Source organism: Streptomyces sp. NPDC044061, from assembly GCF_056434305.1.
The window spans coordinates 348,715-442,351 of sequence record NZ_JBWKFL010000003.1 but is presented as its reverse complement, the minus strand read 5'-3'; the positions used below and the strand labels follow the sequence as shown (position 1 = coordinate 442,351).

The 93,637-nt window shown below is 72.2% G+C and carries 87 protein-coding genes, 11 tRNA genes, 1 other RNA gene and 2 pseudogenes (1 of these 101 cut by a window edge); 50 read left to right on the top strand and 51 right to left on the bottom strand.

Annotated elements, in window-relative coordinates; all coding sequences use genetic code 11:
• From AC07CM_RS06925 to AC07CM_RS06915, 3 genes are all read right to left on the bottom strand, one after another.
• On the bottom strand, window positions 1–1,768 hold a 1,768-nt coding region (locus tag AC07CM_RS06925), incomplete at its 3' end, for a DEAD/DEAH box helicase (protein WP_478875267.1).
• A 215-nt stretch (window positions 1,769–1,983) separates the two neighbouring features.
• Window positions 1,984–2,502, bottom strand: coding sequence for a hypothetical protein (locus AC07CM_RS06920; protein WP_478875266.1), 519 nt, complete (start codon window positions 2,500–2,502; stop codon window positions 1,984–1,986).
• Window positions 2,503–2,598: 96 nt separating this feature from the next.
• Window positions 2,599–2,949 (bottom strand): metallopeptidase family protein, encoded by a 351-nt coding sequence (locus AC07CM_RS06915; RefSeq protein WP_478875265.1) that lies wholly within the window; start codon window positions 2,947–2,949, stop codon window positions 2,599–2,601.
• An 83-nt stretch (window positions 2,950–3,032) separates the two neighbouring features.
• Between AC07CM_RS06915 and AC07CM_RS06910 the strand changes: the two genes are divergently transcribed.
• The 8 genes from AC07CM_RS06910 (at window position 3,033) to AC07CM_RS06875 (ending at window position 10,026) form a co-directional block, all read left to right on the top strand.
• Window positions 3,033–4,589, top strand: a complete 1,557-nt coding sequence (locus tag AC07CM_RS06910; protein WP_478875264.1) for a metallophosphoesterase family protein — start codon at window positions 3,033–3,035, stop codon at window positions 4,587–4,589.
• 80 nt (window positions 4,590–4,669) lie between these two features.
• Window positions 4,670–4,742: transfer RNA gene (locus AC07CM_RS06905), tRNA-Glu, on the top strand.
• A 37-nt stretch (window positions 4,743–4,779) separates the two neighbouring features.
• Window positions 4,780–4,854: transfer RNA gene (locus tag AC07CM_RS06900), tRNA-Asp, on the top strand.
• A 24-nt stretch (window positions 4,855–4,878) separates the two neighbouring features.
• Window positions 4,879–4,952: transfer RNA gene (locus AC07CM_RS06895), tRNA-Phe, on the top strand.
• Window positions 4,953–5,082: 130 nt separating this feature from the next.
• A complete protein-coding gene (locus AC07CM_RS06890; protein ID WP_478875263.1) occupies window positions 5,083–5,403 on the top strand; it encodes a hypothetical protein in 321 nt (106 codons plus the stop codon).
• Window positions 5,404–5,512: 109 nt separating this feature from the next.
• Window positions 5,513–9,478 carry an ATP-dependent RNA helicase HrpA gene (hrpA, locus tag AC07CM_RS06885; protein ID WP_478875262.1) on the top strand — a complete coding sequence of 1,322 codons (3,966 nt, stop codon included), beginning with the start codon at window positions 5,513–5,515 and terminating at the stop codon, window positions 9,476–9,478.
• A gap of 97 nt (window positions 9,479–9,575) precedes the next feature.
• Window positions 9,576–9,650: transfer RNA gene (locus AC07CM_RS06880), tRNA-Asp, on the top strand.
• Between the two features lie 184 nt (window positions 9,651–9,834).
• A complete protein-coding gene (locus AC07CM_RS06875; RefSeq protein ID WP_478875261.1) occupies window positions 9,835–10,026 on the top strand; it encodes a DUF6274 family protein in 192 nt (63 codons plus the stop codon).
• Between the two features lie 461 nt (window positions 10,027–10,487).
• Here the strand turns inward: AC07CM_RS06875 and bldC are convergent, their stop codons facing one another.
• Both bldC and AC07CM_RS06865 read right to left on the bottom strand, forming a co-directional pair.
• A complete protein-coding gene (gene bldC / locus AC07CM_RS06870) occupies window positions 10,488–10,694 on the bottom strand; it encodes a developmental transcriptional regulator BldC (protein ID WP_003949541.1) in 207 nt (68 codons plus the stop codon).
• 519 nt (window positions 10,695–11,213) lie between these two features.
• Window positions 11,214–12,056 (bottom strand): DUF8083 family protein, encoded by an 843-nt coding sequence (locus tag AC07CM_RS06865; protein ID WP_478875260.1) that lies wholly within the window; start codon window positions 12,054–12,056, stop codon window positions 11,214–11,216.
• Between the two features lie 200 nt (window positions 12,057–12,256).
• Between AC07CM_RS06865 and AC07CM_RS06860 the strand changes: the two genes are divergently transcribed.
• Together AC07CM_RS06860 and AC07CM_RS06855 are read left to right on the top strand one after the other, a co-directional pair.
• Window positions 12,257–13,363, top strand: a complete 1,107-nt coding sequence (locus AC07CM_RS06860; protein ID WP_478875259.1) for a Leu/Phe/Val dehydrogenase — start codon at window positions 12,257–12,259, stop codon at window positions 13,361–13,363.
• Between the two features lie 319 nt (window positions 13,364–13,682).
• Window positions 13,683–13,937 (top strand): DUF3073 domain-containing protein, encoded by a 255-nt coding sequence (locus tag AC07CM_RS06855; RefSeq protein WP_478875258.1) that lies wholly within the window; start codon window positions 13,683–13,685, stop codon window positions 13,935–13,937.
• A gap of 66 nt (window positions 13,938–14,003) precedes the next feature.
• Here the strand turns inward: AC07CM_RS06855 and purM are convergent, their stop codons facing one another.
• From purM to purS, 8 genes are all read right to left on the bottom strand, one after another.
• The gene (gene purM, locus AC07CM_RS06850; protein ID WP_478875257.1) at window positions 14,004–15,071 is read right to left on the bottom strand and encodes a phosphoribosylformylglycinamidine cyclo-ligase; all 1,068 of its coding nucleotides are present in this window, start codon (window positions 15,069–15,071) and stop codon (window positions 14,004–14,006) included.
• A 43-nt stretch (window positions 15,072–15,114) separates the two neighbouring features.
• The gene (purF, locus tag AC07CM_RS06845; RefSeq protein WP_478875256.1) at window positions 15,115–16,644 is read right to left on the bottom strand and encodes an amidophosphoribosyltransferase; all 1,530 of its coding nucleotides are present in this window, start codon (window positions 16,642–16,644) and stop codon (window positions 15,115–15,117) included.
• A gap of 201 nt (window positions 16,645–16,845) precedes the next feature.
• Window positions 16,846–17,289, bottom strand: coding sequence for an META domain-containing protein (locus AC07CM_RS06840; protein WP_478875255.1), 444 nt, complete (start codon window positions 17,287–17,289; stop codon window positions 16,846–16,848).
• 56 nt (window positions 17,290–17,345) lie between these two features.
• A complete protein-coding gene (locus AC07CM_RS06835; RefSeq protein ID WP_478875254.1) occupies window positions 17,346–18,143 on the bottom strand; it encodes a maleylpyruvate isomerase family mycothiol-dependent enzyme in 798 nt (265 codons plus the stop codon).
• A gap of 162 nt (window positions 18,144–18,305) precedes the next feature.
• Entirely contained in the window at window positions 18,306–18,614 is a 309-nt protein-coding gene (locus AC07CM_RS06830) for a hypothetical protein (protein ID WP_478875253.1), read from the bottom strand.
• A 274-nt stretch (window positions 18,615–18,888) separates the two neighbouring features.
• Window positions 18,889–21,147, bottom strand: coding sequence for a phosphoribosylformylglycinamidine synthase subunit PurL (purL, locus tag AC07CM_RS06825; RefSeq protein ID WP_478875252.1), 2,259 nt, complete (start codon window positions 21,145–21,147; stop codon window positions 18,889–18,891).
• Window positions 21,144–21,848, bottom strand: coding sequence for a phosphoribosylformylglycinamidine synthase subunit PurQ (purQ, locus tag AC07CM_RS06820; RefSeq protein WP_478875251.1), 705 nt, complete (start codon window positions 21,846–21,848; stop codon window positions 21,144–21,146). Before purQ ends, purL begins: the two co-directional genes overlap by 4 nt.
• The gene (gene purS, locus AC07CM_RS06815) at window positions 21,845–22,108 is read right to left on the bottom strand and encodes a phosphoribosylformylglycinamidine synthase subunit PurS (protein ID WP_478875250.1); all 264 of its coding nucleotides are present in this window, start codon (window positions 22,106–22,108) and stop codon (window positions 21,845–21,847) included. The genes purQ and purS overlap by 4 nt, the downstream gene beginning before the upstream one ends.
• Before the next feature lie 311 nt (window positions 22,109–22,419).
• Between purS and AC07CM_RS06810 the strand changes: the two genes are divergently transcribed.
• The 8 genes from AC07CM_RS06810 (at window position 22,420) to AC07CM_RS06775 (ending at window position 26,925) form a co-directional block, all read left to right on the top strand.
• Entirely contained in the window at window positions 22,420–22,737 is a 318-nt protein-coding gene (locus AC07CM_RS06810) for a histone-like nucleoid-structuring protein Lsr2 (RefSeq protein WP_031164632.1), read from the top strand.
• Window positions 22,738–22,893: 156 nt separating this feature from the next.
• Window positions 22,894–22,965, top strand: a tRNA-Gly gene (locus tag AC07CM_RS06805).
• Between the two features lie 79 nt (window positions 22,966–23,044).
• Window positions 23,045–23,117 (top strand) — tRNA-Gly (locus AC07CM_RS06800).
• A 128-nt stretch (window positions 23,118–23,245) separates the two neighbouring features.
• Window positions 23,246–24,184 carry an ABC transporter ATP-binding protein gene (locus tag AC07CM_RS06795; RefSeq protein WP_478875249.1) on the top strand — a complete coding sequence of 313 codons (939 nt, stop codon included), beginning with the start codon at window positions 23,246–23,248 and terminating at the stop codon, window positions 24,182–24,184.
• On the top strand, window positions 24,181–24,960 hold the full coding sequence (locus AC07CM_RS06790; protein ID WP_478875248.1) for an ABC transporter permease: 780 nt from the start codon (window positions 24,181–24,183) through the stop codon (window positions 24,958–24,960). The genes AC07CM_RS06795 and AC07CM_RS06790 overlap by 4 nt, the downstream gene beginning before the upstream one ends.
• A gap of 25 nt (window positions 24,961–24,985) precedes the next feature.
• Window positions 24,986–26,215, top strand: coding sequence for a sensor histidine kinase (locus AC07CM_RS06785; protein ID WP_478875247.1), 1,230 nt, complete (start codon window positions 24,986–24,988; stop codon window positions 26,213–26,215).
• Window positions 26,212–26,826: a response regulator gene (locus AC07CM_RS06780; protein WP_478875246.1), complete on the top strand. Its 615-nt coding sequence runs from the start codon at window positions 26,212–26,214 to the stop codon at window positions 26,824–26,826. The genes AC07CM_RS06785 and AC07CM_RS06780 overlap by 4 nt, the downstream gene beginning before the upstream one ends.
• A gap of 23 nt (window positions 26,827–26,849) precedes the next feature.
• Window positions 26,850–26,925 (top strand) — tRNA-Gly (locus tag AC07CM_RS06775).
• 41 nt (window positions 26,926–26,966) lie between these two features.
• Here the strand turns inward: AC07CM_RS06775 and AC07CM_RS06770 are convergent.
• The 6 genes from AC07CM_RS06770 to ffs all read right to left on the bottom strand — a co-directional run bounded on the left by AC07CM_RS06770 (window position 26,967) and on the right by ffs (window position 35,595).
• A complete protein-coding gene (locus AC07CM_RS06770; RefSeq protein WP_478875245.1) occupies window positions 26,967–27,866 on the bottom strand; it encodes a phosphoribosylaminoimidazolesuccinocarboxamide synthase in 900 nt (299 codons plus the stop codon).
• Between the two features lie 74 nt (window positions 27,867–27,940).
• Window positions 27,941–29,437 carry a N,N-dimethylformamidase beta subunit family domain-containing protein gene (locus tag AC07CM_RS06765; RefSeq protein WP_478875244.1) on the bottom strand — a complete coding sequence of 499 codons (1,497 nt, stop codon included), beginning with the start codon at window positions 29,435–29,437 and terminating at the stop codon, window positions 27,941–27,943.
• A 212-nt stretch (window positions 29,438–29,649) separates the two neighbouring features.
• Window positions 29,650–31,524: a hypothetical protein gene (locus tag AC07CM_RS06760; RefSeq protein WP_478875243.1), complete on the bottom strand. Its 1,875-nt coding sequence runs from the start codon at window positions 31,522–31,524 to the stop codon at window positions 29,650–29,652.
• Window positions 31,525–31,785: 261 nt separating this feature from the next.
• Window positions 31,786–33,036 (bottom strand): phosphoribosylamine--glycine ligase, encoded by a 1,251-nt coding sequence (gene purD, locus AC07CM_RS06755; RefSeq protein ID WP_478875242.1) that lies wholly within the window; start codon window positions 33,034–33,036, stop codon window positions 31,786–31,788.
• Between the two features lie 97 nt (window positions 33,037–33,133).
• Window positions 33,134–35,404: a DNA polymerase III subunit gamma and tau gene (locus AC07CM_RS06750; protein WP_478875241.1), complete on the bottom strand. Its 2,271-nt coding sequence runs from the start codon at window positions 35,402–35,404 to the stop codon at window positions 33,134–33,136.
• Window positions 35,405–35,496: 92 nt separating this feature from the next.
• Window positions 35,497–35,595: signal recognition particle sRNA small type (gene ffs / locus AC07CM_RS06745), an RNA gene on the bottom strand.
• Window positions 35,596–35,667: 72 nt separating this feature from the next.
• Here ffs and AC07CM_RS06740 point away from each other — a divergent pair.
• Window positions 35,668–35,755, top strand: a tRNA-Ser gene (locus AC07CM_RS06740).
• A 179-nt stretch (window positions 35,756–35,934) separates the two neighbouring features.
• Here AC07CM_RS06740 and AC07CM_RS06735 read toward each other — a convergent pair.
• Together AC07CM_RS06735 and AC07CM_RS06730 are read right to left on the bottom strand one after the other, a co-directional pair.
• Window positions 35,935–36,183, bottom strand: coding sequence for an SCO4226 family nickel-binding protein (locus AC07CM_RS06735; protein ID WP_403693501.1), 249 nt, complete (start codon window positions 36,181–36,183; stop codon window positions 35,935–35,937).
• Window positions 36,184–36,408: 225 nt separating this feature from the next.
• A complete protein-coding gene (locus AC07CM_RS06730) occupies window positions 36,409–36,765 on the bottom strand; it encodes a DUF805 domain-containing protein (RefSeq protein ID WP_478875240.1) in 357 nt (118 codons plus the stop codon).
• A gap of 280 nt (window positions 36,766–37,045) precedes the next feature.
• On the opposite strand from AC07CM_RS06730, the gene AC07CM_RS06725 reads away from it, so the two are divergent.
• From AC07CM_RS06725 to AC07CM_RS06715, 3 genes are all read left to right on the top strand, one after another.
• Entirely contained in the window at window positions 37,046–37,258 is a 213-nt protein-coding gene (locus tag AC07CM_RS06725; protein ID WP_478875239.1) for a hypothetical protein, read from the top strand.
• A gap of 5 nt (window positions 37,259–37,263) precedes the next feature.
• Complete coding sequence (locus AC07CM_RS06720; RefSeq protein ID WP_478875238.1) at window positions 37,264–38,580, top strand: cytochrome P450; 1,317 nt, start codon at window positions 37,264–37,266, stop codon at window positions 38,578–38,580.
• A 65-nt stretch (window positions 38,581–38,645) separates the two neighbouring features.
• Entirely contained in the window at window positions 38,646–41,447 is a 2,802-nt protein-coding gene (locus AC07CM_RS06715) for a SpoIIE family protein phosphatase (protein ID WP_478875237.1), read from the top strand.
• Window positions 41,448–41,524: 77 nt separating this feature from the next.
• On the opposite strand, the gene AC07CM_RS06710 is transcribed toward AC07CM_RS06715, so the two are convergent.
• Both AC07CM_RS06710 and AC07CM_RS06705 read right to left on the bottom strand, forming a co-directional pair.
• Window positions 41,525–41,890 carry a hypothetical protein gene (locus tag AC07CM_RS06710; RefSeq protein ID WP_478875236.1) on the bottom strand — a complete coding sequence of 122 codons (366 nt, stop codon included), beginning with the start codon at window positions 41,888–41,890 and terminating at the stop codon, window positions 41,525–41,527.
• Window positions 41,891–41,907: 17 nt separating this feature from the next.
• Entirely contained in the window at window positions 41,908–42,594 is a 687-nt protein-coding gene (locus AC07CM_RS06705; RefSeq protein ID WP_478875235.1) for a TNT domain-containing protein, read from the bottom strand.
• Between the two features lie 209 nt (window positions 42,595–42,803).
• On the opposite strand from AC07CM_RS06705, the gene AC07CM_RS06700 reads away from it, so the two are divergent.
• From AC07CM_RS06700 to AC07CM_RS06690, 3 genes and pseudogenes are all read left to right on the top strand, one after another.
• Entirely contained in the window at window positions 42,804–43,394 is a 591-nt protein-coding gene (locus tag AC07CM_RS06700; RefSeq protein WP_478875336.1) for a TetR/AcrR family transcriptional regulator, read from the top strand.
• Window positions 43,395–43,560: 166 nt separating this feature from the next.
• Window positions 43,561–43,734, top strand: a pseudogene (locus tag AC07CM_RS06695) (SDR family oxidoreductase); the annotation flags it as partial.
• An 18-nt stretch (window positions 43,735–43,752) separates the two neighbouring features.
• Entirely contained in the window at window positions 43,753–44,124 is a 372-nt protein-coding gene (locus tag AC07CM_RS06690; RefSeq protein WP_478875335.1) for a nuclear transport factor 2 family protein, read from the top strand.
• A gap of 152 nt (window positions 44,125–44,276) precedes the next feature.
• On the opposite strand, the gene AC07CM_RS06685 is transcribed toward AC07CM_RS06690, so the two are convergent.
• The 6 genes from AC07CM_RS06685 to AC07CM_RS06660 are packed head-to-tail and all read right to left on the bottom strand — an operon-like array spanning window position 44,277 to window position 50,749.
• Complete coding sequence (locus AC07CM_RS06685) at window positions 44,277–44,915, bottom strand: poly-gamma-glutamate hydrolase family protein (RefSeq protein ID WP_478875234.1); 639 nt, start codon at window positions 44,913–44,915, stop codon at window positions 44,277–44,279.
• Between the two features lie 29 nt (window positions 44,916–44,944).
• Entirely contained in the window at window positions 44,945–46,801 is a 1,857-nt protein-coding gene (locus AC07CM_RS06680; RefSeq protein WP_478875233.1) for a copper resistance CopC family protein, read from the bottom strand.
• Window positions 46,795–47,556, bottom strand: coding sequence for an SDR family NAD(P)-dependent oxidoreductase (locus tag AC07CM_RS06675; RefSeq protein ID WP_478875232.1), 762 nt, complete (start codon window positions 47,554–47,556; stop codon window positions 46,795–46,797). Before AC07CM_RS06675 ends, AC07CM_RS06680 begins: the two co-directional genes overlap by 7 nt.
• Window positions 47,553–47,966, bottom strand: coding sequence for a cupin domain-containing protein (locus AC07CM_RS06670; protein WP_478875334.1), 414 nt, complete (start codon window positions 47,964–47,966; stop codon window positions 47,553–47,555). The genes AC07CM_RS06675 and AC07CM_RS06670 overlap by 4 nt, the downstream gene beginning before the upstream one ends.
• A gap of 49 nt (window positions 47,967–48,015) precedes the next feature.
• Entirely contained in the window at window positions 48,016–48,630 is a 615-nt protein-coding gene (locus tag AC07CM_RS06665) for a GNAT family N-acetyltransferase (RefSeq protein ID WP_478875231.1), read from the bottom strand.
• Window positions 48,623–50,749 (bottom strand): penicillin acylase family protein, encoded by a 2,127-nt coding sequence (locus AC07CM_RS06660; protein WP_478875333.1) that lies wholly within the window; start codon window positions 50,747–50,749, stop codon window positions 48,623–48,625. The genes AC07CM_RS06665 and AC07CM_RS06660 overlap by 8 nt, the downstream gene beginning before the upstream one ends.
• A gap of 75 nt (window positions 50,750–50,824) precedes the next feature.
• Here AC07CM_RS06660 and AC07CM_RS06655 point away from each other — a divergent pair.
• The 5 genes and pseudogenes from AC07CM_RS06655 to AC07CM_RS06635 all read left to right on the top strand — a co-directional run.
• Window positions 50,825–51,527, top strand: a pseudogene (locus AC07CM_RS06655) (siderophore-interacting protein); the annotation flags it as partial.
• Window positions 51,528–51,588: 61 nt separating this feature from the next.
• Window positions 51,589–52,182 (top strand): HhH-GPD-type base excision DNA repair protein, encoded by a 594-nt coding sequence (locus AC07CM_RS06650; RefSeq protein ID WP_478875230.1) that lies wholly within the window; start codon window positions 51,589–51,591, stop codon window positions 52,180–52,182.
• A 62-nt stretch (window positions 52,183–52,244) separates the two neighbouring features.
• Window positions 52,245–52,913 carry an HdeD family acid-resistance protein gene (locus tag AC07CM_RS06645; protein WP_478875229.1) on the top strand — a complete coding sequence of 223 codons (669 nt, stop codon included), beginning with the start codon at window positions 52,245–52,247 and terminating at the stop codon, window positions 52,911–52,913.
• A gap of 77 nt (window positions 52,914–52,990) precedes the next feature.
• Complete coding sequence (locus AC07CM_RS06640) at window positions 52,991–53,305, top strand: hypothetical protein (protein ID WP_478875228.1); 315 nt, start codon at window positions 52,991–52,993, stop codon at window positions 53,303–53,305.
• 45 nt (window positions 53,306–53,350) lie between these two features.
• Window positions 53,351–53,476, top strand: coding sequence for a hypothetical protein (locus AC07CM_RS06635; protein ID WP_478875227.1), 126 nt, complete (start codon window positions 53,351–53,353; stop codon window positions 53,474–53,476).
• 18 nt (window positions 53,477–53,494) lie between these two features.
• Here AC07CM_RS06635 and AC07CM_RS06630 read toward each other — a convergent pair whose 3' ends face one another.
• Entirely contained in the window at window positions 53,495–55,036 is a 1,542-nt protein-coding gene (locus AC07CM_RS06630) for a helicase HerA-like domain-containing protein (protein WP_478875226.1), read from the bottom strand.
• 115 nt (window positions 55,037–55,151) lie between these two features.
• On the opposite strand from AC07CM_RS06630, the gene AC07CM_RS06625 reads away from it, so the two are divergent.
• The gene (locus tag AC07CM_RS06625; RefSeq protein WP_004943146.1) at window positions 55,152–55,448 is read left to right on the top strand and encodes a type II toxin-antitoxin system VapB family antitoxin; all 297 of its coding nucleotides are present in this window, start codon (window positions 55,152–55,154) and stop codon (window positions 55,446–55,448) included.
• A gap of 98 nt (window positions 55,449–55,546) precedes the next feature.
• On the top strand, window positions 55,547–56,182 hold the full coding sequence (locus tag AC07CM_RS06620) for a LytR C-terminal domain-containing protein (RefSeq protein ID WP_478875225.1): 636 nt from the start codon (window positions 55,547–55,549) through the stop codon (window positions 56,180–56,182).
• 525 nt (window positions 56,183–56,707) lie between these two features.
• Here the strand turns inward: AC07CM_RS06620 and upp are convergent.
• Window positions 56,708–57,343, bottom strand: a complete 636-nt coding sequence (upp, locus tag AC07CM_RS06615; protein ID WP_478875224.1) for a uracil phosphoribosyltransferase — start codon at window positions 57,341–57,343, stop codon at window positions 56,708–56,710.
• Between the two features lie 96 nt (window positions 57,344–57,439).
• Here upp and AC07CM_RS06610 point away from each other — a divergent pair, with 96 nt between their 5' ends.
• From AC07CM_RS06610 to AC07CM_RS06570, 9 genes are all read left to right on the top strand, one after another.
• The gene (locus tag AC07CM_RS06610; protein ID WP_478875223.1) at window positions 57,440–57,655 is read left to right on the top strand and encodes a hypothetical protein; all 216 of its coding nucleotides are present in this window, start codon (window positions 57,440–57,442) and stop codon (window positions 57,653–57,655) included.
• A 329-nt stretch (window positions 57,656–57,984) separates the two neighbouring features.
• On the top strand, window positions 57,985–58,521 hold the full coding sequence (locus tag AC07CM_RS06605; RefSeq protein WP_478875332.1) for a tRNA adenosine deaminase-associated protein: 537 nt from the start codon (window positions 57,985–57,987) through the stop codon (window positions 58,519–58,521).
• Between the two features lie 77 nt (window positions 58,522–58,598).
• Window positions 58,599–59,030 carry a tRNA adenosine(34) deaminase TadA gene (gene tadA / locus AC07CM_RS06600; protein WP_478875222.1) on the top strand — a complete coding sequence of 144 codons (432 nt, stop codon included), beginning with the start codon at window positions 58,599–58,601 and terminating at the stop codon, window positions 59,028–59,030.
• A gap of 45 nt (window positions 59,031–59,075) precedes the next feature.
• A tRNA-Ser gene (locus AC07CM_RS06595) sits at window positions 59,076–59,160 on the top strand.
• Window positions 59,161–59,335: 175 nt separating this feature from the next.
• Window positions 59,336–59,515, top strand: coding sequence for a hypothetical protein (locus AC07CM_RS06590; protein ID WP_478875221.1), 180 nt, complete (start codon window positions 59,336–59,338; stop codon window positions 59,513–59,515).
• Window positions 59,516–59,543: 28 nt separating this feature from the next.
• Window positions 59,544–59,837, top strand: a complete 294-nt coding sequence (locus tag AC07CM_RS06585; RefSeq protein WP_478875220.1) for a Dabb family protein — start codon at window positions 59,544–59,546, stop codon at window positions 59,835–59,837.
• Window positions 59,838–60,015: 178 nt separating this feature from the next.
• The gene (locus AC07CM_RS06580) at window positions 60,016–60,867 is read left to right on the top strand and encodes an RNA polymerase sigma factor SigF (protein WP_478875331.1); all 852 of its coding nucleotides are present in this window, start codon (window positions 60,016–60,018) and stop codon (window positions 60,865–60,867) included.
• A 313-nt stretch (window positions 60,868–61,180) separates the two neighbouring features.
• Window positions 61,181–62,101: an RNA polymerase sigma factor SigF gene (locus AC07CM_RS06575; RefSeq protein ID WP_478875219.1), complete on the top strand. Its 921-nt coding sequence runs from the start codon at window positions 61,181–61,183 to the stop codon at window positions 62,099–62,101.
• A 524-nt stretch (window positions 62,102–62,625) separates the two neighbouring features.
• The gene (locus tag AC07CM_RS06570; protein WP_478875218.1) at window positions 62,626–62,871 is read left to right on the top strand and encodes a hypothetical protein; all 246 of its coding nucleotides are present in this window, start codon (window positions 62,626–62,628) and stop codon (window positions 62,869–62,871) included.
• Window positions 62,872–62,892: 21 nt separating this feature from the next.
• Here AC07CM_RS06570 and AC07CM_RS06565 read toward each other — a convergent pair whose 3' ends face one another.
• Window positions 62,893–63,087 (bottom strand): hypothetical protein, encoded by a 195-nt coding sequence (locus AC07CM_RS06565; protein ID WP_478875217.1) that lies wholly within the window; start codon window positions 63,085–63,087, stop codon window positions 62,893–62,895.
• A 204-nt stretch (window positions 63,088–63,291) separates the two neighbouring features.
• On the opposite strand from AC07CM_RS06565, the gene AC07CM_RS06560 reads away from it, so the two are divergent.
• From AC07CM_RS06560 to AC07CM_RS06550, 3 genes are all read left to right on the top strand, one after another.
• Window positions 63,292–63,786, top strand: coding sequence for a MarR family winged helix-turn-helix transcriptional regulator (locus tag AC07CM_RS06560; RefSeq protein ID WP_478875216.1), 495 nt, complete (start codon window positions 63,292–63,294; stop codon window positions 63,784–63,786).
• Window positions 63,787–63,871: 85 nt separating this feature from the next.
• The gene (locus tag AC07CM_RS06555; protein ID WP_478875330.1) at window positions 63,872–66,331 is read left to right on the top strand and encodes an MFS transporter; all 2,460 of its coding nucleotides are present in this window, start codon (window positions 63,872–63,874) and stop codon (window positions 66,329–66,331) included.
• A 102-nt stretch (window positions 66,332–66,433) separates the two neighbouring features.
• Window positions 66,434–67,255 (top strand): YceI family protein, encoded by an 822-nt coding sequence (locus tag AC07CM_RS06550; protein ID WP_478875215.1) that lies wholly within the window; start codon window positions 66,434–66,436, stop codon window positions 67,253–67,255.
• Here AC07CM_RS06550 and AC07CM_RS06545 read toward each other — a convergent pair.
• Window positions 67,238–67,951, bottom strand: coding sequence for a GAF and ANTAR domain-containing protein (locus AC07CM_RS06545; protein WP_478875214.1), 714 nt, complete (start codon window positions 67,949–67,951; stop codon window positions 67,238–67,240). The two genes, AC07CM_RS06550 and AC07CM_RS06545, sit on opposite strands and share 18 nt — an antisense overlap.
• Before the next feature lie 43 nt (window positions 67,952–67,994).
• A complete protein-coding gene (locus AC07CM_RS06540) occupies window positions 67,995–68,657 on the bottom strand; it encodes a GAF and ANTAR domain-containing protein (RefSeq protein WP_478875213.1) in 663 nt (220 codons plus the stop codon).
• A 212-nt stretch (window positions 68,658–68,869) separates the two neighbouring features.
• Here AC07CM_RS06540 and AC07CM_RS06535 point away from each other — a divergent pair, with 212 nt between their 5' ends.
• Complete coding sequence (locus AC07CM_RS06535) at window positions 68,870–69,340, top strand: PPOX class F420-dependent oxidoreductase (RefSeq protein ID WP_478875212.1); 471 nt, start codon at window positions 68,870–68,872, stop codon at window positions 69,338–69,340.
• Here AC07CM_RS06535 and AC07CM_RS06530 read toward each other — a convergent pair whose 3' ends face one another.
• The 8 genes from AC07CM_RS06530 to AC07CM_RS06495 all read right to left on the bottom strand — a co-directional run bounded on the left by AC07CM_RS06530 (window position 69,341) and on the right by AC07CM_RS06495 (window position 78,289).
• Window positions 69,341–70,096, bottom strand: coding sequence for a TetR/AcrR family transcriptional regulator (locus AC07CM_RS06530; protein WP_478875211.1), 756 nt, complete (start codon window positions 70,094–70,096; stop codon window positions 69,341–69,343).
• A gap of 145 nt (window positions 70,097–70,241) precedes the next feature.
• Window positions 70,242–72,500: a glycosyltransferase family 39 protein gene (locus AC07CM_RS06525; protein ID WP_478875210.1), complete on the bottom strand. Its 2,259-nt coding sequence runs from the start codon at window positions 72,498–72,500 to the stop codon at window positions 70,242–70,244.
• A complete protein-coding gene (locus AC07CM_RS06520; protein WP_478875209.1) occupies window positions 72,497–73,978 on the bottom strand; it encodes a bifunctional glycosyltransferase family 2/GtrA family protein in 1,482 nt (493 codons plus the stop codon). Before AC07CM_RS06520 ends, AC07CM_RS06525 begins: the two co-directional genes overlap by 4 nt.
• Before the next feature lie 14 nt (window positions 73,979–73,992).
• On the bottom strand, window positions 73,993–75,645 hold the full coding sequence (locus AC07CM_RS06515; RefSeq protein WP_478875208.1) for a sensor histidine kinase: 1,653 nt from the start codon (window positions 75,643–75,645) through the stop codon (window positions 73,993–73,995).
• Complete coding sequence (locus AC07CM_RS06510) at window positions 75,642–76,382, bottom strand: response regulator transcription factor (RefSeq protein WP_478875207.1); 741 nt, start codon at window positions 76,380–76,382, stop codon at window positions 75,642–75,644. The genes AC07CM_RS06515 and AC07CM_RS06510 overlap by 4 nt, the downstream gene beginning before the upstream one ends.
• A gap of 100 nt (window positions 76,383–76,482) precedes the next feature.
• A complete protein-coding gene (locus tag AC07CM_RS06505) occupies window positions 76,483–76,839 on the bottom strand; it encodes an antibiotic biosynthesis monooxygenase family protein (RefSeq protein ID WP_478875206.1) in 357 nt (118 codons plus the stop codon).
• A 105-nt stretch (window positions 76,840–76,944) separates the two neighbouring features.
• Entirely contained in the window at window positions 76,945–77,817 is an 873-nt protein-coding gene (locus AC07CM_RS06500; protein ID WP_478875205.1) for a DUF2797 domain-containing protein, read from the bottom strand.
• Window positions 77,818–77,914: 97 nt separating this feature from the next.
• Window positions 77,915–78,289 (bottom strand): HGxxPAAW family protein, encoded by a 375-nt coding sequence (locus AC07CM_RS06495; RefSeq protein ID WP_478875204.1) that lies wholly within the window; start codon window positions 78,287–78,289, stop codon window positions 77,915–77,917.
• A gap of 83 nt (window positions 78,290–78,372) precedes the next feature.
• Between AC07CM_RS06495 and AC07CM_RS06490 the strand changes: the two genes are divergently transcribed.
• Window positions 78,373–78,864, top strand: coding sequence for a MarR family winged helix-turn-helix transcriptional regulator (locus AC07CM_RS06490; RefSeq protein ID WP_478875203.1), 492 nt, complete (start codon window positions 78,373–78,375; stop codon window positions 78,862–78,864).
• Between the two features lie 455 nt (window positions 78,865–79,319).
• On the top strand, window positions 79,320–80,120 hold the full coding sequence (locus tag AC07CM_RS06485; RefSeq protein ID WP_478875202.1) for a DUF2637 domain-containing protein: 801 nt from the start codon (window positions 79,320–79,322) through the stop codon (window positions 80,118–80,120).
• Window positions 80,121–80,242: 122 nt separating this feature from the next.
• Here AC07CM_RS06485 and AC07CM_RS06480 read toward each other — a convergent pair.
• Window positions 80,243–80,315 (bottom strand) — tRNA-Arg (locus AC07CM_RS06480).
• A 217-nt stretch (window positions 80,316–80,532) separates the two neighbouring features.
• Window positions 80,533–80,623, bottom strand: a tRNA-Ser gene (locus AC07CM_RS06475).
• 192 nt (window positions 80,624–80,815) lie between these two features.
• Here AC07CM_RS06475 and AC07CM_RS06470 point away from each other — a divergent pair.
• Window positions 80,816–81,286: an SSI family serine proteinase inhibitor gene (locus AC07CM_RS06470; protein ID WP_478875201.1), complete on the top strand. Its 471-nt coding sequence runs from the start codon at window positions 80,816–80,818 to the stop codon at window positions 81,284–81,286.
• A gap of 248 nt (window positions 81,287–81,534) precedes the next feature.
• Window positions 81,535–85,857, top strand: coding sequence for a hybrid sensor histidine kinase/response regulator (locus AC07CM_RS06465; protein WP_478875200.1), 4,323 nt, complete (start codon window positions 81,535–81,537; stop codon window positions 85,855–85,857).
• Window positions 85,858–85,876: 19 nt separating this feature from the next.
• On the opposite strand, the gene AC07CM_RS06460 is transcribed toward AC07CM_RS06465, so the two are convergent.
• Window positions 85,877–86,458 (bottom strand): TetR/AcrR family transcriptional regulator, encoded by a 582-nt coding sequence (locus AC07CM_RS06460; RefSeq protein WP_478875199.1) that lies wholly within the window; start codon window positions 86,456–86,458, stop codon window positions 85,877–85,879.
• A 126-nt stretch (window positions 86,459–86,584) separates the two neighbouring features.
• Here AC07CM_RS06460 and AC07CM_RS06455 point away from each other — a divergent pair, with 126 nt between their 5' ends.
• Window positions 86,585–87,790, top strand: a complete 1,206-nt coding sequence (locus AC07CM_RS06455) for an MFS transporter (RefSeq protein ID WP_478875198.1) — start codon at window positions 86,585–86,587, stop codon at window positions 87,788–87,790.
• A gap of 30 nt (window positions 87,791–87,820) precedes the next feature.
• Here the strand turns inward: AC07CM_RS06455 and AC07CM_RS06450 are convergent, their stop codons facing one another.
• The 6 genes from AC07CM_RS06450 to AC07CM_RS06425 form a co-directional block, all read right to left on the bottom strand.
• Complete coding sequence (locus AC07CM_RS06450) at window positions 87,821–89,476, bottom strand: long-chain fatty acid--CoA ligase (protein WP_478875329.1); 1,656 nt, start codon at window positions 89,474–89,476, stop codon at window positions 87,821–87,823.
• A 99-nt stretch (window positions 89,477–89,575) separates the two neighbouring features.
• Window positions 89,576–90,133 carry a SigE family RNA polymerase sigma factor gene (locus tag AC07CM_RS06445; RefSeq protein ID WP_478875197.1) on the bottom strand — a complete coding sequence of 186 codons (558 nt, stop codon included), beginning with the start codon at window positions 90,131–90,133 and terminating at the stop codon, window positions 89,576–89,578.
• A gap of 147 nt (window positions 90,134–90,280) precedes the next feature.
• Complete coding sequence (locus tag AC07CM_RS06440; protein WP_478875196.1) at window positions 90,281–91,447, bottom strand: lipid-transfer protein; 1,167 nt, start codon at window positions 91,445–91,447, stop codon at window positions 90,281–90,283.
• The gene (locus AC07CM_RS06435) at window positions 91,444–91,851 is read right to left on the bottom strand and encodes a MaoC family dehydratase (protein WP_478875195.1); all 408 of its coding nucleotides are present in this window, start codon (window positions 91,849–91,851) and stop codon (window positions 91,444–91,446) included. The genes AC07CM_RS06440 and AC07CM_RS06435 overlap by 4 nt, the downstream gene beginning before the upstream one ends.
• A gap of 3 nt (window positions 91,852–91,854) precedes the next feature.
• The gene (locus AC07CM_RS06430) at window positions 91,855–92,886 is read right to left on the bottom strand and encodes an acyl-CoA dehydrogenase family protein (RefSeq protein WP_478875194.1); all 1,032 of its coding nucleotides are present in this window, start codon (window positions 92,884–92,886) and stop codon (window positions 91,855–91,857) included.
• Window position 92,887: 1 nt separating this feature from the next.
• Window positions 92,888–93,637: the 3' portion of a bifunctional MaoC family dehydratase N-terminal/OB-fold nucleic acid binding domain-containing protein gene (locus tag AC07CM_RS06425; protein ID WP_478875193.1), read on the bottom strand. It continues 201 nt past the right edge of the window; 750 of the gene's 951 nt are visible here — the last part of the coding sequence; its start codon lies beyond the right edge, outside the window — the gene reads right to left on this strand; the stop codon is at window positions 92,888–92,890.

Sequence of the window (93,637 nt, the reverse complement as noted above, 5' to 3'; positions counted from 1 at the left end):
CGTCACGACGCTCGAAGTTGCGCCCACCACGGTCACCGCGGTCGTCACGACGCTCGAAACCACGGTCGCCACGGTCCCGGTCGAACGGACGACGCTCGTCACGACGCTCGAAGTTGCGCCCACCACGGTCACCGCGGTCGTCACGACGCTCGAAACCACGGTCGCCACGGTCCCGGTCGAACGGACGACGCTCTCGGCGCTCGTACGGCGCAGCGGCCGCCGGACGCTCCTCGCGCTGGGTCTCGCGCTGCGCCGGCTCCTCGGTCACGGACGCCTCGACCACGGCCTGAGCCGCGGCCGCCTGGGCCTCGGCGACCGCCGTCTCCGGGTCCTCGCCTCGCTCGCGGGCAACCCGCACGACCAGCCGGTCGGCCTCCTCGCGCAGCTCGCCCGCGCGGCGCTGGGCGCGCTCCAGCTGCTTGGTGAGCTGGGCGACCTCGCGCTCGGCCTGCTGGGCGGCGTTGTTCGCGGACTCCGCCTGGACCTCGGTCATGGAGCGGGCGCCGGTGATCTCGGCGACCTCCGGGTCGAAGGCGGCACCGCCCTGGATGATGTGGCGCGCGGCGTCGACGCCCGCGTCCTCCATCAGACGGAAGATCTGGCGGCGCTGGTGCGGCAGCGACAGCGAGACGACCGTGCCCGTACGGCCGGCACGCGCCGTGCGGCCCGCGCGGTGCAGGTAGTCCTTGTGGTCGCCGGCCGGGTCCACGTTCAGCACCAGGTCGATGCCGTCGACGTGGATGCCGCGCGCGGCGACGTCGGTCGCGACGAGGACGTTGACGTAGCCGTCCTTGAAGTCGGCCAGCGTCCGCGTCCGGGCGCCCTGGGTCATGCCGCCGTGGAGCGCGTCGGCCTTCGCGCCCGCCTCGCGCAGCTGCTCGGCGACGCGGTCGGCGCCCAGCTGGGTGCGGACGAAGATGATCGTGCGGCCCTTGCGGGAGGCGATCGCGGCGGTGACCGGCGCCTTGTCCTTGGGCTTCACGATGAGGATGTGGTGGGACATGGTCGTCACCGCGCCCTGGGCCGCGTCCACCTCGTGGGAGACGGGCTCGTTCAGGTAGCGGTCGACCAGGGTCTGGATCTCGTTCTCCATGGTCGCGGAGAACAGCATCCGCTGGCCGCCGGCCGGGACCTGGTCGAGCAGCTCGGTGACCTCGGGCAGGAAGCCCAGGTCGGACATCTGGTCGGCCTCGTCCAGGACGGCGATCTGCACGTCCTCCAGGGAGCAGGCGCCGCGGTTGATGATGTCGCGCAGCCGGCCCGGGGTGGCGACGAGGATGTCGACGCCGCGCTCCAGGGCGTAGATCTGGTTGCCCATGGACGTACCGCCGCAGACGACCTTCATCTTCAGGCCGAGGACGTCGCCGTACGGCTGGAGGGCGTCCGCGACCTGCATGGCCAGCTCACGGGTGGGGGTGAGGATGACGGCGCGGGGCTTGTGCTTCTGGGTGCGGCCGCCGGCCAGCGTGGCCAGGGTGGGCAGACCGAAGGAGAGGGTCTTGCCGGAGCCGGTGCGGCCACGGCCGAGGATGTCCTTGCCGACCAGGGCGTCCGGGATGGTCGCCGCCTGGATCGGGAAGGGGGTGGTGACGCCGTTCTGTGCGAGCTTGCGCACGATGCCCTCGGGGAGGCCGAGGTCGGCGAAGGTGATCTGGGGGGTCTGGGGGGACTGGGGGGTGTCAGCGGCCTCGGGGGCCTCGGTGGTCACGTCGTCGGGGTTGAGGTCGTTCTCGGACACGACGATGTGATCAGTACTGGACACGGACATGCGAATGCGAAACCTTCCGGAGTCTCTTCGGCACGCGCCCGTCAACTCCGTGATTCGCTCACGACCGCCTCAATGCGGTCCGCCACGGCAAGGGAGAGTACGCGCCACACGGCGCGCTCTGCAGTGGCGCCGGGCAAATGGGATCAAACGATCTACCACCATACGCACCCATCACCCCCGAAGGCAAACCGCGTCACGGAGACCCTCGTCACTCCCTACGCCGGGACCCCCGCATGCGGCGCAGGCTCCCGCTGCACGAGCTGCGGCGCCGTCTCCTCGTGGGCCGAGGACGACGGTTCCGCCGTCGGCGGCTCCGTGGTGGGGTCGGGCGGGGTCGGCGCCGGGGGCTCGGGCGGGGCGGAGGTCACCGGGGGCGTCGGCTGGACCTTCGTCGGCGCCGGTTTCCCGGGATCCGCGCTCCCGCCCGGCTCGCCCGGCTTCGCCGGCGCCGACGACGCGCTGTCCTCCCCGGACGGCGTGGCCGAGGCCGAGGCGGACTTCCCCCGCTTCCCCTTGCGCCCGTGACCGTGCTTGCCGTCACCCGCCGAGCCGCCGTACCCGAGACCGCCCCCGCCGGCTCCAGGGCCACCGTCGGGCGCCTCACCGCCGTGTCGTCCCGCCGAGTGCGAGGGCCTGGCCCGGCCCGCGTCGTCACCCACGTTCACACAGCCGGCGGCGGCCGTGACGGCCAGCACCACGACGGCCAGACGGACGGGTACGTACAAGGGGCGCACGGCGGCCACCTCCGAGACGGGAAAGGGAGTCAACCACCCCAACTCCCGCCGCCCGCAAGAGGACACGCGCCGCGTTCGAATCGGTACCCGGGCCGGTCACCCGTACCCGAGCGCGTGCAGGCGGGTGTCGTCGATCCCGAAGTGATGGGCGATCTCGTGCACCACGGTGACCTCGGTCTCGGCGACCACGTCCTCGCGGGACTCGCACATCCTCAGCGTCGGCCCCCGGTAGACCGTGATCCGGTCCGGCAGCACACCCGCGTACCACTCGCCCCGCTCGGTCAGCGGCGTCCCCTCGTACAGCCCGAGCAGCTCGGGATCGTCGGCGGGCGGTTCGTCCTCGACGAACACCGCGACGTTGTCCATCAGCCGCGTCAGCTCCGGGGGGATCCGGTCGAGCGCCTCGGCGACCAGTTCCTCGAACTCCTCGCGCGTCATCTCCAGCACACGGTCATTGTCCGGTACGGGACGCTCGCAGGAGAGTGGCGAACCGTCGCATATCAGCGCCCGTGCGTGGGCATACGGGCCCAATGGCCCGCGTCCCCGTCGCAGCCCTGAACCGCATGCTCCACCGGACCCCCGACCGCACCCGCCCAGCCGCCCGCCCGCTCCCCGCCCTCGAACTGGCCGAACGCCCCAGCCCCTGGCTCCGCGCCCTCGGCCTCACCGCGGTGGTCCTCGTCGGCGCCTGGCTGGGCCTGCTGATCGTCGGGAACGTGCGGGCCCCGGTCGGGCCCATGAACACGACCATGGCGCTGCGCCCGTCCCTCACCGGCGGCACGAAGATCAACGTCTCCCCGCTCGGCGCGCTGACCCTGGACAGCCATGTGGCCCCCGTGCGCCTGGACGTCAACGTCGACCAGCTCGACCCGCTGCGCTCCCAGGCCCTCGTCGACCACCCCGAGCGACTGTCCGGCCTCCAGGACGAAGTGGCCCGGGACGTCGAGCACGGCACGCTCGACCTGGCCGTGCGCTCCTGCGTGGCCGTGGTCTCCGGGGCGACCGCCCTCGGCCTCGCCGTCTACCGCCGCCCGCGCCGGGCCCTCGCGGCGGGCGGCCTGGCCCTCGCCCTCCTCGCCGCCTCGGGCGCGACGGCGTACGCCACCTGGAACCCGAAGTCGGTCCTGGAGCCCAGGTTCTCCGGCCTGCTGTCCTCCGCACCGTCCCTGGTCGGCAACGCGCGCAACATCGTCACCGAATTCGACGTGTACCAGAAGGAGTTGGCGCGCCTGGTGACGAACGTGACCAAGCTGTACGACGTCACGTCCACCCTCCCGGCCTACCAGCCGGACCCCTCCACCCTGCGGGTCCTGCACGTCTCCGACATCCACCTCAACCCGGCAAGCTGGAAGATCATCGCCTCGCTGGTGAAGCAGTACAAGGTGAACGTGATCGTCGACTCCGGCGACACGATGGACCACGGCACGGCGGCGGAGAACGGCTTCCTGGACCCGGTCGCCGACCTGGGCGTGCCGTACGTCTGGGTCCGCGGCAACCACGACTCGCGCGTCACCCAGCGCTACCTGGAGCGCATGAGGAACGTGCACGTCCTGGACGACGGCCGGGCAGCGACGATCGCGGGGCTGCGCTTCGCGGGCATCGGCGACCCCCAGTTCACCCCCGACCGCTCGGCGGCGCCCGGCGGGGACGCGGCCGAACAGCTCGCGGGTGCCCGACTGGCCTCGACCCTGCGCGACCAGCGGGCGGCCGGCACGCCGGTGGACGTGGCGATCGCCCACGAACCCTCGGCCGCCCGGGAGACGGACGGCGAGGTGCCGCTGGTCCTGTGCGGACATCTGCACCACGAAGGCACCGAGACGATGAAGTACGGCACGAGGCTGCGCATGGAGGGCTCGACCGGTGGCAGCGGCCTGCGCGCGGTCGAGCGCAAGTACCCCGCCCCCATCGAGGCCTCGATCCTCTACTTCGACCGCGACACCCGCCGCCTGCAGGCCTGGGACGCGATCAAGCTGGGCGGTCTGGGCCTGACGACGGCCGAGGTCAGCCGCCATCTCCCGGAGGAGAACCTGCCCGGCGCCACCCCCACCCCGACGGCCCCGACCGCGCCGTCGCCCAGCGGCTCGTAAACCGTTTTGGCGATACTCCCCGCCATCCCATATGCTTCTCACGTCCCCGACGCGCTGAGAAGCGCCCAGGCGGGCCGATAGCCCTCATCGTCTAGCGGCCTAGGACGCCGCCCTTTCAAGGCGGTAGCACGGGTTCGAATCCCGTTGGGGGCACGCAATACCGTGTGCGACACTGTTGCACGCACAGCTTGGTCCTGTGGAGCAGTTTGGAGTGCTCGCCACCCTGTCAAGGTGGAGGCCGCGGGTTCAAATCCCGTCAGGACCGCTGAGGTTTCCCCGGAAGCCTCGTGGCTGGGTAGCTCAGTTGGTACGAGCGATCGCCTGAAAAGCGATAGGTCGCCGGTTCGACCCCGGCCCCAGCCACAGCCGGAAGGCCCCGTTCGCGAGAACGGGGCCTTCTTCGTGTGTGCGACCCCGCTGGGCGGGTGCTTGGCAGGTCGGGCGGGCGGCGCTACGTTCTGGCTGATCGAGCTTGTTCTTTCGGGGGGACGACATGAGCCGGGACGAGGCCAGAGCCATTCGGGACACCGAGCTGGAGAAGGACCGGGCGCGGTACGGGCTGCTCGCGGTGGTCATCAGCAACCTCGCCATCGCCGGAGTCGCGATCTTCGGCGTGTGGCGGCTCGACGGCGACAAGGCCGTGATCGTCGGCGTTCTGACCGCCGCCTTCACCGCGGTGAGCGGCATGACCACCGCCTACCTCGGCATCAAGGCCGTCTCCAACACCGCGAGGTCGATCGCCCTCGGGGACGGTGTGGCCCGGCAGCGCGCCGAGGCGGCCCCGCCCGCGCCACCCGCGCAGCGCACCCCCTGACTGGGCCGCGTGGGCCGGACGGGCAGCCGCCCCGCGGAAACGGGCAGGTGACAGGCGCCCGGCAAATCGTTCGCCAGCGATTTCCCCGAGATGAGATCCTGGACCGCGTATGTCTACGCACCCAGCCCCCGCCCTCGGCACCCTCGCCCCCCGCCTGACCGAGCTGTCGCTGCGCGAAGCGCACCGGCTCGGCCGGCGGCTCGAGGGCGCGCGCAAGATCCGTAAGCCGGAGGCCCGCGCCGCCGTCCTCGCCGAGATCGAGGCCGAGATCGGCAGGGCCGAGGCACACATGGACGAGCGGCGCTCCCGTGTGCCCGCCGTCGTCTATCCGGAGCAACTGCCCGTCAGCCAGAAGAAGGACGAGATCGCGGCCGCCATCCGCGACCACCAGGTCGTCATCGTGGCCGGTGAGACCGGCTCCGGCAAGACGACGCAGATCCCGAAGATCTGTCTCGAGCTCGGCCGCGGGGTCCGGGGCATGATCGGGCACACCCAGCCCCGCCGGATCGCCGCGCGTACCGTCGCCGAGCGGGTGGCGGAGGAGCTGCGGACGCCCCTCGGCGAGGCCGTCGGCTGGAAGGTCCGCTTCACCGACCAGGTGAGCTCGGACGCCACCCTCGTCAAGCTGATGACGGACGGCATCCTGCTCGCCGAGATCCAGACCGACCGCGAGCTGCGCGCCTACGACACGATCATCATCGACGAGGCCCACGAGCGGTCCCTCAACATCGACTTCCTGCTCGGCTATCTGGCCCAGCTGCTGCCGAAGCGGCCCGACCTCAAGGTCGTCATCACCTCGGCCACCATCGACCCCGAGCGCTTCTCCCGGCACTTCGGCGACGCGCCGATCGTCGAGGTCAGCGGGCGGACGTATCCCGTGGAGGTCCGCTACCGGCCGCTCCTCGAGGAGGACTCCGAGGACGCGGACCGGGACCAGATCACCGCGATCACCGAGGCCGTCGAGGAGCTGATGGCCGAGGGGAAGGGCGACGTCCTCGTCTTCCTCTCCGGTGAGCGCGAGATCCGGGACACGGCGGACGCGCTGGAGAAGAAGAAGTACGGATTCACCGAGATCCTTCCGCTGTACGCCCGGCTCTCGCACGCCGAGCAGCACCGGGTCTTCCAGCCGCACACCGGCCGCAGGATCGTTCTGGCGACCAACGTCGCCGAGACCTCGCTGACCGTGCCGGGCATCAAGTACGTCATCGACCCCGGCTTCGCCCGGATCAGCCGCTACAGCCACCGCACCAAGGTCCAGCGGCTGCCCATCGAGCCGGTCTCCCAGGCCAGCGCCAACCAGCGCAAGGGCCGCTGCGGCCGTACGTCCGACGGCATCTGCGTCCGGCTGTACGGCGAGGACGACTTCCTCGCCCGGCCGGAGTTCACGGACGCCGAGATCCTCCGTACGAACCTCGCCTCCGTCATCCTGCAGATGACCGCGGCCGGCCTCGGCGACATCGAGAAGTTCCCCTTCATCGACCCGCCGGACCACCGCAACATCCGCGACGGCGTGCAGCTGCTGCAGGAGCTCGGCGCGCTGGACCCCGCCCAGAAGGACCCGCGCAAGCGGCTCACGGACACCGGGCGCAAGCTCGCCCAGCTGCCGGTCGACCCGCGCCTGGCCCGGATGGTCCTGGAGGCGGACAGGAACGGCTGTGTCCGCGAGGTCATGGTCATCGCTGCCGCGCTGTCCATCCAGGACCCGCGCGAGCGCCCGGCCGAGAAGCAGGCCCAGGCCGACCAGCAGCACGCCCGCTTCAAGGACGAGACCAGCGACTTCCTGGCGTACCTGAACCTGTGGCGGTACGTCCGCGAACAGCAGAAGGAGCGGGGCTCGTCGTCCTTCCGCCGGATGTGCAAGCAGGAGTACCTGAACTTCCTGCGCATCCGCGAGTGGCAGGACATCTACTCCCAGCTGCGCACGGTCGCCAAGCAGATGGGCATCCACCTCGGGGAGCCCTCGGCGGGTACAGACGCCCCCGCCGACCGCATCCATGTCTCCCTGCTCGCCGGCCTCCTGTCCCACATCGGGATGAAGGACGTGAAGGACGGCAACAAGAACGAGTACCTGGGCGCCCGCAACGCCAAGTTCGCGGTCTTCCCGGGCTCGGCGCTGTTCCGGAAGCAGCCGAGGTTCGTGATGTCGGCCGAGCTGGTCGAGACGAGCCGGCTCTGGGCGCGGGTCAACGCGAAGATCGAGCCCGAGTGGGTCGAACCGCTCGCCGAGCACCTGCTGAAGCGGACGTACAGCGAACCGCACTGGGAGAAGGACCAGGCGGCCGTGATGGCGTACGAGAAGGTCACGTTGTACGGCGTCCCGATCGTCGCCCAGCGGAAGGTGAACTACGGCCGGATCGACCCCGAGGTCTCCCGCGAGCTGTTCATCCGCAACGCGCTGGTCGAGGGCGACTGGCGCACGCCCCACAAGTTCTTCGCCGACAACCGCAGACTCCTCAGCGAGGTCGAGGAGCTGGAGCACCGGGCGCGGCGCCGCGACATCGTCGTGGACGACGAGACGCTGTTCGACTTCTACGACCAGCGGGTGCCCGAACACGTCGTCTCCGGCGCCCACTTCGACTCGTGGTGGAAGCGGAAGCGGCACGAGCAGCAGGACTTCCTGGACTTCGAGCGGGAGATGCTCATCCGGGAGTCGGCCGAGGCGGTCACCAAGACCGACTATCCGGACAGCTGGCGGCAGGGGCCGCTGAAGTTCCGTGTCACCTACCAGTTCGAGCCCGGCGCGGACGCGGACGGCGTGACCGTGCACATCCCGCTCCAGGTGCTCAACCAGGTCACCGACGAGGGTTTCGACTGGCAGATCCCGGGCCTGCGCGAGGAGGTCGTGACGGAGCTGATCCGCTCACTCCCCAAGCCCGTCCGCCGCAACTACGTACCCGCGCCGAACTACGCGAGGGCGTTCCTGGAGAAGGCGGTGCCCCTGCAGGAGCCGCTGGCGGTGACGATGGCGCGTGAGCTGAAGCGGATGGTCGGCGTCCCCTTCGAGGCGGACGACTTCGACTGGGCGAAGGTGCCGGACCATCTGAAGATCACTTTCCGGATCGTGGACGAGCGGCGCCGCAAACTCGCCGAGGACAAGGACCTCGAGGCGCTGAAGCTGAGCCTGAAGCCGAAGGCCCGCAAGGCCCTCTCCCAGGCGGCGGCCGCGACCGCCTCCCGGGAGGGCGGGGAGTCCCTGGAGCGCAAGGGGCTGACCGACTGGACGATCGGCACGCTGACCCGGGTCTTCGAGACGCGCCGGGCCGGGCAGCCGGTGAAGGCCTACCCGGCGCTGGTGGACGACGGACCGACGGCGGACACCGTCTCGGTCCGCCTCTTCGACACGGAGGCCGAGCAGGCGGAGGCCATGTGGAAGGGCACCCGCCGCCTGATCCTGCGGAACATCCCGGTGAACCCGGCGAAGTTCGCCTCCGACAAGCTGACCAACCAGCAGAAGCTCGCCCTGTCGGCCAACCCGCACGGTTCCGTCCAGGCCCTGTTCGACGACTGCGCGACGGCCGCGGCGGACAAGCTGATCGCCGACTTCGGCGGACCGGCGTGGGACGAGGAGTCGTACCGCAAGCTGTACGACAAGGTGCGCGCGGAGATCGTGGACACCACGGTGCGCACGGTGGGCCAGGCGCAGCAGGTTCTCGCCGCCTGGCAGGCCTGTGAGCGGCGCCTGAAGGCCGTGAGCAGCCCGGCGCTGCTCGCGAACCTCACGGACGTCCGCAAGCAGCTGGACGCCCTCGTGAAGCCCGGTTTCGTGACGTGGGCGGGCATACGGCGGCTGCCCGACCTGATGCGCTACCTGGTGGCCGCGGACCGGCGCCTGCAGCAGATGCCGACGGGCGTCCAGCGGGACACCACCCGCATGGAGAAGGTCCACGAGATGCAGGACGAGTACGCCTGGCTGCTGGAGCAGCTGCCCCAGGGCCGTCCGGTGCCGTCCGCGGTCCTGGACATCCGCTGGATGATCGAGGAGCTGCGGGTCAGCTACTTCGCCCACGCGCTGGGCACGGCGTACCCGGTCTCGGACAAGCGGATCGTGAAGGCGATCGACGCCGCCGTGTCGTAACCGTTCACTCACAGCGGGTGAGTTCGACCAGGCGGGCCCGCCTCCTGTACAGTCTCTTCTCGCAGCGCAACGCAGCAAGCAGAGCGCGGCGAAACCTGGTCCTGTGGAGCAGTTTGGAGTGCTCGCCACCCTGTCAAGGTGGAGGCCGCGGGTTCAAATCCCGTCAGGACCGCATCGGAGAGTGAGGCCCGCATCCCGCGAGGGGTGCGGGCCTCACTCGTGCGCCCGTCCGCAGGAGGGCCGCCACGGCCCGCCACGGGCCCTGTGCGCCCGCGCGCGCACTTGACGACGTCACACTCCGCCGGTACCCAGACATCAGGGCTCGCTTCCCTCTGTGCGGCCCCTGGAGGTGGCGTATGGCGGCATCGGTCAGGCACGAGACACGGGCGCTGCTGAGGGCGCATCTGTCGGCCGCCTCGGCCTACCGGCATCTCACCCGCCACTGCCCGATCTGTCATCGTCTGCTGCGGCTGGCCATGGACGCCGGCCCGCTGCCCCAGGACGCCGGCGAAGAGACTCTCGAGGAGGAGAGCCCTCGAAGCGCGTGACCGGCGCCGGGCCCAACACCCGTCAGGACGTGGCACGCTGGAACCTGTGGTTCCACTACCGCACGCGGTCCGGAGGCAACAAGCGCTCAGTCATGTGACGGGAGTCACCGCATGAGTTTCTGAAACGGCGGTACTTACCCCTCTCCTACAACTGGTCAATTTAATATGTGCAATTGCACCAGCGACAGGGGTCGTTCACAGCCGTTCCGACACCCCTCCCCAGACTCCGACAAGGCCGCTCACAGCCACCACGGCACGGCCGCGAACAGCGCACAAAAAAGATCGCGCTGGACCCGGCGGAGTCCAGCGCGATCTACGACGCACCCTGTGTCGCTGCCTACAACGTTCTCTTCGGCTTGGGCGTGGGCCCTGTTGGGGCAGGTCCCGCGTCGCTTGGAGCTAGGGTTCCGGGCGTCTCGACCAGTTGGGGGACCAGCCGGTTTGCCCGGTTATTCAGTTGTTCAGGCCTCGCTGCGCTGCTGCGGGATGCCCGCGAGCAGAGCGCGGACCTCGGCCTCGCGGTAGCGGCGATGCCCGCCGAGCGTGCGGATCGAAGTGAGCTTTCCGGCCTTCGCCCACCGCGTGACCGTCTTGGGGTCGACGCGGAACATCGTGGCGACCTCAGCCGGGGTCAGCAGCGGCTCGGCATCAGGGGTGCGAGCGGTCATGAGCGGCCTCCTCGGGAGAACCGAACCTTCTCGGTTCTTTCCTCTAAATTCTGCACCTTGACCCGCGTTGCCCGAAATGGCGGACGCGAGTCGAGTCGGTTATAGGACGAACGGCTTGTCCTCGGCACTACAACTACACCATCTGTCCAGCCGCGTCGGCCAAACCGATGGAATTGCCCTCCCAGGTGTTCATCAGCGACGGAAGCCGATGGACCATGCCATAGCGGACAGTCACGCCACTGTGACGATCAGTCACAGTGGCGATCAGGAGTCACCAGACCCCCCAAAGCGTGCAATGCTGAGAATCCGCCCACAGTGGAGCATAGTTGGGCGAACGGAGCCTCCCCGGGCTCCTTGTCCTATTTTGGCACGAGGGGCGGCAAGAGGCGCAAGGGCCGTGTAAGTGCCGTCCATCACCCTTGAGGCAAAAGCCCGGATCGGGATCAACATCCCGTCAGGTGGTCTAAGTCCCGTAGAAGGTACGACGTTCGAGCCGGTTTCGACCGTGAGCTGCGTCACTCAGTTCGCGGAACGCCGGTCACGCACCGCCCGCCACCGCTCCACCAGCCGCCCGTAGGCCTCGCCGGCGGCCGTCCCGTCGCCCCGGCGCAGCGCCTCGATGCCGGCGGCCACGTCCGCCGCCGAGTGGTCGCCCTCCAGGTCGCCGGCCGGCACCGTGTGCACCAGACCGCCGTAGTCCAGCTCCACCAGCGAGCGCGGGTGGAACTCCTCCAGCCAGCGGCCGACGTCCACCAGGCCGTCGATCAGCGGCCCTTCCTCGATGGTGTCCTTCAGCGCGCGCAGCGCCCGGGCCACCCGGCGCCGGGCCTGGACCATCGGGGTGCGGTAGCGCAGCATCGGGGGCACCTCGGCGGTCCCCTTCTCGTACGTGCGCTCCTCGTCGGAGACCAGCACGAACCAGTTCAGCGGGACCTGCCAGGTCGCCGTGCGGATCCAGGGGCGGGCGTCCGGGTTGCGGGCGAGCCAGCGTTCGTAGTCCTGGGCGGCCTGGCGGCGCACCACCGGCGGCAGCACCGCGTCCAGCACCGTGGGGGGCAGTTCCTCCGCGAGGTCGCCCAGGGCCTGCCAGCCGCGCAGCCGGGTGCGCCAGGGGCAGACGCAGACGACGCCGTCGACGTCCAGCACGAACGCGTCGCCGCTCTCGTGCACCGGGACCGGGACCGGCGGGGTGGGCAGCAAGTCGGCGAGCGAGCGGCGCAGTTCGTCCTGGTAGGAGGGGCGGTCGGGGCGCCGGGAGTAACGCGCCCAGTGGGTGCGCTCCGGCTCCGGGAAGGCGGCCAGCGGCTCGTACACGCGTAGGTACGTGGCATAGGGGACGACCACGGAGGACACCTTGGGCACGCCTGCTCCCTCCCCATCGGACCCGGCTCGAAACCACTGCAAATCGTCCCACGGTCATACGTGCAACGACGGCCCCGGGGAGTGATCCTGAACACTGCGCGGATGGCTGGTGGGCAGAGGCTCTACGCTCATGCCACAGCACCCGCCACCCACACGGGGGCTGAGCCCCACCCGCCGCTATTTACACAGGAGTCACCACAGTGACCGACGTAACCGGCGCACCTGCTGAGGTCCTGCACACCCTGTTCCACTCGGACCAGGGCGGCCACGAGCAGGTCGTGCTCTGCCAGGACCGCGCCAGCGGCCTCAAGGCCGTGATCGCCATCCACTCCACCGCCCTGGGCCCGGCCCTCGGCGGCACGCGGTTCTACCCCTACGCCACCGAGGCCGAGGCCGTCGCCGACGCCCTCAACCTCGCGCGCGGGATGTCGTACAAGAACGCCATGGCCGGCCTGGACCACGGCGGCGGCAAGGCCGTCGTCATCGGCGACCCCGAGCGCGACAAGACCGAGGAGCTGCTGCTCGCCTACGGGCGCATGGTCGCCTCGCTTGGCGGGCGCTACGTCACCGCCTGCGACGTGGGCACGTACGTCGCCGACATGGACGTCGTGGCCCGCGAGTGCCGCTGGACCACCGGCCGCTCGCCCGAGAACGGCGGCGCCGGCGACTCCTCCGTGCTCACCGCCTTCGGTGTCTACCAGGGCATGCGCGCCTCCGCCCAGCACCTGTGGGGCGACCCCTCGCTGCGCGACCGCAAGGTCGGCATCGCCGGCGTCGGCAAGGTGGGTCACCACCTGGTCCGGCACCTGCTGGACGAGGGCGCCGAGGTCGTGATCACCGACGTGCGCACCGACGCCGTCCAGCGGATCCTCGACCAGTACCCCGGGCGCGTGACGGCCGTCGCCGACACCGAGGCGCTGATCCGGGTGGAGGGTCTGGACATCTACGCCCCCTGCGCCCTCGGCGGCGCCCTGAACGACCTCACCGTGCCGGCGCTGACCGCCCAGGTGGTGTGCGGCGCCGCCAACAACCAGCTCGCCCACCCGGGCGTGGAGAAGGACCTCGCCGACCGCGGGATCCTCTACGCGCCGGACTACGTGGTGAACGCGGGCGGGGTCATCCAGGTGGCCGACGAGCTGCACGGGTTCGACTTCGACCGGTGCAAAGCGAAGGCGGCGAAGATCTTCGACACGACGCTGGCCATCTTCGCACGTGCGAAGGACGACGGTATTCCGCCGGCCGCGGCGGCCGACCGGATCGCCGAGCAGCGGATGTCGGACGGACGCGCCGCCCGCGCCGCCCGCTGATCCGGGTGCGAGGGAGCCCCGGCCGGGTGTCCGATCGCACGCATGAGCGGTACCCGCCGGCGGGAACTTAGAGAGAACTCTCACTTCCACCGGCGGGTCGTACCCCGATAAGTGGTTAAAATCGCCACTGACCAGCGAGGACAGGGCACCTCGAGGGTCCTGTGCACACGCGCGTGCTGCGGGCGACGTACCGTATGGGCGCGGGCTCAGGTACCGTGGAAGCCCTACGGACCGGCCTCTCTGCGGAGGGTCCGTTCCGGATCATGAACGCGTGTCAGACTCTGGGGCCGTCGAGCCCCGTCACCGAGGGGGTCGAGCCATGGGGCGCGGCCGGGCCAAGGCCAAGCAGACAAAGGTCGCCCGCCAGCTGAAGTACAACAGCGGTGGGACTGACCTGTCACGTCTGGCCAGTGAACTGGGCGCATCGACTTCGAGCCAGCCGCCGAACGGCGAGCCGTTCGAGGACGATGAGAACGACGAAGACGATCTCTACTCTCGGTACGCCGACCTCTATGAGGACGACGACGACGAGGACGAGGACGAAGGTCCCTCACAGCACCGTCGCGGCGCTTGACCCAGTACTGAGCACCTTCCCGGTCGGTGGCACTGCCACCGACCGGGTTCTGTGCTGCCCGCAGGGTCAGACGGCGTAGTCGCCCACCAGCTCGGCGCCCGTCTCCTTGTCGCCCCGGTCGGTGATCTCGCCGGCGACCCATGCCTCGACCCCGCGGTCGGCCAGGGTCGCGAGAGCCACCTCCGCGGACGCCTCGGGGACGATCGCCATCATGCCGACGCCCATGTTGAGGGTCTTCTCCAGCTCCAGGCGCTCGACGTTCCCGGTCTTCCCGACCAGGTCGAAGATCGCGCCCGGGGTCCAGGTGGAGCGGTCGACGGTCGCGTGCAGCTCGTCCGGGACGACACGGGCCAGGTTGGCCGCGAGTCCACCGCCGGTGATGTGGCTGAACGCGTGCACCTCGGCGGTGCGGGTCAGCGCCAGGCAGTCCAGCGAGTAGATCTTCGTGGGCTCCAGCAGCTCCTCGCCGAGGGTGCGGCCGAGGTCCGCGATCTCCGTCTCGAGGGCCAGGCCGGCCCGGTCCAGGAGGACGTGACGGACCAGGGAGTACCCGTTCGAGTGAAGCCCGGACGCCGCCATGGCGATCACGGCGTCACCCTTCCGGATACGATCCGCGCCCAGCAGCCGGTCGGCCTCCACGACGCCCGTACCGGCGCCGGCAACGTCGAAGTCGTCCTCGCCCAGCAGGCCCGGGTGCTCGGCCGTCTCACCGCCCACCAGGGCGCAGCCGGCCAGCACACAGCCCTCGGCGATGCCCTTGACGATGGCGGCGACCCGCTCGGGGTGGACCTTGCCGACGCAGATGTAGTCGGTCATGAACAGCGGCTCGGCACCGCACACCACGATGTCGTCCATGACCATGGCGACCAGGTCGTGGCCGATGGTGTCGTAGACGCCCAGGCGGCGCGCGATGTCGACCTTCGTGCCGACGCCGTCCGTGGCGGAGGCGAGCAGCGGGCGCTCGTAGCGCTTGAGGGCCGAGGCGTCGAAGAGTCCGGCGAAGCCGCCGAGGCCGCCCAGGACCTCGGGGCGCTGCGTCTTCTTCACCCACTCCTTCATCAGCTCTACCGCGCGGTCGCCCGCCTCGATGTCGACGCCTGCCGCTGCGTAGCTGGCACCAGTGGTCTCAGACATGAACCTTGAGAACTTTCGTGTCGTACTGCTCGAACAGCGGGGGTTACGGGCGGCGGATCGCGTCGGAGGCCGCCGTGGCGGCCGGCCCCGCGGCCAGCTCGGTCTCCAGAAGCTGCTTGCCGAGCAGCTCGGGGTCCGGCAGCTCCATCGGGTACTCGCCGTCGAAGCAGGCGCGGCACAGGTTCGGCTTGGCGATCGTGGTCGCCTCGATCATGCCGTCGATGGAGATGTAGGCGAGGGAGTCGGCGCCGAGCGAGGTGCCGATCTCCTCGATGGTCATGCCGTTGGCGATCAGCTCGGCGCGGGTGGCGAAGTCGATGCCGAAGAAGCAGGGCCACTTCACGGGCGGCGAGGAGATCCGGATGTGGACCTCGGCGGCGCCCGCCTCGCGCAGCATGCGGACCAGGGCCCGCTGGGTGTTGCCGCGCACGATGGAGTCGTCCACGACGACCAGGCGCTTGCCCTTGATGACTTCCTTGAGCGGGTTCAGCTTCAGGCGGATGCCGAGCTGGCGGATGGTCTGCGAGGGCTGGATGAACGTACGGCCCACGTACGCGTTCTTCACCAGGCCCGCGCCGAAGGGGATGCCGGACGCCTCGGCGTAGCCGATGGCGGCCGGGGTGCCGGACTCCGGCGTCGCTATGACCAGGTCGGCCTCGACCGGGGCCTCCTTGGCCAGGCGGCGGCCCATCTCGACGCGCGAGAGGTACACGTTCCGGCCGGCGATGTCGGTGTCCGGGCGGGCCAGGTACACGTACTCGAAGACACAGCCCTTGGGCTTCGCTTCCGCGAATCGGGAGCTGCGCAGACCGTTCTCGTCGATGGCGACGAACTCGCCCGCCTCGATCTCCCGGACGAAGCTGGCGCCGCAGATGTCCAGGGCGGCGCTCTCGGAGGCGACCACCCAGCCGCGCTCCAGACGGCCGAGGACCAGGGGGCGGATGCCCTGCGGGTCACGGCCGGCGTACAGGGTCTGCTCGTCCATGAAGACGAGCGAGAAGGCGCCCCGCACCTTCGGGAGGACCTGGTGGGCGGCCTCCTCGATGGTCAGCGGCTTGCCGTCCTCGTCGACCTGGGCGGCCAGCAGGGCCGTCAGCAGGTCGGTGTCGTTGGTGGCCGCGACCCGGGTGGACCGGCCGTTGTTGTCCTTGGGCAGCTCGGCGACCATCTCGGCGAGCTGCGCCGTGTTGACCAGGTTGCCGTTGTGTCCGAGCGCGATCGAGCCGTGCGCGGTGGCGCGGAACGTCGGCTGGGCGTTCTCCCACACGGAGGCGCCGGTGGTCGAGTAGCGGGCGTGTCCGACCGCGATATGACCCTGGAGCGAACCGAGCGAGGTTTCGTCGAAGACCTGGGAAACGAGGCCCATGTCCTTGAAGACGAGGATCTGGGAGCCGTTGCTGACCGCGATTCCCGCGGATTCCTGACCCCGGTGCTGGAGGGCGTAGAGCCCGAAGTACGTGAGCTTTGCGACCTCTTCACCCGGAGCCCAGACACCGAAGACGCCGCAAGCGTCCTGGGGGCCCTTTTCGCCGGGAAGCAGATCGTGATTGAGTCGACCGTCACCACGTGGCACGCCACCGAGTGTAGGCGAGGTCGACCACTGGTCCGAATTGGGGATCCGCGCCCGTAACGGGTCAGGCGTTGTGGATCACCTTGGTGGTTTCTTCGTTTCCGCAGGTCAGAAGAGTTTTCGGCTCGCTGGACGAGCCCTCGGAGACCCTATGGGCGGCGGTTGCGGACCCACTCACCGTATGCATGAGTGAGGTGTCGCACATCATTGGGGCGTCTTGTGGCTGAGATGGACCACGTCGCCGTCGCCGTCGGTGAGCGTCAGCCTGCCGTCGTCGGTCCTGGCGGTGAGCGTGCCGGTGGTGAGGGTGCGGGCGAGGGCGCGCTCGAAGTCCATCCGCTCCGGCCCGCAGGCCATCCTGGTCGTGCGCAGGTCGCCGAACGTGATCCGGTCGCCGCGCACGGTGGTCCGGGCGCCGAACTGGTTGCAGCCGAGGTTGCCGACCGCCGTGCCGTCCTTCCCGATCCGGATGCGGGCGGAGGCGGGCGCGTGCCGGGTGGTGCCGTCGGCGGTGAGGCTGTCGACCCGCCAGTCGACGCCGGTCACGGGCTGCCGCACACCGACCGAGCCGCTGTTCGCCCGCTCCGCCTGGGCGCCCCCACAGGCCACCACGAGCGGGACGAGCACGGCGGCCGCCGTCAGGGTCATGCGCTGCTTGTACCGGTTCATACGGATTCGACGGCCGGCCCGGGCCGGCGGTTCCGTCAGGACATCAGCGGCAGCAGATCCCCGATGTCGGCCCGCTCCCCACTCGCGCTGACCTGGGCCTCGGCCACGGCGTCCTTCCAGGTCAGACGCCCCGTGGCAAGCCGCACCCAGGTCAGCGGGTCGGTCTCCACGACGTTCGGCGGGGTGCCGCGGGTGTGCCGGGGGCCCTCGACACACTGCACGACGGCGAACGGGGGCACGCGCACCTCGGTGGAACCCCCGGGCGCCTTCACGGCGAGGGCGTCGGCCAGGAGCCGGGTGGCGGCGGCCAGGGCCTGGCGGTCGTGCGGGACCGCGAGGCCGGGGACGGCGGCGTTGAGGTCGTCGGTGTGGACGACGAGTTCGACGGCCCGGGTGACCAGGTAGTCGTCCAGGGGCAGCGAGCCCGCGTTGGTCTCCAGGAGCCGGCCGCCGGGGTGGGCGTCGAGCAGGGTGCGCAGGCTCCGGTCGACGTCGGCGAGGTAGGCGTCGAGGTCGGGATGTTCGGCGGCCACGTTCCGGGTGAAGTCGGCGATCGCGGCGGAGTCGGCGGCGGTGGCGAAGGGCCACTCGACCACCTGGGCGTCCTGCCTGGCCGGGGCCGGCCGGTCCAGCGCCCGGTGCACGGCGGTGACCGCCATGCCGATGTGCGCGATCAGCTCCCGTACGGTCCAACCGTCGAGCCGGGTGGGCAGGGCGAGCCGGTCCGGGCCGAGGCCGCTCACGGCGTCCCGGACGTTGCCGAGTTGGGCGAGGACCGCGGCGCGGGTCCTGGCGGGGTCGTAGCTGCGGGCGCGCTTCTTGGCCGGTGGCATGGCAGCGAGCCTATGCCTTCACGGCGTAGCCCCTCAGACCCTTTTCCACCAGGTCGAAGGCCTGCCTGGCACGTTCGGCGGCGCCGGCGGCGACCTGCTCCGTGCTCTCGCCCTCGGCGACCCGGCGGTGGTGCTCCTCGATGAGCGCGTTGCGGGCGGCGCTCAGGGTGGCGGCGGCGACGGTGGCAGCATCAGGTCACCGGTCTCGGCGGCGAGCAGGCCGGCCGGCTCCCGTGTGCCCTTCTGCGCGGCGACGAAGGCGCGCTCCATCAGGACCGGGGTCTCCTGGACGAGTCGTCGCACCTGGCGGGCGAACGACTCGGGGTTCAGCCCGACCGAGGGGTCGCGGGCCTCAACCATCTCCAGGAACTGCCGGCGTACGGCGGCCACGGCGGACTGCCCCGGCTGCCGCTCGCGCACCGCGCGGGCCGCGTCGCAGGAAGTGCTCCTTGGCGCCGCCCTCTTCGGCACCCTCCTCAACCGCCTGTACGACGGCCCCGGCGACGTCGGCTCCCTGGCCGTCCTGCGAGGGGCCGCGCACACCCGGGCGGTGGCCGCCTACGTCTCCGCGATGGACACGGTGTTCCTGTGCGGGGCCGCGGTGATGATCCTGTGCCTGCTGCTGGCCCTGCGGCTGCCGGGCGCCCGGCCGGCGGACGCGGAACCCGTGCGGGAAAGCGTGGCCGCACGAGGGAGGGCCCCGCCCGGTTTCCCGGACGGGGCCCTCCCTCATGCCATCAGGCGGTCACGCCAGCAGCGCGGGAATGGTTCCCTCGTGCGCCTCGCGCAGCTCGGCGAGGGACAGGGAGAACTCGCCCTGGATCTCCACCGCGTCACCGTCCACGACACCGACGCGGGTGGCCGGCAGACCGCGGGCGCCGCACATGTCGTTGAAGCGGACCTCCTCCGAGCGCGGCACCGCGACGATCGCGCGGCCGGCCGACTCGGAGAACAGGAAGGTGAAGGCGTCCAGGCCGTCGGGTACGACCAGACGGGCACCCTTGCCGCCGAGCAGCGCCGACTCCACGACCGCCTGGACCAGGCCGCCGTCGGACAGGTCGTGCGCGGAGTCGATCATGCCGTCGCGGGAGGCGGAGACGAGGATCTCGGCCAGCAGCCGTTCGCGCTCCAGGTCGACCTGCGGGGGCAGGCCGCCGAGGTGGTCGTGCACGACCTGGGACCAGGCCGAGCCGCCGAACTCCTCACGGGTGTCGCCGAGGAGGTAGAGCAGCTGGCCCTCCTCCTGGAAGGCGACCGGCGTGCGGCGGGCGACGTCGTCGATCACGCCGAGGACGGCGACCACCGGGGTGGGGTGGATGGCCGCCTCGCCCGTCTGGTTGTAGAGCGAGACGTTGCCGCCGGTCACCGGGGTGCCCAGCTGATGACAGGCGTCGGCGAGACCGCGGACGGCCTCCGCGAACTGCCACATGACGGCCGGGTCCTCGGGCGAGCCGAAGTTCAGGCAGTCGGAGACGGCGAGCGGCTTGGCGCCGGTCGTGGCGACGTTGCGGTACGCCTCGGCGAGGGCCAGCTGGGCGCCGTGGTACGGGTCGAGCTTGGCGTACCGGCCGTTGCCGTCGGTCGCGATGGCGACACCGAGGCCGGTCTCCTCGTCGATCCGGATCATGCCGGAGTCCTCGGGCTGGGCGAGGACCGTGTTGCCCTGCACGAAGTGGTCGTACTGCGAGGTGATCCACTTCTTGGAGGCCTGGTTCGGCGAGGCCACCAGCTTCCGGACCTGGTCCTTCAGCTCCTCGCTCGACGCGGGCCGCGGCAGCTTGTTCGCGTCGTCGGCCTGGAGGGCGTCCTGCCACTCCGGGCGGGCGTACGGGCGCTCGTAGACCGGACCCTCGTGTGCGACCGTGCGCGGGTCCACGTCGACGATCTTGCCGCCGTGCCAGTAGATCTCCAGCCGGTCGCCGTCGGTCACCTCGCCGATGACGGTGGCGATGACGTCCCACTTGGCGCAGATCTCCAGGAACCGGTCGACCTTCCCCGGCTCCACGACCGCGCACATGCGCTCCTGCGACTCGCTCATGAGGATCTCCTCGGGCGAGAGCGTCGAGTCGCGCAGGGGGACGTCGTCCAGGGTGACGCGCATGCCGCCGGAGCCGTTGGAGGCCAGCTCGGACGTGGCGCAGGACAGGCCCGCCGCACCGAGGTCCTGGATGCCGACGACCAGCTTCTCCCTGAACGCCTCCAGGGTGCACTCGATGAGGAGCTTCTCCTGGAAGGGGTCGCCGACCTGGACGGCCGGGCGCTTCGACGGCTTGGCGTCGTCGAAGGTCTCGGAGGCCAGGATCGAGGCGCCGCCGATGCCGTCGCCGCCGGTCCGGGCGCCGTACAGGATGACCTTGTTGCCCGCGCCGGATGCCTTGGCGAGGTGGATGTCCTCGTGCCGCATCACACCGATGGCACCGGCGTTGACCAGCGGGTTGCCCTGGTAGCAGGAGTCGAAGACGACCTCGCCGCCGATGTTGGGCAGGCCCAGGCAGTTGCCGTAGCCGCCGATGCCGGCGACGACGCCCGGCAGGACGCGCTTGGTGTCGGGGTGGTCGGCGGCGCCGAAGCGCAGCGGGTCCACGACCGCGACCGGGCGCGCGCCCATCGCGATGATGTCGCGGACGATGCCACCGACACCCGTGGCCGCGCCCTGGTAGGGCTCGACGTAGGAGGGGTGGTTGTGCGACTCGACCTTGAAGGTGACCGCGTAGCCCTGGCCGACGTCCACCACGCCCGCGTTCTCGCCGATGCCGACGAGCAGGGCGTCCGACTGGGGTGCCTTCTCGCCGAACTGGCGCAGGTGGACCTTGGAGGACTTGTACGAGCAGTGCTCGGACCACATGACCGAGTACATGGCGAGTTCGGCGCCGGTCGGGCGGCGGCCGAGGATCTCCACCACCCGCTCGTACTCGTCCTTCTTCAGGCCGAGTTCGGCCCAGGGCAGCTCGACGTCGGGGGTCGCGGCCGCGTGCTCGACCGTGTCCAGAGGCGTCCGGCTCATGCGTTGACCAGCTTCTTGAGGATCGAGGTGAAGAAGGGCAGGCCGTCGGTACGGCCGGTACCGATCAGCGGCTCGACGGCGTGCTCGGGGTGCGGCATGAGACCGACGACGTTCCCGGCCTCGTTGGTGATGCCGGCGATGTCCCGCAGCGAGCCGTTGGGGTTGCCGTATCCATCAGCGGCTTCGCCGCGGACCAGGTACCGGAAGACGACCCGGCCCTCGGCCTCCAGCTTGTCGAGCGTGTACTCGTCGGCTACGTACCGGCCGTCCATGTTCTTCAGCGGGATGTGGATCTCCTGGCCCTGGCGGTAGTCGCCGGTCCAGGAGGTCTCCGCGTTCTCCACCCGCAGCTTCTGGTCGCGGCAGATGAAGTGGAGGTGGTCGTTGCCGAGCATGCCGCCCGGCAGGAGGTGGGCCTCGGTGAGGACCTGGAAACCGTTGCAGATGCCGAGGACCGGAAGTCCGGCCTTCGCCTGCTCGATGACCGTCTCCATCACCGGCGAGAACCGGGAGATGGCCCCGGCCCGCAGATAGTCGCCGTAGGAGAAACCGCCGGGCAGCACCACGGCGTCGACCTGCTTCAGGTCCTTGTCCTTGTGCCAGAGAGCTACCGGTTCGGCGCCCGCAAGTCGGATCGCGCGCTGAGTGTCCCGGTCGTCGAGGCTGCCCGGGAAAGTGACGACGCCAATACGAGCGGTCACTTCGCCGCCTCCGCCACTTCTTCGACCTTGACGGCGAAGTCCTCGATCACGGTGTTGGCAAGGAAGGATTCCGCAAGATCGTGGATGCGGGCGAGCACGGCCTCGTCGACCGGCCCGTCAACTTCCAGTTCGAAACGCTTTCCCTGACGTACGTCCGAGATCCCCTCGAAACCCAGGCGCGGCAGCGCACGCTGGACCGCCTGGCCCTGGGGGTCGAGGATCTCCGGCTTGAGCATGACGTCGACTACGACGCGTGCCACTGGCACTCCCGGTGTGTGGTGCTGAGCAGGTTCCTTCAGACTACCCGCACAAAATTTCTACGCGAGTAGAGTTGTAGGAAACTACGTGAGGCGCATCACGATCGGGTGACGGGCGGGCGCCTTCGCGAAAAGTTCTGGGAAAGTTCCCCGGGTCCGCTCACGGCAGCTATTGCACTGGGACACGCGGACAGATTTAGTCGGGCTTCACTTTGCATTGCCGGGCACTGTACAAATGAATTGGCAATAGCCGATACTCGGCACGTCATCGCCGATGAGCTGTAACGACGTGCCGCACGAAGGGACCGATATTCGTGGCGCAAAAGGTCGTGGTCACTCTCTTTGACGACATCGACGGCTCGGAAGCGGCGGAAACGATCGCCTTCGGACTCGACGGCAAGTCGTACGAGATCGACCTGAACGAAACCAACGCCAAGAAACTGCGCAAGGCGCTCGCGCCCTACGTGGAGGCCGGCCGCAAGCGGTCGAGGTCAGGCAAGGCGTACAAGCAGACGGAGGTCGCCCCCGACCCGGCGGCCGTCCGTGCCTGGGCCCAGGCGAACAAGATGGACGTGCCGGCGCGCGGACGCATCCCCAAGAAGGTCTACGAGGCGTTCAGCGCGGCGCAGTGAGGCCCGCGAAGGGGCAGTCCTCAGGGTCCGTCAGCGGGCCCTGGGGACCGTTCACTTGGTCACGCCCGGAACCGACTTGCGCAACCCCCCCGCTGATCAGCTAATGTCTGGGACACGCCGAGGGGCGAGGCCGAAAGGCCGGATCCCACGGACCGTGCGGGTGTAGTTCAGTAGCAGAACATCCCCCTTCCAGGGGGAAGGCGCAGTGTGCAATTCCTGTCACCCGCTCTGGCACCGGTCGAAACCACTCTTGTGGATCAGGTAGGCTGGTGCTCGCACCGATCGGTGGGAGCCGGTCGGGAGCAGTGCGGACGTAGCTCAGTTGGTAGAGCGCAACCTTGCCAAGGTTGAGGTCGCGAGTTCGAGCCTCGTCGTCCGCTCGGGAATGAGACCCCGGTCCACTGGACCGGGGTCTTTTCCGTGCCCGCGGTGAGCGTCTGACATTTGTCATGCCGAGTGATGACACCGCGCACTGCTGATCCGCCCGGCCCGCCGGGACGCTGAGGGCATGGACAACGACGAACACGAGCACGTGATCGAGGTCAGCGACCTCCGGCGTGTCTACGGGGGCGGGTTCGAGGCCGTACGCGGGATCAGCTTCTCCGTCGCACGCGGAGAGATCTTCGCGCTGCTGGGCACCAACGGCGCGGGCAAGACGTCGACGGTCGAACTGCTGGAAGGGCTCGCGGCACCGGCCGGGGGCCGGGTCCGGATCCTCGGCCACGACCCCTACCGCGAGCGGGCCGCCGTACGCCCGCGCACCGGAGTCATGCTCCAGGAAGGCGGTTTCCCCTCCGACCTGACCGTCGCCGAGACCGCGCGGATGTGGGCGGGCTGCACGAGCGGGGCGCGTCCGGAGGGCGAGGCGCTGGAGCTGGTCGGCCTCGGCCGCCGGTCCGACGTCCGCGTGAAGCAGCTGTCCGGCGGTGAGCGGCGGCGCCTGGACCTGGCGCTCGCGCTGCTCGGCGACCCCGAGGTGCTGTTCCTGGACGAGCCGACGACCGGGCTCGACGCCGAAGGCCGCCGGGCCACCTGGGAGTTGGTGCGGGACCTGTGCGGCGCCGGCACGACCGTGCTGCTCACCACGCACTACCTGGAGGAGGCGGAAGGCCTCGCGGACCGGCTCGCCATCCTGCACGAGGGACGCATCGCCGCCTCGGGAACCCCCGCCGAGGTCACCGCGGGCCGGCCCTCCCGGATGTCCTTCGAACTGCCCGACGGCTACTTCCTCGGCGACCTGCCACCCCTCGCCGGCCTCGGCGTCTGCGGACACGAACTCGACGGCAGGACCGTGCGGCTGCGTACCCGGGACCTGCAGCGCACCGCCACCGCGGTGCTGACCTGGGCCGGGCGGGCCGGGGTCGAACTGCGCGGCCTGGACGCGCGCTCGGCCTCACTGGAGGAGGCCTTCCTCGGGATCGCACGCGAGCAGGAGGTCATGGCATGAGCAGCCTCGTGGCGGCACCGGCGGGCCGCAGGCTGCGGGCGCTGGCCCGCGCCGAACTCGCCCTCCTCGGCCGCAACCGCAGCGTCGTCCTCACCGCGCTCGTCATGCCGCTCGCGCTGCCCTTCAGCCTGCGGCCGGCCGTCGACCAGATGGACGTGCACAAGGAGGGGCTGAGCGTCGGAGCGGTCATGATGACGGCCGCGATCGGCTTCTCCTTCCTCTTCGCCGTCTACACCTCCCTGGTCAACGCCTACGTCGCCCGCCGCGAGGAACTCGTTCTCAAGCGGCTGCGCACCGGCGAACTCACCGACGCCGAGATCCTCACCGGCACGGCCCTGCCCGCCGTCGGTCTCGGCCTCGCCCAGGCGCTGCTGCTGTGCGCCGGGTGCGCGGTGCTGCTGCACACCGGCGCGCCCAAGGCCCCGTACCTGACCCTGCTGGGGCTGGTGGCGGGGCTCGTGCTCAGCGCCGCGCTGGCCGCGGTCACCGCGTCCTTCACCAGGAGCGTGGAGAGCGGACAGGGCACCGCGCTGCCGCTGGTGGTCGTCTCCATGATCGGCTCCGGGATCGCGGTCCCGACCGAGGTGCTGCCCGACCGGCTCGCCTCCTTCTGCGAACTCCTCCCGCTGTCCCCGGCGATCCGGCTGGTCCGCGCGGGCTGGACCGGCCGGCTCAGCGGCCCCGAGGTGCTGGTCGCGCTGGCGACCACGCTGGCCTGGACCGTCGTGGCGGTGTTTGCTGTACGGCGGTGGTTCCGCTGGGAACCGCGGCGGTGAGGCAGGGGGGCACATGCTCGGGCGGATGAGAGGGTGGCACCAGCGGCACTGGCGGGACCGGAGCAAGGCCGAGCGGGTCGAACTGCAGAGCCTGGTCACCTGGCACGGCAGCATCTGGGTGTTCCCGCTCAGCTGGCTGCTGCTGCCGATGGTGGGCGGGCTCGCCCACCGGCCCGTACCGGTGGCGCTCGGCCTGCTGCTGGTCGCCGTGGCCGTCCTGCAGTGCGCGGCCGCGAGCCGGGTCCTGCGGCCCGCGCTCGACCACTACCTCGGGCGCGCCGTACTGCCCCCGCGCCTCATGCGCGGTCCGGCCGCCCTGCTCGGCCTGGCGCTCGCGTTCATCGTGGCGCTCGCCTCGGTCGGCGGATTCGACCCGGTCACCACCCGGCTGGCGATCGGTGCCGCACTGATGCCGTTCGGGCTGCCCTACGCGCTCACCGTGTCCGTCGACGCGTTCCTGCGGCGGGCGGCGGGCCTCGCGGTGCTGATCGTGGCGGCCTTCGCGATCGTGCGCCCGAGCGGTCTGGGTCTGTTCGCCACGCTGATGGTGACCGCCTTCGGCGCCGGCTTCTCGCTGACCGCCGCCCGCTGCGGCGCCTGGACCCTGTCCGTGCTGTGGGAGGCGGAACGCGCCCGGGAGATCGAGGCCCGGCTCGCCGTCGCCGAGGAGCGGCTGCGCTTCGGGCGCGACCTCCACGACGTGCTGGGGCGGAATCTCTCCGTGATCTCGCTCAAGAGCGAGCTGGCCGTGCAACTGGCCCGGCGCGGACGGCCGGAGGCCGTGGAGCAGATGATCGAGGTGCAGCGCATCGCCCAGGAGTCGCAGCGGGAGGTGCGGGACGTCGTACGCGGCTACCGGGAGGCCGACCTCGGCGTGGAACTCGCCGGCGCGCAGGGCGTGTTGACGGCCGCCGGAATCGACTGCGAGGTGCGCGCGGAGGTCGCGGGGCTACCCGCCGAGGTGCAGTCCGCGCTGGGCTGGGTGGTACGCGAGGCGGCCACCAACGTGCTGCGGCACGGGGACGCGGGACGGTGCTCCGTGGAACTGCGGGTGCATGAGGGGCTTGTGGTGCTGGCGGTGGAGAACGACGGGGCGGCGGAGCCGGCCGGCAGCGGCGGCTCGGGACTCGCCGGGCTGCGGGAACGCCTGACCCCCGTGGACGGGACCCTGGAGGCGGGACCCGTCGGCAAGGACCGGTTCCGGCTGGTGGCCGAGGTGCCCTTGAGGCAGGAAGTGAGTGAAGTCACCTCATGAGCGGCCCGGTACGACTCCTGCTCGCCGACGACGAGCACCTGATCCGGGGCGCGCTGACCGCCCTGCTCTCCCTGGAGGACGACCTGCTGGTGGTCGCGGAGGCGGCGAGCGGACCCGAGGCGCTGGCGATGGCGCGGGCCCACGCACCCGACGTGGCCGTGCTCGACCTCCAGATGCCCGGCGCCGACGGTGTGAAGGTCGCCACATCCCTGCGCGCCGAACTGCCCGGCTGCCAGGTGCTGATCGTCACCGGTCACGGCCGGCCCGGGCACCTGAAGCGGGCCCTCGCGGCCGGTGTGCGGGGGTTCGTCCCGAAGACGGTCAGCGCCCAGCGGCTCGCCGAGATCATCCGGACCGTGCACGCGGGAAACCGTTACGTGGATCCGGACTTGGCCGCCGACGCGATCTCCGCCGGGGACTCCCCGCTGACCGCCCGTGAGGCCGAGGTGCTGGAGCTGGCCGCCGACGGCGCGCCGGTCGCGGAGATCGCCGAGCGGGCCGCGCTGTCGCCCGGGACCGTGCGGAACTACCTCTCCTCCGCCGTCACGAAGCTCGGTGCGGAAAACCGTCATGCGGCAGTGCGTCTCGCACGCGCGCGAGGTTGGGTATAGTTGCTCTCGCGCCACGGCGCACTGCGGACGTAGCTCAGTTGGTAGAGCGCAACCTTGCCAAGGTTGAGGTCGCGAGTTCGAGCCTCGTCGTCCGCTCCATCGAGAAGGCCCCCGGTTCCCACCGGGGGCCTTCTCCGTGTCTACGACCAGCTCAGACCCGTCAGCCGCTCGTACGCCTCCACGTACTTCGCCCGGGTCGCCTCCACCACCCGCTGCGGCAGCGGCGGCGGGGGCTGCTCGCTCTTGCGGTCCCAGCCCGACTCGGCCGAGGTCAGCCAGTTCCGGACGTACTGCTTGTCGTACGACGGCTGCGCGCGGCCCGGCTGCCACTGGTCGGCCGGCCAGAAGCGGGAGGAGTCCGGGGTGAGGACCTCGTCGGCGAGGACGAGCGTGTCGCCGTCGAAGCCGAACTCGAACTTGGTGTCGGCCAGGATGATCCCCCGGTCGCGGGCGATGTCCCGGGCGCGGGAGTACACGGCGAGGGTGGCCTGGCGCAGCTGGGCGGCGGTCTCGGCGCCGACCTGGCGGGCGACCTCCTCGTAGGAGACGTTCTCGTCGTGCTCGCCGACCTCGGCCTTGGTGGCCGGGGTGAAGATCGGGCCGGGCAGTTCCGAGCCGTCGACCAGGCCTTCGGGCAGGGCCAGGCCGCAGACGGTCCGGGACTCGTCGTACTCGACCAGACCGGAGCCGGTGAGGTAGCCGCGGGCCACGCACTCCACCGGGACCATCCGCAGCGACTTGCAGACGAGCGTGCGGCCCGCCCAGTCGGCGGGGGCGCCCTCGGGCAGCTCGGTGCCGATCACATGGTTGGGGGCCAGGTCGCGCAGCTGGTCGAACCACCACAGGGAGAGCTGGGTGAGCACCCGGCCCTTGTCGGGGATCTCCGTGGGCAGCACCCAGTCGTAGGCGGACATGCGGTCGCTGGCGACCATCACGAGGTCGCCCGCCTCGTTCTGGTACAGCTCGCGCACCTTGCCGGTGTGCAGGTGCACCAGGCCCGGAACCTGAATCGGCTCGGGCTTTTCTACGAATCCGGACACGGTTCCTCCCCGTGGTTCTGTCCAAGTGCCTCGATTCTCCCTTATGGGGGTGATCGGTTTCGGCCAGGGGTCGGTCAGTCCCTCTTGCAGATGCGGTCCAGCAGGTTCGCCGTGGCCCGCTGGATGCGGGGGTCCACGTGGCCCGGGCGGTCCAGGGACGGGGACCAGGCGAAGGTGCCGGAGGCGAACACCCAGGCGCCGGAGGGGGCGCGGTACAGGGAAGTCTCCTGATGGCGCGGGGCGCCGTCGTTGTCGGTGTAGGGGGAGTGGGCGAGCAGGACGCGCTCCTCGTGCTCGGGCAGCGGGGTGCGCGGGAAGTAGCGGTCGGCCTCGCCGGCGACCAGGCCCTCGATCGGGTCGCCCTCGTCCGCGCCGGTCGCGTCCCACAGCCAGTGGCCGGCGTTGCGGACGATCAGCGGATGCGGCTCGGGGACCCGGCCCGCGTACTGGATGCCGACCAGCTGCTGCTCGGGCCGGTCGATCTCACGCCACAGCACCGGCTTTCCGGGGCCCTTGCGCTTGCGGCAGGTCAGCAGCCGGTCGGCGACCCCGGACGGGGAGGGACCCAGCTCCACCTGCCAGTACATGGTGTTGGCCGAGAGGAAGACCAGCGAGGTGCCGCGGTCCCGGGCGTCCTCCACGGCCCGGCGCATCGGGCCCGACCAGTACTCGTCGTGGCCGGGGAAGACCAGGCCCCGGTAGCGGGTCGGGTCCACGCGGCCGGCGTGCAGGTCGCGGGCGTCGGCGTAGGCGAGGTCGTAGCCGTAGCGCTCGGCCCAGCGGATGAAGTCGTAGGCGTGGCCGACGTGCAGGGGCAGGCCCGCGCCCGCGTACGGGCGGTCGAAGGAGACCGTGGTGGCGGCGTCGGCCTCGCCGAGCAGGCCGCCCTTCTCGTCCCAGGCGTGGTAGAGGCTGGCACCGGTGCGGCCGTCCTCCGGATAGAGGTTGTACGCCTGCCAGGTGATGTCGGGCAGCAGCAGGAGCAGGTCGGCGGGGTGGTCGTCGCGGACCGTGAAGGGCACGTGGGAGCGGTAGCCGTCGGCGGTGGTGAGGACGGCCACGTAGGCGCCGACGGTCCAGTAGGAGGGCACCTGGAGGCGCCAGGACAGCCACCAGTGGTGGCAGGAGACCGTGCGGTCGGCGGCCAGCGGCGGGGGCTGGACGATGCCGGAGAGCCGGGGGCTGGTGGTGATCTTCGCGGCGCCGTCGCCGCCGTAGTGGCCGATCCGGTAGATGTCCACGCTGAACTGCTGGGGTGGGTCGACCGTGATGTGGAAGTCGATCGCCTCGCCGGGCGTGACCGCTCCGGTGGAGGTGAAGCCCTTGATCTGGCGGTGCACGTCGTCGGCCGAGCGCGGTCCGGCACCGGCCGAACGCGGAGCGGGCACGCGCGGCCTCTCGCCGACGAGCGGCTGCGGGCTCGGGTCGACGTACCAGGGCACGACGTGTCCCGTGTCGTCGAAGTAGGTCTCACTGCCGCGCAGCCAGGGGACCGGTCCCTGGCCGAAGGGGTCCGTGACGGCGTGCGCGAGTGCTCCGGACTCCCAGCGGCGGATGTGGTCCGAGGCCATGGTCGCTCCCCTCCCTCATGCCCCCGTGTCCTCTGACGGTGGTGCGCTGTCGTATGTCGCGTGCCTTTGCCATGTGCGCGGTCGGTCCCAGCACATCACATAACGCACGGGGACGGTCACTATTCGTTGCGAATTGACCTGAAGTGGAAGACGCTTCTCCGCTACTCCCTTCACCGCGCCGGGCCGTCGAGGGCGTTCGGCGGCGGCCGGTGTCAGACGAGCCGGACGGGCTTCTCCGGGCGTATCCCGGACGCGGCCAGCCAGTCGCGCAGCGGGCCCGGGTCTCCCTCCTCGATCAGGGTGAGGACCTTGGGCGCGAGGTCGGCTGCCCTCTCGCCGCCCAGCAGCAGGGAGGGGCCGTCCAGCCAGTCGAGGGCGGGGGCCGCGCCCGCCGTGTCGACGGCGGCGCAGCACACCATCGCCGTCACGTGGTCGGTGAGGAGCTCGCGGGCGCTGCGCGGGGGCTGCAGCGGGAACAGCGGAAGGGCGCCGTCGTCCCACAGCGCGCTGTCCGGAACCTGCCCGGCGGCGGTCGCGCCCCTCGGCGCGGCGATCTCCTCGCGGGCCAGCTCCGCGCTGAGGCCGGCGGCGAGGGCGGTACTGCGCTCGGTGCCGGGGTCGGTGTCCTCGTCGGGGTCGGCGCCCGGAGGTAGGAGGGTGGTGGTCCGGGACCGGTCGCCCGTTTCCTGGCCCGGGGCGGCGGTCTCCCGGTCACCGTGGGCGTCGGCCGGCACGCTCTCGTCGTCCTGGGCGTCCGGGGGCCGGTCGGTGCGGGTGGCGGCCGTACGGCCGGGCTCGGTGAGGTGGTCCAGGACCCGGGCCAGGGTGGGACCGCCGGGCCCGGGCGCGGCGGGGCCGGGTGCGGGCCGGACGCCGAGGGAGTCCAGCACGCGGTGCAGCCGGGCCGCGTCGGCACGCCAGGTGCGGTCCACGACCTCCTCCGGGTACGCCTGCCAGTCCACCGGGGCCCAGTCGGGTCCGCACTCGGCCGGGCCGCCGTGGAAGAGGCGGGCGGCGAGCAGGGAGGCGGCCTCGTCCACCGCGCCCGGCTCCTCCAGGAGGTCACAGGCGGGACGCTCGCCGAGGCGGGAGGCGAAGCCCTCGGCCAGCCGGTCGCGCCGGGACAATTCGGTGAGCGCGGCCACGACACCCGCGTCCAGCCGGGAGGGCCAGCGGCCCATGCGCCAGGCGGGCAGCGCCACCCGGGTCAGCAGACGGTCCCAGCCCGCGTAGGCGAGGCCGACCTGCTCCTGGGCGACGATCCGGAGTCCGTAGTCCACGGCCTGCGCGCGCTCGGCCGCCGCCGCCGCGACCCCGCGCTCCATCAGCACCGCGTGCTCGCGGCAGCCGCTCAGCAGCAGCCGGGCGACCCAGCCGAGGGCCGCGCACACGCTCCGGGTCAGCGGGCACCGGCCGGGCGTCGAGGCCACGGCCACCGTCGCGTCCAGGCCGCGCACGAAGCGGCGGGCGGCCGCTATGTCGGGGTGCGCCGAGGGTCCCGTACCGGCGATGACCGGAGCGAGGACCGCGCGCAGTTCGCCGACGCGCATCCACCACAGGAACGGGGAGCCGATGACGAGGACGGGGGCGGTCACGGCATGGCGGTGGGCGCCGAAGCCCGGTCCGGAGCCGGGGCCCGCCAGCTCGTCGTGGGCCGGCCGCGCGGGTGGGCCGTGGGCCGGGTGGGCGCGGTCCTCCAGCCAGCTGTCGCAGTCCGGGGTGAGCGCTATGGCCGAGGGCGCGGGGACGTCGAGCCGGTCGGCGAGGTCGCGCACGAGCCGGTACAGGTCCGGGGCGGAGTTCTCCGCGATCGGGACCGTGGGGCTCACGGCGGGGCGGGCGCGGGCCACCACCAGGGCGATGGCGACGGCGGCCAGCAGCACGAGCACGGCCGTCACGCCCACCACCCAGCGGGCGACGCCCCAGCCCGGGCCGGCGAGATGGCCGGTGGAGCCGCCAGTCAGCAGGATCACCTCGGCGGCCGCCGGCAGCAGGGCCACGGCCAGTGCCCGGCCCCGGATGCGCAGCACGGCCAGCGCGCGCGAGCGCGCCGCCTGCGCGCCCACCTCCACACCGATTCCGGTCACGAGCGGATCTCACCCCCTCCCTGCCGATCCCGTGCTGTCCTGGCGTTGCTCACTCCCCCACTGTGGCACCCGTCACCGACATCGCAATGCCGGTGGGCCAAGTGCCGGAATGCTTGCGCCGCACCCTAGTTGGGGCCCTGGCCCCCGTCAGCCGGATAGGGCATTGCTCACTCGATGGAATGGCCTTGGTCAGAGGTGAGAGACAGACAGCAAAGATCAGGCCCCGGATTTTCGTCCGGGGCCTGAAGGACTCGGGCCAGGTCAGGCGCCCGCCGCCGTCGCCGCGATGTCCGTGCGGTGCTGCGAGCCGTCGAGGCCGATGCGGGCCACCGCCCGGTACGCCCGCTCGCGCGCCTCGGTCAGGTCCTCGCCGGTCGCCGTGACGGACAGCACCCGTCCGCCCGCACTGACGACCGCCTCGCCGTCCTGCTTCGTCCCGGCGTGCAGGACGTAGGCGTGCGGGGCGTCCTCGGCGGCCACCTCGTCGAGGCCCGTGATCGGGTCGCCGGTGCGCGGGGTGCCGGGGTAGTTGTGCGAGGCGACGACCACGGTGACCGCCGCGTCCTCGCTCCAGCGCAGGGGCGCCAGGTCGGCCAGGGTGCCGTTCGCGGCGGCGAGCAGCAGGCCGGCCAGCGGGGTCTTCAGGCGGGCCAGCACGACCTGGGTCTCGGGGTCGCCGAAGCGGGCGTTGAACTCGATGACCCGGACACCGCGCGAGGTGATCGCGAGCCCGGCGTAGAGCAGTCCGGAGAACGGGGTGCCCCGGCGGCGCATCTCGTCCACGGTCGGCTGCAGCACCGTCTGCAGCACCTCTTCGACCAGCTTCGGGTCGGCCCAGGGCAGCGGCGAGTAGGCGCCCATGCCACCCGTGTTGGGGCCCTCGTCGCCGTCCAGGGCGCGCTTGAAGTCCTGGGCGGGCTGCAGCGGGACGACGGTACGGCCGTCGGTGACGGCGAAGAGGGAGACCTCGGGCCCGTCGAGGAACTCCTCGATCACGACGCGTTCGCAGCCGGCCGCGTGGACCGTGGCGGCCTCGACGTCGTGCGTGACGACGACGCCCTTGCCGGCGGCCAGGCCGTCGTCCTTGACGACGTAGGGGGCGCCGAACGCGTCGAGGGCCTCCGCGACCTCCGCCTCGGTGGTGCACACGTAGGACCGCGCGGTCGGCACGCCGGCCGCCGCCATCACGTCCTTGGCGAAGGCCTTGGACCCTTCGAGCTGCGCGGCCTGCCCGGAGGGGCCGAAAACGGGGATGCCCGCCTCCCGCACGGCGTCGGCCACACCGGCGACCAGCGGGGCCTCCGGACCGACGACGACGAGGTCGGCACCGAGCTCGCCAGCCAGCGCGGCGACGGCCTTGCCGTCGAGCGCGTCGACCTGGTGCAGCTCGGCGACCTCGGCGATGCCGGCGTTGCCGGGAGCGCAGTGGAGCGCGGTGACGTCGGGGTCGAGGGACAGGGAGCGGCACAGGGCGTGTTCGCGGGCGCCGCTGCCGATGACGAGGACCTTCACGGGGTCAGCCTAATGGCAAGGTTGCCGAAGGCCGGGGCCCGGGGAAGCTGTACGTTCCTACGAAGGGTGTCCGCAGGCGGTGCGGTCGTGCCCGTGCCTACTCGTTCGAGAACTCCTCGACGACCGTCGCACCCAGTTCCCGCACGATCAGTTCGTGGCCGGACAGGGCCGACTCGTCCAGGTCGGGGTCGTCGTCCTCGGGGATGTCGTCCTCCGGGGCGACGGGTGGCGGCTCGGGTGCCGGGGCGGGCCGCGGGGCCGGGGTGGCCGACGCCGGGGCGGCCTGGGCGCTGCCCTGGGAGCCGCCGGGGGCCGCGGCGGACGGCTGGGGTGCCGCGGGGCGAGGAGCGGACGGGGCGCCGTAGCCACCGCCGACGGGTGCGCCGCCGCCTCCGCCGTAGCCCGGGGAACCGCCGGACGGCGGGGGCGCCGAGCCGCCCGAGGGGTCGACGACCGCCTCGATCTTCCACTGCACGTTGAACTGCTCGGCCAGCGCCTGCCGCAGCACGTCCTCGCTGCCGCTGCTCGCGAAGTTGTCGCGGGCGCCGGCGTTGACGAAGCCGAGCTGGAGGGTGGTGCCGTCGAACCCGGCCACCTGGGCGTTCTGGCTGAGCAGGATCCAGGTGAAACGGCGCCGGTTCTTCACGGCCTCCAGGATGTTCGGCCAGAGCATGCGGGGGTCGAGGCCACCGGCGGGGGCGGCCGGGGCCGGGGCCGGGGCGGAGGGTGCCGCCGGGGCCGCGGGCGCCTGCTGCTGGGGCCGGGCCGGAGCGGGCCCGGTGCCCTGGGGGGCGGCGCCCGCCGGTGCTGCCGTGGGCCAGCCACCGGGACGCCGGCCGCCGCCGGCGGGGGCGGCGGTGGGCCAGGCACCGGGAGCGGGGGCCGACGGCGCTGCGGCCGCCGGGGCCGGTGCCGCGGGAGCGGGAGTCTGGGCAGCGGGCGCGGGAGCCGCCGGGGCAGCGGGGGCAGGGGCAGGGGGTGCCGAGGTCGGCGCAGGAGCGGGCGCGGGGGCCGCGGGCGCGGGGGTCGTGGGCGCGGGGGCGGCGGGACCGCCGGGACCGGTCGGCGCGCCCGAGGCGCGTACGGCCGCGCGGGCGGCCGCCGGTCCGCCGCCGGGCGGCACCGGCGCGCCGCTCTGGGCCGGGCCGGCGTGGGCCTCGGGCCCGGGGACGTACCCCATGGCGGGCGCGCCACCGCCGCCGGCGAAGCCGACGCCTCGCTCGAGGCGGTCGAGGCGGGCCATGACGGACCGCTCGTCGCCGTAGGCGGCGGGGAGCATGACCCGCGCGCAGATCAGTTCGAGCTGGAGGCGGGGCGAGGTGGCGCCGCGCATCTCGGTGAGGCCCCCGTTGACGAGGTCGGCGGCACGGCTCAGCTCGGCGGCGCCGAAGGTGCCCGCCTGGGCCTGCATGCGCTCCAGGACGTCCGCCGGGGCGTCGATGAGCCCCTTGTCGACGGCGTCGGGGACGGCGGCGAGGATCACTAGGTCCCGAAGCCGCTCCAGCAGGTCGGCGACGAACCGCCGCGGGTCGTTGCCCCCCTCGATGACGCGGTCGACGACCTCGAAGGCGGCGGCGCCGTCGCCGGTGGCGAAGGCCTCGACGACGGAGTCGAGCAGGGACCCGTCGGTGTAGCCGAGGAGGGAGGTGGCCATGGCATAGGTCACACCCTCCTCCCGTGCGCCGGCGAGGAGCTGGTCCATGACGGACATGGAGTCACGCACGGAACCCGCGCCGGCCCGCACGACGAGCGGCAGCACGCCCTCCTCGACGGGGATGTCCTCCCGCCCGCACACCTCGGCCAGGTAGTCCCGGAGGGTTCCGGGCGGCACCAGCCGGAACGGGTAGTGGTGCGTACGCGACCGGATGGTCCCGATGACCTTCTCGGGCTCCGTGGTGGCGAAGATGAACTTGAGGTGCTCCGGCGGCTCCTCGACGACCTTCAGCAGGGCGTTGAAGCCGGCCGACGTGACCATGTGGGCCTCGTCGATGATGTAGATCTTGTACCGGCTGCTCGCGGGTCCGAAGAAGGCCTTCTCGCGCAGCTCACGGGCGTCGTCCACACCACCGTGGGAGGCTGCGTCGATCTCGATGACGTCGATCGAGCCCGGCCCGTTGCGAGCCAGGTCGCGGCACGACTGGCACTCGCCGCAGGGAGTCGGGGTGGGACCCTGCTCACAGTTCAGGCAGCGGGCCAGGATGCGCGCGCTGGTGGTCTTCCCGCACCCACGCGGCCCGCTGAACAGGTACGCGTGATTGACCCGGTTGTTCCGCAGCGCCTGCTGCAGCGGGTCGGTGACATGCTCCTGCCCGATGACCTCGGCAAAGGTCTCCGGGCGATAGCGGCGGTACAGCGCGAGAGACGACACGCATACGAGGTTATAGGCGCCCACCGACAACCAACCCCGCCGAAGGCTCCCGCCGGGAACGACCCCGGGACTTCCGCCCGCTCCCGCCCCGAAACGCAAGCGCCCCCCACGCACCCGCCAGAGCCGACCTACCCTTGCTGCCTTCCGGCCCTGGGGGAGTTCAGTCAGATAGCGCCGCGTGAGGGGCTCCGCACAGAGTACCCGATCCGGGCCTGCGGGAACGAGTTCGCGAGCACTGCCCTCGGTCATGTAATGTTTCCGGCGGAGGATTCGCCTAGAGGCCTAGGGCGCACGCTTGGAAAGCGTGTTGGGGGCAACCCCTCACGAGTTCGAATCTCGTATCCTCCGCCAGCCCAGAGGGCCGGGTCACGAAAGTGGCCCGGCCCTCTGGCGTTCGTCCGTCTCAGATTCTTTCCCAGTCGGGTCCACGGCCCGCTCCGGGCGCCTCCCAGAGGGCGTCTCCGCATTACCGAGCGACCTCGCGGAGCATGACTCCGGTCACAGCGGTCCTCCGTGGGCGAGGGCTCTGTTCACACGGTCACGGGGACCGGGTGGATCTCGTCGGCCCGATGACCAGCGCGTTCGTGGATGCGCTGGACCGCTTCAGCCGATGGGGCCTCGGAGAGGCAGTAGACCGTGCCGGACTCCGGGTCCGCCCACGCCTTCTCGAAGTGGACGCCTTCCTCCTGCTCAATGGCGAGATCCGCCCCGTGGGCCTGCCTCAGCTGGTCGGCCGTGATGCCGTTCATCCCGTGGTGGACATCCATGAACTGGGGCATGGTGTCGCGCCTCCTTCCGGATGTCGCGTCCCGGCGAATCGCCGAGTCGCCTGGCGGCTCCGTCATCTCCATCCTGTGCCCGTACGACCGTGACGGCGACCGTGCAGGACCCGGCCGGCAGGTTCCCGGCGCAGTGCACCACCGGACGGGAGAGGCGACCCGGGGCTGCCCGGCCGGGGACGCTCGCGTCGATCAGCCCGAGCCGCACCCACAAGGCTGGAGCGGTCAGAGATGTTCTGGGACGTACTTGGGGCTCGCCCCGTACGTGTTGTCGCCCGGCTCGCCCTCCAGGGCGGTGAAGACCAGCATCGTGATGGGGCCGATGACCGGGACCAGGCCGATGAGCAGCCACCATCCGGAGCGCCCTGTGTCGTGCAGCCGCCGCACGCTCACCGCGAGGGAGGGCAGCAGGATCGCGAGCCCGAACAAGCCGCGCAGGTAAGCGAAGTCAAGGGCCCGACCGATCACGAGCAGCACGAGCATGATCAATAGGTTGACCAGACCGAACGTCCAGTACTCGGTGCGGCGCGCACGCCCGGTGAAGTCGGCGTATCTCTTGAACGCGTCCACGTACCAGCGCACTTCGCCCCCCGGGATGGTCAGTGGCGACCGTCCTCGAGGACAGGCCGGTGGGGAACATATGTGCCCTGCGGCATGGGGGGCAAGCTGCTTCGGGTCTCGTACCTCCGCCGGCCCTCCGGCATTTCTCCGTCCCGGTCACGACCGGTCCCGTCCCGTACACCTGGGCCGTCGTTCTGTCATGTCACGGGATGCAGTGACGTGTGCCACGGGCGCCCGGCTGTGCCAATGGGGAGCAACGCACGGGCGGACCGGCCGCCCTGCGGTACGAGAGGAGACAGCCATGGCTGCCCTGACTTCCCTGCGCAGGATCGCGCTGGTCGCCGTCACGAGTGTCGCGGCGCTGATCGGCGCCGGCTCGGCCTTCGCGGCGACCGGTACCGGCGGATCGGTCCCCGACCCCTCGGGGGCCCGGATCACGCACAACAACCACGTGAGAAGCGTGCTCGGCGACACGCACTTGCACGCGATGTACTACTACAACGTGGGCGGGTGACTCCCATGGCGGCGGCTTCCGTGCGGCCCGGCCCCGAGCCGGCCGGGTTCGGCAACAGGCTCGCGTTCGCGCGTGACCCGCTGGGCTATCTGCTCCGGCAGCGGGTCCAGGGGGATCTGGTCCGGTTCGAGGAGGGTCTGTACCTGGTCAACTCGCCGGTCCTGGTGGAGCAGGTGCTGAGGAACACCAACGGCACCTACGGCATCACCCGGGACCTGCTGGGCGAGGAGACCGACGGAAGCCGCGCGTCGGAGGATCTGGCCCGGTGGATGCGTGCCCGTCGGCTCGCCGGGCGGGGACTGAACCGCGGTGGCCTGCGGGCCACCGGGGACCGCATGGCCACTGTGGTGGCCGGGCACGCCGAGGGCTGGCGGGCCACGGGCAGGATCGAGGCGATCGGGGCGCTGGAGGACCTGAGCGCCCGGCTGATCGCCGAGTTCTGCCTGGGGCCCGAGCCCGGCCGGGTGCCCGAACTCGTGGCCCGGCTGCAGGACGCACGCCTGCCCGCCGCCGTCAGGTGGCCCGGCCGGGCGTCCGTCCTGCGCCGACGGCGGAAGAACGCGGCGCGGAAGCTGGCGGCGGAGGTGTCCCGCCTGGTCGCGGCTCGTGCCACGAGCAGGCCGAAGAGCGAGGGGGAGACCCCGGTCGTCGCCGATCTGCTGATCGAGGCGTGCGACGACGGCGCACTGACCTTCGACGGCGCGGTCGGCGTGATCGTCGCGAACCTCTTCGCGGCGCACGAGACCACCGCCGCCGCACTGGCCTGGCTGTTCCTGTCGCTGGAGCGGCACCCGTGGCTGCGCCGGCGCGTGACGGACGAGGTCGACCGGGAACTGGGCGGGCGGCTGCCCGGGGCGGCCGATCTGCCGCGGCTGCGGGTCACCGGGGCCGTCGTGAAGGAGACGCTGCGGCTGTACCCGCCGCTCTGGTACCTGGAGCGTGTCTGCGAGGAGCCGGACGTCCTCGGCGGCGTCGCGCTCCATCCGGGACAGCGCGTCGCGGTCAGTCCCTTCGCGCTGCACCGGGATCCGGCGCTCTACGACGAGCCGTCGGCCTTCCACCCGGACCGCTGGATCGACCGCGCCCCGGCCCCGCGGCCGCCCGGTTACACGTACGTCCCGTTCGGCGGCGGGCCTCGCATGTGTCTGGGCGCGCACTTCGGGACGGTCGCGATGGTCGTCGCGACCGCGACGGTCGCCGGGCGCTACCGGCTCTCACCTCCGGCGGACCGCACGCCCGTGTTCGACACCCGGACCATCCTGCAGCCCAGGGGGCTGGTCCTGGACGTCACCGAACGTGAACCGGGAACGGCCGCCCACTGAGCGGGGCGGCCGGTTCGTCGGAGGTCGTCGGCGACGGCTTGCCGAAGCGGTGTTATCAAGGGTGTATGGAGGTATTTTCCGGGCGCTCCGGCGGCCCGGAGCGTCTTCCGTCCGCCGGACGATCGCGAGAACCGCGCGCTTCCCTGCTCGACCTGCGCAGTGCGGCGGGACAGGTGTTCCTTCTCCAGGTCGTCATCGTGGTGCTGCTGGTCCTGGGCGCGATGGCGGCGATGGTGCTGCAGGCGGCGGGGAACGCGCTGCAACAGGGGCGCCGGGAGTCGGTCGTCGCGGCCCAGTCGTTCGCGAGTGCCCCCGGTGTGGCCGAGGCGATGCAGAGCCCGGACCCGACAGCGGTGCTCCAGCCGCGGGCCGAGGAGGCGCGCAAGCGTGCGGGCGTGGACTTCGTCGTCGCCATGAACACGGAGGGGATTCGCTACACGTACCCCTACAAGGGGGAGATCGGGAAGAAGTTCGTCGGCACCATCGCACCGGCGCTGCAGGGCCGTACCGTCGTCGAGCAGGCCGGCGGGCCGCCGCTGCCCGCGGGCAGGGGGACGGCCGTGCAGGCCGTGGTCCCGGTGACCGACTCGCACGACAAGGTGGTCGGTCTGGTCTCCGCCGGAATCACGGTCAGGAACGTGGCGGCCCTGTGGATGCCCGAGCTGCCGATCATCCTGGGCAGCGGCGCGGTCGCGCTGGCGCTGGCCACGGCCGGGACGACGCTGGTGTCCCGGCGGCTGCGGCGGCAGACGCGCGGGCTCGCCCCGGCGGAGCTGGCGGAGCTGTACGAGCACCACGAGGCGGTCCTGCACGCGGTGCGGGAGGGAGTGCTGATCACCGACGCCGACGGACGACTGCTGCTGGCGAACGACGAGGCGAAGCGGCTGCTCGGACTGCCGGCGGACGTGCACGGGCGCCCGGTGACCGAGGTGGGCCTGCCGGAGCCGATCATGCGCCTGCTGTCGTCGCCGGAGCCGGTCACCGACGAGGTGCGGCTGGCCGGAGACCTGCTGCTGGCGGTGAACAAACGGCCGACGTATCCGCCGGGCGGCCGGGACGGCAGCGTGGTGACCCTGCGGGACACCACGGAACTGGCGGCGGTCTCGGGGCGGGCCGAGGTCGCGCGGGAGCGGCTGAAGCTGCTGTACGAGGCCGGGGTGGGGATCGGTACGACGCTGGACGTGGGGCGTACCGCGCAGGAGCTGACCGACGTGGCGGCGCCGCAGTTCGCCGACCTGGTGACGGTGGATCTGCTCGACGCGGTGCTGCGGGGCTGGGAGCCGACGGCGGAGGGCTGGGGGCATCTGCGCCGGGCGGCGATCGGCGGCGACCAGCGGATGATGCCGGTGTACGCGCTGGGCGAGATGATCACGTTCTCGCCCGGGGCCCCGCAGATGCGGACGCTGCGGGAGGGAAGAGGCGTGCTGGAGACGGATCTGCGCCAGGCGCAGGGGTGGCGGGAGCAGGATCCGGAGCGCGCCCGGAAGGCCCTGGAGTGCGGGTTGCGGTCGCTGGTGACCGTGCCGCTGCGGGCGCGGAACGTGCCGCTGGGCGTGGCGAACTTCTACCGGACGGACGGTTCCCCGGTGTTCGAGCCGGAGGACCTCTCCTTCGCGGAGGAGCTGGCCGCGCGGGCGGCGGTGGCCATCGACAACGCCCGGAGGTTCACCCGGGAGCACGCGATGGCGGTGACGCTGCAGCGCAGTCTGCTGCCGCGGGGGCAGCCGGAGCAGGACGCGCTGGAGGTGGCCTGGCGGTATCTGCCCGCGGAGGCGGGGGTGGGCGGGGACTGGTTCGACGTCATCCCACTGCCGGGCGCCCGAGTGGCCCTGGTGATGGGTGACGTCGTCGGTCACGGCCTGCACGCCGCGGCGACGATGGGCCGGCTGCGCACGGCGGTGCACAACTTCTCCACCCTGGACCTGCCCGTGGACGAGGTGCTCGGGAACCTGGACGACCTGGTCGTGCGCATGGACAACGAGGAGGACACCGGCGACGCCGCGGAGGACCACGAGGGGGAGGGGGTGACCGGGGCGACCTGTCTGTACGCGGTCTACGACCCGGTGGCGGGCGCCTTCACGATGGCCCGCGCGGGACATCCGGAACCGGTGGTGGTGCACCCGGACGGGACGGTCAGCTGTCCCGGCGTGCCCGCCTCGGCGCCGCTCGGCCTGGGCGGCTACCCCTTCGAGACCGCCGAGGTGTCCCTGCCGGAGGGTTCCCAACTGGTGCTGTACACCGACGGTCTGGTGGAGAACCGCGCCCATGACATCGACGTCGGGATGAAGCGGCTGCGCCGGGCGCTGGAAGGGTCCGGGGACCGCACTCCGGAGGAGACGTGCCGGTCGGTGTTCGAGGCGCTGAGGCCCGATCACCGCTCCGACGACATCGCGCTGCTGGCGGCGCGCACCCGGGTGTTCCCGCCCTCGCGCGTGGCCGAGTGGGACGTGCCGCAGGACCCGGCGCTGGTTCCCTCGGTGCGGGCGCGCTGCCGGAAGACGCTGCTGGAGTGGGGGCTCGAGGAGACCGCGTTCACCGCCGAGCTGATCCTCAGCGAGCTGGTCACGAACGCGATCCGGTACGGTTCGCCGCCGGTCGGCGTACGGCTGCTGCGCGGCCGCTGTCTGATCTGCGAGGTGTCGGACGGCAGCGGGACCTCGCCGCGCCTGCGCCGGGCGGCGACCACGGACGAGGGCGGCCGGGGGCTGTTCCTGGTGGCGCAGTTCGCCCAGCGGTGGGGGACGCGGTACACGCCCCGCGGCAAGGTCATCTGGGCGGAACAGGCGCTGCACGACGGCGCGCCCGCCGTCATCGGCCACGCACCGGTCGACTTCCTTCTCGAGCAGTTCGACGACCCCGGTGCGTGAGCCCCTACGGCACGGAGACCCGCGTGCCGGGGCCCGGCCGGTTCACCGGCCCGGCCCCGGACGCGAGCTTCCAGCGCTCAGGGATCCGTGTCCTCGTCGTGTTCGGCCCGGTCCGCGCGTGCGAAGTCCTCCCAGGCCCGCCGCTGGATCTCCGCCGTGTCGGCGAGGAGTTCGTCCAGCGGTTCCGGCGCCCCTGAAGGGGGAGGGGGCACCCGAGTGAGCTTGTCGTAGAGGTACTCGCAGGCCTCGGCTTCGGTACCGAAACGCCGCACCACACCGTCCCGGGAGCGCTGGCGCACGCCGACCATCCATGCGCCCGCCTCTTGGCGCAGGAAGTAGTAGGCGTCCGGCTGCACGGGCACGTCGTGGACACCGGGAATCTCGTAGAACGCCTCGGGAACCTCCGCCTCGCGGAGTCTTTCCACGAGTTCCGCGATGTCCATGCCCTCGCCTCCCCGGATCAGGTCACCGGCAACGCGTCCAGGAACCGGGCCGACACGAGGTCGGCGACCGAAGAGGTCGTCACGTACTGGAGTCCCAGGCCGGGTTGGCCGAACCAGGGCCTGATCGGGCCGGCGTGCACGGTGAACGGCTTGCGGACCCGGTACAGGTGGTAGCTGTACGGAAACGTGTCGACGTAGGTGTCGAGGTTGCTCGGAGGGATCGCGCGCTTGGCGTAGGGCGTGCCCGCGGGGGCCAGGAAGTTGCCGAAACCGCTGCCGAACAGGTCGACCAGCCGGCCCTTGCGGAGCGTCACGGAATGCTCGACGGGCTTGCCGTTCTTCAGCACGAAGCCCTGGTGATCGGGGTACCACCAGCCCGACTTGCCCGTCTGCGGGTCCGTCTGCCAGTAGCACCCGAGGAACCAGTAGGGGGAGGTGGCGTCCGTGCGGTGATGGCCCCGCAGCAGCTTGCCGAGCGTGCCCGCCCCAGGGAGGTGCCGCGGGCCCAGCCGCCAGTCGTCCAGGAAGTACTTCTGGAGGGCCGTCGTGGGCGCGGTGTTGCTCCCGCGGTCCCGGTGCGTGGTCGGGCAGTGGACCCCGCCTGCCGTGCGGGGGTGGTCGGCCTGGGCCGTGGCCGGCGTGATGCCGACCAGGAGGAGGAGCGTCGCGAGGGCGCTCCCCACGAAGGCGCGCAGTACGCGCATCCGGTTTTCCCCTCTCTTCCGGCACCCACGGGGCGCCGTGCATGTCGTGGCACCCACTTCACGCGTGGCATATGCCGGAAAGATGGAGGCATCACGGAAAGTCACCCGTACCGACGAGGCGGACTCCCCGGATGGCGGACAACCGCCGGGAGATAGTCGACCGGTCGTAAACTTGCCGCACGGGACGCACCAGTGATGCCAGGGAGAAGATCCTCAGCGCCGCGCGGTCGCTCATCGAGTTGCGCGGTTACTCGGCTCTGGGGGTGGCCGAGATCTGCAAGACGGCTGGTGTGCCGAAGGGGAGCTTCTACTACTTCTTCGAGTCCAAGGAGGCCCTCGCCCTGGCCGTCGTCGACGAGCACTGGGCCGGTCAGAGGCGCGCCTGGGAGGCCGTTCTGGGCGGTGCGGGGGAACCGCTGGGGCGGCTGCGCCGGCTGTTCGAGGCGACGGAGGCCGAGCAGCGCGCCGGGCAGCGGAACTGCGGCACGGTCTCGGGCTGCCTGTTCGGGAACCTCAGCCTGGAGCTGAGCAACCAGACGGAAGCCGTCCGTGCCCGGCTCCAGGAGATCTTCGACGCGCAGGTCGAGATGGTCGAGGCGGTCGTCGCCGAGGCTCTCGAGCGGCAGCAGGCGACGACGGACGACACCCGGGAGGCGGCGCGGGCGGTGGTCGCCCAGCTCGAGGGCCAGGTGCTGTTCGCCAAGCTCTACAACAGCCCCCAGCGTCTCGGTTCCCTGTGGGACAACTGCCTCGCCCTGCTGGGCGCACTCGCACAACCCCGGGCCGCGGCCGGCGTCTGACGGCCACGGCGGGGGCGGCTCAGCAACAGGCCAGGGGCCGAACGCGGCCTCAGGAACCGTCGACGACCGCGGGCTGCCGTACCGGAGTGCCGTCGCGCAGCGGCACCGTGCCGTGCGGGAAGCCGATGCGGAGGACGGCGGCGGCCGCGGCGGCGGTCAGGACCACGGTGGCATCAAGACCCCCATGCACGCCGAGGAGACGCATGAGTTCCTCGCCGCCCTGCACCCGGTCGGGCGGATGGGCGAGCAGAGCGACATCGTGGACGCGGTGATCTACTTGGAGAACGCCCCCTTCGTCACCGGCGAGATCCCGCACGTCGACGGCGGCATGAGCGCGGGCCGCCGAAGGAGAACGGTGATGAACGGAACGTCGGACACCGAGGCGATCCTGCGCGGCGTCCTCGACCAGTGGAAATCGGGCGTCGACCGCCACGAACCGGACCGGGTCGCCTCCCTGTTCACCGAGGACGCGGTCTTCCAGGGGCTGCACCCCTACAGCGTCGGCCGGCCGGGCGTCGCCGAGTACTACGCGTCCCAGCCTCCCGGGCTGGCGGCCGCGTACCGCGTGCTGGAGAGCAGACGGCTCGCCGAGGACGTCGTGCTCGGATACCTGGCCGTCGACTTCTCCTTCACCGACCGGCCGACGCTGAAGGTGACCCTCGGCGTGGTGCTGAAGCGGGTGCGGGACGAGTGGCTCATCGGCCACTACCAGGTCTCCCGCCAGGACTAGGGCCTCTCTTTCGGATCTTGCCGGGGGCGCGGGGCCCGGCACGCGCATCTGCCGCATCGTCGTCACTCGCCGACTCCCCCACCGCGTCGACTCCCTCCTCCGCCTTGCAGCTGCACGCACCGGACCCCGCTTGGCCCGGACAGCAGGCGCCGTCACTCCGAGCCGGCCGGATCGGAAAGAAAGGCCCTGGTCCGGCGCTCCGCCGTCAGCCGCTCGACCCCGGCGGTCAGCGCGTCCGCCACCGCCCGCGGGGGAAGGTCCGGAGCACCCTGGACCTTCCCCGGCCGCTGGGTCCGTGCGGCCAGGGGCAGTTCGACCTGGACGCCTGCCGCCGCGGTCAGGTTCACGGGGTTGCGCGGGTGCAGGCCCCGCAGCCCGGCCGGGATGCCGTCCATCTCGGCGACGGTCTCGAAGTCCGGGGCCAGAAGCGTGAGGCTGTGGGCCAGCGTGCGGGCCGCCTCGCGGTTGGTGCCGCCCAGGAAGATCGCCCGGGGGGCCTCGGGCCGCAGGTGGCCGTGCAGGGACACCACCACCGCCACGGAGGCGAGGAACTCCCGCAGGGCCGCGCAGTGGGGCACGGACATCCGCTGCGAGGGAATGTGGACCGGCCGGCCGGCCGGCTGGGTGAAGACCAGCGCGGTCGCTCCCGTGCGGGCCGCCACCTCCTCGGCCAGCTCCGCCGTGCCGCCCTCCGTGCCGCCGTGCAGGGCCAGCAGCCCGACGTCCGACCCGGTCCTCAGGGCGGCGGCGAACTCCACGCCCTCGATCACCACTCGCTCGCTGCGCGCCATCTCGCCCTCTCCCCCGGACCCCGTGACCGCTACCGCACCAACCGCACGGCCTTCGACACGGTCACCTGGTCCACCTCCGACACCCGTACCGTCACCTTCATGGTCCACGTCCCCGGGATCGGCACGTCGAAGGAGTCGGCCGCCCAGTAGCCGCCCCGGTCGGTGACTCCTGTGTCCAGGGGCCCGATCCGCTGGGCGGGGAGGGTGAGCGTGATGCGCAGTTCGGGGACCGCGGCCAGACCGCCGTCGGGGCCGTAGACCACCGCCTGGACGGAGTTCGCGCCGACCCGGCCGGGGTCCAGGGTGATCTGGACCCTGCCGTGACCGCCGGGGGTGCCCACGTCGAAGGGGATCGTGGTGACCGAGGCGGCCGGGATGCCGGTCGCCCGTGTTCCGGACCGCGCCGCCTCGGCCGCCGCCCGGCCCGGCAGCGTGCTCGTCAGGAGGGTCGTCAGGACGAGCACCACCACCCCCACCGCCACCTCGGCCAGCACCGAGCGGCGGAGGCGGTCGGGCAGCGGGTGCGGTGCGGCGGGGGGCTCCGGGGGCTCGGGGAGCGGGGGGCCGCCGGCCGGTTCGGGGACGCGGTCGCGGGCCGGTGCCGGGGACGGGCTCGCCAGGCGGGCCGTCCAGCGGCGGGAGCGGGACGCCGCCGCGAGCAGCAGGGTGACCGCCGCCAGTTTCGCCAGCAGCAGCCGCCCGTACGTGGTGTCGGTGAGCGCCTGCCAGGAGCCGAGGCCGCGCCAGGACTGGTAGACGCCGGTCGCCACCAGGACCGTCACCGAGGCGAAGGCCAGGCGGGAGAAGCGGGTGACGACCCGGGTAGGCAGGGCGCCCGGGTCCGGGGCCGGCCGGCGCAGGGTCAGCAGCAGGGCCGTCAGACCGCCCAGCCAGGCCGCCATCGTGAGCAGGTGGAGGGTGGCCGAGGCGATCGCCAGCGGGACCTGGAGGCCCGCCGAGGCGTGCTCCGAGGCCGCCCAGGTCAGCGCGAGGGCGACGGAGAGGGCCGCGGCGGCGGTCAGGGCGGCCCGGCGCGGGACCCGGCGCCTCCACCGCCTCAGGGACAGCGCGCAGGCACCGGCCAGGAGCAGCAGGGCCAGGCGGGCGAGGAGGAGTTCGCCGGGGCGGGTCGTCGCCGTGCGGGTGACGGAGGAGAGGGCGAACGCCGAGGCCGGGGCGGTGCCCTCCTCGTACGGGGCCCTGAGGAGGAACAGGGCGGCCGTCGCGGACGCCAGGACCCACCAGGCGGCCAGGGCCCGCCGGCGCAGATGGGCCCGGCTCGGCGGGCGGCAGTACGCGACGAACGCCATCGTGCCCAGGAGCAGCGCCACGGACAGGTAGGCGAGGTAGCGCGCGATGTTGTAGAGGCTGGTCGTCGCCCGGTTCTCCGCGCGCTCCGGGAGGACGCTCGTCGTCGCGGTGCGCTTGCCCACCGAGAAGGTGAGCGCGCCGGACACCGGGTGGCTGTCCGCCGACACCACCCGCCAGGCCACCGTGTAGGTGCCGGTGCCCAGCCGGGCGGGCAGAAGGACGCGGGCCGAGTCGGAACGGCCGGGCGCGTGCTCCGCCTCGCCGGTGCGCACGCGGTGGTTCCCGGGGTCGTAGACGCGGAAGGAGTCGGTCAGCAGGCCGACCGACTCCGTGAAGGTCAGCGTCACCTGACGGGGTGCCGACCTGAGGACCGTTCCGTCGGCGGGGTCCGTGTCGCGCAGGGCCGCGTGGGCCGAGGCGGGGGCCGCCGTACCGAGGAGGAGCAGGAACAGGCCCGCGCACAGGACGGTCAGCCGCCGCAGCCATATGCGTTCGTAGCGCACCCGATCCCCTCCGTCGCCCGGCCCGCACGTCCTCCGTATACGTACGCGGGGATCGGCCGCCGCGCTCACCATGTCGGCCGGGCCGACACTCCGCCGTCCACCACCAGGTCGTGTCCGGTGATCCAGGAGGCGAGGGGCGAGGCGAGGAACACGCAGGCGTCGGCCACGTCCCGGGCGCGGCCCAGGCGGCCGGTGGGGACGGCCCCGAGCCAGCGGCGCACGCCGTCCGGCCAGGCCTCGGCCAGGCCCTCCCGGTCGATGAGGCCGGGCGAGACCGAGTTGACGCGGATGCCGTGCGGGCCGTACTCCAGGGCGGCCGCACGGGCGTGCATGACGACGGCCGCCTTGGCGGCGCTGTAGTGGGCGTGGCCGGGGGCGGGGTGGGCGGCCTCGATGGAGGCGATGTGGGTGACGGTGCCGCCGCCGTGCGCGCCCATGTGGGCGGCGGCGGCCTGGGTGCAGGCGAAGACGCTGGTGAGGTCGGTGTCGACGACCGTGCGCCAGTCGGCCGCCGTCATGCCGGCCAGCGGCTGGACGGGCTGGACCGCCGCGTTGTTGACGACGGCGGTGAGCCGGCCGCCGGACCACTCGGTCGTCTCGCGGACCAGCCGGTGGCAGGCCGCCTCGTCCGTCAGGTCCGCCCGCAGTACGACCGCCTCGCCGCCCAGTTCCCGGACGCGCGCGGCGACTTCGCCGGCCGTCTCGACCGCCGTACGGCAGTGGAGGGCCACCGCGGCGCCCTCCTCGGCGAAGCGCAGGGCGATGGCGCGGCCGATGCCGCCGCCCGCGCCGGTCACCAGGGCGGTCTGTCCGTCGAGCAGGGTCATGGGCGGCACAGTTCCGCGATGCGGGCGGCCTCGGCCGGGTAACGCGCCGTGAGGTCCTCCGCGTCGCCGTGTTCGTAGCCCTCGTAGGTGAATCCGGGTGCCATCGTGCAGCCGAAGAAGGTCCATGCGCCGCCGGACGCCACCCGGGCGCCCATCCAGGTGCCGGCGGGCACGGTGAGCTGGAGGTGCTGGCCGGTGTTCAGGGCGGGGCCCAGGACGGCGGTGCGGGTCGTGCCGTCGGGGGCGAGGAGCAGGAGGTGGAGCGGGTCGCCCAGGTAGAAGTGCCAGATCTCGTCGCTGGGCAGGCGGTGCAGGGCGCTGAAGTCGTCGGCGGTGAGCAGGGCCACGACGGCGGAGCCCTCGGGGCGGCCGTCCGCCCGCTCGGGCCCCGCCCAGGTACGCCGGAACATGCCGCCCTCGCGGGGGATCGGCTCCAGCCCGTAGTGGGCGATCAGTTCGTCAGGCGTGGTCACCCGGGAAGGCTACCGCCCTGGTCAGGAAGGCCAGTTGGGCGTGCTTCTCGGGCAGGTGCACGTCCGGGAGGTCCACCTCGGGCAGGACGACCGCGGGACCCGGCTGGAAGCCCTGGCGTTCGAAGCGGGCGATCGCCCTGGTGTTGCGTACGTCCGGGTCGACCACGATCCGCCGGCGGTCCAGCTCCAGCAGGACGTACGACGTCATGGCGGTCAGCAGGGCCGCGGTCCAGCCGGGCCGCCCGCCGGCCGGTCCGGCGGGCGCGAGGAGGATGTGGACGCCGATGTCGCCGGGGCGCACCTCGTAGCACTCGCCGACCCGGTCGGCGTCGGGCTCGTAGGTCTGGAGCAGGGCGGCCGGTTCGCCGTCCTTGGCGACGAGGTGGGCGTGGTGGGTGTCGAGGGTGGCCAGGTGGGCGTAGACCTCGGCCACCTGGTCCCTGGTGAGGCCGGTCATGCCCCAGAACGCGGCGCGTTCCTCGCTCACCCAGGCGTGGATCACCGCCGCGTCGGCCGCCGGGTCGAGGGGGCGGACGCGGACGGTGCCGAAGCCGTCGATGTGCCGCTCGTGGGGGGAGGCGGGGGCGTGCGGGTCAGTCATCGGTCTCCTCGGTGTGTTCGAGCGTGAGTCGGGTCCAGTCGGTGACCACAGGGGCGAGCTCTCCCCTTAGCCACAGGGGGAGTTGGTCACGGTGGTGGGCTGCGCCCGGGACGCCGTCGGCACCGAAGGGGACCACCCAGCGGCTGTCCTCGCGGCGGGCCAGGTCCCAGACGTAGCGGGCGGCCGGGCCACGGGCCGCGAGGTCGGTGAGACCGGGGACGGCCGAGGTGCACAGCACGCAGTCGTGGTCGCCCGCGAGACCCGGTTCGTCGTACGGCTCCCCCGGCAGCGCCCGCCAGGGGGCGAGGCGGTGGGTGCCGGACCAGGGGCCGGCGGGCGGTGCGGCGGCGACCTCCTCGACGGCGGCGCGCACGGCCGCGCTCCGGTCGACGCCGTACAACTCCTCGGCCCTCAGCAGGTGTTCGAGGGCGTATCCGATGCGGGGGACGAGGGCCAGCCAGGGCCGCAGGATCTCCGGGAGGGCGGGGGGTTCGGCGAGGGCGGCGAACACCGGGTGCGCGGCGAGCCGGCGTACGACCGCCGTGCGCACCGCCGCGTAGACCGCGGCGTCGCCGCTGTCGGCGTCCATGCGGCGGTTCCAGGCCAGCAGGCGGTCGCGGAGACGGGCCGCCTCGGGGGTGAGGCTTGTCAGGGCGGCGAGGTGGTCGAGGAGGGGGCCCGCGGAGGCGAGGTGGGTGTCGGTGTGGACGGCGCTCTGGTCGGCGGCGGACCAGGTGTGGCGCCGCCGCAGCAGGGCGCGGATGCGGTCGGCGCGGTGCGGTGGGGCGAACTCGACGCCGAGGGGTGCCGCCGGGCCGCGCTGGTTGGCCATCACGGCGATGCCGTCGGTGAGCCCGGCGTACGGCGTCTCGTGCCAGCCCTGCCACTCGTGGCCGGGGTGCCAGGCGGGGACCGGGCGGATGCGGTTGGCCGCCGCCCGGACCGGGACCCGGCCCGCGACCCGGTGCAGGAGGCCGCCCTCGGTGTCGGCGGCCTGTACGACGTTCACGGGCTCGACCCAGGTGTCGAAGGCGCTGTCGACGTCCTCGACCCGGCGGGCACGGAGGAGGGGGAGAAGAGTGCTGAACCCGAGGTCTTCCGTCACCCGGGGCGGACAGCGCAGGGCGAGGGCGGTGGGCTCGGCCTCCTCGCCTCCGCCTCCGGCGCCGTCGGCACCGGCGACTCTCGCTTCCAGCCCCTCCGGTCCCCCGGCGATCACCGGTCCCCGCTCCGTCTCGATGATCTCGATCTCGACGGGGCGTTCGCCTGCGACGGCCACGGTTTCCGTGTGTCGGTGGGCACGGTGCCAGGTGCCGTCGGGGGCCAGTGCCTGTACCCCCGCGCCCGTGCGCCGCAGGCGTTCGCGGTACAGGTCCTGGTAGTCGGCCATGGCGTTGGTGATGGACCAGGCGACCGAGCCGGTGTGGCCGAAGTGGGCGATGCCGGGGACGCCGGGGACGGCGAGGCCGATGACGTCGAACTCGGGGCAGGCGAGGCGGATCTGCTGGTAGACCCCGGGGTCCTCGATGAAGCGGTGCGGGTCGCCGGCGAGCAGGGGCCGGCCGGTGGCGGTGCGGTCGCCGGAGAGGAGCCAGCCGTTGCTGCCCGCGGTGCCGGGGCCGTCGGTGGCGAAGAGCCCGACCGCCTCGGGGCCGAGGTGCCGTACCGCCACCTCGCGCCAGAGCTTGGCCGGGAAGCCGGCGAAGAGGATGTGGGTGGCGAGCCAGACGCCGAGCGGGGTCCAGGGGTGCCAGGAGCCGGGGGTGAGGCCGGCGCGGGCGAACTCGGGGGCGCGGCGGGCGCCCTCGGACAGGCCTTCGTTGACGCCGTCGACGTACGACCGCACCCAGTCCGCCGTCTCCGGGTCGCGGCGCTCGAGGGCGGTGAAGCACCGTCTCGCGGTGTCGTCGAGACGGGCGCGGCGGGCGAAGACGTCCCAGGACAGGGCGGGTGCGCCGAGGAAGGCGGCCGAGGTGCCCCGGGAGCGGTGCCGTTCCACCTCGATCTGCCAGGCGCGGTCCAGGGCGGTGACCCGGCCCTGCGCGCGGGCGAGGGCACGGGCACCGGAGGCGCGCAGGTGGGGGATGCCCCAGGTATCGCGGTAGGTCTCGGTGGTCACCCTGAACACCCCTTCATTTTAGGTTAGCCTTGCCTAAGTCGATATGGGGAATCGTACGCGAGGGACGGGCACACGATGGGGCAGGGGCGGGGATGGGAGGGCGCGGTCCTGCGCCTGCCGGGTGCGAAGGACTTCCGGTGCACCGACGTCGAGGCCGAGGACGTCACCCCGTACTACCGGCGGCTGCGGCTCGGCGACGGCGGACTGCTCGCCGCGACCGGCGTCCACCCCAGGATGTGGGTCCGGTTGTGGTTCTCCGACGGCGGCCGCCCGCACCAGCGGGCCTGCACCCTGGCCGATCCGGACCCGCGCACCGGCACCTTCGGCCTGGAGTTCACGCTGCACGAGGGGTGCGCCTCGGACCGGGCGCGCACGGCACGGCCCGGCGACACCGTCGAGGCGACCGTCCAGGGCACCGGCCGGCATCCCGACCCCTCGCACCTCGTCGCCGTCGGCGACCCCGCATCGCTGCCCGCGATCAACTCCCCGCTCGGCGCCCTCGGTCCGGTCCCGGCGACGATCCGGTTCGAGGGCACCCTGGACGGGCTCCCCTGCCGTGCCGACCCGGCCCGGCACGAGATCCGCGAGGTGCCCAGGCGCGATGCGGGCGCCGGCCTCGCCGCCCGGGTCCGCGCCGAGCCGCCGGCGGTACTCGACGGCATCCCGCACCCGTACGTCTGATCGCCTGCGACACGGCCACGACCCGCACCCTGGCGTCGTACGTGCGCCGGGAGCCGTGCCGAAAGCCCGGGTCCACGCCCTCGGGTACTGGCGGGCGGACCGAGCGAAGGGCGCCACCCCCGGCTGCGCCCCGCACGACGGCAGGCGATCATCGACCCATGGACGTCACTCTGCACCTCGCCCAGGACCCCGACGCCGACGCGCTGCTCGGGCGCAGCCCGCTCGCCGCGCTGACCGGGATGCTGCTGGACCAGCAGATCCCGATGGAGTGGGCGTTCAAGGGGCCGGCGACCATCGCCGGGCGACTGGGCGCCGACGACCTGGACGCGCACGAGATCGCGGCCATGGACCCGGAGGCCTTCGCCGCGCTGCTCTCCGAGAAGCCCGCCGTGCACCGCTACCCGGGCTCGATGGCCAAACGGATCCAGCAGCTGTGCCAGTACCTGGTCGAGCACTACGACGGAGACGCCGAACAGGTCTGGAAGGACGTCCAGGACGGGCGGGAGCTGCTGAAGCGGCTCCAGGAGCTGCCCGGCTTCGGCAAGCAGAAGGCACAGATCTTCCTCGCGCTGCTCGGCAAGCAGCTGGACGTGCGGCCCACGGGCTGGCGGGAGGCCGCCGGAGCCTACGGGGAGGCGAAGTCCTTCCGGTCCGTCGCCGACATCACCGGGCCCGAGTCGCTGGCCAAGGTGCGCGCCCACAAGCAGGAGATGAAGGCGGCGGCCAAGGCCGCCAAGGCCGAGCGGAAGTGACCCCCGACCCGGGTGGCCCTTCTCCGCTGGCGGGGCCGGCCGGAACGGTCCAAGCATGAAGCATGACCGAGGCACCCAGCGGCGGCCCCTCCTGGGACCGTGAGTACGACGACCGGAACGTCCACGCGGGCCACGCACCGCAGGGCCACCACGAGCCCGAGCCGCCCTTCGAGGGCCCCCTGCACGCCCTGTCCCGGGCCGCCTGGCAGGTCGTCCTGGGCACCGGCGTCGTCTCGCTGGTCCTCGGCGTCCTGGTGCTCGTCTGGCCGAGCCAGTCCCTGGTCGTGGCGGGTGTCCTGTTCGGCGTGTACCTCCTGGTCAGCGGTGTCTTCCAGCTGGCCGCCGCCTTCGGCACCCACCAGCGGACCTCCCTGCGCGTGCTGGCCTTCATCAGCGGCGCCCTGTCGATCCTGCTCGGGCTGTTCTGCTTCCGCGGGCCGATGCAGTCGACCCTGCTGCTCGCCCTGTGGATCGGCATCGGCTGGCTGATCCGCGGGATCACCCAGACCCTGGCCGCCGCCTCCGACAGCCGCATGCCCGCCCGGGGCTGGCAGATCTTCCTCGGGGTCGTCACGTTCGTCGCCGGCATCGTGCTGATCGACGCGCCGTTCCAGTCGGTCGCCGTACTGACCCTGGTCGCCGGCTGGTGGCTGGTGATCGTGGGTGTCGTGGAGATCGTCACCGCGATCCGCGTCCGCGGCCACGCGCAGCGGGTCCCGCGCACGCTGTGATCCCCGTGGTGGGCCGAACGGGTGGATCTCGCGCGCCGCGCGATGCGGTGCGGCCGCCGCGCGGGCACAGTCCTGCCGTGAGCGGGACCCAGGGCCTCCCCCGCGGCCACACCTGGCTGCGCGTGGTCGTGCTGCTCCTCGCCGTGTGGGTGCCCGGCGCCCATCTGCAGGCACAGGCGGCACCCGCGCCGGCCGTCTCGGCCGAGCACGACGTCCTCGACACCCTGCTGCGGCCGCCCGCCCGCGCCCTGCACCGGCCCGACGCGCCCGAGCGCACCGCCACCCCGCCCGATCCGGCGGCACCCGTCCGTCCGGCGCCCGGCCCGTGCCCGGCCGCGCCGCGGCCGCCGTACACCGTGCCCCTGCTGAGAACGGTGGTCCTGCGCTGCTGACCGTGCCTCGCCCCCAGGCCCGTCAGCTCGACGCAAGGAACAGCCATGCCCACAGACCCGTACGCGGTCCTGCGCGCCCTGCTGCGCGCGGAGGCCAGGCGCAGCGCGCCGCCCCGGCCGGAAGGAAAGAACCCGCAACCGCGGCAACCGGCGAAGGAGGACGGCCGCTGACCCTCCGGCGGGGGCGGCCTACCGCCTCCGCCGGGCCGTACCGAACAGGGAACGTGTGATCTCACGGCCGATCCGGGTGCCGACCGAGCGGGCCAGGGATCTGAAAATCCCGCTGTTCACGACCTGTTCGGCCAGCGACGGCTCCTCCTCGGGGGCCTTCTCCCGCGGGGTCCGGGGAGCTTTCGGGGCCTCGGGTTCCCCGGGCCGCTCGGCGCTCAGCCGCTCGAAGGCGGACTCTCGGTCCACAGCCTGTGCATAACGTCCGAAGAGCGGGGAGTCCCGCACCGCCCGGTCGAGCTCCGCCCCGTCCACCGGGCCCATCAGGGATTCCGGCGCGCGCAGCCGGGTGGCCGCGACCGGGGTCGGGGCGCCCCGCTCGCCGAGCACGGTCACCACGGCCTCGCCGGTGCCGAGGCCGGTGAGGAGTTCCTCGAGGTCGTAGGCGGAGTTCGGGAAGGTCCTCACGGTGGCCCTGAGGGCCTTCTGGTCGTCCGGGGTGAAGGCCCTGAGCGCGTGCTGGATCCGGTTGCCGAGCTGCCCGAGAACATCGGACGGTACGTCCTTCGGGGTCTGCGTGACGAAGAAGACCCCCACTCCTTTCGAGCGAATCAGGCGCACGGTCTGCGTGATCGACTCCAGGAAGGCCCGGGAGGCGTCGCCGAACAGCAGGTGGGCCTCGTCGAAGAAGAAGACCAGCCCGGGCCTGTCGGCGTCGCCGACCTCGGGCAGGTCGTGGAAGAGGTCGGCCAGCAGCCACATCAGGAACGTCGAGAACAGCTGCGGCCGGTCCTGGACGGCGGGGAGTTCGAGCACCGAGACGACACCCCGCCCGTCCGGCTCCGTCCGCAGCAGATCGGCCGTGTCGAACTCCGGCTCGCCGAAGAAGCCGGCCATGCCCTGGGCCTCGAAGGCGGTCAGGGAGCGCAGGATCACCCCGGCCGTGGCGGTGGACAGGCCGCCGATGTTCCTCAGCTCGCCCCTGCCCTCGTCGGAGGTCAGGAAGGCGACGACCGCCCTGAGGTCCTTGAGGTCGATCAGCTCCAGGCCCTTGGTGTCGGCGTAGTGGAAGATCAGGCCGAGGGACTGCTCCTGAGTCTGGTTGAGCCGGAGCACCTTGGACAGCAGCAGCGGGCCGAAGCCGGTGATCGTGGCCCGCACCGGGATGCCGTGGCCGATCCCGCCGAGCGCGAGGAACTCGGCCGGGAAGCCGGCCGGCGTCCACCGCTGGCCCACCTCGGCGGCGCGCCCCCGGACCCGGTCGCCCGGCTGCCCCGGCCGGGCGATGCCGGACAGGTCGCCCTTCATGTCCGCGAGGAACACCGGCACGCCCTGTGCCGACAGCTGCTCGGCGATCAGCTGGAGGGTCTTGGTCTTGCCGGTGCCGGTGGCACCGGCGACCAGCCCGTGCCGGTTGAGCACGGAGAGCGGGATGCGGACCGGTGCGTCCGGATGGCAGCCGCCGTCCCAGAGGAGGGCACCGAGGTCGAGGGCGGGACCGGTGAAGGCGTACCCGGAGGTGATCTCCCGAGCCTCGGCGGGAAGCGTCTCGCTGTCACTCATCTCCGGCCCCTGTTCCCGGTATTTCCCGTTATCACCCGTTTGGATACGGCTTTTCCAGCGTCGCACTCCGTCGTCATGGCTGCGCCCGGAACGTCTTGGCCGGTAGGCTTTCCGTGTGATCTTCAAGCGCATCGGAAACGGCCGGCCGTACCCCGACCACGGCCGGGAAAGCACCCGGCAGTGGGCGGACGTCGCGCCGCGCCCGGTCCGCCTCGATCAGCTCGTGACCACCAAGCAGCAGCTCGACCTGGAGACCCTGCTGGCCGAGGACTCGACGTTCTACGGCGACCTCTTCGCGCACGTCGTGAAGTGGCAGGGCGACCTGTATCTGGAGGACGGCCTCCACCGTGCGGTCCGCGCCGCCCTCCAGCAGCGCCAGGTGCTGCACGCGCGCGTGCTCGAGCTCGACTGACCCGGCGCGACACGGCCGTTGCCCCTTTCGGGTTCCGCTGAGCGGCGTCTACTGATCATCTAATAGGCATCGCCGCCCGGGCGCACTACGCTGCGCCCATGAGCATGCTGACTCCTCCTGGCATGGGCGGCCAGTACCGGATCACGGGGGACAAATACCCTCGGATGCGCCCTCCCCGGCGGCGTGGCAGGCTCGTGTTCGCCGTACTGGCGTCCGTCGCCGCGCTCGGCCTGGTCGGCTGGGGCACGCTGCAGCTCATCGACGTCTTCACCGGCGGCAAGAAGACCCCGGCGGCCCGCACCAAGGCGGACTGCCGCCCCAAGGCGAGTCCCGCCGCCCACGTCGCGGCGCTGCCGAAGCCCGGCGAGATCACCGTGAACGTCTACAACGCCACCGCCCGCACCGGGCTCGCCAAGTCCACGGCGGACGAGCTGAAGAAGCGCGGCTTCAAGATCGGTGACGTGGGCAACGCGTCCAAGGAGTTCGACAAGAAGGTCAAGGGCACCGGCATCCTGGTCGGCCCCGCCTCCGCGCTGAACACCTCGCTGCCGGTGCTCGCCACCCAGCTGACCGGCGCAGAGCGCCGCACCGACGCCGCCCACAAGGGCGCGGAACTGGATCTGGTCATCGGCGACGGGTTCAAGAACCTCACGCAGCGGACGACCGCCGACCAGGCCCTGGCCAAGCTGACCACGGCCGAGCGGACGCCCGCCACGCCGAAGAAGAACTGCTGAGAGCTGCTGAGGCAGCGCCCCCGGGCGCGCGGGGCTGCGTCCGACATGCGGCTCCGCGCGGGGGCGCGACCAGCCACGACGGACCGTCGGCCGCCCCGAACGGCCGCACCCCTACGGCGCAAAGGCGTCCCGCGCCCATCCGCCGCTCGACGACGGGTCCCGGACGCCGGCCGGCCGGCCGAGGCGACCGGGGCATCCACGCCCCCGACCGCACCGCAGCCGACGGCAACCACGAAGAAGAGCCGCTGAGGCAGCGGCCACCAGCGGCGCTGGCCTGTGTCCGCCCTGCGGCTGCGCCACTGGGCCAACCAGCCACAACGGCACCGTCAGCCGCCCGTAGGACGCCCCACGCTCACCCCGCCGCTCGGCGACGGGACAACCGCCGAGACAGCGCACCAGGGGCGCGGCGCCGTGTCCGACACGCGGCTCCGCCGCGGGGGCGCGACCAGCCACGACGGACCGTCGGCCGCCCGCACAGCCGCACCCCTACGGCGCAAAGGCGTCCCGGCGCTCCGCGCGGAGCCCCTACTCGGCCGCGCCGTACAGCCGGTCCCCCGCGTCGCCGAGGCCGGGGACGATGTAGCCGTGCTCGTTGAGGTGGTCGTCGACGGCCGCCGTCACGACCGTCACCGGGGTGCCCGCCAGCTCGCGCTCCACGACCTCGACGCCCTCGGGGGCGGCGAGCAGGACCACGGCGGTCACGTCGTCGGCACCACGCTTGATCAGCTCCTGGATGGCGGCGACCAGCGTGCCGCCCGTGGCCAGCATCGGGTCCAGCACGTACACCTGGCGGCCCGAGAGGTCCTCCGGCATGCGCGAGGCGTAGGTGGAGGCCTGCAGCGTCTCCTCGTTGCGGATCATGCCCAGGAAGCCCACCTCGGCGGTCGGCAGCAGCCGGACCATGCCGTCCAGCATGCCGAGGCCGGCCCGCAGGATCGGCACGACCAGGGGGCGGGGGCGGGCGAGCTTGACGCCGGTGGTCCGCGCGACCGGCGTCTGGACGTCGACGGCCTCGGTGCGCACGTCCCGCGTGGCCTCGTAGGCGAGCAGGGTGACCAGTTCGTCGGCGAGCCGACGGAAGGTCGCGGAGTCGGTGCGCTGGTCGCGCAGCGTGGTGAGCTTGTGGGCGACCAGGGGGTGGTCGACGACGTGGAGACGCATGTCCATAACAGTAACCGCGGCCACCCGCAGCTCGCGCTGGCATCAAACCCTCCGTCCGGGGGAAAGTGGGAGGGACGGACCCCGGGTGGTGTGACTGTGCCTGACCTCCCTGACCACGAGACGGACGCCGCCGCGGACGCCGACTCCGCCGGGCCGCAGCAGCCCGAGACGGAAGCCGAACGCAGGCGCCGGCGCGCCCAGTTCCTGCGCGACCTCGCCGAGGCACGCGCGCTGCGCGACCGCGTCCAGCCCCGGCGCGCCAAGGCCGCCCGGTTGCGGCACGCCATGCGGATGCGAACGTTCCGCTGGTAGGGGAGGCCGTCGTACGGTTCCCTCGGGAAAGATCCCGGTAAGGAAGATCACCGCTCTCGCCGGTTTACCGCGGCGGGAGTGCGTGAGCGCTCGAGAAAGCCGCGTACGATCCGCAGGTGGCGGCAACGAGGGCGCTGGTGGGTCGTGCACCCTCCAGACCCGGACGCACGATCAAAACAGCCAGACACAGGGAGCCGAAGACGTCCCCTGAGGGCCTTGTTTCTGCCACGATTCCGAGTGGGTGGGGCTCGGAGCACAGCTCTCTCCGCCCAGAACCTCCGCCGGGGGGACCCCCAACCGGCACGCCTATGACCAGTGGGAGAGTCACGGTGTACTTCGCCGCACTGCTCGCGCGCACCGAAGACGGGTGGGAAGCGAGCGACACAGAGCTCGACGATGTGGAGACCCTGTCGGATCTGGCCGACCTGGCCCGGGAAGCCTCTCCCGACGAGGACACGGTGTTCGTCCTGATCGAGCAGGAGGACTCCTGGTTCGGTCTCGTCCGGGTGGACGGCGAGGAGGACCCTCGCATCTTCGTCTCGGACGCGGCCGCCGCCGCCCGCAGCGCCTACGGGGAGCTGCTCCTCACGGACGAGCTGCTCGGCCGGGAGCCCGGCGCCGACGACGGCCCGGACCTGGACGCCCTGGACCTCGACGGCACCGAGGACGGCGAGTCCGAGGAGGAGGACGACGAGGAGGAGACAGCCGCCGCGGGCGCGGTGCCGCACGGCCCGGTGGGCGACGGCCGCATCCTCGACGACCTGGGCGTCGGCGAGAAGGAGCTGCGGGGCCTCGACCCGAACGAGGCGCTGGCCGAGATCGCCGAGGCCCTGGGCGCCTCGGAGGTGCTGGAGACCGTCCGCTGACCACGTCCGAACAGCCGAAGGACCTTCCGGGCTCCCAGCGGGCGCCCGACCCGGTCCGCGACCGCTGGCGGGCAGCGATGCGGCTCGCCCTGGACGAGGCGGAGCTGGCCGTCGGGGGCGGGGACGTCCCCGTCGGCGCCGTCGTGCTGTCCCCGGACGGTACGACGGTGCTCGCGACCGGGCACAACGAGCGGGAGGCCACCGGTGACCCCACGGCCCACGCGGAGGTCCTCGCGATCCGGCGGGCCGCCGCCGAGCTCGGCGAGTGGCGGCTGACCGGGTGCACGCTGGTCGTCACGCTCGAGCCCTGCACGATGTGCGCGGGCGCGCTCGTGCAGTCCCGCGTGGACCGGGTGGTCTACGGCGCACGCGACGACAAGGCGGGAGCGGCCGGCTCCCTGTGGGACGTCGTACGGGACCGACGGCTCAACCACCGGCCCGAGGTCGTCGAGGGCGTCCTGGCCGAGGACTGCGCCCGGCTCCTCACGGAGTTTTTCCGGGACCGCTGAATACCGATTTCAAACCTTGCCCCGCCGTGCTGTAGGGTCTCCCTCGGTAGCGTGTCCGAGCGGCCGAAGGAGCTCGCCTCGAAAGCGAGTGTGGCGCAAGTCACCGAGGGTTCAAATCCCTCCGCTACCGCTGAAGAAGGGCCCCGTCGCATGACGGGGCCCTTCGTGCGTAACCCTCCGATTCCGGTGCGGGCCGCACGGCAAGAATCCCCGGCGGGCGGGCCGTTGGTTCCCGGAGCGGGCGTGAAGGTTACACTCGCCGCCGGCAACAGGGCCCACGGGGCACAGGCACAGGGGAGGCCGCGGTGGCGGTGAACGCCAAGAAGATCGCCGTGTACGTGCTCGTGGTCTTCGCGCTGTACGTGATCATCACGGACCCGGCCAAGGCGGCCGACTACGTCCAGATAGCCTTCGAGGGCATTTCGGACGCGGCCAAGGCCATAGGCGACTTCATGACCTGGATCGCCAACGGAGCAAAGAGCTGAGACAGCCGAGAGAGCTGAGGTACACCCCATGATCCGCCACCTGGTCCTCTTCCGGCTCAACGAGGGCGTCGAGCGCGACGATCCGCGGGTCGTCGCGGGCGTGGAGGCCTTCAGGGCGCTCGGCGGCCGGATCGAGGAGCTGCGCTTCTGGGAGTGCGGCTGGAACATCAGCGACCGGCCGATCGCCCACGACTTCGCGATCAATTCGGCGGTCGAGGACACCGACGCCCTCAAGCGCTACCTGGAGCACCCGGCCCATCGGGCGGGTGTCGCACTGTGGCGGGAATTCGCCACGTGGGTGATCGCCGACTACGAGTTCTGAGCCCTCCGCTCGGCAAGCCCCCCGCACCGAAGAGGCGGGGGGCTTTCGCATGCCCCGCGGGACCCAACTTGGCGCTCTCCGGCCACAACACGGTGTTATCGGGTGCTTGCACACAGTGCACATGTCTTGTGATGCTATGACCGCTTTTGACGGATGATTGACCGATGAAGAGGTGGCGTTGACCGTGTCGGCCAGTACTGCGCCACCCCAGGAGGAGGCGACCACCCCTGCCTCCGACCCCGGCGCTCCCGCCGCCCCCGAGAAGCGCCGCGGCGCCGACACCCGCGCTCTGACCCAGGTGCTCTTCGCCGAGCTGAAGGACCTCGAGCCGGGCACGCCGGAGCACACCCGGGTACGGGGGGCTCTCATCGAGGCCAATCTCCCGCTCGTGCGCTACGCGGCCGCCCGCTTCCGCTCCCGCAACGAACCGATGGAGGACGTGGTCCAGGTCGGCACCATCGGTCTGATCAACGCCATCGACCGCTTCGACCCCGACCGGGGCGTGCAGTTCCCGACCTTCGCGATGCCGACCGTCGTCGGCGAGATCAAGCGGTACTTCCGGGACAACGTCCGCACGGTCCACGTACCGCGCCGGCTGCACGAGCTGTGGGTGCAGGTGAACAGCGCCACCGAGGACCTCACCACGGCCTTCGGCCGCTCACCGTCGACCGCCGAGATCGCCGAGCGCCTCCGGATCAGCGAGGATGAGGTGCTCTCCTGCATCGAGGCGGGACGGTCGTACCACGCGACCTCGCTGGAGGCCGCCCAGGAGGGCGACGGGCTGCCGGGACTGCTGGACCGCATCGGCTACGAGGACCCGGCCCTGGACGGCGTGGAACACCGCGACCTGGTCCGCCATCTGCTCGTCCAACTCCCCGAACGGGAACAGAGAATCCTTCTCCTGCGCTACTACAGCAATCTCACCCAGTCTCAGATCAGCGCGGAACTCGGTGTCTCCCAGATGCACGTCTCGCGGCTCCTCGCCCGCAGCTTCCAGCGGCTGCGGTCCGCGAATCGGATCGAGGCATAACCGGCGCACGGGAGCACGGTCCGGAACACCCCAGATCGCACCGGATCGCAAACAGGATCGAGTGGTAACCGGCGCGAGCGAATCGCTCACCAGGGCGGTTCCCGACAGTTGTGCGCCGAAAAGCCGTCAGACCCCTTCTTTCCAGGGCCGATTCGCATCTTGCATGTCGACATGTCACTACAGCGTGTTGCCGACATGTGACATTCTTCCGGAAGCGCGTTTGCCGGACCTCCGGCTCCGGTATTCAGGGTGAAGGCTGCGTTGCTCGAAAGGCATCGCCGCCGCGACCGTCCCGCGACCCAAAGGGGGTGGCATGTCCGCAGACCAGGGCAGCTCGAAGGTGCTCACGCCCACGAGCGAGGCAGCGCCCAAGGAGCTCAACGCTCTCGACGTCCTCGATGACGTCACGGCCCTCGAAGCCGTGCCGGCCCCGCCCGTCCCGACCGCCGAAGCCGTCGTCACGGCACCGGCGGACATCGACACCCGCACCCTGTCCCGCTCCCTGTTCCTGCGGCTCGCCGCACTCGACGAGAACAGTCCCGAGCGCGCCTACGTCCGGGACACCCTGATCGAGCTGAACCTCCCCCTCGTGCGCTACGCGGCGGCCCGCTTCCGCTCGCGCAACGAGCCCATGGAGGACATCGTCCAGGTCGGCACGATCGGCCTGATCAAGGCGATCGACCGCTTCGACTGCGAACGGGGCGTGGAGTTCCCGACGTTCGCGATGCCGACGGTCGTGGGCGAGATCAAGCGGTTCTTCCGCGACACCTCGTGGTCGGTGCGCGTCCCGCGCCGGCTCCAGGAACTGCGCCTGGCCCTCACCAAGGCCAGCGACGAGCTGTCCCAGAAGCTGGACCGTTCCCCGACGGTGACGGAACTGGCCGCGGTCCTCGGCGTCTCCGAGGAGGACGTGGTCGACGGCCTCGCGGTCGGCAACGCCTACACCGCCTCCTCGCTCGACTCCCCGGCCCCCGAGGACGACGGCGGCGAGGGTTCGCTCGCCGACCGGCTCGGCTACGAGGACAGCGCGCTGGAGGGTGTGGAGTACCGGGAGTCCCTCAAGCCGCTGCTGGCCAAGCTGCCGCCGCGGGAGCGCCGGATCATCATGCTGCGCTTCTTCGCCAACATGACGCAGTCGCAGATCGGCGAGGAGGTCGGCATCTCCCAGATGCACGTCTCCCGGCTGCTGACCCGGACGCTGGCACAGCTGCGCGAGGGACTCATCTCCGACTGACGCTTCCCATCTGACGGAGCGTCAGCCACCATGGCCGGATGCTTCGTGCCGGGATGCTTCGTACGACGACATGGACACATGGCCGCCGAGGCGCCGTTACGGCAGCGTCGGCGGCCGTCGTGTGTCTGGGCGTGACCCTGGCCGCGTGCGGGGGCGGGGGCCGGGAGGGGTTCGTCGCGGTGGGCGGGGTGCCTGGGTCGGCGCAGGCGGCGGCTACACCGACGGGCGCGGTCCGGATGGTCCCGCTGGACGGGCCGGACGGGAGCACCAACTCACCCTCGCGGATGGCGGCTTCTGCCTCACCCTCGGCGCGGACGGCGCGGACGCCACAGGCCACGGCGGGCACCGCCCCGGGTCCGGCAGGGCCGACCGGGGCCGCACCGAGCGCCACCGGCCGGGCCACGAGCGCCCCGGAGCGGCCGGCGCCGAGCCCGACTCCCTCGCGCAGGGCGTCTCCCGCGCCCGCCGACCTAGGCTGGGGCGATCCCGCACGCGCGGACACGGACCAGCGCTGGTGCGAGAAGGTGACCGTGCCCTTCCGCAACACCGGCGGCACGCCGGTGCGTTCGGGCACGGTGACGTTCGGGACGCACATCATCGGCGCGCTGGGCATCGACTGGGGGACGGTCGAGTCGACCGTCGATCTTCCGGTGCCGATCGGGCCGGGAGCGCGGACGGACCACACCTGGACGGTGTGCGTCGACGCCTGGCGCGTACCGCTCGGCATGCACATCGAGACGCGGGACGCGTCCGTCCGGTGGAGCCAGTGACCCCCGGCTGGGGGCCGCTCCCTACCTGAGTGCCAGCGCCACCGCGGCGACGACGGCCACGGCGACGACGATGCCGATGATCAGGCCGATCCGGGGCCCGGAGGAGGCCGCCTGCTGCTGCTGGCGCCCCTGGGGAGCCTCGTCGACGAACGCGCGGAACATCTGGGTGCTGCCTGCGGGGTCGTGATTGCCCTGGGGGCCCTGGGTGTTAGCCATGGCCCGAGACACTAGCGAATCCAGGTGGCCGACCCAAGTGCGGGGCCACCGGGACAGAGGGGGGCACGCCACCCGCCCCCACCTGCTTGTTTACGATCGCAATACTTGCCTTTGCCAAGTTTTTGCGCCTCACGCCCCCCAATTGCTTGCCTGCAGCAACCAACAGATCTATGGTTGCCCCAAGCAACGAATACGGGAGGTGTGATGGCCGAGCAGGCGCAATTCGAAGAGCTGGCGCGCCAGCTCAGTGCCGTCGGAGCCGTCAAGCGGGACCTGGGGCGCATCCTGCCGCCCGAGTGCCCGGCCGGCTCGGCCGCCGTGCTGACCCTCCTCGGGCGCCACGGCGACATGCGCATGAGCAAGCTCGCCGAGCTGCTCGCCGTGGACATGTCGGTCACCAGCCGGCATGTCGCGCACGTCGCCGCACGCGGCTGGATCGAGCGGTCACCGGACCCCGCGGACAAGCGCTCGCGCATCCTGCGCCTGACGCCCGCGGGCCTGGAAGAGCTCGACGAGCTGTCCCGGCGGACCACCCAGCTGCTCGCCGACCGGCTGAGCGACTGGACCGACGACGAGGTCGGCCAGCTCATCCGGCTGATGACGCGCCTGCGCGCCAGTTTCGGCGACTGCCGGTCCGCGCCGCAGCGGCCGCCCGCCCCCGTAGCCGAAGAGACCACCCGTACACCCGCAAGCACGTAGGAAAAGGAAGCCCATGGCAACGACCACACCAGCCGGTGTGCGGGCTCACGCCAAGCACGGGGGAGGCGCCGGTGCCCACGCCCCGATGACGCACCGGCAGATCATGGAGGCCCTGTCCGGGCTGCTGCTCGGCATGTTCGTGGCGATCCTGTCGTCCACGATCGTCTCCAACGCCCTGCCGCACATCATCGGCGACCTCGGCGGCGGTCAGTCCGCCTACACCTGGGTGGTCACCGCCGCCCTGCTGTCGATGACCGCGGCCACTCCCCTGTGGGGCAAGCTCGCCGACCTGTACAGCAAGAAGGCGCTCGTCCAGATAGCCCTGATCATCTACGTCGTCGCCTCGATGGCGGCCGGCCTGTCGCAGAACCCCGGCATGCTGATCGCCTGCCGTGTGGTGCAGGGCATCGGCGTCGGCGGTCTGTCCGCCCTCGCCCAGATCGTCATGGCGGCGATGATCTCCCCGCGTGAGCGCGGCCGTTACTCCGGCTACCTGGGCGCCACGTTCGCCGTCGCCACCGTCGGCGGCCCGCTGCTCGGCGGTGTCATCACCGACACCTCCTGGCTGGGCTGGCGCTGGTGCTTCTACGTCGGAGTCCCCTTCGCGATCATCGCCCTGATCGTGCTGCAGAAGACCCTGCACCTGCCCGTGGTCAAGCGGGAGGTCAAGGTCGACTGGGCCGGCGCGTTCTTCATCTCCGCCGCCGTCTCCCTGCTGCTCGTCTGGGTCACCTTCGCCGGCGACAAGTACGACTGGGTCTCCTGGCAGACCTACGCGATGGTCGGCGGTTCGATCGCGCTCGGCGCGATCTTCGTCCTCATCGAGGCGAAGGCGAGCGAGCCGATCATCCCGCTGCGCCTGTTCCGCAACCGCACGATCACGCTGGCCTCGCTGGCCTCCCTGTTCGTCGGTGTCGCGATGTTCACCGGCACGGTGTTCTTCAGCCAGTACTTCCAGCTGGCCCGCGACAAGTCCCCGACGATGTCGGGCGTCCTGACCATCCCGATGATCGGCGGTCTGTTCGTCTCCTCGACCGTCTCGGGCCAGTTCATCACCCGCACCGGCCGCTGGAAGGCCTGGCTGGTCAGCGGTGGCGTCCTGGTGACCGCCGGTCTGGCGCTGCTCGGCGGCATCCGGTACGACACCGACTACTGGAAGATGGCCGTCTTCATGGCCCTGCTGGGTCTCGGCATCGGCATGATGATGCAGAACCTGGTGCTCGCCACGCAGAACCAGGTGGCGCCCTCCGACCTCGGCTCGGCCAGCTCCACGGTCACCTTCTTCCGCTCCCTCGGCGGTGCGGTCGGCGTCTCCGCGCTCGGCGCGGTGATGTCCCGCCGGATCACGCACTACGTCCAGGACGGCGTCTCCGCCCTGAGCCCCAAGTACCAGAAGGCCCTGGCCGGCGGGTCGGGCTCCACCGACAGCATCCCGGACATGGACACGCTCCCGAAGCCCATCCGGACGCTGCTGGAGAGCGCCTACGGCCACGGCATCGCCGACGTCTTCCTCATCGCCGGCGCCCTCGCCGCCGTCGCCTTCCTGATCACGCTGTTCATCAAGGAGGTCCCGCTGAGGACCAAGGGTGCGCTGGCCCAGGCCGCCGACGGTGAGGCCCCCGTGGCCGACCCGGCCGCCGCTCCGGTCGTCGCCGAGGCGCAGCAGATCCCGGCCCAGGTCACCGCCACGACCGAGACCGCCCCCGCGGGCACGGCCACGGCGACGGCCACGGCGACGCGGCAGCTGACCGCCGTCGCCACGGTCGCCGAGCCCGGCGCCTTCGGCGGCACCCCGGTCCACGGCTTCGTCCGCGGCGCCGAGAGCGCCCCGGTGCCGCAGGCCGCGGTCACGCTGATCTCGCTGGCCGGCCGCCAACTGGGCCGCTCGGTCGCCCAGGCCGACGGTTCCTACGCGCTCGACGCACCGGGCACGGGCTCGTACGTGCTGATCGCCTCCGCCGACGGCTACCAGCCGCAGGCCTCCACGATCGTGGTGGGCGAGGAGCCGCTGTCGTACGACATCCTGCTCAGCGGCACCAGCGGACTGACCGGTGTGGTCCGGGCGACCGGGAGCGCGCTGCCGGTCAAGGACGCGATGGTGATCGTCACCGACGTGCGCGGTGACCTGCTGGCCACCGCCGCCAGCGGTGAGCAGGGCGAGTTCGCCTTCACCGACCTGGTGCCGGGCGCGGTGACCGTCGCGGTCAACGCGAGCGGGTTCCGGCCGCGCGCGCTGCCGGTCGAGGTCGCGGCCACCGGGGTCACCCGGATCGAGGTCGACCTGGACGCCGGCGCCCGGCTGCAGGGTGTCGTCAAGGCCCCGCACGGTGCGCTGGCCGACGCCCGCGTGACGCTGGTGGACCAGGCGGGCAACGTGGTCGGCACGGCCACCACCGGGACGGACGGGGCGTACGCCTTCACCGACCTGGACAACGGCGACTACACCGTCATCGCGACGGGCTACCCGCCGGTGGCCACCGCGCTGACCGTTTCCGGCACCGGAGTCGACGACCACGACATCGAACTCGCCCACCCCGGCGAGTAGTTCGACCCACGGCCCGTGGTGTGCGCCGCTCCTGGAAGTACGGCGTGCGCCACGGGCCGGATTCATACGACCGATTTGTAATGCTTTGCAGGGAGAAACGGGATGGGACTGACCGCGAAGATCCGCACGCGGGACGGGTGGGCCGTGTCGCACGCGGTCGTCACGGTGACCGACATGACCGGTACGCAGGTGCTGCGGGCCGAGGCGGACGCCGAGGGCGCCGTGCGGGACACCACCGGGCTGGTGCCGGGGGCGTACACCGTGATCGTGACCGCCGTCGGGTACGCGCCCGTCGCGTCCAGCGCGATCGTCACCGCCGGCGGGCGGGCCGAGGTCGGCACGGTGACGCTGGCCCGGCAGGGCGGCACCGAACTGCCGCCGCCCGGTCCCTGGACCATCGACCCGGTGCACTCGTCGGTCGCCGCCGTCGCCCAGCACCTCGGGATCTCCAGCGTGCACGGCCGGTTCACGGAGTTCGGCGGGACCATCGAGATCGCGCCCGACGACGCCACCAAGTCCCGGGTGGAGGCGGTCATCGAGGCGGCGTCCGTCGACACCGGCAACGGCATGCGCGACACGCACCTGCGGTCCGCGGACTTCCTCGACGTCGAGCGGCACCCGGAGATCACCTACCGCTCCACGGGCCTGACCCAGGCCGGCCCGGACCGCTGGACGGTGCACGGCGAGCTGACGATGCACGGTGTCGTACGCCCGGTCGACCTGGACCTGGCCTGCCTCGGCACCGGCGCCGACCCGTGGGGCGGCACCCGCGCCGCCTTCCGCGCCACCGCGGAGCTGCACCGCGAGGACTTCGCGATGAACTACAACCAGGTCCTCCAGGCGGGCATCGCCGCCATCGGCACGACGCTCAGGATCGAGCTGGACATCCAGGCGGTCCAGGGCGACTCACTGCCGGCCGCCTGACGACTCCCCGCCACCCACCCGGGCCACCAGGTGGGCGCACAGGTCGCGCAGCTTCATGTTGCGCTCCTGCGAAGCCCTGCGGAGCCGGTTCATGGCCGCCTCGGCGTCCAGCCGCTCCCGGGCCATGAGGATGCCGACGGCCTGGTCGATGACGCTGCGGGAGAGCAGCGCGAGCCGCACGTCGGCGGCGGAGGACCGCTCGCGCTCGATGCGCAGGGCGGTGTTGATCGCCGCGGTGGCCCGCTCGGCGAGGTCGTGGGCCTCCTCCCGGCCCTCGCCGAGCGCGCCCGCCGCGGTGCCGTAGAGGTTCAGGGCGGCTCCCCCCTCGCCCTCGACCGCCAGGGGCACCGCCAGCACACAGCGCACCCCTCCGGCCAGCGCGTACCCGGTGTACGCCGGCCAGCGCACCTCTCGCTCCAGGTCGGGCGCGTACTGCTCCTGCCGGGTCTCGGCCGCGTCGACGCACGGGCCGGCCCCGTTCTCGTACTGCCGCTGGTCCAGCCCGTTGGGCAGGCCCGCGCTGCCCGCCAGGGTCAGCAGCCGGTCGGCCCGGCTGACGGTGATGCTGCACGAGGCGGCACCGGGCACCTCCTGCACGGCACGGTCGGTCAGATCGCGCAGCAGTGTGTCCAGGCCGCCACCGCGCGCCATGACGTGGTCCAGAGTCCCTGCGCTGTCGGCGCTGTCGGCTCGCATGAGGAGACGTATATCCCGACATCGGCCGGCGAAGCAGGCACCGCTAGTTCTCGGTCGCGCCCACGATGCGCCGGGCCAGGTCCCGCAGCTTCGTGTTCTCGCGCTGGGAGGCGCGCACCAGGCTCTCGAAGGCCGCCGCCGCGTCGATGTCCAGGCGCTCCATGAGGATACCGGTGGCCTGGCCGATCAGGTCCCGGGTGTGCATGGCCTCGGTGAGCTGCTCCCGGACGGTCACCGACTGCAGGGCGAGGCTGACATGGGTGGTCAGGATGCGGCCGAGGCGGGTCGCGCTCTCGTCGAAGGCGTGCGGATCACGGGAGTAGGCCGTCAGCACGGTGAGCCGGCGCTTGTCGGCGCGCAGCCGCAGCGACAGCACCGAGCGCAGCCCGAGGCCGGACAGCGCGCCCTGCCCGCTCTCGCCGGTGCCGTCCGCGATACGCACCACCGGGGAGGTCCACAGCTGCTCCCAGTGCGGCGGGCCCGGGGCCTCGGCGTCCCGCACGAGGTCATCGCTCCAGGCGACCGTGCGCAGGCTCTCGCCGCGCTCGAGTTCCGAGACCCCGGCGTGCTCCGCGCCGGGAAGCAGATGCACGGCCAGCCGGACGGCCGTGCGGAACGTGGCGTGCGGGGTGTTGGTCTCGTGCAGTTGCCGAGCCGCCACCGTGAGCGCTTCGGCCAGCTCGAGGCCGACCGGAAAGCGAGTCACATCGGAAAAGTCAGACGAAGCCACCACGAACCTCTCGAATGACACGGCCACACGGCCATGCTCAGGAGAGCTCCGCAGCACATTCCCGACTGCGAGCACACGACATCTGCACTTTAGCTGCTCCATTGAGGTGAGGTGACGTTCGGCCGACGCCCGTGCGTGTGCCCACCAGGGTCAGGCTGACCGGGCCGTGGGCGCTCTAGGCTGCGCACATGGCACCCAACATCGCGACGAACACCCGAGTGTCCCTGGACGAACTGCTGGACTTCGTACGCCGCCGCCACCACGCGATCCTGCTCACCCGCCGGGCCGACGGCAGCCCCCAGGGCTCCCCGCTGGCCTGCGGGGTCGACGACTCGGGCCGGATCGTGGTCTCCACCTACCCGGAGCGCGCGAAGACCCGCAACGCCAAGCGGGACCCACGGGTCAGCCTGATCGTCCTGAGCGACGACTGGAACGGCCCCTGGGTCCAGATCGACGGCACGGCGGACGTCGTCGACAGCCCCGACTCGGTGGAACCGCTGGTCGAGTACTACCGCAACATCGCCGGCGAGCACCCGGACTGGGACGAGTACCGGGAGGCGATGGTCAAGCAGGGCAAGTCGATCATCCGTGTGACGCCGGAGCGGTGGGGCCCGGTGGCGACGGGCGGCTTCCCGGCGCGGCTGGTGGCCGGGGAGTAGTCAGCCGCGCTCGACCATCGCCTCCATGCCGGCCACCAGCAGGTCCAGGGCGAAGGTGAAGTCCCGGTCCATCATCTCGGCGACCGTGTCGCCGCCGCGGGCGTCCATGATCTCCTTGGACTCCTGAAGGTAGTCCGCGGCCCCTGGATCCTGCCGGGCCGAGTTCATGGCCTGCTGGTAGTAGTCGTCCGGGGTCAGTCCGGAGTCCGCGATCCGGGACAGGAACTGGCCCTCGATCGTCCCGTAGCCGTACACGAACTGGAACACGGCCGAGATCGCACTGGTCACGCGGTGCGCGGGCAGCCCTGCGCGGCGGACCACCCGCTGCACACTGCGGGAGAACGCGAGCGCGTTGGGGCCGATGTTGAGGTACCGCCCGGCCAGCGGCGACAGCCAGGGGTGGCGCACCAGCAGCGCCCGGTACCCGGTGGCCAGCGCCCGCAGCTGCTCCCGCCAGTCGGCGTCGTCCCGGACGGCGGGCAGCGGCAGCTCGCCGTAGGCCGCGTCCAGGGCGAGTTCGAGCAGGTCGTCCTTGGTGTCGACGTACCAGTACAGGGACATCGCGGTGACGTTCAGCTCACCGGCCAGCCGGCGCATGGAGAACCTCGCCAGCCCCTCGGCGTCGAGCAGCCGCACGGACACCTCGGTGATCCGCTCCCGGTCCAGTCCCGAGGGCTGCGCACTGCGCCCGCCGCGGCGGACCTTGCCGTCGAGCCACACACTGCCCCGCGCCGACCCGGCACCGGCCTTCGCCATCGACGCACCTCTCTCGAACTCCGGCCACTTCTCACGATGCTAGGCGCGCGGCGGGGCCGGAGGGGCGCGCGGAACCGGGCGATCGGCCGCGAAACGACGGGAGGCGGTGGCCCTTCGGCCACCGCCTCCCGTCCCGTGCCGTACGTCAGCCGCTCTTCTTCTGGGTGAGGTCGTAGAAGGTGGCCGAACCGACCGTCACCTTCTTGAAGTTGTTCTGCACCCAGGAGCTGATCCCGGACGACGCACCGCTGTCGCCGCCTCCCATGCCACCGCCCATGCCGCCGGCGATGAAGTAGTGGATCTTTCCTGCCGCCACGTACTTCTTGAACTCGGCGAGCGTCGGGGACGGGTCGGTGCCGTTGAAGCCGCCGATCGCCATCACCGGGTCACCGGTGGCCAGCTGGTAGCTCGCGGCGTTCTGCGAGCCGATGGAGGCGGCGACCCAGGTGTACCGGCCCGCGTCCGTCTCCAGCAGCTTCTTGGCCGCGGAGTTGACGTCCGCGCCGTTCAGCAGGCCGCCGGCACCGCCGCCGCCCATCCGGCCGCCCTCGCCCATGGCACCGCCGCCCGGGAAGCCGTTGCCGTTCTGCTGCCCCTGCTGCCCCTGCTGCCCCTGCTGCCCCTGCTGGTTCTGGCCCTGGGAGTTGCCGTTCCGGCCCGGCATGCCACCTCCCGGCATGCCACCGCCGGGGACGCCCTGGCCCTGACCCGGCACGGTCCCGTTGCCGTTCTGCTGACCCTGCTGGCCCTGACCCTGCTGGCCCTGACCCGGCATGCCGCCGCCGAAGCCGCCGCGCATGCCGCCGCCCGTGCCACCGCCCGGACCGCCGCCGCCGAAGCCCATCGTGCTCGCGCCCGCCGGACCGGCCGTCGGGATGGAGCCGGTGTGCGCGGAGTTCACCGTGCTGAGGGTGTACGCCGTGGGACCGGCGAGTGCGGCCACCAGGCCCACAGCCGCAGCACCGAGGGCCAGCTGACGCGAGATGCGGCCCGCGAAGACCAGTCCGAACGCGGCCGCGAGCCCGCCGATCAGGACCAGCCACTTCAGCCAGGGCAGATAGCCGGAGGTGCGGTTGAGCAGGACGTACCCCCAGGCGGCCGCGGCCACCACGGCGGCGGCCAGCGTGATCGACGCCCAGGTCTCCCTGCGCTTCTCCCACAGCAGCCCGGCGCCCATGCCGGTGACGGCCGCGACGTAGGGGGCGAGGGCCACCGTGTAGTACTGGTGGAAGATGCCCGCCATGTAGCTGAAGACCACCATGGTGATCAGCAGCGAGCCGCCCCACGCCAGGAACGAGGCGCGCGTGACGGACGTACGGCGCGCCTTCCGGGTCGCCCAGAGGCCGGCGACCAGCAGGATCAGCGCGGCCGGGATCAGCCAGGAGATCTGGCTGCCGATCTCGGAGTTGAACATCCGGTCCCAGCCGGTCGAGCCCCAGCGCCCGGAGCCGTTGCCGCCGCCACCGCCACCGACACTGCCGGTCTCGTCGCCGCTGATCCGGCCGAGGCCGTTGTAGCCGAAGGTCAGCTCCAGGAAGCTGTTGTTCTGCGAACCGCCGATGTAGGGACGCGAGGAGGCCGGCCACAGCTCGACGACCGCGACCCACCAGCCGCCGGCCACGACCAGCGCGACGGTCGCCAGGCCCAGCTGCACCAGCCGCTTACGCAGCCTCACCGGACCGCAGACGGCGTACACGATCGCCAGCGGCGGCAGGATCAGGAAGGCCTGCAGCGTCTTGGCGAGGAAGGCGAAGCCGATCGCGGCCCCGGCCCACACCAGCCACCTCGTCCGGCCGTCCTCCACGGCCCGTACGACGAAATAGCAGGCCAGCGACATCAGCAGCGCCAGCAGCGCGTCGGGGTTGTTGAACCGGAACATCAGCGCGGCGACCGGGGTGAGCGCCAGCACCGCACCCGCGACGAGACCCGCCGCCGGGCTGAACCGGCGCCGTACACCCGCGTACACCACCGCCACCGTGCCGACGCCCATGAGGACCTCGGGGGTGAGGATCGCCCACGAGTTCAGGCCGAAGATCCTGACCGACAGCTCCATCGGCCACATGAAGGCCGAGGGCTTGTCGACGGTGATGGCGTTGCCCGCGTCCAGCGAGCCGAAGAAGAACGCCTTCCAGGACTTGCTGCCCGCCTGGACGGCCGCCGAGTAGAAGGAGTTGGCGTAGCCGGAGGCGCTCAGATTGTACAGGTAGGTGACGAGGGTGAGGGCCAGCAGGCCGAGAAGGGCCGGGCGTGCCCAGCGCGGGTCCTCGGGACGGCCGCGCCACAGTCCGCGGGTCCGGGGCTGCCTGGGCTCACCGGCCTCGGGGGCCTCGGGTGGAGCCGTGGGCGGCGGGCCCCAGGCGACGGGTGTGCCCTGTGCGGTGGGCGGGTCGTAGTGGGTGGTCATCGGGAGTCCCCCGGATCGGTGTCGTGAGGGCGCACCGGCTGCAACCGCATGGTGGCGTCCCTCCAGCTGCCGTCCGCGGCTTCACCGGCGCGGACCTGGGTGGTCTGGTACGGGATGTACGGCTGGTACGGCACCGGGCGCTGCGGAAGCGGTCCGCCCGGCGGGTACGGCACGCTCGTCGTGTACGTCGGCGAGGACAGGGTGTGCGTGGCGACCACCGTCGAGCCGCCGGACTCCTCCCCGCGGTCCGAGAACACCCAGGCCCGGAAGAGCAGGAAGCGCAGGACGGTCGCCGCGAGGTTGGCGGCGATGAGCACCGCCAGCTCGGTGGAGTGCGCCGGGTTGCCGGTGGCCGCGTCGAGGGCGGCCAGGGAGCCGCTGGTCAGGGCGAGTCCGATGCCGAAGACGACCAGGCCCTGCGCCTGGTGCCGTACGGCACCGCCCCGGCCCCGGACCCCGAAGGTCAGCCGGCGGTTGGCGGCCGTGTTGGCGACGGCCGAGACGAGCAGGGCGAGCGCGTTGGCGATCTGCGAACCGGAGAACTGCCGGAAGACGCTGTAGAGCAGCAGGTAGAACAGGGTGGAAAGGCCGCCGACCACACAGAACCCGACGAGCTGGCGGGCCAGCCCCTTGGGCACGTCCTGGATCTCGCGGTCGCGCGGGTCGTCGCCGAAGGGCCGGGTGAGCCGGTCCAGCGGCAGCGAACCGGTGGCCAGGGCCTTGCCGATCCGCCACACGCCCTTGAGGTCGTCGGTGGCCGTCTTCACGATGTGCACGGTGGAGTCCGGGTCGTCGACCCAGTCGACCGGCACCTCGTGGATCCTGAGCCCGGCACGCTCGGCGAGCACCAGCATCTCGGTGTCGAAGAACCAGCCGGTGTCCTCCACCAGCGGCAGCAGCACCTGGGCGACGTCGCGGCGGATGGCCTTGAAGCCGCACTGGGCGTCGGAGAACCGGGCCTGCAGCGAGCCGCGCAGGATCAGGTTGTAGGCCCGGCTGATGAACTCGCGCTTGGGGCCGCGCACGACCCGGGAGGCGCGGGCGAGCCGGGAGCCGATCGCGAGGTCCGAGTGGCCCGAGATCAGCGGTGCCACCAGCGGCAGCAGGGCGTTGAGGTCGGTGGACAGGTCGACGTCCATGTACGCGAGGATCGGCGCGTCGGACGCGGACCACACGGTCCTGAGGGCGCGCCCACGGCCCTTCTGCGCCAGCCGGAAGTTGGTGACCTCGGGGATCTCCGCCTCCAGCCGCGCCGCCACCAGCGGGGTGCTGTCCGTGGACGCGTTGTCCGCGATCGTGATGCGGAAGGCGTACGGGAAGGTGCGCGTCAGGTGCGCGTGCAGTCTGCGGACGCACGGCTGGAGGTCCTTCTCCTCGTTGTAGACGGGGATCACTACGTCCAGGACAGGCGTACCGGCGTCTCCGGCCGGGAGGTGCTCCCGCGCCGGCAGGGTGCCGGGAGAAGAGTCGGTTCGCATGGAACCGACTCTCGTCAGGCGCCCTGTCGCACCGATGTGGTGGCACTGTGCTGTGCCTGTGAGTGCGAGTGCCAGTTCGTCTCGGGGTCCGGCCGGGGCAGGGCCGGGGCGAGCGCGGGCAGGTGCACGGTGAACACCGTCCGTCCCGGGACGCTGTCCACGGTCACGGCGCCGCCGTGCGCGGCGGCCACGGCCTGCACGATGGCGAGCCCGAGACCGGTCGAACCGGTGGCACGCGAGCGGGCGGAGTCGCCCCGCGCGAACCGCTCGAAGACATGCGGCAGCAGCTCCGGCGGGATGCCCTGCCCGTTGTCCTCCACGTCGACGCACATCCACGGCCCGCGCCGCTGTACCCGCGCGGTGACCGTCGTACCGGGCGGGGTGTGGTTGCGGGCGTTGCCGAGCAGGTTGACGAGCACCTGTTGCAGGCGTGCCGCGTCCGCCGACACCAGGGCCGGTTCGTCGGGCAGTTCGAGCCGCCAGTTGTGGTCCATGCCGGCCGCGCGGGCGTCGCTGACGGTGTCCACGACGAGCGGAACGAGGTCGGTCTGCTCGAACTGCAGCGGCCGGCCGGCGTCGAGGCGGGCGAGCAGGAGCAGGTCCTCGACGAGGAGCGTCATCCGCCCGGCCTCGGACTCGATCCGTCCGAGGGCGTGCCGGGTGTCGGGCCCGACCTGTTCGCGCCCGCGCCGGGTGAGTTCCGCGTACCCGCGGATGGAGGCGAGCGGTGTCCGCAGCTCGTGACTGGCGTCCGCGACGAACTGCCGTACCCGCGTCTCGCTCTGCTGCCGGGCGTGCAGAGCGCCGTGCACATGGTCGAGCATGCGGTTGAGCGCGGCGCCGACCCGGCCGACCTCGGTGTGCGGGTCGCACTCGGAGTCCGGGACCCGCTCGCTGAGGTTCACCTCGCCGGTGTGCAGGGTGAGTTCGGAGACCCGGCCGGCGGTGGCGGCGACCTTGCGCAGGGGGCGGGTGGCGACGCCGACGAGCACGTAGCCCGCGATTCCGGCGGCGACCAGGCCGGCGGCGGTGACGCTGACCTCGACCAGGATGAGGGTGTCGATGTTGTCGTCGACGTCCTTGGTGGGCAGGGCGACGTAGTACGCGTCGCTGCTGTCCCGGCTCGCCATGTACTTGACGAGGTAGTCCCCGAGCCCCGGGAGCTCCACGGTGTGCGCCCTGTTGTCCTTCGCCACCTCGGCGAGGGCCTGCTTCTGCGCCGCGGTGAGGGAGCCGGCCCGCATCTTCTTGAACAGGCCGTAGTCGTCGTTGAGCTGCTGGGCGACCCCGGCGGAGGTGATCGAGCCGTCCTGCACGTAGGCGGCGACGGTCTGGGGCTGGGTGGGGCCCTTGGTGAGCAGGTTGTCGACCTTCTCGCCCGGCGTGGCGGTGACCCCGGACGAGGCGTCCTGGCCCGCCGGGTTCGCGCCGGGGCTGCCGGCGCCCGGGGGCAGCTGCATGTGACCGACCGCGCGCATGGCGGTCTCCGTCACCTTGTCCTCCAGCTGGTCGTACAGGTGCTGCCGCAACGCGAGTGTCGTCACGGTGCCGATCACCGCGCACACCACGGCGATCAGCACCACCGACGCGACGACGAGCCGGGTCCGCAGGGTGCGCGGCTGTCCCGCTCGCTTCTTCTGCGGACGCGGCCGTCGTCGTCCGCTCATGACACGGCGGGCTTGATGAGGTATCCGGCCCCACGCCGGGTGTGGATCATGGGCTCACGGCCGGCGTCGATCTTCCTGCGCAGGTACGAGATGTACAGCTCGACCACATTGGCCTGACCGCCGAAGTCGTACGACCACACGCGGTCCAGGATCTGCGCCTTGCTGAGCACGCGCCGCGGATTGCGCATCAGGAAGCGCAGCAGCTCGAACTCGGTGGCGGTGAGGTGGATGGACTGCCCGTCCCGCGAGACCTCGTGGCTGTCCTCGTCCAGGGTGAGGTCACCGACGACGAGTACCGAGTCGGACCGCCGGTCGGCCGCCCCGGACCTGCGGATCAGTCCCCGCAGCCGGGCGACGACCTCCTCCAGGCTGAACGGCTTGGTGACGTAGTCGTCGCCGCCGGCGGTGAGCCCGGCGATGCGGTCCTCGACGGCGTCCTTGGCGGTGAGGAAGAGGACGGGCACGTCGGGCAGCTCGCGCCGCAGCCGGCCCAGCACGGTGAGCCCGTCCATGTCGGGCAGCATCATGTCCAGGACGACGGCGTCGGGCCGGAACTCGCGGGCGGTCTGGATGGCCCCCTGCCCGTCGCCCGCACTCCTGATCTGCCAGCCCTCGTAACGAAGAGCCATGCTCAGCAGTTCGGTGATCGACAACTCGTCGTCCACCACAAGCACTCGGACGGGGCTCCCGTCCGGCCTCAGCAGTTCGGTGCGCCCCTGGGGCGAGGTCGTGGTCATGGTGGACACCTTGTCGGGGTCCTCTGAGAACACGCTTTCACGAATCTGTGATTTCCCTAAGAAACACACAGGCGCCTCTCAGGGAACTCCTGGGAAGCACTCACGTGCGCGAGAACCCGTGGCTGTGCTCGACCCGGGCGATGTGGATCACGTACCGCTCGTACCACCGTTCGCGCCCACGCAGCTTGGCGTCGAGGTGCTCGGGGTGGCGGCGCCACTCCTCGATACCGGCGAGGTCCCGGAAGTAGGCGACGGAGATCGCGAGTCCGCCGGGCGTGTGGGCGAAGTCCTCGCCGAGGAAGCCCGGGATCTCCCGCACGAGACCGGAGAGGTGTCGTGCGGTGTCGGTGTATCCGTCGGGGTCGCGGTCGGTGCGGTGGGAGGCGAACACCACTGCGTAGTAGGGGGGTTCGAAGGCGGACGTCGGGCTGACAGGCGCAAGTCGCTGATCGCTCATGTCGGCCACGATGACCGGACGCGCAGCCGCGGGTCCATGGACCTTGCCCAAAGGGATCCGTGAGGGATCCATCTCTTGACCTTCGGGCTCACGGGCCGCCGCGGCTCAGAACAGCCCCTCCTGCTCGCTCCTGAACTCCCTTGCCGGGACGCCGAGAACGCTTGCCGGTGCGGTCAGCGGCGCCAGCTCCCACCCGGTCATCAGCCGCGTGTCGACCACGACCACCCCCCGTCCCGCGATCCCCAGATGAAGATCGGGTCCGGCGGCCGCGACCAGGTCACCGCTCACGGCGCCGCCCGGGACGAGCTGGACGACGTCACCGAAGGCGGCCGGTACACCGGAGAGCCCGAACCGGACCACGTGGTCGACGGGTTGACACGGCTCTCTGGTCAACGACTCGGGCCATCCGCCCAGTACGACCGCACGCGCGTGCAGCTCCCGCACCTCGGCCGCCCGCTCGTCCTCCGTCTCGGGCAGCGCCGCCCGCACCGCCCGCTTCTCGGCGTACGGAATGCGGTCCGGCACCTGGAGGGCGGCCCGCAGCAGCTCCTCGGTGCGCCGGGCGGCCATCAGGGGTCCGCTGCCCAGCCAGCTGAAGCAGACGGCCCCCTGCTCGAGCAGCCGCGCCGACCCGCGCTCGACGGCGGTGATGCCGACCTTGACCATGCCGGGCCCGAACCACGCCAGGTACACCCGGTAGGGCCGCGGGTCGTCGGCGATGGTGTCGGCGGCCACGGAGTGCGCCCGGTCCAGCCGCGCGCACTCCTCGCACCGGGCCCCCGTGCTCCGCCCGGACACCCCGGCCCGCAGCGGACACGCGTGTCCCCGCGCCCCCACGCACCGCCGTGCCGAGCCCTCCGCGACGGCGAACGCGACCCGCTTCCCCCACGGCAGCGCACTGCGCCGCCCCCCGTCCCACACCAGCACGGGGCCTTCCGGCGTCCAGCGCAGTCCCGAGCATCTCCACACGTGTGCCATCACTCGTGAGGGTAGGAGGTGGCACTGACAGCGCCCCGGGAGCGGCCACCGCGGGCCCTCCGCCCGCGTCACGGGAGGACGGGCACGGGCACGGCCCTCAGTCGACGGGCGACAGCGGCACCGATTCCGCGCGAGCCCCGTCCGGCACCACGGTCGCCGGCGTCGCGTCCGCCGCGGTCCGCCCCCGCCCCGCCAGCCGGCAGCTGACGCAACCGGGGTGTCCGTCCCCGGCCCGGGCGTCCCGGACCCGCATCCCCCACTGGTCCCTCGGCCGCACCCCCGGCGGCTTGCCCCAGCCCGACAGATGCAGCACCCAGGTCACCAGGACGCTCAGGCCCACGATCGCGAGCCCGCCCACGAGGGCCGGTACCGAGACCGTGCACACCCCCAGTCCCAGCACGGCGCTTCCGACGGTCGCGACACCTGCGCCGGTCCAGCCGGCGATCGTGTGACCCTCGTCGTACAGACTCATGCAGCCGCCTCCAGGGACTATGTTCCCTCACGGACCAAGACATTTACCGCTCGAATATCTCACCAACTAAGGGATTGCGAAAGATGGACGGCAGGACCCGACCGCCCGCCACCCCGGCCCGGGCGCTGTCGGCGATGGACCACCTCATCGCCGCCCACCTGATCGGCCAGCAGGAGCTGGCCCGGCGGCTCGGCCTGAACGTCACCGACCTGACCTGCTTCGCCTTCGTCCTGGAGGCGGGCGACGAGCTGCTCACGGCCGGCGACCTGGCGGCCCGCGCCCACGTCACCACGGGCGCGGTGACCGGCATCCTCAACCGGCTCGAACGCGCCGGCTACGTCACCCGCCGCTCCGACCCCGCCGACCGCCGGCGGGTCCGCGTGGCCGCCGTACCGGCGGCGGTGACCCGCGTCGAGGCCGTGTACGCGGGCCACTACCAGCGCCTCACGGCCCTGTTCGCCGACTACTCCCCCGAGGAGCTGGCGGTCGTCACGGACTGGTTCACCCGGGCGACCGCACTGGCCCACGAGTACCTGGAGAAGCTGAACAGGAACGACCCGGAGGAGGAGTGCTGAGACCCGCGCCCCCCAATGGCCGGTCCGGCCGTGCGAGTTGACCGTGCCGGGGATGAAATGCGAGAAATCAACGAACGCTTTTCATTCTTCATACAGCTGCATATAGGGCCGCCCGATACCTGAACAAGGTGTTTGTCCGGCTAATCCTTCACCCGATCGCCGCGCATCCACCGCCGAAATAAGCCGTTAGTGGGAATATGACTCAGGCAACGATGGGGCAAGCTCGGGGATCCACGCGGCTGGGCTCCTACACCTACGTCCCCGCCCCGGACCGGAGGGGCGCGGTCAATGGAACCCTGTTGAAGGGGGGCCTCCCCGTCACGCTCGACGCGAGCGAAGAGATCCTGCAGGAGTTCATGGACGTCATGAACGCCCTGGAAAGGGATCTGTCGAGACGCTGGGCCCGGGCGGAAACCTGGCCCCGTCGATCACGAACAGAATAGCCGCATCAGGTCATGCATTACGAGCAGACGGGTTACTACCCGAATTCGGCCCCCGATTATCCGGACGGCCACCAGGGCAGCGGCAGGCACCGGGCACCCACCGATATTTTTTACACTCCGCTGATTCCGCCCGACTCGGGGTGGGACCCGGCGGAAGAGCTGGCCTTCATGCTGCAGGACGCCATGGAGGAGGAACAGCAGCAGCAGGCGAGAATCCCGGCGGCGCGCACCGAGGAACCGGTACCCGAGCCGAACCCGAAGACGCCCCGCGAAGCCCTGGTGGAAATCACGGCGGAGCTGCCCCCGTTGAAGGGCGGTCGCCGGGGGCACCGCAAGGTGAGGGAACGCCGGCGGCTGGACACGATCCGCACCGCCAGCTACATCATCGCCGCCCTGGCGACCGTCATCGCGGGCGCCGTGAGCATCTTCGGCGGAATGATCGCGTACGACCCGCTGCGGTTCGTCGCGGAGTCCCGGACGCACAGCGGCGTGGTCGCCTGGTGGCCCGTTCTCGTCTTCGGCCCCTGGCTGGTGGCGTCGCTGTCCATCCTCCGCGCGGCGCTGCACCAGCGGCGGGCCTTCCACTCCTGGTGCGTCATCCTGATCTTCTCCGCCCTCGCGATGGGACTGTGCGTGGCCCAGGCGCCGAAGGACGTCGTCGACACCGCGGCCGCCGCCCTGCCGAGCTTCGCCTCCCTGGCCTGCTTCCAGCAGCTGGTGCGTCAGATCACCCTCACCAGGCCGCCCCGGCGGTCGCTGCCCCGGCACCGGGTGCAGTCGGCCGAGAAGTCCACTGACGGGGCGTCGGCTTAGAGCCGCGCCGCCGGTGACGGCCCGGGCACCGTCGCGGTGTCCGGGCCGGAAGATCGCGCGCGGAGATCGCGCATACGGAAAACGCCGAAGGCCCCGGATCTCTCCGGGGCCTTCAACCTGTGTGCACTCGGCAGGATTCGAACCTGCAACCTTCTGATCCGTAGTCAGATGCTCTATCCGTTAAGCTACGAGTGCTTGTTCTTTTGTTTTTGTCTCCGCTCCCGGCCCTCCCGGCCCGCTCGCGGCGACAGGAAGAACATTACATGACTGCCGCCGTCATGTGAAATCCGATTCGCACACCCCTTGTGACCTGCGAAAACACGGATTCGGACGGGGAACGCGAGTCGAGGGCGCCGGAAGCCCCGGAACGCCGAAGCCCCGGTCCTGGGGACCGGGGCTTCGGGATCAGGCGCGGAGGCGGAGGGATTTGAACCCTCGATGGGATGTAAGTCCCAAACCGCATTAGCAGTGCGGCGCCATAGACCGGACTAGGCGACGCCTCCAGCACAACCACTCACGCGAGCGCGCGAGCGGTGCGTGCAGATGATGACACAGTCGAGCGTGCTGTCACCAATCGACCCCCACGGTACTAGGCGCGAGGGCCACAGGGCAAAGGGCCGCCCGGCGGGGCGGCCGGCACGCGTCCGGCGCAACGTCCCGGGGGCGCGAGCGTTGGGCAGGGCATGATCTCTGTCATGTCGGTCGTCTCCCGGGGCGTCCTGCTGTCGGCCCTCGCCGCCGCCTCGGTCTCGTCGTCCCTGGTCACCCTCGCCGCCGTACCCGCCAAGGCCGCGTCCGCCGTGCCCCCGCCGGCCCGGCCCGAGGACCGGGCCGGTGATCACCTCACCGTCGTAGTGCGGCACGCCGGCGCCGGGCGGGACGGGACGTACGAGCTGTCCTGTCACCCCGGAGCCGGGAACCACCCGGACGTGGCGGGCGCCTGCCGGGTGCTCGACGAGAACACGCGCTGGGGGCGGGACACCTTCGCCCCGGTGCCCCCCGGCAGCACCTGCACCATGCTGTACGGCGGCCCGGCCACCGCCCACGTCACCGGCACCTGGGCCGGACGGCCCGTCGACACCACGTACGACCGCGGCGACGGATGCGAGATCGGGCGGTGGGACCGGATGGTGCCCCTCCTGCCGGGGACCGGTTCCGCCTCGTAGGCGCCTCGCGGCCGAGTCACCGGTGCCGTAAAGGTCCCGCGAAGGTCTCGCGGAGCCGGCGCGCGGCCGACCCCGGAGCGAAACCGTACGGTCACATGTTCGCCGTCACTTCCTCGTGCGACCTCCCTCTCATCCGGCGTCGCGAGCGCAACCCGAGCCCTTAGACTCCCTCGCGTGACACGTCGCGGGCCGGTTGGCAAGATGGCCCGAGCGGTCGGCAAAGTGCGGTAACAGGGAGGAAGCGTCTCGTGAGCAGCAGGCCATCCCGAGGCGCTGCTCGCCTCGCAGCCATACTCGACGCGCTGCCCGACGCGTTGGTCCTGGTCAACGCGAACGGAACCGTCGTCAACGCCAACACCATCGCCCTGGAGGCCTTCGAGGCGCCGGGTACCGCCCTCGTCGGGCGCGGGCTGCTCGATCTGCTGCCGCAGTTCGACTCCAGGCTGATCCCCGGCTCGATGCGACGGCCCGACCACATGGACCCGCGGGGCCGGACCAAGCCGACGCGGATGATCGCGCGGCGGACCGACGGGAGCGAGTTCCCGGTCGAGGTCACGAGCGCGAATCTGGAGAACGGTCAGCAGGCGTACGACGGTTACGGCTACACCGGTGACGAGCTGCTGATGCTCGTCGTGCGGGACCTGTCCGGGACCGTGGACACCGAGGCCGAGCTGGCCCGCTCGCAGCGGCAGACCGAGATGATCCTGCGGGCAGCGGCCGAGGGCGTCGTGGGCACCGACACCGACGGGCGGATCGTGCTCGTCAACCCGGCCGCCGCCCAGATACTGGGGTACCGGGCCGGTGAGCTGGGCGGCAAGGAGCTGCACACCCTGGTGCTGCACTCGCGCGCCGACGGCTCCCCCTTCCCCTACGAGGAGTCGGCGCTCGCCGACACGCTGCGCTCCGGGCGCAAGCACCGGGTGCGCGGGCAGGTGCTGTGGTCCAAGGGCGACGAGAAGGTGTCGGTCGATCTGACCACCGCGCCCGTGCGCGACGGCGACCAGCTCGTCGGCGCCGTCATGACCTTCACGGACCGGCGGCCGTACGACACCCTCGCCGAGGAGAAGGACACGCTGGAGAAGGCGCACGCCGACGAGGTGGAGCGGCTCTCCGAGGAGCACGCCTCCGACCTGACCGCGCTGCGCCAGCAGCACGTCACCGAACTCGAGGAACTGCGCGAGAAGCACGAGGAGGAGGTGGCGGCCGGCGAGGAGCGGTACGCCGCCCTCGGCGAGCGGGAGAAGGACCGGTACGAGGCCCTCGCCGGCCGGCACGAGCAGTTGCTCACGCTGCTCGGGCGGTCCCTGCGCGGGCCGCTGGACGAACTGCGCCGCGAGCTGTCCGCCCTGGCCGCCGACGACGCCGGGCAGCTGTGGCCCGAGGCCAACCAGGTGCTGCACCACCTCTCGGCCGGGTACTCGCGCATCACCACCCTCATCGACAACGTCCTCGGCTACCAGCGGCTGGACGCGGGCACGGAGGACATCACCCGTACCAAGGTGATGCTCGACGCCGTCGTCGCCGCGGGTGTGGAAGGGGCCGTCGAGCTGATCGGTCCCGGGCGTGTGCAGTTCGCCGTCCACGCACCGCCCATCGAGGCCGAGGTGGACCCGCAGCGGCTCGCCACCGCGCTCGCGCATCTCGTGGCGGACGTCGCGGGCGTCGACGCCACCGGCAACACGCCCGTGTCCGCGGGCGGTTACCTGGACAACACCGTCGTGGTCGCGGCCGCGCAGCGCGGTGAGGTCGCGCGGATCGAGGTGCGCGGCCCGTACGCCGGGGGAGACCCGGTGCACGAGCCGATGGTGCGCGGGATCGTACGGGCGCACGGCGGTGTGCTGCAGACGCACGAGGTGCCCGGCATGAGCGGCAGCGCGTACGTCCTCGAAGTGCCGCTCGGCGGCGGCGCCGGAGCGGTCGCCGCATCGGCTCTGGACGCCGGGGACACCGCTGCCGAGGGCGCCGAGGGCGCCGCGCCCGCCGAGCAGGGCACCGGCGCCGGCCGGCGGCGGGCCCGGCGGGCCTCCACGGACGCCTTCCTGGAGAGCGACACCGCCGGTGAGCCCGCTGACGGCGAGGCGGAGGCGCCCGTCCCGACCGGGCGGCGCCGCAGGCGTGCGGTGGCCGAGGTCGAGGCGGCCCCGGCCGTGGACGAGGGCCCGGAGGCCGGGTCCGGCGGGACCGGACGGCGACGCGGACGGTCCGCCGACAACGACGCCGGTCCGGGCGTGTCCGAAGGCGCGGTGATGACCGCGGCCGAGCATGCCGCGGGTACCGCCGCCGCAGGCAGCGGGCTCGGCGGCACCGTGCCGCCGCAGGGCGTGCCCGCGCCCACGGGACGCCGCGCCCGGCGAGACTCCGGCGAACCGCAGGCCGCCCTGCCGCCCGCGCTGCCCGCCGCAGGTACGGAGCCGGCTCAGCCCGTCCCGGCCGAGGGCGAGCAGCCGACCGGGCGGCGCCGGCGTGCGCTGGCCGCCGCCGCGGAGCGGGCCGCCGCGCAGGAGGCGGGGGCCCGTACGGTCTTCGCGCTGCCCCCGGCCGAGGCCGACCGCTCACCCGACTCCGCCGACACGGCGACGGGTGTGGGCGTGGCCGTGGCTCCGGGCGCGCAGGTGCCCGCTCAGGCGCGGGTTCCCGTCGAGGGGACGACCGGCGACGGCCGGCACGACGCCGTACCGCTCGACCAGGCCGAGGACCACACCCCGCCGCAGCCGCACCCCACGAACGCACCGACCGGTCGCCGCCGGCGGGCCGTGGCCCAGCCGGGGGAGGCGGTGCCGGGAGCACCCGCCCAGGCCGCGGTGGCCCTTCCCGCCCAGATGACTCCGGAGCAGCCCGGACAGGTTCCGCGGCCCTCCCCGGCCGCCGCCGGTCAGCCGACCCCGGGGCACGGGATCATCCCGGCGCAGGGCACCACCTCGCCGACGGGCGCGGTCGCCCAGCCCGGTGTCGCGGCTCAGGCGGCTCCCGGCCGGCCGGGGACCGTGCCCGACGCCGCCGTGCCCGCGCAGGGCACCGCGGGTCAGGGCGTACCGGTGCCGCCGGGCCGGCCGGTCCCGGCCCAGGTGGCACCCGGCCAGCCCGTACCCGCACGGGTCCCCCAGGGGCAGCAGGCGCCCGCGGTGCCCGTTGCGGCGGCGCAGTCGATCCCGCCGGCCGGCACCCCCACGGCGCCCCAGCCCGCCCAGCCGCTCCCGGCGGAGAACACCCCGGCCGCCGGCACGCCCGCGGCCGCGCTCCCCCAGCAGTGGCCGGGCACCGACGACACCTCGGGCGCGGGCTTCCCGGGAGCCCAGGCGGGCCCCGCGCCACGGACCGCGCAGCCCGGCACCGCCACGCCCGCGCCCGGCACCCCGCTCCCCCCGGAGCACGCCGGTGCGCAGCGGCAGCGGGCGGCACAGCCGCTGCCCGCCGAGGCCTCGGGACCCGCGGCCGACCCCAACTCCACGCAGGGCCGGGCCATCAGCGTGCGCACGCTGGGCCAGGGCGTGCCGTTCTCGCGGCAGGCCTTGCAGGTGCAGCAGACGGCGACCCCGCCCCCGCACGCCCCGGGCGGTTCCGGCCGCCGGCGCAAGCTGGGCACGCCTCCCGACCCGGCCGCGCGCCCCGAGCCGCAGCCGGAGCAGGCGGCCCGGCCGCACCCGCCGGCCGAACAGCCGCCCGCACAGCCCTCGCTCGCGGGTCAGTCACGGCTCGCCCCGGCCACCGAGGGCCCCGGACGCTCGTACGCCATAGGCGCCCCGGACGCGAACGCGGCCGAGGGGCCCGAACCGCTGGACGGTCCCGGCGGGGCCGTCGAGGTCGCGGACACCCCGCGCCCGCAGCCGCTGGACGACGAGCTGCCCCCGGAGCCGCTGGACAACCCGCGCCGGCTGCTGGTGTGGCCGGCACCGGACGTGACGACCCAGCAGGCGCTGAGCGACCGCGGCTACCGGCCGGTCATCGTGCACTCGCGCGAGGAGGTCGACGCGCAGATCGCGGCCTTCCCCGCCGCGCTGTTCGTGGACCCGCTGACCGGCCCGATCACCCGGACCGCGCTGCAGTCGCTGCGCCAGGCGGCAGTCGCGGCCGAGGTGCCGGTGCTGGTCACGGCCGGGCTCGGGCAGGCGACCCGGGAGGCGGCGTACGGCGCCGATCCCGCCGTGCTCCTGAAGGCGCTGGCGCCGCGTGACAGCGAGCAGCATCCGCCGCGGGTGCTGCTCATCGAGGAGCACGCGGAGATCGCGCTGGCGCTGACGGCGACGCTGGAGCGGCGCGGGATGCAGGTGGCGCGGGCCGCGAACGACGACGACGCGGTGACGCTGGCGGGGCAGTTCCGGCCCAACCTCGTGGTGACGGACCTGATGCAGGCGCAGCGGCGGCAGACCGGCTCCACCGGGATCATCGACTGGCTCCGTGCGAACGGCCTGCTCAACCGCACTCCGCTCGTCGTCTATACCGCCGCCGTCGACCAGGCCGACCTGCCTCGGCTGGCCTCGGGCGAGACGGTCCTGTTCCTCGCGGAGCGCTCCACCAGCACCGAGGTGCAGACGCGGATCGTCGACCTGCTGGCCAGGATCGGCACCAACTAGGCGCCGAGTCGGGCGCCCGCTAAAGCGCGACCAGCCTGCGGGCCGCCTCCTTGATCGAGGCCCGCAGGCGCTCGCGGTCGTCGTTCTCGCCGCCCGTGAGGATGCGCCGCATCTGCGGGACGACGGCGGTCCAGTTGGCGAGGGCGACCAGGAGGAAGAGCAGGTCGCCGGGCGGCATGGCATCGCTGATCACGCCACGGGCCTGGCCGTCCTCGATCGCGGCCACCTTGCGGGCGTAGTGGTCCTGGCGCTCCGACTCGTCGGGCAGTTCGGCGCTGCCGTACTCGACGCCCTCCCAGAAGAGGAGACGCAGCAGTTCGGGGTGGGCGGCGTGGTAGTCGAGGAGCCGGTCGATCCAGCCCTCGATGTCGTCCGGGTCGACGGGGACGGCCGCGGCCAGGTCGACCATGGACCTGCCCAGGACCTGGGTGAACAGCTCCGCCTTGTTGCCGAAGTAGGCGTAGATCAGCTGCTTGTTGGCCTTGGCCCCGGCGGCGATGCGGTCGATGCGGGCACCCGCGATGCCGTGCCGGGCGAACTCGGCGACCGCCGCCTCGAAGATGCGGGCCTTCGTGGCCTCGGGGTCCCTGACTGCTGCCATGCGGTCAGCGTACCGCCCAAGTAACCAACCGTTTGGTTGACAGGGAATCCCGGCGAGGTGCACTCTGTTGACGTTTCCAACCAACCAGTTAGTTGTGCGAGTCGGCTCTAAGGAGTGCCTCCGCTCATGCCGTCAGCGACCACCGCCCACCAGGAACCACAGGTCCGGGCCCCCGCCCGCGAGCAGGCCGCCGCCGGCCGGCTCTTCCTCCTGCTCATCGCCGTCTGCACCGCCGTCACGGCCGCCAACATCTACCTCGCCGCCCCGCTGCTCCCGCTGATCGCCCACGACTTCGGCACGGTCCCCTCGGCCGTCACCTGGATCGCCTCGGTCGCGCAGCTCGGCTACGCGGCCGGTCTGCTCTTCTTCGCCCCGCTCGGCGACCGCGTCAACCGGCGCCCGCTGGTCGCCCTGCTCTCGCTGGCCACCACCGCGGCGCTGGGGCTCGCCGCGGCCGCGACCGGCACCGGCGCCCTCGCCGCCGCCGTCTTCGTAGCCGCCGCGGCGACCGTGATCCCGCAGCTGCTGGTCCCGCTGGTCGCCGAACGCGCCCCCGCCCACCACCGCGCCCGCCATGTCGCCGCCGTCATCGCCGGGCTGTTCACCGGCATCGTCGCGGCCCGGGTCGTCGGCGGCCTGGCCGGACAGGCCTTCGGCTGGCGGTGGGTGTTCGCCGGGTCCGGCGCGCTGACCCTGCTGCTGGGCCTGGCCACGGCTCTGGCCCTGCCGTCGGAGCGGCGCCCTCGCACGGGAGGGCTGTTCTCCGGCATCGCCGAGCTGCCCGGACTCGTGCGCCGCTCGCCGGACCTGTGGCGGGCGTGCGTGCGGCAGGCCGGGATGTTCGGCGCCTGGAGCGCCCTGTGGACCTCGCTCGCCCTGCTGCTGACCGGCCCGGCGTACGGCCTGTCCACCGCGACCGCCGGTCTGTTCGGCCTCTTCGGTCTCACGGCCAGCGCGGTGGCCCCGATCGCGGGCGGCCTGGTCGACCGCTTCGGCGCCGCCAAAGTCGTACAGCACGCCTATCTGCTCGCCGCAGTGTCCGTGCCGCTGTTCTGGCTCGGCGGGCACGTTCTCGTCGCGCTGTTCGCGGGCGCGGTCGCGATCCACGCCGCCCTGGTCGCCTCCCACGTGGCCAACCAGACACTGGCCCTGACGACCACCTCCGCACCGGCCACCGCCAACACCGCCTATGTGGTCGCCGGCTTCACGGGCGGCGCCCTGGCCTCGATCCTCGCGGGCCTGGCCTTCGGCCACTGGGGCTGGGGCGGGGTCAGCGCGGTGGCGGGGGTGTGGCTGCTGCTGGGCTGGGGGAGCACGGCGGTACGGCGATGACGCCCGCCGCACTCCCCGGCCGCGTGCCGGTCAGAGCCGGGTGACGTCCAGCGCCCCCTCCGCGTACCGCGCGCGGAGCACCTTCTTGTCGAACTTGCCGACGCTCGTCTTCGGGACCGACTCGACGATCGTCCAGCGCTCCGGGAGCTGCCACTTGGCGATGCGGACCTCCTCGGCGAGGAAGGTGCGCAGCGTCTCGAAGTCGGCGGTGGCGCCCTCCTTGAGGACGACCGTGGCCAGCGGGCGCTCGCCCCACTTCTCGTCGGGTACGGCGACCACGGCGGCCTCGGCGACATCCGGGTGGGACATCAGCGCGTTCTCCAGCTCGACCGAGGAGATCCACTCGCCGCCGGACTTGATGACGTCCTTGGCGCGGTCGGTGAGGGTGAGGTAGCCGTCGGGGGAGATGGTGCCGACGTCGCCGGTCTTCAGCCAGCCGTCCTCGCTGAACTTGTCGGCGGGGCGCAGCGGTTCGGCGTCGGGGCCGTTGTAGTAGGCGCCCGCGATCCACGGGCCGCGCACCTCCAGCTCGCCCGCCGACTCGCCGTCCCGGGGCAGGCGCTCTCCGCTGGGGCCGGTGAGCCGGGCCTCGACGCCGGCCGGGAAGCGGCCCTGGGTGAGGCGGTAGGCGAACTCCTCCTCGGTGCCGACCGCGTGGGCCGGCGGGCGGGACACCGTGCCGAGCGGGGAGGTCTCCGTCATACCCCAAGCGTGGCAGACCCGCATGCCGAGGTTGTCGAAGGCCGACATCAGGGAGGGCGGGCAGGCCGAGCCGCCGATGGTGACCTGGGTGAGGGAGGAGACGTTCCGGGGCCTGTTCGTCAGCTCGGCGAGCAGGCCCTGCCAGATGGTGGGGACGGCGGCGGCGTGCGTCGGCCGCTCCCGCTCGATCATCTCGGCGAGCGGGGCGGGCTGCAGGAACCGGTCCGGCATCAGCATGTCGACGCCGGTCATGAACGTGGCGTGCGGCAGTCCCCAGGCGTTGACGTGGAACTGCGGGACCACGACCAGCGAGGTGTCCTGGTCGGTCAGGCCCATCGACTGCGTCATGTTGACCTGCATGGAGTGCAGGTAGATCGAACGGTGGCTGTACACCACGCCCTTGGGGTCCCCGGTCGTGCCGGAGGTGTAGCACATCGCGGCGGCCGCGCGCTCGTCCAGCTCGGGCCAGTCGTAGGTGGTGGACCGGCCGTCGATCAGCTCCTCGTACTCGTGCACGCGCGCGGTGCCGCCGCGCAGCGGGGCGCGGTCACCGGGGCCGGAGACGACGAGGTGTTCCACCGAGGGCAGCTTGGGCAGCAGCGGTGCGAGCAGCGGGATCAGCGAGCCGTTCACGATGATCACGCGGTCGGCGGCGTGGTTGACGATCCACACCAGCTGCTCGGCGGGCAGCCGCAGGTTGAGGGTGTGCAGCACCGCGCCCATGGACGGGATCGCGAAGTACGCCTCGACGTGTTCGGCGTTGTTCCACATCAGCGTGGCGACCCGCTCGTCGCCCCGGACGCCGAGTTCGTCCCGCAGGGCGTTCGCCAGCCGGGCCGCACGGGCCCCGACCTCGGCGAAGGTGCGCCGGTGCGGCTCGGCCTCCCCGGTCCAGGTGGTCACCCGCGACGAGCCGTGGACCGTCGACCCGTGGGTCAGGATCCTCGAGATCAGCAGCGGTACGTCCTGCATGGTGCTCAGCACGGCGTCCTCCAGGGCGACATTGCCTACGCGGTGGTAGAGGGCTGCGCTGATTCTGCGCACATACCGAGCGGTATGTCACTAGGGGGAGGCAAACTCGGTTCAGCGAACCAGTCCCAGCTCCGGATCCTCGCGCAGCTTTCCCAGGGCCCGCGAGACCGCCGACTTCACCGTACCCACCGAGACTCCGAGCACCTCGGCCGTCTGGGCCTCGCTCAGGTCCTCGTAATACCTGAGGACGACCATCGCCCGCTGCCGCGCGGGCAGTTTGGCGATCGCCCGCCACATCGCGTCGTGCAGCGCCTGCCGCTCGGCGGGATCGTCCCCGCCGGGTACCGGCTCCGGCTCGGGCAGCTCGTCGCAGACGTACTCGTCCACTCTGCGCTTGCGCCACTGCGAGGTCCGCGTGTTCAGCAGCGCCCGGCGCACATAGCCGTCGAGCGCCCGGTGGTCCTCGATCCGCTCCCAAGCCACATAGGTCTTGGTGAGCGCGGTCTGCAGCAGGTCCTCGGCATCGCTCGGGTTGGCGGTCAGCGAGCGCGCGGTGCGCAGCAGGACCGGCTGGCGGGCCCTCACGTACGACGAGAAGGACGGGTACGCGTGGGCCTGCCGCGCTGGTGCGGCGGCGGCCGAGGCGCTGGTGCAGACGGGTGTGGTCATGGCTCCACGCTAGGAGCGGATCACGCTCCGGCGGATCGGCCCCAGGTCCCGAAGCCGGGTCCCCCTCAGGTTGTAGGGGTGGGGGTGGCTCCACCTCCTGAAGGTGGACCGGGGGAGCACCGCCTGTGCGGGTTCACCCCTGAGGGCTCACCCGTCGGCCGTCAGCACCAGCCCCGACGTCGGCACCCCGGTACCGGCCGTCACCAGGGTCCGGGCCGCCCCCGGTATCTGGTTGGCGGCCGTGCCCCGCAGCTGGCGTACCGCCTCCGCCACTCCGTTCATCCCGTGCAGATACGCCTCCCCGAGCTGGCCCCCGTGGGTGTTCAGCGGCAGCCGCTCCTCGGCCGCGAAGCCGGCCGCCTCTCCCTTCCCGCAGAACCCGAACTCCTCCAGCTGCATCAGCACGAACGGCGTGAAGTGGTCGTACAGGATGCCCACGTCGATCTCGGCCGGGCCCAGTCCCGACGTACGCCACAGCTGCCGGGCCACCACCCCCATCTCCGGCAGGCCGGTGAGGTCGTCCCGGTAGAAGCTGGTCATCTGCTCCTGCGCCCGGCCGGCTCCCTGGGCGGCCGCCGCGATCACGGCGGGCGGGTGCGGCAGGTCCCGGGCCCGCTCGAGCGACGTCACCACCAGGGCCTGCCCGCCGTCGGTCTCCTGACAGCAGTCCAGCAGTCTGAGCGGCTCCACGATCCAGCGGGAGGCGGCGTGTTCGGCGAGGGTGATGGGTCGGCCGTGGAAGTAGGCCGCCGGGTTCGTCGCCGCGTACTTGCGGTCCACCACGGCCACGGGCCCGAACGCCTCGGGGGTCAGGCCGTAGGTGTGCAGATACCGCTGGGCCGCCATCGCCACCCAGGAGGCCGGGGTGAGCAGGCCGAACGGCAGCGCCCAGCCGAGCGCCACGCCCTCCGCCGACGGCTCCCGGTGCTGCACGCCCGCGCCGAATCTGCGGCCCGAGCGCTCGTTGAAGGCCCGGTAGCAGACCACCACCTCCGCCACGCCCGCCGCCACCGCGAGCGCCGCCTGCTGGACGGTCGCGCAGGCCGCCCCGCCGCCGTAGTGGACACGGGAGAAGAAGGACAGCTCTCCCATCCCGCAGGCCTGGGCCACCGTGATCTCCGGGCTGGTGTCCATCGTGAACGTCACCAGTCCGTCCACGTCCGCCGGTGTGAGTCCCGCGTCGTCCAGCGCGGCTCCCACCGCCTCCACCGCGAGCCGCAGCTCACTGCGCCCGGAGTCCTTGGAGAACGCGGTGGCTCCGATGCCGACGACGGCCGCCCGGCCGCCGAGCGAGTCGCGTGCGCGCACGCTCATGACGCGGCCTCCCGAGCGGGGAGGGCGACGGTCACCGTGCCGGTCACGTGCCGGCCCAGGGCGTTGGCCCCGACCACGCGGACCGTCACCGTGTCGCCCTCGACCTCCTCGATCCTGCCCGTGAGCACCATCGTGTCCCCCGGGTAGTTGGGCGCCCCCAGCCGGATGGCGACCTTGCGGAGCACCGCCGAAGGGCCGAAGTGGTCAGTGATGTACCGGCCGACCAGCCCGTTCGTCGTCAGGATGTTCATGAAGACGTCGGGTGAGCCCTTCTGCCGGGCCAGCTCCGCGTCGTGGTGCACGTCCTGGTAGTCCCGGGAGGCGACGGCCCCGGCCACGATCAGCGTGCGGGTGACCGGGATCTCCAGCGGCGGCAGTTCCGCGCCCGCCCTCGGCGACTTCATGACTCACTCCCCACTCGCGATCAACTCCCCCAGTTCCTGGAGCACTTCGGCTCCGCATCCCAGATGGGCGTCCAGCTGCCGCCCCCACAGGAAGTGCCGGTGCACCGGATGGCCGAGATCGGCTCCGGCCCCGCCGTGCAGATGCTGGCCGGTGTGCACCACCCGCTGCCCCGCCTCGGAGGCCCACCAGGCGGCGGTGAGCGCGTGCGTGGCGTACGGCAGGCCCGCGTCCCGCCGCCAGGCGGCCTCGTAGGCCGTCACACGTATCGCCTCGGTGTCCAGGTGGGCGTCGGCGGCCCGGAGCTGGACGCCCTGCCGGCCGGCGAGCGGGCGCCCGAACTGCTCCCTGGTGTTGGTGTGCGCCACCGCCCGCGCCAGCGACCCGGCGCACACCCCGGCCTGCAGCCCGGCGAAGGCGGTGCGTGCGGTGGCCAGGACGTCCGCGTAGGCCCCGGCGCGCGGGCCGCCGAGGGGTTCCGCCGGTGCGTGCTCGAGGGTGAGCCGACCCGCGGCCCAGGGGGCCGTCAGCTCCACCGGGGTGATCCCGGTGCCCTCGCCGAGCGGGGCCAGCCACAGCCCGCGGTCGGTGTCGGCGACCAGGACGTGGGTGGCGTCCCTCAGCCAGGGGACGACGGGGACGGAGCCGGTCAGCTCGCCTCGCGCCGAGGCCCGTACGCCTCCCTGCGCCGGGAACGCCCCGCCGACCACCGCCGAGCCGTCCGCGATGCCGGGCAGCAGCCGCTCCCGCTGCTCCGGTGTGCCGTGTGCGGTGACCGCCAGGACGCCGTACACGCACGTCGCGGCGTAGGGCACCTGGGCCGTCGTACGCCCCTGTTCCTCCAGGAGCAGCACGAGCCCGAGCAGGCCCAGTTCCGTCACGGCGCCGACCAGGCCCGCCGTGCACAGGGCCTTCCACAGCTCGGGGTCGCTGCCGGTGCCGGCGGCCCTCAGCCGCCCGTGGGTGGCGAGGTCGCCGAAGAGCCGCGCGGCCAGGTCGCGGGCCTCCGCCTGGGCCTCGGTGGGCGTGAAGTCCATGTCACCCCTCGCCCTCGACGACCCGGAAGACCGGCAGGACCAGTGGACCCTCCTCGGGTCCCCCGCCCTCGTACCTCCGGAACTCCGCCCGGACCGGCAGCCCGATGCGCACCTTGTCGTAGGGCACTCCCACCACGTTGCTCAGCATCCGCACGCCCTCGGCGAGTTCGATCAGGCCGACGGCGTAGGGGCCCGCCGCGCCGGCGGCCTGGTCGGGCTCGGTGAAGGCGGGGAAGGGCGGGTGGTGCATCACCACGTACGAGTACACCGTGCCCTCACCGCTCGCCTCGACCGTGCCCCAGTCCAGGCAGCCGCAGGCGTTGCAGCCCGGCAGCCAGGGGTGGCGCAGGGTGCCGCAGCCGGTGCAGCGCTGGATGAGGAGCCGGTGCCCGGCCACGCCCTCCCAGAAGCCGGCGTTGTCCCGGTTGACCACCGGGCGGGGACGCCGCGCCCGGGGTTCGTGCCGTGCGGGGGCGTACTTGAGGATGCGGAAGCGGTGCGTGCCCACCAGGTCGCCGCCCACGCGGACGTCCGTGCGGGTCGTGACGAAGTACCCGGTGCCCAGCGTGGTCGTCTTGCGGTCGGACACCGACTCGATCACCGTGTCGAAGGCGACCTCGTCGCCCGGGCGCAGGGGCCGCAGGTACTCCTGCTCGCAGTCGGTGGCCACCACCGACGTACAGCCCGACTCGTCGAGCAGGCCGAGGAGTTCGTCGTAGGCGCCGGTGCGGCTTTCGTGGCCCGACAGGCC

Coding starts and splice junctions, on each gene's coding strand:
- AC07CM_RS06910 (WP_478875264.1), top strand. CDS start 3,033: ATGGCCCGCGTCCCCGTCGCAGCCCTGAACCGCATGCTCCACCGGACC.
- AC07CM_RS06890 (WP_478875263.1), top strand. CDS start 5,083: ATGAGCCGGGACGAGGCCAGAGCCATTCGGGACACCGAGCTGGAGAAG.
- hrpA (WP_478875262.1), top strand. CDS start 5,513: ATGTCTACGCACCCAGCCCCCGCCCTCGGCACCCTCGCCCCCCGCCTG.
- AC07CM_RS06875 (WP_478875261.1), top strand. CDS start 9,835: ATGGCGGCATCGGTCAGGCACGAGACACGGGCGCTGCTGAGGGCGCAT.
- bldC (WP_003949541.1), bottom strand. CDS start 10,694: ATGACCGCTCGCACCCCTGATGCCGAGCCGCTGCTGACCCCGGCTGAG.
- AC07CM_RS06855 (WP_478875258.1), top strand. CDS start 13,683: ATGGGGCGCGGCCGGGCCAAGGCCAAGCAGACAAAGGTCGCCCGCCAG.
- purM (WP_478875257.1), bottom strand. CDS start 15,071: ATGTCTGAGACCACTGGTGCCAGCTACGCAGCGGCAGGCGTCGACATC.
- AC07CM_RS06840 (WP_478875255.1), bottom strand. CDS start 17,289: ATGACCCTGACGGCGGCCGCCGTGCTCGTCCCGCTCGTGGTGGCCTGT.
- AC07CM_RS06835 (WP_478875254.1), bottom strand. CDS start 18,143: ATGCCACCGGCCAAGAAGCGCGCCCGCAGCTACGACCCCGCCAGGACC.
- purL (WP_478875252.1), bottom strand. CDS start 21,147: ATGAGCCGGACGCCTCTGGACACGGTCGAGCACGCGGCCGCGACCCCC.
- AC07CM_RS06795 (WP_478875249.1), top strand. CDS start 23,246: ATGGACAACGACGAACACGAGCACGTGATCGAGGTCAGCGACCTCCGG.
- AC07CM_RS06790 (WP_478875248.1), top strand. CDS start 24,181: ATGAGCAGCCTCGTGGCGGCACCGGCGGGCCGCAGGCTGCGGGCGCTG.
- AC07CM_RS06785 (WP_478875247.1), top strand. CDS start 24,986: ATGAGAGGGTGGCACCAGCGGCACTGGCGGGACCGGAGCAAGGCCGAG.
- AC07CM_RS06780 (WP_478875246.1), top strand. CDS start 26,212: ATGAGCGGCCCGGTACGACTCCTGCTCGCCGACGACGAGCACCTGATC.
- AC07CM_RS06765 (WP_478875244.1), bottom strand. CDS start 29,437: ATGGCCTCGGACCACATCCGCCGCTGGGAGTCCGGAGCACTCGCGCAC.
- AC07CM_RS06735 (WP_403693501.1), bottom strand. CDS start 36,183: ATGCCCCAGTTCATGGATGTCCACCACGGGATGAACGGCATCACGGCC.
- AC07CM_RS06725 (WP_478875239.1), top strand. CDS start 37,046: ATGGCTGCCCTGACTTCCCTGCGCAGGATCGCGCTGGTCGCCGTCACG.
- AC07CM_RS06720 (WP_478875238.1), top strand. CDS start 37,264: ATGGCGGCGGCTTCCGTGCGGCCCGGCCCCGAGCCGGCCGGGTTCGGC.
- AC07CM_RS06715 (WP_478875237.1), top strand. CDS start 38,646: ATGGAGGTATTTTCCGGGCGCTCCGGCGGCCCGGAGCGTCTTCCGTCC.
- AC07CM_RS06710 (WP_478875236.1), bottom strand. CDS start 41,890: ATGGACATCGCGGAACTCGTGGAAAGACTCCGCGAGGCGGAGGTTCCC.
- AC07CM_RS06705 (WP_478875235.1), bottom strand. CDS start 42,594: ATGCGCGTACTGCGCGCCTTCGTGGGGAGCGCCCTCGCGACGCTCCTC.
- AC07CM_RS06690 (WP_478875335.1), top strand. CDS start 43,753: ATGAACGGAACGTCGGACACCGAGGCGATCCTGCGCGGCGTCCTCGAC.
- AC07CM_RS06685 (WP_478875234.1), bottom strand. CDS start 44,915: ATGGCGCGCAGCGAGCGAGTGGTGATCGAGGGCGTGGAGTTCGCCGCC.
- AC07CM_RS06680 (WP_478875233.1), bottom strand. CDS start 46,801: ATGGTGAGCGCGGCGGCCGATCCCCGCGTACGTATACGGAGGACGTGC.
- AC07CM_RS06675 (WP_478875232.1), bottom strand. CDS start 47,556: ATGACCCTGCTCGACGGACAGACCGCCCTGGTGACCGGCGCGGGCGGC.
- AC07CM_RS06670 (WP_478875334.1), bottom strand. CDS start 47,966: ATGTTCCGGCGTACCTGGGCGGGGCCCGAGCGGGCGGACGGCCGCCCC.
- AC07CM_RS06665 (WP_478875231.1), bottom strand. CDS start 48,630: ATGACTGACCCGCACGCCCCCGCCTCCCCCCACGAGCGGCACATCGAC.
- AC07CM_RS06650 (WP_478875230.1), top strand. CDS start 51,589: ATGGACGTCACTCTGCACCTCGCCCAGGACCCCGACGCCGACGCGCTG.
- AC07CM_RS06645 (WP_478875229.1), top strand. CDS start 52,245: ATGACCGAGGCACCCAGCGGCGGCCCCTCCTGGGACCGTGAGTACGAC.
- AC07CM_RS06635 (WP_478875227.1), top strand. CDS start 53,351: ATGCCCACAGACCCGTACGCGGTCCTGCGCGCCCTGCTGCGCGCGGAG.
- AC07CM_RS06630 (WP_478875226.1), bottom strand. CDS start 55,036: ATGAGTGACAGCGAGACGCTTCCCGCCGAGGCTCGGGAGATCACCTCC.
- AC07CM_RS06620 (WP_478875225.1), top strand. CDS start 55,547: ATGAGCATGCTGACTCCTCCTGGCATGGGCGGCCAGTACCGGATCACG.
- upp (WP_478875224.1), bottom strand. CDS start 57,343: ATGCGTCTCCACGTCGTCGACCACCCCCTGGTCGCCCACAAGCTCACC.
- tadA (WP_478875222.1), top strand. CDS start 58,599: ATGCGGCTCGCCCTGGACGAGGCGGAGCTGGCCGTCGGGGGCGGGGAC.
- AC07CM_RS06585 (WP_478875220.1), top strand. CDS start 59,544: ATGATCCGCCACCTGGTCCTCTTCCGGCTCAACGAGGGCGTCGAGCGC.
- AC07CM_RS06575 (WP_478875219.1), top strand. CDS start 61,181: ATGTCCGCAGACCAGGGCAGCTCGAAGGTGCTCACGCCCACGAGCGAG.
- AC07CM_RS06565 (WP_478875217.1), bottom strand. CDS start 63,087: ATGGCTAACACCCAGGGCCCCCAGGGCAATCACGACCCCGCAGGCAGC.
- AC07CM_RS06560 (WP_478875216.1), top strand. CDS start 63,292: ATGGCCGAGCAGGCGCAATTCGAAGAGCTGGCGCGCCAGCTCAGTGCC.
- AC07CM_RS06555 (WP_478875330.1), top strand. CDS start 63,872: ATGACGCACCGGCAGATCATGGAGGCCCTGTCCGGGCTGCTGCTCGGC.
- AC07CM_RS06550 (WP_478875215.1), top strand. CDS start 66,434: ATGGGACTGACCGCGAAGATCCGCACGCGGGACGGGTGGGCCGTGTCG.
- AC07CM_RS06545 (WP_478875214.1), bottom strand. CDS start 67,951: ATGCGAGCCGACAGCGCCGACAGCGCAGGGACTCTGGACCACGTCATG.
- AC07CM_RS06535 (WP_478875212.1), top strand. CDS start 68,870: ATGGCACCCAACATCGCGACGAACACCCGAGTGTCCCTGGACGAACTG.
- AC07CM_RS06530 (WP_478875211.1), bottom strand. CDS start 70,096: ATGGCGAAGGCCGGTGCCGGGTCGGCGCGGGGCAGTGTGTGGCTCGAC.
- AC07CM_RS06525 (WP_478875210.1), bottom strand. CDS start 72,500: ATGACCACCCACTACGACCCGCCCACCGCACAGGGCACACCCGTCGCC.
- AC07CM_RS06520 (WP_478875209.1), bottom strand. CDS start 73,978: ATGCGAACCGACTCTTCTCCCGGCACCCTGCCGGCGCGGGAGCACCTC.
- AC07CM_RS06515 (WP_478875208.1), bottom strand. CDS start 75,645: ATGAGCGGACGACGACGGCCGCGTCCGCAGAAGAAGCGAGCGGGACAG.
- AC07CM_RS06510 (WP_478875207.1), bottom strand. CDS start 76,382: ATGACCACGACCTCGCCCCAGGGGCGCACCGAACTGCTGAGGCCGGAC.
- AC07CM_RS06505 (WP_478875206.1), bottom strand. CDS start 76,839: ATGAGCGATCAGCGACTTGCGCCTGTCAGCCCGACGTCCGCCTTCGAA.
- AC07CM_RS06500 (WP_478875205.1), bottom strand. CDS start 77,817: ATGGCACACGTGTGGAGATGCTCGGGACTGCGCTGGACGCCGGAAGGC.
- AC07CM_RS06495 (WP_478875204.1), bottom strand. CDS start 78,289: ATGAGTCTGTACGACGAGGGTCACACGATCGCCGGCTGGACCGGCGCA.
- AC07CM_RS06490 (WP_478875203.1), top strand. CDS start 78,373: ATGGACGGCAGGACCCGACCGCCCGCCACCCCGGCCCGGGCGCTGTCG.
- AC07CM_RS06485 (WP_478875202.1), top strand. CDS start 79,320: ATGCATTACGAGCAGACGGGTTACTACCCGAATTCGGCCCCCGATTAT.
- AC07CM_RS06470 (WP_478875201.1), top strand. CDS start 80,816: ATGTCGGTCGTCTCCCGGGGCGTCCTGCTGTCGGCCCTCGCCGCCGCC.
- AC07CM_RS06460 (WP_478875199.1), bottom strand. CDS start 86,458: ATGGCAGCAGTCAGGGACCCCGAGGCCACGAAGGCCCGCATCTTCGAG.
- AC07CM_RS06455 (WP_478875198.1), top strand. CDS start 86,585: ATGCCGTCAGCGACCACCGCCCACCAGGAACCACAGGTCCGGGCCCCC.
- AC07CM_RS06445 (WP_478875197.1), bottom strand. CDS start 90,133: ATGACCACACCCGTCTGCACCAGCGCCTCGGCCGCCGCCGCACCAGCG.
- AC07CM_RS06440 (WP_478875196.1), bottom strand. CDS start 91,447: ATGAGCGTGCGCGCACGCGACTCGCTCGGCGGCCGGGCGGCCGTCGTC.
- AC07CM_RS06435 (WP_478875195.1), bottom strand. CDS start 91,851: ATGAAGTCGCCGAGGGCGGGCGCGGAACTGCCGCCGCTGGAGATCCCG.
- AC07CM_RS06430 (WP_478875194.1), bottom strand. CDS start 92,886: ATGGACTTCACGCCCACCGAGGCCCAGGCGGAGGCCCGCGACCTGGCC.